General features: G+C 69.9%; 113 protein-coding genes, 1 tRNA gene and 3 pseudogenes (1 of these 117 running past the window's edge). 43 read left to right on the forward strand and 74 right to left on the reverse strand.

Features of this window, described 5'->3' with window-relative positions; all coding sequences use genetic code 11:
- The 12 genes from QA802_RS18170 to QA802_RS18225 all read right to left on the reverse strand — a co-directional run.
- Positions 1-847: the 5' portion of a tyrosine-type recombinase/integrase gene (locus tag QA802_RS18170; protein ID WP_334523729.1), read on the reverse strand. It extends 308 nt beyond the left edge of the window; the window shows 847 of its 1,155 coding nt (coding positions 1-847); its start codon is at positions 845-847; the stop codon falls past the left edge of the window.
- Positions 847-1,041 (reverse strand): helix-turn-helix domain-containing protein, encoded by a 195-nt coding sequence (locus QA802_RS18175; RefSeq protein WP_334523732.1) that lies wholly within the window; start codon positions 1,039-1,041, stop codon positions 847-849. Before QA802_RS18175 ends, QA802_RS18170 begins: the two co-directional genes overlap by 1 nt.
- Complete coding sequence (gene repSA, locus QA802_RS18180; RefSeq protein ID WP_334523734.1) at positions 1,038-2,459, reverse strand: replication initiator protein RepSA; 1,422 nt, start codon at positions 2,457-2,459, stop codon at positions 1,038-1,040. Before repSA ends, QA802_RS18175 begins: the two co-directional genes overlap by 4 nt.
- Positions 2,460-2,550: 91 nt before the next feature.
- Positions 2,551-2,859, reverse strand: a complete 309-nt coding sequence (locus QA802_RS18185) for a SpdD-like protein (RefSeq protein WP_334523736.1) — start codon at positions 2,857-2,859, stop codon at positions 2,551-2,553.
- 11 nt (positions 2,860-2,870) lie between these two features.
- Positions 2,871-3,029 (reverse strand): hypothetical protein, encoded by a 159-nt coding sequence (locus tag QA802_RS18190; protein WP_319198351.1) that lies wholly within the window; start codon positions 3,027-3,029, stop codon positions 2,871-2,873.
- 12 nt (positions 3,030-3,041) lie between these two features.
- Positions 3,042-3,233 (reverse strand): mobile element transfer protein, encoded by a 192-nt coding sequence (locus QA802_RS18195; RefSeq protein WP_334523744.1) that lies wholly within the window; start codon positions 3,231-3,233, stop codon positions 3,042-3,044.
- A gap of 1 nt (position 3,234) precedes the next feature.
- Positions 3,235-3,426, reverse strand: coding sequence for a hypothetical protein (locus QA802_RS18200; protein ID WP_334523747.1), 192 nt, complete (start codon positions 3,424-3,426; stop codon positions 3,235-3,237).
- A 17-nt stretch (positions 3,427-3,443) separates the two neighbouring features.
- Complete coding sequence (locus QA802_RS18205) at positions 3,444-4,124, reverse strand: DUF2637 domain-containing protein (protein ID WP_334523749.1); 681 nt, start codon at positions 4,122-4,124, stop codon at positions 3,444-3,446.
- Positions 4,124-4,282 carry a hypothetical protein gene (locus QA802_RS18210; RefSeq protein WP_215207556.1) on the reverse strand — a complete coding sequence of 53 codons (159 nt, stop codon included), beginning with the start codon at positions 4,280-4,282 and terminating at the stop codon, positions 4,124-4,126. Before QA802_RS18210 ends, QA802_RS18205 begins: the two co-directional genes overlap by 1 nt.
- Positions 4,283-4,369: 87 nt before the next feature.
- Complete coding sequence (locus QA802_RS18215) at positions 4,370-5,725, reverse strand: FtsK/SpoIIIE domain-containing protein (protein WP_334523751.1); 1,356 nt, start codon at positions 5,723-5,725, stop codon at positions 4,370-4,372.
- Between the two features lie 2 nt (positions 5,726-5,727).
- A complete protein-coding gene (locus tag QA802_RS18220) occupies positions 5,728-6,090 on the reverse strand; it encodes an SCO3933 family regulatory protein (protein ID WP_334523753.1) in 363 nt (120 codons plus the stop codon).
- 139 nt (positions 6,091-6,229) lie between these two features.
- On the reverse strand, positions 6,230-7,009 hold the full coding sequence (locus QA802_RS18225) for a GntR family transcriptional regulator (protein ID WP_334534728.1): 780 nt from the start codon (positions 7,007-7,009) through the stop codon (positions 6,230-6,232).
- Between the two features lie 30 nt (positions 7,010-7,039).
- Between QA802_RS18225 and QA802_RS18230 the strand changes: the two genes are divergently transcribed.
- Entirely contained in the window at positions 7,040-7,492 is a 453-nt protein-coding gene (locus QA802_RS18230; protein ID WP_334523756.1) for an NUDIX hydrolase, read from the forward strand.
- A gap of 409 nt (positions 7,493-7,901) precedes the next feature.
- Here the strand turns inward: QA802_RS18230 and QA802_RS18235 are convergent, their stop codons facing one another.
- Both QA802_RS18235 and QA802_RS18240 read right to left on the reverse strand, forming a co-directional pair.
- Positions 7,902-8,813, reverse strand: coding sequence for a hypothetical protein (locus tag QA802_RS18235; protein WP_334523759.1), 912 nt, complete (start codon positions 8,811-8,813; stop codon positions 7,902-7,904).
- Between the two features lie 17 nt (positions 8,814-8,830).
- Positions 8,831-10,264, reverse strand: coding sequence for an AAA family ATPase (locus QA802_RS18240; RefSeq protein ID WP_334523762.1), 1,434 nt, complete (start codon positions 10,262-10,264; stop codon positions 8,831-8,833).
- Positions 10,265-11,032: 768 nt separating this feature from the next.
- Between QA802_RS18240 and QA802_RS18245 the strand changes: the two genes are divergently transcribed.
- On the forward strand, positions 11,033-11,632 hold the full coding sequence (locus QA802_RS18245) for a hypothetical protein (protein ID WP_334523765.1): 600 nt from the start codon (positions 11,033-11,035) through the stop codon (positions 11,630-11,632).
- Positions 11,633-11,960: 328 nt separating this feature from the next.
- Here the strand turns inward: QA802_RS18245 and QA802_RS18250 are convergent, their stop codons facing one another.
- Positions 11,961-12,458: a hypothetical protein gene (locus QA802_RS18250; protein WP_334523768.1), complete on the reverse strand. Its 498-nt coding sequence runs from the start codon at positions 12,456-12,458 to the stop codon at positions 11,961-11,963.
- Between the two features lie 390 nt (positions 12,459-12,848).
- Positions 12,849-13,064, reverse strand: a complete 216-nt coding sequence (locus tag QA802_RS18255; protein WP_161329321.1) for a hypothetical protein — start codon at positions 13,062-13,064, stop codon at positions 12,849-12,851.
- Between the two features lie 534 nt (positions 13,065-13,598).
- On the opposite strand from QA802_RS18255, the gene QA802_RS18260 reads away from it, so the two are divergent.
- The 3 genes from QA802_RS18260 (at position 13,599) to QA802_RS18270 (ending at position 15,320) form a co-directional block, all read left to right on the forward strand.
- Positions 13,599-13,991 (forward strand): protein NO VEIN domain-containing protein, encoded by a 393-nt coding sequence (locus QA802_RS18260; RefSeq protein WP_334523773.1) that lies wholly within the window; start codon positions 13,599-13,601, stop codon positions 13,989-13,991.
- Positions 13,992-14,203: 212 nt separating this feature from the next.
- The gene (locus QA802_RS18265; RefSeq protein ID WP_334523774.1) at positions 14,204-14,464 is read left to right on the forward strand and encodes an Imm32 family immunity protein; all 261 of its coding nucleotides are present in this window, start codon (positions 14,204-14,206) and stop codon (positions 14,462-14,464) included.
- A 205-nt stretch (positions 14,465-14,669) separates the two neighbouring features.
- Positions 14,670-15,320 carry a hypothetical protein gene (locus QA802_RS18270; RefSeq protein ID WP_334523776.1) on the forward strand — a complete coding sequence of 217 codons (651 nt, stop codon included), beginning with the start codon at positions 14,670-14,672 and terminating at the stop codon, positions 15,318-15,320.
- Between the two features lie 331 nt (positions 15,321-15,651).
- Here the strand turns inward: QA802_RS18270 and QA802_RS18275 are convergent, their stop codons facing one another.
- The 6 genes from QA802_RS18275 to QA802_RS18300 all read right to left on the reverse strand — a co-directional run bounded on the left by QA802_RS18275 (position 15,652) and on the right by QA802_RS18300 (position 18,970).
- Positions 15,652-16,344: a Shedu anti-phage system protein SduA domain-containing protein gene (locus QA802_RS18275; protein WP_329338727.1), complete on the reverse strand. Its 693-nt coding sequence runs from the start codon at positions 16,342-16,344 to the stop codon at positions 15,652-15,654.
- 560 nt (positions 16,345-16,904) lie between these two features.
- On the reverse strand, positions 16,905-17,207 hold the full coding sequence (locus tag QA802_RS18280; protein ID WP_334523785.1) for a hypothetical protein: 303 nt from the start codon (positions 17,205-17,207) through the stop codon (positions 16,905-16,907).
- Complete coding sequence (locus QA802_RS18285) at positions 17,204-17,947, reverse strand: GntR family transcriptional regulator (protein ID WP_334523788.1); 744 nt, start codon at positions 17,945-17,947, stop codon at positions 17,204-17,206. Before QA802_RS18285 ends, QA802_RS18280 begins: the two co-directional genes overlap by 4 nt.
- Positions 17,944-18,168: a hypothetical protein gene (locus QA802_RS18290; RefSeq protein WP_334523791.1), complete on the reverse strand. Its 225-nt coding sequence runs from the start codon at positions 18,166-18,168 to the stop codon at positions 17,944-17,946. Before QA802_RS18290 ends, QA802_RS18285 begins: the two co-directional genes overlap by 4 nt.
- Before the next feature lie 199 nt (positions 18,169-18,367).
- Positions 18,368-18,679, reverse strand: coding sequence for a hypothetical protein (locus tag QA802_RS18295; protein WP_334523794.1), 312 nt, complete (start codon positions 18,677-18,679; stop codon positions 18,368-18,370).
- Positions 18,680-18,691: 12 nt separating this feature from the next.
- Entirely contained in the window at positions 18,692-18,970 is a 279-nt protein-coding gene (locus tag QA802_RS18300; protein WP_334523797.1) for a hypothetical protein, read from the reverse strand.
- Positions 18,971-19,048: 78 nt separating this feature from the next.
- Between QA802_RS18300 and QA802_RS18305 the strand changes: the two genes are divergently transcribed.
- Positions 19,049-19,804, forward strand: coding sequence for a GntR family transcriptional regulator (locus QA802_RS18305; protein ID WP_334523800.1), 756 nt, complete (start codon positions 19,049-19,051; stop codon positions 19,802-19,804).
- Positions 19,805-20,272: 468 nt separating this feature from the next.
- On the opposite strand, the gene QA802_RS18310 is transcribed toward QA802_RS18305, so the two are convergent.
- Complete coding sequence (locus QA802_RS18310) at positions 20,273-20,938, reverse strand: helix-turn-helix transcriptional regulator (protein ID WP_334523803.1); 666 nt, start codon at positions 20,936-20,938, stop codon at positions 20,273-20,275.
- Positions 20,939-21,011: 73 nt separating this feature from the next.
- Between QA802_RS18310 and QA802_RS18315 the strand changes: the two genes are divergently transcribed.
- From QA802_RS18315 to QA802_RS18325, 3 genes are all read left to right on the forward strand, one after another.
- On the forward strand, positions 21,012-21,854 hold the full coding sequence (locus QA802_RS18315; RefSeq protein ID WP_334523806.1) for an aldo/keto reductase: 843 nt from the start codon (positions 21,012-21,014) through the stop codon (positions 21,852-21,854).
- 27 nt (positions 21,855-21,881) lie between these two features.
- Entirely contained in the window at positions 21,882-22,508 is a 627-nt protein-coding gene (locus tag QA802_RS18320) for an NAD(P)-dependent oxidoreductase (RefSeq protein ID WP_334523809.1), read from the forward strand.
- An 82-nt stretch (positions 22,509-22,590) separates the two neighbouring features.
- Positions 22,591-23,067, forward strand: a complete 477-nt coding sequence (locus QA802_RS18325; RefSeq protein ID WP_334523812.1) for a tautomerase family protein — start codon at positions 22,591-22,593, stop codon at positions 23,065-23,067.
- 27 nt (positions 23,068-23,094) lie between these two features.
- On the opposite strand, the gene QA802_RS18330 is transcribed toward QA802_RS18325, so the two are convergent.
- A complete protein-coding gene (locus tag QA802_RS18330) occupies positions 23,095-23,679 on the reverse strand; it encodes a TetR/AcrR family transcriptional regulator (RefSeq protein ID WP_334523819.1) in 585 nt (194 codons plus the stop codon).
- 129 nt (positions 23,680-23,808) lie between these two features.
- On the opposite strand from QA802_RS18330, the gene QA802_RS18335 reads away from it, so the two are divergent.
- From QA802_RS18335 to QA802_RS18350, 4 genes are all read left to right on the forward strand, one after another.
- Complete coding sequence (locus tag QA802_RS18335; protein WP_334523822.1) at positions 23,809-24,240, forward strand: tautomerase family protein; 432 nt, start codon at positions 23,809-23,811, stop codon at positions 24,238-24,240.
- Complete coding sequence (locus QA802_RS18340) at positions 24,233-25,243, forward strand: zinc-dependent alcohol dehydrogenase (RefSeq protein ID WP_334523825.1); 1,011 nt, start codon at positions 24,233-24,235, stop codon at positions 25,241-25,243. Before QA802_RS18335 ends, QA802_RS18340 begins: the two co-directional genes overlap by 8 nt.
- A gap of 46 nt (positions 25,244-25,289) precedes the next feature.
- Positions 25,290-25,988 (forward strand): PaaI family thioesterase, encoded by a 699-nt coding sequence (locus tag QA802_RS18345; RefSeq protein ID WP_334523828.1) that lies wholly within the window; start codon positions 25,290-25,292, stop codon positions 25,986-25,988.
- Between the two features lie 195 nt (positions 25,989-26,183).
- Positions 26,184-26,274, forward strand: a tRNA-OTHER gene (locus QA802_RS18350).
- Positions 26,275-26,364: 90 nt separating this feature from the next.
- On the opposite strand, the gene QA802_RS18355 is transcribed toward QA802_RS18350, so the two are convergent.
- Positions 26,365-26,679 carry a PIN domain-containing protein gene (locus tag QA802_RS18355; RefSeq protein ID WP_334523831.1) on the reverse strand — a complete coding sequence of 105 codons (315 nt, stop codon included), beginning with the start codon at positions 26,677-26,679 and terminating at the stop codon, positions 26,365-26,367.
- Positions 26,680-26,975: 296 nt separating this feature from the next.
- Positions 26,976-27,332, reverse strand: a complete 357-nt coding sequence (locus QA802_RS18360; protein ID WP_334523834.1) for an immunity 51 family protein — start codon at positions 27,330-27,332, stop codon at positions 26,976-26,978.
- Between the two features lie 237 nt (positions 27,333-27,569).
- Here QA802_RS18360 and QA802_RS18365 point away from each other — a divergent pair, with 237 nt between their 5' ends.
- Together QA802_RS18365 and QA802_RS18370 are read left to right on the forward strand one after the other, a co-directional pair.
- A complete protein-coding gene (locus QA802_RS18365) occupies positions 27,570-27,998 on the forward strand; it encodes a PP2C family protein-serine/threonine phosphatase (RefSeq protein ID WP_334523837.1) in 429 nt (142 codons plus the stop codon).
- 198 nt (positions 27,999-28,196) lie between these two features.
- Positions 28,197-28,763 carry a Uma2 family endonuclease gene (locus QA802_RS18370; RefSeq protein WP_334523840.1) on the forward strand — a complete coding sequence of 189 codons (567 nt, stop codon included), beginning with the start codon at positions 28,197-28,199 and terminating at the stop codon, positions 28,761-28,763.
- On the opposite strand, the pseudogene QA802_RS18375 reads toward QA802_RS18370, so the two are convergent.
- The 7 genes and pseudogenes from QA802_RS18375 to QA802_RS18405 all read right to left on the reverse strand — a co-directional run.
- Positions 28,727-29,116, reverse strand: a pseudogene (locus QA802_RS18375) (transposase family protein); the annotation flags it as partial. The gene QA802_RS18370 and the pseudogene QA802_RS18375 sit on opposite strands and share 37 nt — an antisense overlap.
- A 137-nt stretch (positions 29,117-29,253) precedes the next feature.
- Positions 29,254-29,439 carry a hypothetical protein gene (locus QA802_RS18380; RefSeq protein ID WP_334523843.1) on the reverse strand — a complete coding sequence of 62 codons (186 nt, stop codon included), beginning with the start codon at positions 29,437-29,439 and terminating at the stop codon, positions 29,254-29,256.
- Between the two features lie 10 nt (positions 29,440-29,449).
- Positions 29,450-30,043: an alkaline shock response membrane anchor protein AmaP gene (gene amaP, locus QA802_RS18385; protein ID WP_334523846.1), complete on the reverse strand. Its 594-nt coding sequence runs from the start codon at positions 30,041-30,043 to the stop codon at positions 29,450-29,452.
- Between the two features lie 9 nt (positions 30,044-30,052).
- On the reverse strand, positions 30,053-30,742 hold the full coding sequence (locus QA802_RS18390; protein ID WP_334523848.1) for a DUF6286 domain-containing protein: 690 nt from the start codon (positions 30,740-30,742) through the stop codon (positions 30,053-30,055).
- Positions 30,739-31,185: an Asp23/Gls24 family envelope stress response protein gene (locus QA802_RS18395; RefSeq protein WP_334523851.1), complete on the reverse strand. Its 447-nt coding sequence runs from the start codon at positions 31,183-31,185 to the stop codon at positions 30,739-30,741. Before QA802_RS18395 ends, QA802_RS18390 begins: the two co-directional genes overlap by 4 nt.
- On the reverse strand, positions 31,182-31,409 hold the full coding sequence (locus tag QA802_RS18400) for a hypothetical protein (protein ID WP_334523854.1): 228 nt from the start codon (positions 31,407-31,409) through the stop codon (positions 31,182-31,184). Before QA802_RS18400 ends, QA802_RS18395 begins: the two co-directional genes overlap by 4 nt.
- Positions 31,410-31,447: 38 nt before the next feature.
- Positions 31,448-31,882 carry an Asp23/Gls24 family envelope stress response protein gene (locus QA802_RS18405; RefSeq protein ID WP_319166602.1) on the reverse strand — a complete coding sequence of 145 codons (435 nt, stop codon included), beginning with the start codon at positions 31,880-31,882 and terminating at the stop codon, positions 31,448-31,450.
- A 191-nt stretch (positions 31,883-32,073) separates the two neighbouring features.
- On the opposite strand from QA802_RS18405, the gene QA802_RS18410 reads away from it, so the two are divergent.
- Together QA802_RS18410 and QA802_RS18415 are read left to right on the forward strand one after the other, a co-directional pair.
- Positions 32,074-32,883 (forward strand): hypothetical protein, encoded by an 810-nt coding sequence (locus QA802_RS18410; RefSeq protein ID WP_334523860.1) that lies wholly within the window; start codon positions 32,074-32,076, stop codon positions 32,881-32,883.
- A gap of 122 nt (positions 32,884-33,005) precedes the next feature.
- Positions 33,006-33,573 (forward strand): annotated as a pseudogene (locus QA802_RS18415) (fatty acid desaturase family protein); the annotation flags it as partial.
- Positions 33,574-33,863: 290 nt separating this feature from the next.
- Here QA802_RS18415 and QA802_RS18420 read toward each other — a convergent pair.
- Positions 33,864-34,787, reverse strand: a complete 924-nt coding sequence (locus tag QA802_RS18420) for an RNA polymerase sigma-70 factor (protein WP_334523863.1) — start codon at positions 34,785-34,787, stop codon at positions 33,864-33,866.
- Between the two features lie 147 nt (positions 34,788-34,934).
- Positions 34,935-35,408: a carboxymuconolactone decarboxylase family protein gene (locus tag QA802_RS18425; protein ID WP_334523866.1), complete on the reverse strand. Its 474-nt coding sequence runs from the start codon at positions 35,406-35,408 to the stop codon at positions 34,935-34,937.
- A 208-nt stretch (positions 35,409-35,616) separates the two neighbouring features.
- Between QA802_RS18425 and QA802_RS18430 the strand changes: the two genes are divergently transcribed.
- The 4 genes from QA802_RS18430 (at position 35,617) to QA802_RS18445 (ending at position 38,751) form a co-directional block, all read left to right on the forward strand.
- Complete coding sequence (locus QA802_RS18430) at positions 35,617-36,021, forward strand: DoxX family protein (protein WP_334523869.1); 405 nt, start codon at positions 35,617-35,619, stop codon at positions 36,019-36,021.
- A gap of 282 nt (positions 36,022-36,303) precedes the next feature.
- On the forward strand, positions 36,304-37,146 hold the full coding sequence (locus QA802_RS18435) for an NAD(P)H-binding protein (protein WP_334523872.1): 843 nt from the start codon (positions 36,304-36,306) through the stop codon (positions 37,144-37,146).
- A 117-nt stretch (positions 37,147-37,263) separates the two neighbouring features.
- Positions 37,264-37,728, forward strand: coding sequence for a plasmid transfer protein KilB (kilB, locus tag QA802_RS18440; RefSeq protein ID WP_334523874.1), 465 nt, complete (start codon positions 37,264-37,266; stop codon positions 37,726-37,728).
- Between the two features lie 198 nt (positions 37,729-37,926).
- Positions 37,927-38,751, forward strand: coding sequence for an SDR family oxidoreductase (locus tag QA802_RS18445; protein ID WP_334523877.1), 825 nt, complete (start codon positions 37,927-37,929; stop codon positions 38,749-38,751).
- A 132-nt stretch (positions 38,752-38,883) separates the two neighbouring features.
- Here QA802_RS18445 and QA802_RS41610 read toward each other — a convergent pair whose 3' ends face one another.
- From QA802_RS41610 to QA802_RS18455, 3 genes are all read right to left on the reverse strand, one after another.
- The gene (locus QA802_RS41610; protein ID WP_443042140.1) at positions 38,884-39,189 is read right to left on the reverse strand and encodes a substrate-binding domain-containing protein; all 306 of its coding nucleotides are present in this window, start codon (positions 39,187-39,189) and stop codon (positions 38,884-38,886) included.
- Positions 39,190-39,557: 368 nt separating this feature from the next.
- Positions 39,558-39,662, reverse strand: a complete 105-nt coding sequence (locus QA802_RS41615) for a LacI family DNA-binding transcriptional regulator (protein WP_443042141.1) — start codon at positions 39,660-39,662, stop codon at positions 39,558-39,560.
- Between the two features lie 190 nt (positions 39,663-39,852).
- Positions 39,853-40,920, reverse strand: a complete 1,068-nt coding sequence (locus tag QA802_RS18455; RefSeq protein WP_334523880.1) for a LacI family DNA-binding transcriptional regulator — start codon at positions 40,918-40,920, stop codon at positions 39,853-39,855.
- A gap of 416 nt (positions 40,921-41,336) precedes the next feature.
- Here QA802_RS18455 and QA802_RS18460 point away from each other — a divergent pair, with 416 nt between their 5' ends.
- Positions 41,337-43,889: a GH32 C-terminal domain-containing protein gene (locus QA802_RS18460; protein WP_334523883.1), complete on the forward strand. Its 2,553-nt coding sequence runs from the start codon at positions 41,337-41,339 to the stop codon at positions 43,887-43,889.
- Positions 43,890-43,927: 38 nt separating this feature from the next.
- On the opposite strand, the gene QA802_RS18465 is transcribed toward QA802_RS18460, so the two are convergent.
- Positions 43,928-45,412 (reverse strand): MFS transporter, encoded by a 1,485-nt coding sequence (locus tag QA802_RS18465; protein WP_443042142.1) that lies wholly within the window; start codon positions 45,410-45,412, stop codon positions 43,928-43,930.
- Between the two features lie 365 nt (positions 45,413-45,777).
- On the reverse strand, positions 45,778-46,866 hold the full coding sequence (gene chvE / locus QA802_RS18470) for a multiple monosaccharide ABC transporter substrate-binding protein (protein WP_334523886.1): 1,089 nt from the start codon (positions 46,864-46,866) through the stop codon (positions 45,778-45,780).
- Between the two features lie 933 nt (positions 46,867-47,799).
- On the opposite strand from chvE, the gene QA802_RS18475 reads away from it, so the two are divergent.
- Positions 47,800-48,399 (forward strand): DUF4396 domain-containing protein, encoded by a 600-nt coding sequence (locus tag QA802_RS18475; RefSeq protein ID WP_334523889.1) that lies wholly within the window; start codon positions 47,800-47,802, stop codon positions 48,397-48,399.
- A 7-nt stretch (positions 48,400-48,406) separates the two neighbouring features.
- On the opposite strand, the gene QA802_RS18480 is transcribed toward QA802_RS18475, so the two are convergent.
- On the reverse strand, positions 48,407-49,597 hold the full coding sequence (locus QA802_RS18480; protein WP_334523892.1) for an MFS transporter: 1,191 nt from the start codon (positions 49,595-49,597) through the stop codon (positions 48,407-48,409).
- 94 nt (positions 49,598-49,691) lie between these two features.
- Between QA802_RS18480 and QA802_RS18485 the strand changes: the two genes are divergently transcribed.
- Positions 49,692-50,717: an ArsR family transcriptional regulator gene (locus QA802_RS18485; RefSeq protein ID WP_334534732.1), complete on the forward strand. Its 1,026-nt coding sequence runs from the start codon at positions 49,692-49,694 to the stop codon at positions 50,715-50,717.
- Between the two features lie 10 nt (positions 50,718-50,727).
- Positions 50,728-51,231, forward strand: coding sequence for a glutathione peroxidase (locus QA802_RS18490; RefSeq protein WP_334523895.1), 504 nt, complete (start codon positions 50,728-50,730; stop codon positions 51,229-51,231).
- A 165-nt stretch (positions 51,232-51,396) separates the two neighbouring features.
- Here QA802_RS18490 and QA802_RS18495 read toward each other — a convergent pair whose 3' ends face one another.
- From QA802_RS18495 to QA802_RS18505, 3 genes are all read right to left on the reverse strand, one after another.
- Complete coding sequence (locus QA802_RS18495) at positions 51,397-51,588, reverse strand: DUF397 domain-containing protein (RefSeq protein ID WP_319166571.1); 192 nt, start codon at positions 51,586-51,588, stop codon at positions 51,397-51,399.
- Between the two features lie 187 nt (positions 51,589-51,775).
- Positions 51,776-52,633, reverse strand: a complete 858-nt coding sequence (locus tag QA802_RS18500; protein ID WP_319166569.1) for a helix-turn-helix domain-containing protein — start codon at positions 52,631-52,633, stop codon at positions 51,776-51,778.
- Between the two features lie 331 nt (positions 52,634-52,964).
- The gene (locus QA802_RS18505; protein WP_319276115.1) at positions 52,965-53,720 is read right to left on the reverse strand and encodes a GOLPH3/VPS74 family protein; all 756 of its coding nucleotides are present in this window, start codon (positions 53,718-53,720) and stop codon (positions 52,965-52,967) included.
- A 237-nt stretch (positions 53,721-53,957) separates the two neighbouring features.
- Here QA802_RS18505 and QA802_RS18510 point away from each other — a divergent pair, with 237 nt between their 5' ends.
- Both QA802_RS18510 and QA802_RS18515 read left to right on the forward strand, forming a co-directional pair.
- Positions 53,958-56,534 carry a D-alanyl-D-alanine carboxypeptidase gene (locus QA802_RS18510; protein ID WP_334523901.1) on the forward strand — a complete coding sequence of 859 codons (2,577 nt, stop codon included), beginning with the start codon at positions 53,958-53,960 and terminating at the stop codon, positions 56,532-56,534.
- A gap of 171 nt (positions 56,535-56,705) precedes the next feature.
- Positions 56,706-58,682 carry a DUF8823 domain-containing protein gene (locus QA802_RS18515; RefSeq protein WP_334523904.1) on the forward strand — a complete coding sequence of 659 codons (1,977 nt, stop codon included), beginning with the start codon at positions 56,706-56,708 and terminating at the stop codon, positions 58,680-58,682.
- On the opposite strand, the gene QA802_RS18520 is transcribed toward QA802_RS18515, so the two are convergent.
- Entirely contained in the window at positions 58,683-59,546 is an 864-nt protein-coding gene (locus QA802_RS18520; RefSeq protein ID WP_334523906.1) for a hypothetical protein, read from the reverse strand.
- A 75-nt stretch (positions 59,547-59,621) separates the two neighbouring features.
- On the opposite strand from QA802_RS18520, the gene QA802_RS18525 reads away from it, so the two are divergent.
- On the forward strand, positions 59,622-60,407 hold the full coding sequence (locus QA802_RS18525) for an SDR family oxidoreductase (protein WP_334523908.1): 786 nt from the start codon (positions 59,622-59,624) through the stop codon (positions 60,405-60,407).
- A gap of 126 nt (positions 60,408-60,533) precedes the next feature.
- Complete coding sequence (locus QA802_RS18530; RefSeq protein ID WP_334523911.1) at positions 60,534-62,135, forward strand: sodium:solute symporter family protein; 1,602 nt, start codon at positions 60,534-60,536, stop codon at positions 62,133-62,135.
- Between the two features lie 7 nt (positions 62,136-62,142).
- On the opposite strand, the gene QA802_RS18535 is transcribed toward QA802_RS18530, so the two are convergent.
- The 5 genes from QA802_RS18535 to QA802_RS18555 form a co-directional block, all read right to left on the reverse strand.
- On the reverse strand, positions 62,143-63,267 hold the full coding sequence (locus QA802_RS18535; protein ID WP_334523914.1) for an ADP-ribosylglycohydrolase family protein: 1,125 nt from the start codon (positions 63,265-63,267) through the stop codon (positions 62,143-62,145).
- A 133-nt stretch (positions 63,268-63,400) separates the two neighbouring features.
- A complete protein-coding gene (locus tag QA802_RS18540) occupies positions 63,401-63,988 on the reverse strand; it encodes a hypothetical protein (RefSeq protein ID WP_334523917.1) in 588 nt (195 codons plus the stop codon).
- A gap of 77 nt (positions 63,989-64,065) precedes the next feature.
- Positions 64,066-66,681: a bifunctional FO biosynthesis protein CofGH gene (locus QA802_RS18545; RefSeq protein WP_334523919.1), complete on the reverse strand. Its 2,616-nt coding sequence runs from the start codon at positions 66,679-66,681 to the stop codon at positions 64,066-64,068.
- A gap of 64 nt (positions 66,682-66,745) precedes the next feature.
- Positions 66,746-67,618, reverse strand: coding sequence for an LLM class F420-dependent oxidoreductase (locus QA802_RS18550; protein WP_334523922.1), 873 nt, complete (start codon positions 67,616-67,618; stop codon positions 66,746-66,748).
- 226 nt (positions 67,619-67,844) lie between these two features.
- Entirely contained in the window at positions 67,845-68,453 is a 609-nt protein-coding gene (locus tag QA802_RS18555) for an ALF repeat-containing protein (protein WP_319166552.1), read from the reverse strand.
- Positions 68,454-68,606: 153 nt separating this feature from the next.
- On the opposite strand from QA802_RS18555, the gene QA802_RS18560 reads away from it, so the two are divergent.
- A complete protein-coding gene (locus tag QA802_RS18560) occupies positions 68,607-68,837 on the forward strand; it encodes a hypothetical protein (protein WP_319166550.1) in 231 nt (76 codons plus the stop codon).
- On the forward strand, positions 68,834-69,133 hold the full coding sequence (locus QA802_RS18565; RefSeq protein ID WP_319166549.1) for a type II toxin-antitoxin system PemK/MazF family toxin: 300 nt from the start codon (positions 68,834-68,836) through the stop codon (positions 69,131-69,133). Before QA802_RS18560 ends, QA802_RS18565 begins: the two co-directional genes overlap by 4 nt.
- 58 nt (positions 69,134-69,191) lie before the next feature.
- Here QA802_RS18565 and QA802_RS18570 read toward each other — a convergent pair whose 3' ends face one another.
- The 6 genes from QA802_RS18570 to QA802_RS18595 all read right to left on the reverse strand — a co-directional run bounded on the left by QA802_RS18570 (position 69,192) and on the right by QA802_RS18595 (position 76,868).
- Entirely contained in the window at positions 69,192-70,643 is a 1,452-nt protein-coding gene (locus QA802_RS18570; protein ID WP_334523926.1) for an aldehyde dehydrogenase family protein, read from the reverse strand.
- Entirely contained in the window at positions 70,640-72,370 is a 1,731-nt protein-coding gene (locus QA802_RS18575) for an N-acyl-D-amino-acid deacylase family protein (protein ID WP_334523928.1), read from the reverse strand. The genes QA802_RS18570 and QA802_RS18575 overlap by 4 nt, the downstream gene beginning before the upstream one ends.
- 162 nt (positions 72,371-72,532) lie before the next feature.
- Positions 72,533-73,648 carry an LLM class flavin-dependent oxidoreductase gene (locus QA802_RS18580; protein WP_334523929.1) on the reverse strand — a complete coding sequence of 372 codons (1,116 nt, stop codon included), beginning with the start codon at positions 73,646-73,648 and terminating at the stop codon, positions 72,533-72,535.
- 113 nt (positions 73,649-73,761) lie between these two features.
- A complete protein-coding gene (locus QA802_RS18585) occupies positions 73,762-74,568 on the reverse strand; it encodes an SDR family NAD(P)-dependent oxidoreductase (protein WP_334523931.1) in 807 nt (268 codons plus the stop codon).
- A gap of 24 nt (positions 74,569-74,592) precedes the next feature.
- Positions 74,593-75,513: an LLM class F420-dependent oxidoreductase gene (locus QA802_RS18590; protein WP_334523933.1), complete on the reverse strand. Its 921-nt coding sequence runs from the start codon at positions 75,511-75,513 to the stop codon at positions 74,593-74,595.
- Positions 75,510-76,868 carry an amidohydrolase family protein gene (locus tag QA802_RS18595; protein ID WP_334523935.1) on the reverse strand — a complete coding sequence of 453 codons (1,359 nt, stop codon included), beginning with the start codon at positions 76,866-76,868 and terminating at the stop codon, positions 75,510-75,512. Before QA802_RS18595 ends, QA802_RS18590 begins: the two co-directional genes overlap by 4 nt.
- A 209-nt stretch (positions 76,869-77,077) precedes the next feature.
- Between QA802_RS18595 and afsR the strand changes: the two genes are divergently transcribed.
- The gene (gene afsR, locus QA802_RS18600) at positions 77,078-80,062 is read left to right on the forward strand and encodes an SARP-family global regulator AfsR (RefSeq protein WP_334523938.1); all 2,985 of its coding nucleotides are present in this window, start codon (positions 77,078-77,080) and stop codon (positions 80,060-80,062) included.
- A gap of 419 nt (positions 80,063-80,481) precedes the next feature.
- On the forward strand, positions 80,482-80,679 hold the full coding sequence (locus tag QA802_RS18605; protein ID WP_334523940.1) for a hypothetical protein: 198 nt from the start codon (positions 80,482-80,484) through the stop codon (positions 80,677-80,679).
- Positions 80,680-80,776: 97 nt separating this feature from the next.
- Here the strand turns inward: QA802_RS18605 and QA802_RS18610 are convergent, their stop codons facing one another.
- The 3 genes from QA802_RS18610 to QA802_RS18620 are packed head-to-tail and all read right to left on the reverse strand — an operon-like array spanning position 80,777 to position 83,141.
- A complete protein-coding gene (locus QA802_RS18610; protein ID WP_334523943.1) occupies positions 80,777-81,115 on the reverse strand; it encodes an XRE family transcriptional regulator in 339 nt (112 codons plus the stop codon).
- Complete coding sequence (locus tag QA802_RS18615; RefSeq protein ID WP_334523946.1) at positions 81,112-81,474, reverse strand: type II toxin-antitoxin system RelE/ParE family toxin; 363 nt, start codon at positions 81,472-81,474, stop codon at positions 81,112-81,114. Before QA802_RS18615 ends, QA802_RS18610 begins: the two co-directional genes overlap by 4 nt.
- 59 nt (positions 81,475-81,533) lie before the next feature.
- Positions 81,534-83,141: a FadD3 family acyl-CoA ligase gene (locus QA802_RS18620; RefSeq protein ID WP_334534734.1), complete on the reverse strand. Its 1,608-nt coding sequence runs from the start codon at positions 83,139-83,141 to the stop codon at positions 81,534-81,536.
- Between the two features lie 161 nt (positions 83,142-83,302).
- Between QA802_RS18620 and QA802_RS18625 the strand changes: the two genes are divergently transcribed.
- From QA802_RS18625 to QA802_RS18635, 3 genes are read left to right on the forward strand one after another with little or no spacing between them, the layout of a single operon-like run.
- Positions 83,303-84,448, forward strand: coding sequence for a lipid-transfer protein (locus tag QA802_RS18625; RefSeq protein WP_334523949.1), 1,146 nt, complete (start codon positions 83,303-83,305; stop codon positions 84,446-84,448).
- 23 nt (positions 84,449-84,471) lie between these two features.
- Positions 84,472-84,888 (forward strand): Zn-ribbon domain-containing OB-fold protein, encoded by a 417-nt coding sequence (locus tag QA802_RS18630; RefSeq protein ID WP_334523952.1) that lies wholly within the window; start codon positions 84,472-84,474, stop codon positions 84,886-84,888.
- A gap of 38 nt (positions 84,889-84,926) precedes the next feature.
- Positions 84,927-85,718 carry an enoyl-CoA hydratase/isomerase family protein gene (locus tag QA802_RS18635; RefSeq protein WP_334523955.1) on the forward strand — a complete coding sequence of 264 codons (792 nt, stop codon included), beginning with the start codon at positions 84,927-84,929 and terminating at the stop codon, positions 85,716-85,718.
- A gap of 37 nt (positions 85,719-85,755) precedes the next feature.
- Here QA802_RS18635 and QA802_RS18640 read toward each other — a convergent pair whose 3' ends face one another.
- From QA802_RS18640 to kbpA, 3 genes are all read right to left on the reverse strand, one after another.
- Positions 85,756-86,298: a hypothetical protein gene (locus tag QA802_RS18640; RefSeq protein WP_334523958.1), complete on the reverse strand. Its 543-nt coding sequence runs from the start codon at positions 86,296-86,298 to the stop codon at positions 85,756-85,758.
- 171 nt (positions 86,299-86,469) lie between these two features.
- Positions 86,470-88,848 (reverse strand): protein serine/threonine kinase AfsK, encoded by a 2,379-nt coding sequence (gene afsK / locus QA802_RS18645; protein ID WP_334523961.1) that lies wholly within the window; start codon positions 88,846-88,848, stop codon positions 86,470-86,472.
- 177 nt (positions 88,849-89,025) lie between these two features.
- Positions 89,026-89,748 (reverse strand): AfsK-binding protein KbpA, encoded by a 723-nt coding sequence (kbpA, locus tag QA802_RS18650; protein WP_334523964.1) that lies wholly within the window; start codon positions 89,746-89,748, stop codon positions 89,026-89,028.
- A gap of 134 nt (positions 89,749-89,882) precedes the next feature.
- Here kbpA and QA802_RS18655 point away from each other — a divergent pair, with 134 nt between their 5' ends.
- On the forward strand, positions 89,883-90,518 hold the full coding sequence (locus QA802_RS18655; protein ID WP_334534736.1) for a TetR family transcriptional regulator: 636 nt from the start codon (positions 89,883-89,885) through the stop codon (positions 90,516-90,518).
- Between the two features lie 102 nt (positions 90,519-90,620).
- Here the strand turns inward: QA802_RS18655 and QA802_RS18660 are convergent, their stop codons facing one another.
- Positions 90,621-91,073: an Lrp/AsnC family transcriptional regulator gene (locus QA802_RS18660; protein ID WP_319166519.1), complete on the reverse strand. Its 453-nt coding sequence runs from the start codon at positions 91,071-91,073 to the stop codon at positions 90,621-90,623.
- A gap of 82 nt (positions 91,074-91,155) precedes the next feature.
- On the opposite strand from QA802_RS18660, the gene QA802_RS18665 reads away from it, so the two are divergent.
- Positions 91,156-91,776 (forward strand): LysE family translocator, encoded by a 621-nt coding sequence (locus QA802_RS18665; protein ID WP_334523968.1) that lies wholly within the window; start codon positions 91,156-91,158, stop codon positions 91,774-91,776.
- Between the two features lie 64 nt (positions 91,777-91,840).
- Here QA802_RS18665 and QA802_RS18670 read toward each other — a convergent pair.
- Together QA802_RS18670 and QA802_RS18675 are read right to left on the reverse strand one after the other, a co-directional pair.
- Positions 91,841-92,319: pseudogene (locus QA802_RS18670) on the reverse strand (nitroreductase/quinone reductase family protein).
- Positions 92,316-93,593, reverse strand: coding sequence for an acyl-CoA dehydrogenase family protein (locus tag QA802_RS18675; protein ID WP_334523971.1), 1,278 nt, complete (start codon positions 93,591-93,593; stop codon positions 92,316-92,318). Before QA802_RS18675 ends, QA802_RS18670 begins: the two are co-directional and overlap by 4 nt.
- Before the next feature lie 79 nt (positions 93,594-93,672).
- Between QA802_RS18675 and QA802_RS18680 the strand changes: the two genes are divergently transcribed.
- The 4 genes from QA802_RS18680 (at position 93,673) to QA802_RS18695 (ending at position 97,209) form a co-directional block, all read left to right on the forward strand.
- Entirely contained in the window at positions 93,673-94,845 is a 1,173-nt protein-coding gene (locus QA802_RS18680) for a thiolase C-terminal domain-containing protein (protein ID WP_334523974.1), read from the forward strand.
- 66 nt (positions 94,846-94,911) lie between these two features.
- Positions 94,912-95,316 (forward strand): hypothetical protein, encoded by a 405-nt coding sequence (locus QA802_RS18685; protein WP_334523977.1) that lies wholly within the window; start codon positions 94,912-94,914, stop codon positions 95,314-95,316.
- Positions 95,317-95,535: 219 nt separating this feature from the next.
- Positions 95,536-96,528 carry an expansin EXLX1 family cellulose-binding protein gene (locus QA802_RS18690; RefSeq protein WP_334523980.1) on the forward strand — a complete coding sequence of 331 codons (993 nt, stop codon included), beginning with the start codon at positions 95,536-95,538 and terminating at the stop codon, positions 96,526-96,528.
- Positions 96,529-96,543: 15 nt separating this feature from the next.
- Positions 96,544-97,209: a pyridoxine/pyridoxamine 5'-phosphate oxidase gene (locus QA802_RS18695; RefSeq protein WP_334523983.1), complete on the forward strand. Its 666-nt coding sequence runs from the start codon at positions 96,544-96,546 to the stop codon at positions 97,207-97,209.
- A gap of 364 nt (positions 97,210-97,573) precedes the next feature.
- On the opposite strand, the gene QA802_RS18700 is transcribed toward QA802_RS18695, so the two are convergent.
- The 7 genes from QA802_RS18700 to QA802_RS18730 all read right to left on the reverse strand — a co-directional run bounded on the left by QA802_RS18700 (position 97,574) and on the right by QA802_RS18730 (position 101,790).
- Positions 97,574-98,053 (reverse strand): hypothetical protein, encoded by a 480-nt coding sequence (locus QA802_RS18700; RefSeq protein ID WP_334523986.1) that lies wholly within the window; start codon positions 98,051-98,053, stop codon positions 97,574-97,576.
- 93 nt (positions 98,054-98,146) lie between these two features.
- Entirely contained in the window at positions 98,147-99,004 is an 858-nt protein-coding gene (locus QA802_RS18705) for a GNAT family N-acetyltransferase (protein ID WP_334523989.1), read from the reverse strand.
- Between the two features lie 51 nt (positions 99,005-99,055).
- Positions 99,056-99,721: a GNAT family N-acetyltransferase gene (locus QA802_RS18710; RefSeq protein WP_334523992.1), complete on the reverse strand. Its 666-nt coding sequence runs from the start codon at positions 99,719-99,721 to the stop codon at positions 99,056-99,058.
- A 41-nt stretch (positions 99,722-99,762) separates the two neighbouring features.
- On the reverse strand, positions 99,763-100,176 hold the full coding sequence (locus QA802_RS18715; RefSeq protein ID WP_334523995.1) for a Zn-ribbon domain-containing OB-fold protein: 414 nt from the start codon (positions 100,174-100,176) through the stop codon (positions 99,763-99,765).
- Positions 100,176-100,625 (reverse strand): DoxX family membrane protein, encoded by a 450-nt coding sequence (locus tag QA802_RS18720; protein ID WP_334523997.1) that lies wholly within the window; start codon positions 100,623-100,625, stop codon positions 100,176-100,178. The genes QA802_RS18715 and QA802_RS18720 overlap by 1 nt, the downstream gene beginning before the upstream one ends.
- A 110-nt stretch (positions 100,626-100,735) precedes the next feature.
- The gene (locus QA802_RS18725; RefSeq protein ID WP_334523999.1) at positions 100,736-100,927 is read right to left on the reverse strand and encodes a hypothetical protein; all 192 of its coding nucleotides are present in this window, start codon (positions 100,925-100,927) and stop codon (positions 100,736-100,738) included.
- Positions 100,928-100,938: 11 nt separating this feature from the next.
- Positions 100,939-101,790: a helix-turn-helix domain-containing protein gene (locus QA802_RS18730; RefSeq protein ID WP_334524002.1), complete on the reverse strand. Its 852-nt coding sequence runs from the start codon at positions 101,788-101,790 to the stop codon at positions 100,939-100,941.
- Between the two features lie 260 nt (positions 101,791-102,050).
- Between QA802_RS18730 and QA802_RS18735 the strand changes: the two genes are divergently transcribed.
- Positions 102,051-102,569, forward strand: coding sequence for an ATP-binding protein (locus tag QA802_RS18735; protein ID WP_334524005.1), 519 nt, complete (start codon positions 102,051-102,053; stop codon positions 102,567-102,569).
- Between the two features lie 287 nt (positions 102,570-102,856).
- Here QA802_RS18735 and ltrA read toward each other — a convergent pair whose 3' ends face one another.
- Together ltrA and QA802_RS18745 are read right to left on the reverse strand one after the other, a co-directional pair.
- Complete coding sequence (gene ltrA / locus QA802_RS18740) at positions 102,857-104,206, reverse strand: group II intron reverse transcriptase/maturase (RefSeq protein WP_334524007.1); 1,350 nt, start codon at positions 104,204-104,206, stop codon at positions 102,857-102,859.
- A gap of 736 nt (positions 104,207-104,942) precedes the next feature.
- Positions 104,943-110,774, reverse strand: a complete 5,832-nt coding sequence (locus QA802_RS18745) for an RHS repeat domain-containing protein (RefSeq protein ID WP_334524010.1) — start codon at positions 110,772-110,774, stop codon at positions 104,943-104,945.
- Between the last annotated feature and the right edge of the window lie 96 nt (positions 110,775-110,870).

Below are 110,870 nucleotides of genomic sequence, written 5' to 3' on the forward strand. Positions count from 1 at the left end.
GCCAGGTCTCCCCCGCCCTGGCCCGAGCCGCCGTCTGCCGCATCCGGTGCCAGCGCAAGGGCGCGATGCAGAGCGCAGGCAGTGGGACGACACGACGGCGGCGGCTCTTGGGATCGTCGTCGTAGAGGACGCCGCGACGGCGCTGGGTCTGCTGGCGGACGTAGAGGACGCGGTTGTCGAGATCGAGGTCAGACCAGCGGAGACCGATGATCTCGCCCCGACGCAGCCCCATGGCGATGGCGAGGACGAAGGCCGCGTAGAGCGGATCTCTGCGAGAGGCGGCGAGGAAGTCGAGCGTCTCGTCGAGGCTCCAGGGCTGCAACTCCCGATTGTCCGTGCGCGGCGGCTCGACGAGCTTGGCGACGTTGCGCGTGATGAGTTCCTCACGGCAGGCGGAGGTCAGCGCCGAGCGCAGAACCCGGTGCGACTCCTTGGCGGTTGCGGCGGTCGTCTCCTTCTCCAGACGCACGAGGAAGCGGCGGACGTCGGCGACGCCGAGGCTTTCGAGCCGCTTGCCGCCGAGGAGGGGCACCAGGTAGAGGCGGACGTGCGCTTCGTACTTGTCGAAGGTGCTGAGCTTGCGCCGGGGCTTGATGACGTTGTCCAGCCAGTACGGCAGCCACTCGGAGAGCTTCGCCGACTTGGTGGGCACGGGCACGCCCTGGTCCACCTTGTCGAGCAGTTCCCGGCGCTTGGCGTCGCACTCGGCCCATGTCTTGCCGTAGGCGAACTTGCGGGCGCGGGTGCCGTCCGGCTGGAGCACATAGACCGCGCACTGGAAGCGGCCGTCCTTGCGCTTGGTGATGGTGCCGGCGCCGTTCGGGTTGCGCTTGCGCTGACTGGCCATCAGGCAGCCTCCTCGATCTGGCCGAGGACGAAGTCGGTGACGGCGTGGGCAGGGATGCGGCGGGCGCCGTCGATCTTGATGGAGGCGAGGCGGTGCGATCGGATGAGGTCGTAGACCTTGGAACGCCCGAGCTTGAGCCGGGCCATGACCTCCGGCACGGTCAGGAGTTCGGCGGTAGCGGTGACGGTGGTCATGCTGCGGTTCCCTCCTCGGTGAAGCTGTCACGCAGGGCGTCGCGGGCGGTCTCGCGGTTGGTCTGGAGGTCGCGGGCGATGGTGGCGGCGAGGGCGGCTTCGCCAGGGGTGTGACCGTGGCCGGCGTACTGCCAGTCGGTCAGGACGAGGACGGTGTCCGGCTCGCGGTCGTCGAGGCCGAGGGCGGACGCCTCTTGAGCGGCGCGGAAGTCGGCGCGTTCCTGGCGGAGGGCTCCGAGGGTGGTGGAGTAGGCGCGCGACTTGGACGAGAAGTGCCCGCGGAAGCCGAGCATGTGTGCCCAGGCCCAGAGGCGTCGGTCCGGGTACAGGGCGTCGAGGTCGCGACAGGCGGTGATGAGCCGCCGGGTGTGGTCGGGGACGTCGTGGCGGTCAAGTTCGGCGAGTTCGCCGATGCGGCGGTCGAGGGTGCCGGTGTTCTCGGCGGCTTTGGTGGCGTACTTGGCGACGTACGAGGCAACGGCCTGCTCGGTGATCTCGGAGCCGTCCCCGAAGGCCTTGACCGGGCGGACGTCTAGCTGTCGGCCCCATCGGAACGTCCGGGCGGGTTGATCGGCGGCGGCCGGGACGGAGACCGAGGTGTAGGAGTGCGCGGCGGCGGCCCGGAGCGCGTCGGTGAGCACGTCGACCGTGGCCCAGGCGGGCGGCGGTGTGCCGGGTCCGTCGGGGCCGTCGAGGCGTACGACGGCGTGGAAGTGCAGGGCGCCGCGCTTCTGGAACTCGGCCACCTTGCCGTACGAGACGCGCAGGTGGTCGGCGAGTTCTCGGCGGGCCAGGCCGCCGCGGGCGGCGAGTTCGCGGCGGAGCCGGGTGGTGAAGCGTTGCCAGAGCTGTCCGGCGTGATTGTTGAACAGGACGGCGCCCGCGTAGTCGTAGGCGTCCGGGTCGAGGGCGGTGCCCAGCTCCGGGGCGTCGGACGCGTGCCGGTCGCCGCAGCGGCAGGGGCCGCCGTGATCGGGCCGGTTGTGGACCGGGCCGAACGAGGGGGCCGTGAGGGTGGCGAAGACGCGCGGGTGATCCCGGACGTCGGCGGGGATGTCGCGGCGGTCGTCCCCGGCGAGGCCGGCGCGGATCAGGTGGTAGGTGTCGCCCGCGTAGGTCCAGGCGCAGGAAGGGCAGCGGGAGGCACGGCGGTTGCCGCAGGCGAGGCGGAGGCGTCCGCCCGGCTCGTTCTCGGTGGAGTAGTGGTGCAGCGTCTCGCCGGTGGTCCTGTCCTTGGTGAGCGTCCAGCCGGTCAGGTGGATCGGGTCGGAGCAGCCGCCCGTACGGCGGATCTGGTCCTCCCAGCGGGTGTAGTCGGAGGCCGAGGCCACCCGGAGGACGTCTCCGAGGGTGATCGGGTCGAGCGGGTGGGCGGACGTGGTCACCTTGGGTGTCGTGGGTGAGGCCCGGTGGGCCATGCTGGGGTTTCCTTCCGGTTGCGAGATCGATCGGTGGGGACGGCTCCCGGGCGGCGGATGCTTGGCGGTATCAGGGCCGCCCGGGGGCCGGTCAGCGGCGTTTGGCGTCGGCGGTGATCAGGGAGCGCAGGACGACGGCGCAGACGGCGACCGAGGTGCCGGTGACGGCGACGGCCAGGAGCATCGAGACGAGGACGGCGCCGACGATCAGGACGACGGCGGTGCCGGCGCCGACGAAGGCGAGGGCGGTGCCAGGGGTGAGCTGGACGACCGGGCGGGACGGGGCCGGGGCGACGGGCGCCGACGAAGGCATCGGGGTGACCTTGGTCGGCTCGACGACGGCGGGCGGGGTGATGAGCCCGGTCGGGGTGGGCATGGTGGGGATCTTCGGGCGGAGCATGGGAGGGCTCCCTACTTGGTGAGGGCGGTGTCGATGACGGGGGCGAGGAGGCTGTCGGCGATGAGGTAGCCGCCGAGGAGCAGCACCAGGACCAGCCAGAGCGGCGGGCGGAAGAGCTTGCAGCCGAGGTAGCCGACGGCGGCGAGGGCGAACCAGAGGGGGACCTGCATGACGGGTGTCTCCTAGCGGACGCGGCAGCGGTGGGTGCGGGCGGCGAGCTGGGCGGCGGTCTGGCTGGAGTAGTCGGCGGACCAGCCGCAGCGGTCGGCGGTGCAGACGGCGGCGTGCGCGGTGTGGCCGTGGCGGTCGCGGTGGGTGCCGATCTGTACGGGGCCGATGCGTATCACGGAGTGGAAGTGGTCGCGGGCGGGCATGTCAGTCGGTCTCCTCACGGGTGGTGGGGTCGGGGAAGGTGGCGCGGATGGCAGCGGCGGTGGCCGGGTCGGTGGTGCGCTGGGCGGCTTCCTCGGCGAGCAGGTGGGCGAGGTAGGGGCGGTCGGCGGCGGTCATCTCGCGGGCGCTGTCGAGGTAGTCGGCGGTGGTCAGGTCGGCGGGGTCGGAGGTCATCGGTCGTTCCTTCCGGGTCAGGTGAGGTGGGCGGCAATGGCGTCGGCGAGGTGGGGCGGGACGCCGAGGCGGGCGCGCAGGGTGTCGGTGTCGATCGGGGCGCCGGTACGGTCGCGGTAGTCGGCGGCGACCTTGCGGGCGTGGTCGACGAGGACGGCGGGCACCGCGGGCACCGGGTCGGCGGGCGGAAGCGCTGGCGGCTCCTCCACCGGGGCCGAAGCAGGGGCCGGGGTGGGCTCCGGGTCAGGCGTGGGTTCTGGGTGCGGCTCGTGGTCGTCGGCGAGGTCGGGTTCCGGGGCCGGGACGGGTGCCGGCGGAGTCGATGTGCGGTGGTCGGCGGAGTGGGCGAGGAGGGTGCCGCCGAGGAAGGCGAGGGCGGGCCATCCGGCGATGCCCAGGCGCAGCAGGGCGGGCGGGTCGGCTAGATCGAGGAAGCCGGCGGTGGCGACGTTGGCGCCGAGCGAGGCGAACAGGGCGATGAGGAACCAGCACCAGGCCAGCCGGGACGGCCCCTCACTGCGCAGGCGTCGCCAGGCAGCGACCAGAAGCAGGTCCACCGAGACCGGGTAGGCCCAGGCCTTCCAGCCGTCCTGTCCGGCAGCGGCAGCCAGGTCGTGCAGGTGGGCGAAGGACAGGGCCCCGGCGATGACGGCTTGCACGAGGACGGCGTCGACGCGCAGACCGTGGCGGGCGGCCATCAGGACTCCTCACCGGTCGGCGGCTCGGGGAGAGATGCGGCCAGGGAGGGGCTGACGACGTCGACGAAGTCAAGGTCGGCGCCGCTGGTGTCGGCGTAGAGGGCGAGCTGGCCGAGGAGCAGGACGGTGCGGGCGAAGTCCTCGCAGTCGGGGCACATGACGCAGGTTCTCCCTTCATCAGGCATGGCAGGGGTAGGGACTTGGCGCGAGGGACGGTCGCGCCGGCCGATGGGACGAGCGAGAGATCAGGCGGTGGCCGGAGAAGGCTTGGCCGACGGCACGGGAGCGGCGGCGGGTCCGGCGAGGGCGGGCCGGAACGGTGCCAGCTCGGGCAGAGCCGGGGTGCGGTCGGCGTGCCGGTTGCAGAGGTTCACGGCCTGGCGGAGCGAGGTGTGCGGAGCCCGGATGCGGTGCCAGCCGCCGGAGGAGTCACCCGCAATCGCGATCCCCCGCATCTCGGCCGGAATCTGGATGGCGGCGAGGACGGCGTCCGGGGAGATGTCACCGAAGGCCATGTTGGCGCTGGTCTCGTCGTTGACGCGGTGGGCGGTGCGGCCGGTGAGCTGGGCGCGGAGCATGGTGATGCCCTTGCCGAGTTCGGAGCCGAAGCGCTGCCCGCAGATCTCCAGGTAGATGCCGGCCGCGCGGCCGAGCTGGGCGAGACGGACCAGGGCGGTGATGATGCGGTCCCGCCGCTTCTCCTCCTCCTTGCTCGCGAACAGGGCGAGTTCGGCGACCTCGTCGACCAGGACCACGACTGGCATGGGCCGCAGATGTTCGGGCAAGTCCCAGATGTCGGCGGCGATCTCCGCGTCCGGCACGTCGACCGTGATCCGCTGCTGGGCACGGATGAGCTGATAGACGTCTGCCATCCGAGTCACGATCGCGTCGAGCAGTTCGGCGGCGGTGTCGGGATTGTCGGCCAGCGCGGAGAACCGGCGGGCCAGCGGGAACAGCTCGACCCCCTGTTTGCAGTCGATGCCGACCAGGGCGACATCCATGGGGGCGAGTCCGACGACCAGGTTGCGCTGATAGACGGACTTGCCGGATTCCGTGGCGCCGAGGGTGAGGGCGTGCGGGACGGCGCGGTAGTCGCGGTAGTGCACCGAGCCGTCCTGCCGCAGGGCGACGGGAACCCGCATGGGCCGGGTCTCGGTCGTGGCGGGCATCTGCACCCGCTTGAGAACGTCGTAGCCGGTCATCCGTACTTCCACCACGCCGGAACGCAGTTCACGCGAGGTGACGCCGTACATCGAGAAGGAGTGGCGCAGTCGGTCCGAGGCGGCGGCGACGTCGAAGGCGTCTTGTCCGGGGCGCAGCTTGAGCCGTAGGACCAGGCCGGTGCGAGTCGGCCGCAACCGCAGGATGCGCGGTGGACGGGACTCCGGCATAGGGCGGTTGGTGGCCCGTGCCAGGGCGAGCCGCCATCTCGCGGGCGGTACGGTCAGCCCGCAGGCGTCCATGACGGAGCCGTACCGGACCAGGACCCGTAGCGTGGCCAGGATGATCCCGAAGGTCAGCCAGTACCAGGCGGGGTGCCGCCACCGCAGGAGACCCGCGGCGGCGACGACCAGCACCAGAGCGACCGTGAAGCCGGTCATGATCAGGCCGCCTTCGGTCCTGCGGCGGCGTTGACGTTGGCGAGCGAGGTGACCGCGACCGCACGGAACGCGATGCCGTGCCGCTTCTGACCGTTGAAATCGTTCTCCCACGGCCGGGCAACCAGGCCGGTGAGCGCGACCGGCGTGCCCATGGCCAGCTCACCGCTGATCCCGGGCTCCGGGACGGTGATGGACAGGATCTCCACCTCCTCGTTCGCCGCGAACATCACGTCGACCGTCATCAGCTTCGCGCCGGACTCGATGTCCATGGCGATCTCGCCCGTGCGGCGGTCCTTGACCTTGGGCTGCGGAGTCTTGGCGACCATCACGATCGCAGTGGAGGTGTCGACGGGAATCTGACGCATAGCGGAGCACTCCTCTATAGATGCTGAACTTCGCCACTCATGTATATGAGTGACATGAAGAAGAGTGCATGACTCCTGTACATGAGTCAACCCGCCGCGAAGAAGAACTCGCGACGGGCTGTAAGAAGTTGAGTGAGCGTCAGTCGTCGGCAGGGATGCGGTACTCGAAAACGAACTGATCAGCGGCCATGAGCGTGTCGCACACCTCGACCACGAGACCCGCGGTCGTACGGGCCTCCCGGATCAGGTGAACCACGGCAGCACCCGGGCTCAGCGCAAGCTCCGAGGCTTCCGCCTTCGAGGCCGGCCGCGCTTGCAGCGTCTCGACGAACTCCGCGAACTCATGTCCGTGATCTTCGAGCCGGGCGTAGATGCCACCACCACCGGGGTTCTCGGCGAACAGCTCCGGGATCTCCTTCACGACGTCCCACGGCAGGTAGGACGTGGCGGTCTCGACCGGAACGCCGTTGCGGAAGTAGAGGCGCCGACGCGCCAGCACCTGCGTGCCGGCGGGGATGCCCAGCCGCTGGGCGGCATCCTCGGGAGCCTCCATAGGCCCGATGTAGAGGACGCTGACCTTTGCGGTGGCACCGGACTGGGCGGACTCAGCGAGGTAGGCCGCCTGCCCTCCCTGCCTGAGCGACCGCCGGAAGCGATCGGAGGAGCGGTGCCGCACAGGAGGCCGGTTCTTCACGATCGAGCCCTTGCCGTGCCGGGTCTCGACGAGTCCACTCGCCCGCACTTCGGCCATGGCCTTACGGATGGTCCCGCCGGATACGCCGTAGCGATCCACCAGCTCGGATTCACTCGGCACCATGTCGCCAGGCTTCAGAACCCCCGCCCGGATCTGCTGCACGATCTCTTCCGCGATCTGCACGTACCGAGGCCCGGCCGTGCTCCCTCCAGCAGCAGTTCCCATAGTCCTTCTCTGCCTCCTAAGCTCCTCTACATGAGTCAACCACAGGAAGCGACACCGCCTCCCCTGCACTCCGTGTCCGTAGCCGGAGTGGTGGTGCGCGAGGACGGCCGCCTCCTGGCGATCCGCCGAGCCGACAACGGCACCTGGGAGCTCCCCGGCGGCGTGCTCGAACTCGACGAGGCTCCGGAGGCCGGCGTGGTCCGCGAGGTCCTGGAAGAGACTGGCATCCACGTCGAGGTGGACGAACTCACCGGCGTGTACAAGAACATGGTCCGAGGCGTTGTCGCCCTGGTCTTCCGCTGCAAGCCCTCCGGCGGCACGGAACGCACATCCAGCGAGTCCACCGCCGTTTCCTGGCTCACTCCGGACGAGGTCAGCGAGCGCATGACCGAGGTCTACGCAGTCAGGCTGCTGGATGCCTTGGACGGCAACGGCCCCCACGTACGCAGCCACGACGGCAAGCACCTCATCCCAGCGGGATAAGACTTTCTCTCCATCATCAAGGCGGCTCGCTCCGCTCACCGCGCGCGGCCCGGCCCCCGGCCGGGCCTGCGCTCCTGTCTCCGCCCCGCTCCAGCCCGGCCGGCACCCGCGCCGCGCTCACGGCACCAGCCGCCTTATGACCGGAAAAGGAGTACGTCGCGCCTGGGGCGGCGGCTCCACGGCTTTACGGAGCCACTTTGTCGCGAGCGTCGAAGATCTCCGCCCCAAGGTGCTTTACCAGGTAGGTCACAGACTGCCCGACAGGCCGGAAGCTCACGGGGCCATGATCATTCGCGCCGAAGCGCCACTCGAAGGTCGCTCCGCCGACATCGAGCGCGTCCAGCACCCCTATGGTTTCCTGACCAGAGCCCGATAACGTTACACACTAGGCCAAAATATCAATTTCCTATCATTTTCCGGACAAGAAATCGCCGAGCCGCTGAAATAGTCTAGTGTCGGATAGATCTACAATTTCCGCGCTTGTGAGGATTGCCAATTCCAATGTGGATGCAGATGCCAAAGGTCTCCTCTCCTCACGAAATACCTGGGGGTAATTCGTCTGTAAAAATCGGATCAGCAGTGCACTGAAATCGTGACCGTTTATATAGTTCCGGCAATCCGCATCTTCGGGAATGTGTATGGATTCATATTGCTCGATAAGTGCGCCGACATTCCCACCCTGAGATCTCTGTATGGCTTCCTTGGCATCCAAAGTTGTCGACCCGTCAGGATAAATCTTCATATCGCTGATGACTTTCGAAGCGAGCTTTGGAGTCGGCGCTGGAATTTGCTTCAGGACGGCACGCACCTTGAAAAGGGTTGTCAATGATGGCGTCATGGCGGAAATGACGTCCATAGCTCTACATTGCGCAGGCGCTCTCAAGGTCACTGTCAGCAGTTTTCGAATTGATTTTTCATTGAAAAAATACAATTCTATCGACGTGAAGTCTGTGTAGTGCAGACCATTAACGGTGGGGCATGATTCTAGGCCAATACTCGCGGAGTCGCGATCTGCAAGGAAAGCCCCACCCGTCTGTTTAGCTTGCGACGCTTCAACAATTTGCGCTGTCGCAATTACTCGACCTCGATTATTTCCGGCTAGATGCCCAAAGGACGTAACTGTGTCATCGTCGATCAGGACCCGATCTTGTACGGCGTAAAACCGCACGTCAGTATCGGGAAACGTCTGCGAGAAGTACCATCGCAAGAGGCTTGCATCACTACGGCCTTCGACAATTACTTCCCGCATCTCTGGCTCCAGATAGAACTGTGTAGCCAACTCTTCTGGAGTCCGTCGATTCTCATCAACTTCCTTAAGCATGTCGCCCCCCCGTTAACCTAGTTCGAAGACAAGCGCGCCAAAGCGTCCTGATTTCCGGTGATTACCTCAATCGAATGAGTAGCGACCACAAACTGCATTCCGCTGCCCTCAGTGCAGGCCAGGAGGGCTGACATCAGCTTCCTCTGCCACTTGACGTTCAAGCTTAGCTCTGGCTCGTCGATCAGGAATAGGCGTGTTTTCTGCCTTGCGAGCGTTGTATTTGTAAGGAGTAGCAGGATTTGCCTCTCGCCGGAGGAGAGCTGGAACGGGGAAAGCTCCTGCTCATCCGAACCCAACGACAGAACGCGGATTCCTTGAGACATGTCAAAAACCAGTCTTTTGGTTTTCAAGAATCCATTTGCCTGCTCCACAAAGGTACGAATCAGTTTTTCGGTTTCTTTCAATGCATCAAGTCGTGCTTCCTGTGCTTCCAAGTAAGGGAAGATGACCTCTTCAGCGACTGCCGCTCTATGTGTCGGTATATCTTTGAGGATGCTGACAAAAGGTTCGGAACGAAGGGCTGGCATTAGTTCAAACTCACTGTACCGCTGCGTCCTGCTGGCCAGCCTATTGAGACGCTCCAACATGGCTTCCACGGGAGCTTCATCTTCGCCCTCATTCGCGAAATCACGGTCGGCGACTCGTCGGAGAATTTCAAGGTAGATCTTGTTCGTATCCCTTGAGCCCGTTTGGCTGCCAGCGAATGCCGACTGCTGCATTTGGAGGTTGAAGCGCTTCATAGCGAGGTCGAGTTCTTTGCCGAGGGCCGACTTAGTGTCGTTAGGCCCTTCCTCCTGAGGCTCTGGAGGCCTTTTCCTTCGCACACCATGCATATGGCCAATATCGTCGCCATAGATCTGACGATCGTCTGCCAGGAAATAGGGGTTTGCGTTGAGTTTGGCCAGGTAATCAACAAAACTGTCTTTACGTTCTTCCCCAAAGAGGAACGTCTGATCCATATTATGGGCCAATCGATTCCGCGTAATGCGGGCCGAAAATTCTCTTTGGAAGTGCCACTCTTGAGCGTGCACTTCTCGGGATTCGACCCCTTCCTGATAGGCCATTGCCACCCCGTCGGGCATACGAATGTAGGGCTGCCGAACCTCACCTCCTGGCCCTTGAACTGTGATCACATAGTCGCCGACAAGGCCATCCGTCTTCGTTACAGTAATCTCATCGCCATTGTTCAAGTGGATCGTTAGAGTGCGGAATGGACAATTGGCCAAGTATGACCTATGGCCTCTTTCGCGGGAAGCGCTGAGTGTATTCCAGAGAAGATTGAGGATTGTTGTCTTTCCTGTACCATTATCCCCGTACAGCAAAGTGAGTCGGTGGCTTGGTGAATCCTCAGACTTGTCCAGTGACATGTCAATTGGGTGGTTGAAATACCCAAAAAGTTCAGTAATTAGCGCCGACTTGATCAACCTTGAGGCGTTCAGTGTCTCACTCATCTCATATCCTCTTGTCTTTGGTTTGCTGATGAGCGTACCCGCTGAGGCGGCATCTGACTGCGAAATGCTGATTCTTCGTGTCGATCGAACGTGTGTGGCGTTGCATCTACTAGGTCAACTGCTGCTTAACGACAGCGCCCAGCACAGCCAGCAGTGATCTTTGGCAGAACCCGCCCAGTTGGCCGGAGGAGAAGTCCGGCGCAACGGATTCCTCCTGGAAGCGGTGGTCATCGGCGCGCGTGGGCGCGAAGTCAAACCGACCGTGCCTATGCCGGACGCGTACCAGATTTGAGGGTTTCCAAAGCTGAGGGCTCAGGCGGGCGTCACGGGCAGGCCGTCACGGCTTGCTCTGGTCGCCGGCACCGGGAGCGTGGCTGAGCCTGGTGGGGGTGCAGCGAGGCACACGCGCGCCCAGTCGGCCGACGCACCCTCCGTCGTGGCTGACTGTCGTCGGCTGAGATCCAGACGGGCCGCATCGACAGCGCTGGCCGTCAGCAAAGCGCGCCGAAGCTGGGCCTTCCCTGGGCCGTCCGAGGTCGCTCAGCAGTGGCCGATGACGACCAACGACGACCACTAGGCGCACTAGCCCACCGCCCCTGACCAGCAAATACCCAGCTCCCGAGAACCCCGGCAAGGCCCAGAAGCAAGAAGACAGATCTTGGCTCGCCCATTGAGACTCTGCCGACCTCGGCCTGGCCTAGCACTTGTGCGCCTGCAGAAGAAACAAGTCCCGGACAAAAACCAGGAGCCTGCGGCAAGATCAGCGGCATGGCTGATCCTTCCCTTCTTCTGACCACTGTAGGGGTTGCCGGAACGTTGGCTGGTAGTGGTCTGACCGGCTTCATCAGCGCCCGACTCGAGCGCAGGAAAGAAGCTGCCGCGGAACGAACGCAGCTACGACAAGAACAAGCAGCGGATCGCGTACACATACGCGAGCAGAAGATAGAGCACTACAGATGGAGAAGGGACCGGCGGCAGAGTGCATACGTGGATTTCTACGCCAAGTCACAGGAGCTCTTGCTCTTGTTCACCAAACTACATGTAAGAGTCCAACCCGGAGCCGGAGAGTCTGAGGCGACTCGTCAACTGCTACAGGAGGCGGACGAGGTGAATGCAGCACTGCATAAGCTCACGGCCGTGGTAAACGTCGAGGGACCCCGCAACGTATCCAATCAAGCCTCTCTGATTCAAACCCGCCTTTCTCTGCTTATGGCGTCAGCCGTGCGTGCTCTAAATTCTTCCGATCCGGGCGAAGCCATAGATCACCGCGATCAATTGCAACAGAGCATAGAAACTCTCACGGAAGCACAAACCTCATTTCTCAATCTCGCTCATGCCGCTCTGGAGGACATTGAAACTCTGAACTAGGTCTCGGTAGCACACGACTCGTAGATCGGACGGCGCACCCTACCTAAAGCCCCCAGAGAGCCACTTACCCATTCATAAATGACGGCAACACGGGCACTCATTTTAGTTCCATCGCCCGAAGGAGATACATACAACAGATGGGAAGCGCTCAACAGAAAACGTGCCACGGCCCGCTATGCGACCGAGTATGGCGAGCGTCATGGAGCCGACCATCCCGCACAAACCGCTTCCAGACGTAGAAGTCGATGTTGGGCTCAGCGGTCCGCCGACAGATGAGGCGAAGACGCAGAACGTCGAGCGCCGCGGCGGGTGAGTGTCCAACTGGTGACTAGGTGCCGTAGATCGTGCGCAGACGGCTGGCCAAAGCTTCCTGTGCTGCTGTGAGGTGGTTGTGACTCTTCACAACGAGATCACCCAGCTCCTCTGGCGTGCCCGGGCCAGCCCACCCCAACTTCGACAGCTGCTGATGGGCACTCTCGACGAGGGTCCGGATTTCTTCATCGAGGATGAGTGCTTGCAAGCGAACCAGTTCCTGTGTCTCTCGCCCGAACGTGCCTGGTTCGGGAACCGGCGATGCAGCATTGACCCTGTGCAGGTGCTCCATGAGCGCAGCACTGAACAAGCGAGACAGACACTCGCTAGCCTTCGCAAGGTGATCAAGTTCGAACGCCTCGCGCCGATCCAGGCGTGATCGCTCTCGATCCAGCTCGCGCACCTGCCTCTCACGGTCGAGGGCGGACTTCTCCCTCTTCGCTTCGCTCAGCTGGTTCATCCAAGCACCGAGCATGAGCGTGACTACAGGCAGCACGGCTGTGAAGACATCCACGGCGGGCAGCGTACGGCGATGGCCCCAAGAACACGTGGATCGACAGCGTGGTTATCTCTGGAGTTGCCCCAGCTGGCAGTGCTCGCCAGGATGCAAAGTCACTTCCCCGCCGACAGGGCCGCCCCCGGTCCACTTTTCAGCCGTCGCCGACACGCGCGAAGGCCACCAGTCAACGACCCCAGCCGGAGCGGGCCCGGATCGAACTCCTGAAGCGGTGTCCAGTCAGGTGTGGCCTACCCGTTGACTCACCCCACCTGATCTGCCACGTGCAGGGCTGTGACCTAGTGCGTTACCCGAACGGCAAGCGGCCTCCGAAGCCGTGTGCGCAGGTCCATGCAAGCGTTGTGCGCTCCGCACGTCACGGGCCGACCGCCACCGCTCCCAAGGTCGTTAGCGGAAGTCGTAGTCCTCATCCATGCCGCTGGAGAGCCAAATTTCCTCGGCTCCAGCGAACGAGTGGCCCTCAGGCTCCTCCTCATAGTCAACCGAGTCCGGACCCTCGATGTGATCCTCGCCGGTCATGCACCGACAGGGGAAGATCTCCTGGGTGATTTCACCGTTGACGATGCTGTTGACGGCGCGGTCGTGCAAAGGTCCGGTGGGCATACCCCGATGCTACCGAGTCGGATCAACCACCAAACATGCCGATCGGCACACCCTCACAGAGGAGTTGAGCGCCCCCCGACGGTGTGCCCCCGCAGGTCCCCTGCTGAGTCTGCCGCCAGCCGACGCTCCCGGAAGGCTGAGGGGCCGTGCTGTCCACCCTTTCCTCAGGACCGCCGTGGGTCGCGGTGCCCTGCCGCAGTCGTCGGCGGACCAACTGGTGTGGTGGCGCGCGGTGCTCAACCGCCAGTTCGTGCTGCCGCCTAAGGGACGAGCGTGTGAGGCTTCCCGAGCGGTGGCCGGCAGGCAAGCGAAAGGTTCCGCACCGCGGCGGCTGTCCACCCCGAGTTGCTTCGGGACGAGGAGGTCATGCCGGAGACGCGCCGGATCGTACGGTGAATACAGGGAAACCGGTCGACCGCCGGCCAGGCCTTGCATCCGTGCCACCACAGGTCAGCGCCAGGGGGAGCCTCATACGCCCTGAGCTTCCCAAGTTGAGGACTTGAAGGCACCATGGGCCGGCGGACTGGGGGTGTCGTGGGAAACAAGGAGACGGAACAGGCCGCGATCACACATGTGATGGCCTTGGAGCGAGCCGCAGGCCGCGATCCCAAGGACGTCCGGACCTCGGGCCTCCCGTACGACGTCGAGAGTCCGCCTCGCCTGATCGAGGTGAAGGCCTTCAGTCGCTCGGCCCGCAGCGTGCCGTTGCCGTTGGAGCACCGGCAGGTGTTGGCCGCCAAGGCAAACCCAGAGCACTACTACCTCTACGTGGTCGACAACCTTGCCGACCACGACGGGGCAGAGGTTGGAGTGCGCATCCTCCACGGAGAAGTCCTGCTGGCAATGATCGAGCGAACCCAACCTCAGGTCACCTACTGGCCCACCTTCAAGGCAGCCGAGTACGACCAGGCTGAGCGGCTCCAATGAGCGCTGCGGTACAGCAACGAAGTACAGCAACCAACGCAACCGCAGCAGACCGCCAGAAGCCGTCCATGGCCAACTGACCAGCCCGCTGGACCTCAATGATCACTCAGCCGAGAGTTCGGGGCGAAGCGGTCATCATCCAGTCTCGCCGTCGCTGCCGACCTGGAGTACGCGATGCTTGGGGTATGGCCCCTGAACCCAGTGCTGCTCCGTCGATGACCACTCACGTGAGTGCGGTGACCGACGGAACCACCAGAGTCTTCACGTGGGAAGAAGGCTCACGCATCGAGGTGCGCAACCTGGGCGGAGAGATCGTCATCGAGGCGAACGCAGCCGGGCTGAAAACCCTGGCCGGCCACCTCCTCACGCTCGCCCAGGACAGCACACCGGACGGGGCTCACCTCCACCTGGAGGAGAATCACGGGCTCGAGGAAGGCTCCGTGGGCCTGGTCTTGGAGCGGAGCGACGACGAATGACTCGTGCCAGATCGTGCGGGGAACCACGGGGAACAGCGGGGAAGCAATCAACCGTCTCCCGTCCGTCTACATCCCCCCGTCGCTGGTCAGGTCTGGAGCACGCCCTGGACGCCCTGAGCTTCCCAAGCTGATGGCCTCACACACGGTGCGTAACGATCAGGCATCACCGCGGCAGCAACCTCAGTACCGATGTGATGCTCACGCCATGGTCAGCGAGGACACGTCAGCACACGAGAGCGGCCCGGATGCGGCCCCCCTAAAGGAAGCTGCAGACTTCACGAAGCGCCGCCGTGGGCCACTGACAAGAGGGCTGGCCATCACCGCGATGCTCTTTTTGGCTGTCGGTGTCGGCATCGGCTACGCCATCGCGCATGCCTCTGGCTCCGCGAGCGCCGCGACGTCTGGAAGCACCCCGATCCTCGCCGGGGTCAGCGAGGACACAGTCTGCAAGCTCGTGAACGATGCCATGCAGAAGCAACTCAGCATCAGGGAAGCGTCGCCCATGTCTGAGGAGAACGGTGGAGCTTCCTGTTATCTGATGATGACGGAAGACGGCGCCGCTGAACCAGCTGGCTTTGTAGTCGCCTTCTACCCCACCACAGCGTCTTTGCAGCAGACGGTGGATGGGACAGATGTGATCCCGGAGAAGGCAGAACCGCTGCTGATAGAAGGGCGAGCAGCTGCTCGCCAAGTCCTCTACGGCGATGCGTGGAAGGCCCAACTCACCATCGCCGTAGGTGACGGAGCAACGCTCTACGTCGAGCGGTTCGGTCCAAAAGACTCATTGTCAGAACGAGAGCTCCGACGGTCCGTCGACGACCTTGCCGCGAGCATTCTCAAGGGTCAGAAGACCTGAGTCTGGCGGGCCGCCACGGGGCACCATACGCACGCGCTGGACACGCTTGAGTGTCTAACTGCGTGACAACGCCCACGCACAACGGCGGACAAGCGCGAACACCTACAGACTGCAAGTGCAGGTGAGAGCCACGCCAGCCCAAGGCACAGCCCCATCCCAAGTTACTTCGGGACGACGAGGTCATCGTTCAAGGCCGCCCAACCACGGTTCCCCGGAACGGCTTGCTCTGGCGGACATCGCCAGACAGCGTGACTGAGGCCCGGTGGTGGGTGCCCTGCACGCGTGCCTGAGCGGTTGGCGGACCCGTCAACCCTGTCCTGCGTTCTCCTGGCTAGAGGAACATCGAGCACTCTTCGCAGGTGCCGTCTCCAAGCTCCTCTACACGTCCGCGGACTCTGCGACCCTCGTCGGTCAACCAGTCGTACGTGTAAATGTTTGTCCTGCTCTCAAAAGCCAACTGATCACGCGTTCTGCGCTGCGCTATCGTCATTTCAGACCGTCTGCCAATTATGACCAGTCCGTTGGCCCAGTCGCCGATCTCGACAAGCCCCAGGCCTTCCTTCCCGGCTCCACGCGGCCTCTGAGCATAGTCCGTGTTTGCGCGTAGCCATCGCCGCCATTCGGTGATCTGGTCGAGTCCTTCTCGAAGCTTTTCTGCGGGTCGATTGGCGTTCTTTTCGCTCGCCATGAAGAGTGGAGCTCTGGGGCTCTCCAGCTCGACGAGTGTCCAGTTCAGTTGGTAGCTGTCGAGTCTGGCCACCAGGAAATCGGGTACGTAAGCATCACCCAGTCTCACCTGGGGGCGAATCCATCTGCAGCTTCCTCCCATCTGCTGGATCAGCATCCACGGGTTCTCTTCCAGGAACTTCTGGATCGGTTTCTCATCCTCGGCAGCTGACAGAACCTCTTCGTACTTCGTGAAGGTCTCTGGATCGAAGTGTCCCGCCCACTTGCACACATGAACGAATCCTGTAGCAGTCAGTTGCTCGTGAACTGACAGGGTGTATGCGTCCCAATCATCCATACCGGGATACTGCCTTGTGGGGACGGCTTGGAGGGACCTCTTTGGTGGATCCGGGTGCCCCGCTGCCGAGGGTGGCGATGGAGAAGGGGGAGCCAGGAGGGCGCCGAATCCGCTGCATAGCACGGCTCCGCCGCGGCTAGGTTCCTCGGCTCGCGACCGTGGACTACCCGTGGACTCGTTCCGCCAGATCTGTGTCGCGTAAGGCCATGACCTGCCTCGTTACCCAGGAGCCAAGCGGCCTCCGGAGCCGTTGCAGTGTCGCAACTTGAACCAGCCGTCACAGCTTCTCTGGTCGACGTCACCGGCAGCGTGGCTGAGGCTCGTTGAGGTGCGGCGAGACACACGCGTGCGTGGTCGGTCGGCGCACCCGCCGTCGTGGCTGGCTGTCGTCGGCTGAGGTTCAGGCCGTCGAAGAGGGGCCGCTTTCTCTGTTCCGGTGCCCCGGTCTCAGCGCTAGCCGGCATAACGCAGCGGGGAGGGGAGCCGAGTCATGCTCGGGCTCCCCTCCCCGGTTGAGACGAAGGGTCGTCGGCGGCAGGGCGTTGCTTACGGCCGCTGTTTCAGAAGCGGTGCGGTGTGCTCACCCCCAGGAGGTGACCGCGGCTGGTTGCTGCGCGGAGCACGTCCCGGAGAGCTCCGATCAGTTCACCGGTCAACCGGCGTAGGTCCTCCCGGTCCGTGCCTTGGTCATCGAGGGTGTTCGAAGCGTGCTCCAACAGCATCGCTGCCGTTTCGAGCTGCTCCGCTTCGATGTTGTCCGCCAGGCGAGACATGTAGCCGCCCTTGTCATCCGTGCTCAGGTAGCAGGGCTTGCCCTCCGGGCCCGACCACGGGAGAAGGCGCAGTTCGTTTTGTGTTGTCATCCTGGCGTCTGCCTCTCGTCGGACGTGTGGTGGGTGGTGAAGACTGCGTCGGCTCGGTCCCCTGGGAAGACCAGAAGGGCCGCCTCGACCACTCGGCCGGTGGGGTCGGTCGCGACGCGCGTGATCGCCAGAACTGGCGTGGCGGAGTTGGTTCGCAGGGTCGATGACTCGTCCGGCGTCGGCGGGCGGGCGCAGACCGTTTCCCGGACGGCAGCTGGCGGAGGGCCGAGTACGGCGAATCTCCTGACTGCCTCCGGGCACGAAGGTTCGTCGTCGAGCACTCCGGCCGGCGCCAGGTCGCGCGGGATGTAGATACGTGCCAGTCCGTGCGGTGACTCCCCCTCGTGACTGACGCAGGAGAACTCCGCGAGAGGGCTGCCCGTCGGCACCCTCAGCAAGGTCGTCAGATGTCCGTCGGCCTGGACTGTGGCGGTGCGAACGGTGACGTGTAGGGCCGCTTCGGCGGCGGTCCACGGGTCCAGCGTCCCCCAGCCACCGACGTACATGATCCGGCGGAGAGGGCGGCGGACGAAGTTGCCCTTGCCGTGGATCTTCTCGACGAGGCCCTCGCCCTGGAGCACCGCGAGGGCACTCCGCAGCGTTGCTGTGCTGACCTTGTACTGGTCCGCCAAGCCGGTTTCGGACGGGAGTCGTTCGCCGGGCTTGAGGCGGCCGGTCGTGATCTGGTGCCGGAGATCGTCGGCGATGTCGTGGTGGCGAGGAGACACGGACCGGATCACCGCCGCCTCATCATCCGCACGGCGACGAGCCGGGTCCGCGTGTGTATGGTCAGCAACTCACCCGAGTCGAAGAGGATCTGCTTCGCGCCCTGGGAGAGCTGGAAGAGGTCCTGCACCCGGCAGGCACGGCCTCCGATTTGGATGATGTCGCCGCGCTGCACGGTGGCCGCGGTCACCTCGACGTTGGATGCCAGCGTGCCGCCAGGTACCCGCTCCCTCACCGCTGCACCTCCGAAGGCGTCGTCTGGCCGGACATCGAATGGCACGGGCAGTCGCACGCCTCGTAGACCACCGGGAGGTCGACCGGCTCCGAGGCCGGAGAGGACTCCGCGCAGGCGTGGTGGGTGCCGATCCGGCATGCGGTCGATCGGTAGGGGACGGCCGAGGTGTCCGTGACGCGGGTCTGTCGACGGGGGCGCATCAGCGAACCCCCACCAGGGCCGACCACGCGTCGGCCGGAAGATAGGGGGCGACGACCACCTCGCGCGCCCTCACGCGCTTCTCCCAGGCCAGTACGTACGGGCGGACGAGTGCGATGTCCTCACCCCTGAGCGTTGACCGGTGGTCCACGCCGTCGGAGCCACGCCGGCGGGCGGCCGTCGTCCTGTCCGGAGGCAGGGAGGCGGCGGGAGCGGCCGACGGCCCGGAGGCCGTTAAGGGGCGGCGGTGCCTGCCCCTGGGAAAGTGCCGCTCTCTGGTGAGCGAGACGGCACGGCGGATACGGTTGAGCACGCTGCTCAGCTCCTATCGCTGATGGCCCGGTCCCCCGACATCGCCCGTCGTGGGGACCGCTTTGCGTACGACCGCCCAGAGGGTGCGGCCGTTCATGCTGGTGGCGAGGAGGCCGAAGCGATCGGCTTCCGCCACCACGTCCAGGACCGCCCGCCACGACTCGGCGGAGAGCATTTCCGGCACTTCCGCTTCCACCGACGTGTGCCGGGGGTGTTCCTCCACTCTCGTGAGCAGCCCGAGGGCGGACAGCCGGGCGGCGAGGGCCGCAGCGCTAACTCCCGAAGCGGGCACAGGGCAGCCTCCGTCACCAGCGATCACTTTGAGTAAAGCTAGTTAACTAGATTAGAGCTAGTGGACTAGATTTTCCATATGCCTGAGCAGCCGCCCTATCTCCGCATCGCCGACGAACTCCGGCGACGGATCGCGGAGCACGTGTGGGAGCCGGGAGACCGCCTGCCCTCCCGCGCCCAGATCGGCGAGGAGTACGGCGTGGGCGAGAACGTGGTCCGCCGGGCTCAGGAGTTGCTGATCTCCCAGGGTGTGTTGGAGGGCCGTGCCGGATCGGGCACCTACGTCGCCGAGCCGCGGCAGCGCGTGCGGGTGGTCCGTTCCTCGGCGCGTGAGCAGCCCAACGGGTCGCCTTTCCGCGTGGACATGAAGGCCGTCGGCAGGCAAGGGGACTGGGAGAGCCGGACCGACGCCAAGGTGCCGGCGCCAGCGGAGATCGCGGCACGGCTGGGCATCGGCGAGGGCGAGCTGTGCGTCCGTACGACGTACGAGTTCCTGGCGGACGGCAGGCCCGTGCAGCTGTCGACGAGTTGGGAGCCGTACGACCTCACCGCCGGCACACTCGTCGTCCTCCCCGAGGGAGGGCCGCACGCAGGGGCTGGCGTCGTGAACCGCATGGCCGCGATCGGCATTACCGTCGGCCACGCCGTGGAGCAGCCGGAGCCGCGGCAGGCGACCGCCGAGGAGGCGTCCTTGCTCGGCGTCCAGAAGGCCGCGCTTGTCACGCACATCCGACGGACGTACTACAGCGACGACGGGCGGCCCGTGGAGACGGCGGACATCGTGGTGCCCGCGGCTCACTGCGAGATCGTCTACGAGATCCCGATCAACCGGTAGCGCCGCTTGGAGTTCGCCCTATGGCCGAGAACGCCGCGCCCTGTCCCGAATGCAGCCAGCCCATGAAGTCCGGCGGTCTCTTGCTCTCCAAGCGGGACGAAGACGGTCGGAGGACCTGCCGGTCTCTGTGGCGGTGCCCCGATCGGCACACATGGTGGCGGTGGGCGGACCGGCCGGAGGAACCGCTGGAGGTCTGCCCAGTTCCGGAGCTGTTTCGGTGACATCCAACGTTGACATCAACGAGGCCGGACGGCAGCACACAGCAGCACCCCCACGCGACCGCCGGACCAGCCGACGACGACCCCAGGCGCGGGCGTAGATCGAACTCCTAAAGCGGGTGTCGCAGGTTCGAATCCTGCCGGGGGCACAGAGAAACACCTGGTCAGAGGCCATTCCGTCCATCAGGCGGGAGGGCGTACTCGCAGCACACATGCGGCTGCGGGCCGACGTGCCGATTGATGCCGACGATCACCCGCGGATCAGGCCCAACTCGCCCGCGCGTACTCCGGCCTGGAAACGGGAGCCCGCGTTGAGGGTGACGAGCAGTTCGGCGACCCGGCGGCGGTAGGTGCGCAGCGACATGCCGAGTTCCCGTGCGGCTGTCTCGTCGGTGACGCCGGAGGTCAAGGCGCGCAGGACCCTGCCGGTCTGGGCGTCGATCAGGGGCCGTTGCGGACTGAGGAAGGCAGCGAGGTCGGTCGCGCTCTCCCAAGCGGCTTCGAACAGCGCGTACGCCCCGTCGACCAAGGCCGGCGCGGCGCTCATGGTGTACGTGCGGTGTCCGTGAGCGGCCGGGGCGGACGTCATGGGACTGGTGAGGATCATGGTTCGTCGGTCGATGAAGAAGGTTCCCCGGGACAACGGGGTGGCGGCGATCCTGATCCGCATGCCGTGGGCGGCCATCTCGCGCAGGGCCTCCCGGTCGCGCTCGTCGGCGAGCACGGCGGGACTGTACAGCTTGCGGGCCTGAACCGCCCCGTCACGGCGCATCGTCAGGCGGGCGGCCTCACGCGCGCCGGGCCAGGTGTCGAGGTCGCGGGCGACGTTGACCCATTCCACGTCGTTGGACTCCGTCAAGGGCTTGATCCGCGCCCAGAACTCAAGATCACCGCGAAGCATCACGACCTGTGGCATACGTCCATTGTGCCGGTGGCAGCAACATGCCACGGGCTCGTCGGCCGATGCCGAGCCTTGCAGGCTGGAGCTCATGAGCAATGACTTCCGCTTCGGCGGCGACCTCCCCGTCAACCGGCTCGGCTTCGGCGCCATGCGCCTGCCTTCCAAGGACGGCATGGGCGGTCCCGCCCGCGACCCCGAGGCCGGCCGTGCCGTACTGCGCCGCGCCGTCGAACTCGGGGTCGACCACATCGACACCGCCGACTTCTACTTCAGCGCCGGCGGTGCGGTGCGAGCGAACACCCTGATCCGTGAGGCCCTGCACCCCTACCCGTCCGACCTGGTCATCGCCACCAAGGTGGGCCCAGTCGTCGGCCCCGACGGCCTCTCCCACGGCACCCCGGCCGACATGCGTGGCTTTGTCGAAGCCAACCTCGACGGCCTGGGCGTGGACCGCCTCGACCTGGTCTACCTGCGCATCGGCGCCATGGAACCCCCGCAGGGTGAGTCCCTCGCCGAGCGCTTCGAGGCGCTCGCGGCGCTGCGTGAGGAGGGCCTGATCCGTCACCTCGGCCTCAGCAACGTCGACACCGGTCATCTCGCGGAGGCTCGCGCCATCGCACCTGTCACTGCCGTGCAGAACCACGCCGCCCAGGGCGACGAAGCGGACGTCCTGGCCGCATGCGAGGAGTCCGGCATCGCCTTCGTGCCTTTCTTCCCGGTGGGTGGCGGTCGGGAACTCGACGACGAGCGTCTGGCCAAGGTGGCGGCCCGGCACCGCGCCACCGTCCCCCAGATCGGCCTGGCCCGGCTGCTGGCCTCATCGCCGGTGGCCCTGGCCATCCCGGGCACGGGATCCCTCTCCCACCTGGAGGAGAACATGGCTGCCGCCGCGATCGCCCTCACCGACGAAGACCTCGCCGACCTCTCCTGACATCGCACACGAAAGAAGCCCCCTGTCATGAAGCTGCTGATCCTCGGTGCGACCGGTCCCACCGGTCGTCATGTCCTCGACCTGGCCGTGCGATCCGGCGACTCGGTCACGGCCTTCGTCCGCAATCCGGCGGCCCTGGGTGACCTGGCCGAGCAGGTCACCACGGTCACCGGCGACGCCACCTCGCACCGCGACCTCGCCGCCGCGGCGGCCGGGCACGACGCGATCGTCTCCGCGCTCGGCAGGGGCAATTCGGTGCGCGCCGACGGCTTGTTCACGCGCGCCTCTGCGGCCGTGATCGGCGCGGCCGGAGAAGCGGGTGTCTCCCGTCTGGTGTGGCTGTCCTCGTTCGGTGTCGGCCACACCTTCGGCTGGTCGAGCAGCGCGCAGAAGCTGATCTACGGCACGCTGCTGCGGTCGATCTACGCCGACAAGGCGATCGCGGATGAGAGCATCCGCTCCAGCGGGCTGGACTGGACCGTGGTGTACCCGACCAGGCTGACCCACGGCCCCGCCAAGGGCACCTACCGGGCGGACGACCGGCTGCCGATGAAGGGCAACCCGACAATCAGCCGTGCGGACGTGGCCGCCTTCATGCACACGGCGGCACAGGGCAGCGAGTGGATCCACCGCACCGCCGTGATCTCCGACTGAGCGCCCACACCGCCCCCTATGACAGTCGTTATAGACGGGTGTAATATGCCGACCTCTATAACGACTGTCATAGGAGGATGTTGTGACGATCATTACCGTGAACGCCCCGAGGGGCCGCCTGAGCCTGGAGCAGCGCCGCGAGCTGGCCGAGACGCTGACGGACGCGGTACTGGTACCCGAGGTGGGACAGCCGGCTCCGGCCGCCCGCGTCGGGTTCCAGGTGCACTTCGTCGAGCGCGAGCGGGACATGATGGCGATCGGCGGACGGCTGCTTTCGGACGCCGACCAGGAACTCGACGTGATGGTGATCGACATCGCGGTCATGGACGCCGCCTGGCAGCCGGACGTACGAGGCCAGGTCATCGAACGCGTCCTTGCCGCACTGGCGGCGGCCTGCGGACTGCAGAAGCCGTCACCGACGTGGTGGGTCAACTTCCGCGTGATCGACGAGGGCAGCTGGGGCTCGTCCGGGGGCGTACTGTCCGTCCTCCCGCTCCTCGACAGCGGGGTGTTCACGGAGGAGAGGGTCAAGGCCGTCCGCGCCGCGCTGGGCGTCTGAAGCCCGAGGCGTCGAGCGCGGGCCGACTCAGCCCTTGATCGTGGCGAGGATCAGCGCCTGCAGTTGCTCCGCAGTGCGGTCGAGGGGCTCGATGCTGCGCTTGGCGCGGCACATGGCCACGGTCCCCTCTACGGCCGCGACGACGAGGGTGGCGAGCTGGACCGCCTCCTCGCGCTCGGCGCCATGCTCGCGCAGCGAGGCGGACAGCAGGCTCTCCCATGCGGTGAAGACGTCTGCGGCGGCTACCACGGCGGGGGGCGTCTCGTCAGTGGGCGGCTCCTCGATGGAGACGGCGAGAACCGGGCAGCCCGCCCTGAAGTCACTGTCGACGACGATCTTGCGCCACAGGGCGAGGAACGCCCGCAACCCGGCGACCGGCCCCGCCTCCAGCTCCTTCCGCAGACGGCGCGCGACCCACTCGCCCGTATAGCGGACGGCCTCGGTGGCCAACTGCTGCTTGCCTTCAGGGAAGTAGTGGTACGTCGAGCCGAGCGGCGCCCTGGCGTGCTTGGCCATCTCGCGGATGCTCGTCGCGTTCAGACCACGCCGGCTGATCATGTCGGCCGCACCGGCCACAATCCGCTCGCGCGCCGCCGGGCTGGGCTTGGTCACGTACACGATCCCTTCTGACCCCACTGGCTATAACGGCCGTCATAGTCTAGCGTGACCGTCGCTTATAACGACCGTCATAGAACTGCGTCGTCGAGCGAAGAGTCGAACGAAACGAAGAGAGGTATGCCCATGCCGATGATCCGGCTCACGGCCCCGGCCGGCGCCCTGACCGAACAAGGCCGCCAGAGCATCCAGCGCGACCTCGCCGCCGTACTGCTGCGCTGGGAGGGCGCACCCGACACGGCGTTCTTCCGCGCCCAGGCGTGGAGCTACCTCACCGAACTGCCGGAAGGTGCCCAGATCACCGCCGAGGACGACGCGCCGCGCTTCCTGGTAGAGGTCACCGTCCCGCAAGGAGCCCTGTCCGAGCGCCGCAAGGCGGGCCTGGTCGAGGAGGCGACCAAGAACGTCCTGGCCGCGGCCGGCCTCGGCCCGGACGACGCCCTGCGGGTGTGGGTGCTGGTGCACGAGCAGCCCGACGGCACGTGGGGCGCGGGCGGCTCCGTCATTCGCTACGACGACCTGGTGGCATTGGCGAAGGGACAGCGCACCGATGCGTGAACTGACCTATGTCGCCAAGCGCACCGTCGAGTGGCGCGAGGCACCCGACCCGAAACTCCAGTCCGACGGGGAGGCGATCGTCGCACCGGTGGCCGCCACCTCCTGCGACGTGGACTCCTCCATCCTGGCCGGGCACGGTTTCATCGAGCCGCCCTTTGCCCTCGGTCACGAGTGTGTCGCCCGGGTCGTCGAAAGCGGCGACGCCGTCACCGCCGTAGCCCCTGGTGACCTGGTCGTCGTCCCCTGGTCCGTCAACTGCGGTACCTGCGAGCGCTGCCGGGCCGGGCTGACCGCGCACTGCACCGCCGTCCCCTACATGGCGATGTACGGCGCACCGATCGGCGGCAGTTGGGGCGGGCTCTTCTCCGACCTGGTCCGCGTGCCCTACGCCGACGCCATGCTGGTCCCGCTACCGGCCGGGCTGGACCCGGTCGCCATGGCGTCCGCCAGCGACAACTGGTCCCTGGCCTGGCGCCTGGTCGCCCCTCACCTCGAGGCCCGCCCCGGAGCACGCGTCCTGGTCGTCGCCCGCGGCAGCATCGGCCTCTACGTGTGCGACATCGCCCGCGCGCTCGGCGCCTCCGAGGTGCTCTACGTCGACCCCGACCCCGAACACCGCACCCTGGCTCGCGCGTTCGGAGCCGCCACCGCCGAAGCCCTGGAACCGATCCCCCAGGGCTACGACATCGCCGTCGAGGCCACCGGCCGCGTCGACCAGCTCGGCCTGGCCGTCAAGTCCCTGAGTCCGGAGGGGATCTGCGAGTCGGCGGGCAACCATTTCCGCCCCGGCGAGCTGCCCCTGCTCGACATGTACCTCACCGGCGTCACCCTGCGCATCGCCCGCGACAACGTCCGCGCCCACATCCCCGACGCCCTCGAACTCGCCGCCTCCGGCAAGGTCGCCCCCGAGAAGGTCGTCTCCCACGTCATCGACTGGGAGGACCTGCCGACCGCACTGCCGGAGAAGCACCTGAAGCCGGTCTTCGTCCGGGCCGATGACTGACCCCACCCGGCACTCACTCCACCAGCCCACCCCACCGAGAAGCCCGATGCACAGTTCCCTCACCGACCCGCCACCCATTGGCACTGCCACACAACCCACGCGAACGACAGCCGAGGAACTGGAACACCAAAGGGCGGCCATAACCCGCCTCGGCCACGAACTGCGCGCTCTGGTGGAAGCCACCGTCCGCACCGCCGCCTCCCCGGACACCCTCCACCGCGTGGCGGACGGCGTCCGTGCCATCACCAGCCAGCTGACGGGCCGACGGCGGTCGCGGGCGGAGATCCCCGAGGTGGACGAGTTCCCCACAGAGACACGTATCTACAGCCCTGTGACCGGGGCCGGGAGCCCGCTGGCCCCGCCCGTACAGGTGAAGCCCACCGCCGACGGCCTGGTGGGTCACTGCACGCTCGGCATCGCCCACGAAGGGCCGCCCGGCTACGGCCACGGCGGCATGAGCGCCATGCTCCTGGACGAACTCATGGGCCGCGCCTGCGCAGCAGCCGGAACGCCCGGCCTGACCGTCTCCCTCCAGATGCGCTACCACCGCCCGGTCCCACTGGAGACACCTCTGCGGATCCTCGCCCGCGTCACCAGCACGGACGACCGCAAGATCTTCGTGAGCGGGTCGATCACCATCCAGACAGACCCTGACGCGATCCTCGTCACGGCCGACGGGGTCTTCATTGCTCCCGACCCCCACCGCACTCGCACCCTGTTCCCGGGGCTGCAAGCAGAACCGTGACCGGTCGAGAACAGAGGGCGCATCCCCCGACCACGTTTCGGCTCGCCCTTCGAGGCAAGAGGCCATCCCGCAGAAGCACTTGCATGAGCAGCGGATCCCCCGTCAAAAGCTGCTGGCAGAACGGATCCAACACACATGGGGCCGGGAAACCGCATGAACACGCGAGAACTACGGAGGGGTGTTTTCCCAGGTCAGGCCCCTCGAAGTGGACGTTTCCGCAGGTCACAAGCTCGCTCACGGAAAACTCCTGAAGCGGGTGTCGCAGGTTCGAATCCTGCCGGGGGCACAGAGAGACACCTGGTCAAAGGCCCTTCCGTCCAGCGGGCGGGAGGGCTCCTGCGGGACAGCGCAGATACAGCACCGGCCCCGCGGCCACCTACAGTGGCTGCTCCCACGGATTGATCACCAGAACCCCGGTTCGGGCCATGTGCTTGATGTTGCGTGTGGCCACCGTCCCGCCGTTGGCCAGGGCGGTGGCGGCGATCGGGGCGTCCGGTGGGTCGATGCTGGTACCGACGGCCTTGAGCGTCTTGTGGATGGTGAGGTAGGCGGCCGCTTCCGGTTCGCCGGTCGGTGCGGTGCGGTCACGGAATTCGTGCCGTACCGCAGCGGGGGCTTGTGCTTGACGGGCTCGCCTTGCGGGGTCCGGGGCGGCGGCAACGCCGGCCTCGATCTCGGCCACAGTGATCACGCTCAGGAAGCGGTTGGGGCCGGGCCGTGGCCCGGAACCAGGCCAGGACGCGCGGGTCGGGCTTCGCCCGGGTCGTGAGCTCGGCGACGACATTGGTGTCGAACAGGTAGATCACTCGGCGTCCGTCTGCGCATCGTAGGAGCGCGCGCCGAACTCCAGACCCTCGGAGGGGCGGGAGAGCAGGCACCGAACATCACCAGCCGACGCTGCCGGGGGCCGCGCTCCTCGGTAGGAAGGTCCACCATGCCTCGCCGGGAATACCGCTCCCTGCGACGGGCACCTCCTCGCCGACCGCCTCAGTCGAACCATTCCGGCTCGCCGGCGTCGATCAACTCCCCCAGCAGGCGGTGGTCCTGGAGCGCCTGCACCAGCAGCGGTGCCAGGGCCCGCAGGGCGTCCGCGTCCTCGCCGTACGCGACGAACATGCCCGCCTCCGGGTCGAGGCCGAAGCGGCCGGTCAGTTCGGGGGCGCGTGAGCGCACAGCGGATCGTGCCACGCCGGCCCAGCCGTACCCGCAGCCGTCGTACCCGCGGTCCGTGAAGATCTTCTCGGAGTCCAGCATGTGCTGGTCGGTGAGCATGAGGCAGAAACTGCCGGGCTGGTGGTCGTACTCGAAGAAGACCAGGGGGGCGAAAGCGTCGCGATCAGTCATGTGGCGACCGTAACGGCCGCCACTGACAATCGGACGCGCCCGCCTCCTCCCCCGCCGGCAGGCGGGAGGCGACGTGTCGGGTACAGATACCGGGCCCGGGGACCACATCGAGGGTACGCAGCCGGTGCGGCTGGGGCTGTCCGTGGCCCAGGACGAGGAACTCGAGGGAGCCCAGGTGCTGCGGCTCGTCATGCGGCGAGCGGCCGCCTTCCTCGGGGGTGCCGGAGGTCTCGTCCCGTGTTCGACCCCGTCGCCCGGACCCTGACGTACTCACCGGCCGGGCATCCCCCGCCGCTCGTGTTCCATCCCGACGACACGCTCCGCTCCCCCGAGGTGGACGGCGACCCGCCGCTGGGCGCCGCGAATCCGCCTTTCAGCACCCACCGACTGAGTCTGCCGGAGGAGAGCCTGGTGGTGCTCTGGACCGATGGTCTGGTGGAGTCCGCCGCCAGGGACATGGATCAAGGCCTTTCCGAGCTCAAGCAGACTCTGAGCGAGGCCACGACGGGGATGGGGTACTTGGCCGCGGCGCGCGAGGAGGGCGGGCAGGAGCGTCTGGAGTGCCTGTGCGACAAGATCGTCCCCGCACTCCTTCCCCCGTCAGGAACGCACGAAGGACGACGCGACCCTGCTCATGGCCCACGCCCGGTGCACCGTCGCCCATGACATCGCCACATGCAGCCTTGCCGACGATGCCCTGGTGACGAGTGCACCGCGCCGTGTCCTCACTTGTCGTGGGCTCGCTGGTCGGATGCCGGCCGACGGGAAGAGGGCGGGAGCGAGATCAGCGTGCCGGAGGGATGGCGGACAGTACGCTGAATCCAACGGGATCGGGCCCGCAGCACAGTGTCCGGGAGGTGCTTCATGGCGGCCGAGATGGTTGCCCCGGCGTGGATGCATGAGCAGATCACGGCGGAGGAGTACGAGTCCTGGTCCGAGGAGCAGTGCGCCGGCATCGAGATCGTGGACGGGATGGTCGTCGTGAGTCCGAGTGCCTCCAAGCGGCACAACCGTCTGGCCCGGATTCTGGCGAACGCCCTGGATGCCGCCGCGGGCCCGGAGTGGAACGCCGACACGGACTCCGACGTCCGGCTTCAAGACGTCCCGCTCACCAATCGCCGCCCGGACGTCGTGGTGTACCGCGGTTACACCATCGACATCACCCCCACCCGCCCTGAGCACGTGCTACTGGTCGCGGAGGTGGTGTCGCCAGGATCGGAGACCACCGACCGGATCGTGAAGGTCGACCAGTACGCCAAGGCAGGCATCGGCTTCTACTGGCGGATCGAGCAAGCCGCGACAGGCGTTCCTCTCGTGTACACCTACGTTCTCGACCCTGCGACGAAGGCCTACCGGGACGGAGACGTGTTCACCGGGGTCCTCAAGGCAGCGGCCCCCTTCCCGGTGGAGATCGACCTCGGCCAGATCTGACCCTGCCCGTGCACATCGCTCTGGTGCGCACGGGGCGGTGTGGTCCGTCGCCGGATCGGGTGTTGCTGGGCGCGTCGTCCGATCGCGATGCTCGCTGCATCGTGCCGGGTGGTCCTACGGGTGGGGCCGGCCATCGGCTTTTGCCGGTGCTGGGCGCCCCACTTGCTGGTGTAGGCCGGGTCCACGGCGATGATCGCGATGCCTGTGGCGTCGGCCATGGAGGTCAGCCGGGCGCGGAGCCTGCCGGTCGGCATGCCGGAGATGAGTTGCCGGAATCGGCGCTTGCGCCCGTGCTTCTCTCTGGTCTTCTCGGTCTGGAAGTCGAGGTCTTCGACTACCCGACTTCGCGGACCAGCAGGTGGAGACCCCCGGAAGCCGACCGCGCGCTCAAGACCATAGGCGCAGGCACTGACAACGGACCTGTCGGCGATCGGCCCTTGGGCGGGCGCTGCTGTCAGGCCCGGACGGGGACGGGGCTTTCGGGAGCCGGTCAGCGGGCCGGGCCCCGGGTGGAGCGCCAGATGGAGCGGGCCGCCAGGTAGAGCAGATCGACGATGAGGAGCAGTACGCCGATGGAAATCAGGTAGGGCATGCCGTCGACGGCCGCGCCGATGGCCACCAGAGCGATTCCGGCGATGAGCAGGATCAGGAAGAGGACCATGAGGCTCAGCCCCAAGGGGACCTGGCTAGGTGGCGCGTTGGGCGCGGTGGCGGGCTTCCCGGAGTCGGACCTTCGAGGGGAGGCGGTCCAGGCCGGCCGAGTCTCGTGCGTGTGCGAGTGTCTCGCGGCTCAGTTGCCCCAGGGTCCGCGCCGGATCAGCGTGAGGCTCCAGCAGCAGCCGTACGCGTGCGGTCGGAGCAGTTCGTCGGCCGGTCAGCCGGACATGAGCCCGTGAGACCCCGTCCAGGGCTTGTGCCTCTTCCTCGATGACCCTCTCCAGCGTGCGGCCGCCCAGCCGGGCCGGCACGCCGTCTTCGCTGTCGACGAGGACACGGTCCAGGCGGTGTCTGCGTTGCGCGAGGAGCCACCACAGCAGCAGGGCCAGCAGCACGGCGAGCACCGCGATCACGGTCGGCCACCACCAGTCCTCTTCCCGCCACCGGGTGCGTCCCTCGGCGCCCAGCACCACATCGTCCGGCCCACGGAAGGGCCACCAGCCCGGCACGTCGAAATCCCAGTGGCGCTGCAGGTCAAGTGCGCCCAGCAGTGCGCCGCCGCCCAGGGCGAACAGTCCGAGGCCGAGCAGTCCGAGCAGCACCCGGTTCGCCGTCTTGAGCATCGGATCACCTCAGCCCTTCTTGGGGCGCCGGACGCGCACGGCCAGCGTGGGTTGCCGGGCCAGGCCCAAGGACGTCACGGCTTCGCCCAGCTCGGCGTCCAGGTCGGAGCGGACCTCCTCAAGATCGCGGAAATGTGCCCGTGCTCGGGCTTTGACCTTCCGGCGGCCGACATCGACCTGTGCCGACTGAACACCGGGCACCTGCATGGCCCGGTCGCGCAGAACCAGGGCGGCCGCGCGGCGGTCGAGCCCGGCTCGGACGTCCTCTGTCCCCGGGATGCCGGTGGGCCGCCGCATGGGCAGCAGCCTGCGCAGTCCCGGCGTCACCGCCAGCAGGAAGAGCCACAGGCCGAGGGCCATCGCCACCGCGGCCCCGACGATCATCCAGACGTCGTCCAGGGGCCGTGTGGCCAGTTCCTCGGCGAGCCGCCGCCGCCAGCGCATCGCATTCCGGCCTGCCCGCACCGCGACCACGTCGTACAGGAGAAATCCGACGGCCGCGGCGGACAGCAGCGCTGCCAAGGCCGCGGGAATCCGCCGCGACGACCAGAAACGGTGCGCCGACCGGCCTGATCCGTCGATCACCTTCGTAGCGCCCTCGGCCGGCCCCGGGGTGCCGTCGGCGGACGGGGCCGCCGGTCCCGGACCGGAGGAGAGGTCGCTGTCACCGGTCGGCTGCCGCGAGGTGTTCGCGCTCATCTCACCCTCTCCCGGTCCGTGTGCCGCGTATGCACCGAGTGCAGTTGCTCGACCGATACCGCGAGGTCGGACACCTCCATGCCGGCCCATACCCTGATCCGCTCGGTGACCTCCCGGCGCACCGCGGCGCACTGCGCCCCGATGTCGGACGGGTAGCCGAGTTCGACGGTGATGTGCAGCCGTGCCTCGCCGAGCACCGCCTGCCGTCCGGCGGCGGACTCGGCGTCCTGGCCTGCGCCGGTCCGTTCCGGCGCCCGCCGTACGGATGTGCTCACGTGTGGCGTCCGGCGGCCGGGTGGTACGTGGCCGGCCGACTCGGCGAACCGGCTCAGCGCCTCGCGCGCCACCCGGGCCGCGATCTTCGCGACGACCCGGTCGGTGACGGCAGTTCCCCCACGCTCCCCGCGGGGGACGCCCGGACGCTCATCGGCTTCCCCGCTCACCGCTGCCAGTCTCCCCGAGCCTGTCGCCGTTCGTCGCGGATCCGATCCTGCCGGTCCCGGCGGCGGACGAAGTCGCCCGGTTCGAGATCACCTTCCATGAACCGCCCGATGACGAGACCGACGAGGCCCAGCACCAGCACCAGCAGGAAAGCCCAGAAGTCACCGAAATACGCGGCGAAACCCAGCGCCATTCCGGCCATCAAGCCCACCACGGCCCTGCTCATCTCGCGCTCCTTCACTCAAGTGGGCTGTTCCGCCCCGGCTACTGGATCCGCTGCCGCTCCTCCCCTTCGTCCTCCTCGTCGTCCGGCAGTTTCACGTCGCTGACCGTGATGTTGACTTCCACGACTTCCCGGCCCGCCATCCGCTCCACCGCGGAGATCACGTTCTCCCGCACCGCGGCGGCCACGTCCGTGATCGAGACGCCGTAGTCGACGACGATCTCCAGATCGATGGCCGCCTGCAGCTCGCCGACCTCGACACTGATCCCGCGCGTGGCGGATTTGCCGCTGCCGGCGCCGGGCATCCGCTCCCGCATGGATCCCATCGAGCGGGCGAATCCGCTGCCCAGGGCATAGACGCCGCGTACGTCCCGTGCAGCCATTCCGGCGATCTTCTCCACCACCACATCGGCGATGGTCGTCCGGCCGCGCGAACCGGGCGCAGCGCCGAGCCTGACGCTGGTGTTCTCAGTCATCGGGATATTCCTCCCTCGCGAGGCCACACAGAGCACCTATTACTCGGATTATAGTCTTTTTAGTACCTTTTGCCCGGATGGAGGGCGCGCGAAGGGGTGGTCCGAGGCCCCGCCCCGACCTCTCGCGGACACTCCGGGCAGAACGCCGCGGGAAGAGAACCGCGGCCGTGGAGAAGAAGGGTGAGAGGCCAGTGACCGAGGCGTGGAAGCAGGCGGTACAAAGCCGGCTCGGCCTGGGCCGACTGCTCCCGCTCGGCGGGCCCGACGACGGGACGTGGATCACCGAGCAAGCGGCCGTCCAGGCCCTCGGGCGCACCGCCGCCGAGATCCCCGATGTCCGGCTGGAGTCCCTGCGCATCGGGTCGGCGCCGCTCCAACCCGCGTTTGAGCCGGCCGTCCGTCCGCCGGCCGGCGCGCTACCGCCTGGCCCGCTCACCATCGAGGCCGCCTTCACCGCATCCCTCGTGCGGCCGCTGCCGGAGACCGCCGCCGAATTGAGGAACGCGCTGCTGGGAGCGGCCACTGAACGGCTCGGGCTGGACACGGTGACGGCTGACATGCGCGTGACGGATCTCCGTGAGGTCCCGGAGGCAGGCGGGACGTCTCGGACCGCGGCAACGGCCATGAGGCCCACGCCGGAAACTGCGGCCGCGCATAGCCCGCCCTCGGTGACCGGCACAGGGCCCATGCGGGGACTCGTCGGGGAGCTGGCGGCCGTCGCGACGGGTGTGCCGGGCGTAGCCCGCCTCACGGCCGTGCTGGGCAGCCGCCCGGTCAGGGTGGAGGACCATGATGATCCACCCGGCCGGCACATCGAGGTTCACCTCGCGGTCGCCCCCGGACACCATCCATTGCAAGTGGCCCGCGCCGTCAGGGAGGCCGTAGCCGAGGCAGCCACCGCTGACGACACCCCGGGCCCGGCCACCGTCGCCGTCCTCATCACGGAAACCGCGGCCTGGCGAGGGACCTCGCCGGTCAGCATGATGAGCGCCCCTCAGTGATCAGCCGCCCCTCTCCCCGGGGTTCCCGGGGTTCCCGGGGTTCATCTGTGAAGCGCGCGGCCGTCATTCCGCCGACCCTGCGCTGCCCTGCGACGGTGTGAGACCTGCCTGGCAGGGAACCCGGCCGCCGGCAGGCGTTCCTGTTCTTCCCGCTCCTTGACCCTGGAGGGCTTCAACCTGCACGCGCCGAGCGTGAAGGCGCTGGCCAACCGCTCACTCAAGCACCGAACGCTCGACGGCACCCTGCTGTTCGCGCACTTCGCGGTCTATCCGACCGTCCTGCTCCGGCTGCTGCCGCCCGGCATGGCGATCGCCTTTCTCGCCGTGCAGCAGGGTCTGTTCGGCGTCTATCTCGGCTCCCTCTTCGCGCCCAACCACAAGGGCAGGCCGATCCTGACGGGCGATGACCGCCCGGACTTCCTCCGCCGCCAGGTGCTCACCTCACGCACCGTGCGCGGCGGCCGGTTCACCGACATCTCGCTGGGCGGGCTGAACCACCAGATCGAGCATCACCTGTTCCCCAGCATGCCCAGCCCCAACCTGCGCAAGGCCCGGCCCATCGTCGGGCGCTACTGCGAGGGACTGGGCGCGGACTACCTCGAGACCGGGCTGATCACCTCCTGCCGGCAGGCCCTCACCAGCCTCCATCGGGCCGGAGCACCACTCAGGCACCCCCTCGCCCAGGCCTAGAGACGCGCTGCCGCAGCCGTCGGGGCCCGCGATGCGGTGACTGACACGGCACGCATCGGTCCAGGAGCACGACTGTCCGGCATACGGCGACGACCGCGTCACCGTCGACGACGAGCTCTGGTCGGGTCGGCGGTCGGGGACCCGGCCCGGCGCTACAAGGTTGTCGTCGACTCGTCGTCGGACGAGGGCCTGACAGAGCGGATTCAGCCCACATGAGGCCGGGAACCTCCGAGAACCCGACCTCAGCATCGCCGGACAGGCGATCGAGCCGAACCCGCGCCGGACCCGGGTCATTTCATCTGACGGCGGGTCCGTTTCAGCTCGCCGTCGATGGCCCAGGCGTCGGCAACCGGTCCGAGGTGGCCCAGCTTGTCGGGGTTGATGACCGAGCGGATGGCCTGGACCTGCCCGTCGTGCACGTCGAGGGTCAGGGCATGGAGAACCTTGCCGTCCCGGTCGTGAAAGACGGCGCCGGGCTGGCCGTTGACCTCATGCGGCTCGAACGTCACGTCGATCCGGGCCAGCAGCGGGAAAACGGAAGCCAGCAGCCGAGCCACGTTCTCCGCGCCGACGACGGCCCTGGCCAGCTGCGGGGCCTTGCCGCCGCCGTCCCCGACCATCTGCACGTCGGCCGCCAGCAGATCCCGCAGGCTGGTGACATCGCCTTCGCGGAGCGCGTCGAAGAATCGCGTCGCCAACTCCTGCCGCTCCTTACGGTCCGCTTCGAACCGCGGCCGCCCGGCCTGCATGTGCCGCCGTGCCCGTACCAGCAGTTGCCGGCACGCCGCCTCCGAACGCCCCACCGCCGAGGCGACCTCGTCGAACCCGAAGCCGAACACCTCCCGCAGCACGAACACCGACCGCTCCAGCGGGCTGAGCCTCTCCAGAAGCAGCAGCGCCGCCATCGACACCGAGTCGGCCAGTTCCGCCGAGCGCGCCGGATCCTGATACGGATCGTTCAGCAGCGGCTCGGGGAACCACGGGCCCACGTACTCCTCCCGACGCACCCGCGCGGAGCGCAGCACGTCGATCGAGATCCGCGTCACCGTGGCGGACAGAAACGCCTTGACCGACGTGGGAACGGTCGTCGAGCCGTCGTAGCGCAGCCATGTCTCCTGCACCGCGTCCTCGGCCTCGCTCACGCTGCCCAGGATCCGGTAGGCGATCGAGAACAACAGGGACCGTAGCTCTTGGAACTCCTCGACCTTGTTCACGCCGCGTCCTCCTTGAGGTCTTCCCACCCGGCCGTATTTCCCGTCGCGGGGACGTTCTGGTGATCTTGAGGTCCGTCGGAGGGGCCGTGCAACGGCCCTGTGCCGGGGACTTGCGACAGCGCCCCCGGGCTGGTCACCGATGGCCACTCAGTGGAACTGCCCTACCTCGTAGTCGCCGGCCGGCTGCTGGGCGATGATGTTCAGCCGGTTCGCCGTGTTCATGAAGGAGACCAGGACTACCAGGGCGGTGAGCTGCTCCTCGTCGTAGTGCTGCGCGGCACGCGCCCAGACCTCGTCGCTGACGCCGCCGGCCGCGTCCGCGACCCGGGTGCCCTGCTCCGCCAGCTCCAGCGCGGCACGCTCGGCCTCGGTGAAGACCGTGGCTTCCCGCCACGCCGTCACCAGGTGCAGCCGCACCATGGTCTCGCCGGCCGCGGCGGCCTCCTTGGTGTGCATGTCGATACAGACGGCGCAGCCGTTGATCTGGCTCACGCGCAGCGCCACGAGCTCCTGTGTGACGGCCGGCAGCGGCGACTCCTTGAGCGTCCTGCCCGCCGACATGAGGTGCTTGAGGGCCTTGGCGGCGGCCGGGTGGGCGAAGTAGTTCAGTCGCGCGTCCATTGCGTTCTCCTCCGTGCTCGGTTCTCTTGCGTGCTCGGTTCTCTTGCTCACCGGTGGCTACACCCCTGGGACGAGACAGCCCAACGCCCTGTGACACCGACCCCCGTGTGATCCACGTCTCCCCGGACTCGGGTGTTCGGGGACGTCACAGGAGGGGGTGCTGTCTCGTCCCAGGGGAAGCAGGCAATCCCGGAACAAGGAGCTGATGATGAACCTCGCCCTCTGGATCGTCGCCGGACTGATGGCCGCCGTCTGCCTGATCGGCAGTTCCAAGATGTTCGTGCCCCAGGAGAAGCTGGCCGCCTCGGGCGGCACCGCCACCCGATGGGTCGAGGACTTCAGCCCCAGTGCCCTCAAGGCCATCGGCGCCGTCGAACTCCTGGCCGCGGCGGGCCTGACACTGCCCGCCGCGCTCGACATCGCGCCGGTTCTGGTGCCGCTGGCCGCCACCGGACTGGTGCTGCTGTTCACCGGCGCGCTGACCATGCGCCTCCGCCGTGGCGAGAGAGTGACGATCGTGGGCGACCTGGTCTACCTCGCCCTGGCTCTCTTCCTGGCATGGGGCCGCTTCGGCCCCGAGTCCTTCGCCGGCTGGCCACCCGGGTCGGCGTGAGCTGGTTGCCGAAGGCCCACGGGCTCACCCCGACGAACGAACTCCAGCACGGCTTGGGTGTCGCGGTCCCGCCGGTGACAACCCGAGATCTCGGCCGGCTGACAGCCACCGAGGGCCCGACTCGATCGTCAGAGTCGCGACGCTCGACGTGGACGGCCTGAGCGGGATCGTCGTCGACGGCCTCGGCCCCGTCACGTGGTGACCGAACCTCACCTCACCTCACCTCACCCCACCTCATCCCCCATTCCATTCCATCCGCGCATCGAGTGAAGGAGCAATCTCATGATCCTTGTCACCGGAGCCAATGGCGTCGTAGGACGTCAGGTGATGAACCAACTGGTTCAGGAGGGCACGGCTGTCACCGCGGTCACGCGTGGAACCGGCGTGGCCCGGCTCCCTGACGGCGTGACAGCGGTCCGCGGCGACCTGTTCCACCCCGAGTGGATCGAGGCGGCGCTGGAAGGAGTGGAAGCGCTGCAGATCAGCCCGCGCGCCGCCGGGCCCGGCCTCGGCGAACTGCTGAGGCTCGCAGCCGAGCAAGGCGTACGGCGCGCGGTGCTGCTGTCGGCCACCACCGTGCAGTACCCGGCGGGGGAGGCCCGTTTCGCCGCCCAGTTCCAGCACGCCGAGGAAGTCGTCATGAGTTCGGGCCTGGACTGGACGGTCCTCCGCCTCAGCGACTTCGCCGCCAACGCGCTGGCCTGGGCGCCCCAGATCAGGGCCGGTGACGTGGTGCGCGGCGCGTACGGCCGGGCCGCCACCTCTCCCATTCACGAGACCGATATCGCGGCGGTCGCCGTACGGGCACTTCGGGGCAGCCTTGGCAGCAAGGCGATCCACACACTGACGGGGCCGCAGTCCCTCGACCAGATCGAGAAGGTACGACTCATCGGCGCCGCCATAGGCCGGACGCTGTCCTTCCAGGAGCTCCCGCCCGAGCAGGTACGGCAGGGCATGCTCGCCCAAGGGCTGTCCGAGGAGGTCCCCGCCCGGTTGCTCGGCTCCCTGGCCGATTACGCCGACCGACCGGGGCCCACCACCGGCACGGTGGCGGAGCTGTTGGGCCGGCCCACGCTCACCTTCGCGGACTGGGCACGCGACAACGCCCGCGCCTTCGGCGGCTGATCAGTGCGGTGAAGCGGGTGCGGCGGCGGCCGTGCCGCGGGTTCGAATCCGGCCGGGGGCACGACCGGTTGGGGCCGGCAACCCACGCGTTGCCGCGAGACGTGATCAGCTTCAGGCGTGGAAGCCATCATCGCCAGCGCGATAGCCGTTCTCGGAACCCTGCTCGGATCGGGGATCACTCTGGCGTTCCAGCAGCGCACCATCGACAGGAGCCATCAGCTCACCCGCCGCGAGAAACTTCGGCAGGAGCGGCTCGACGCGTACTCCGCCTACGCCGGCGCGCTGATCAACTATCGCCGCGGGCTGGTCCATCTGTGGTTCTGCGAGCATGAGCAGCCTCCGCCGGAGGACCCCGACGCGGTGCGCATCCGCGCCTACGACCTGCGCTCCAGTGCCCAAGAGGCCCTGTTCCGGGTGCAGATGCTGACGGACGACGACAGGCTGAGCCGAACAGCGGAAGAAGTGCTTGCGGACATCACGGAGCTGCCCAAGGCGGACTCCCGGGCCGAGTTGGACGAGAGGAGAGTACGGACACGGGACAACATCAGCCGTCTCGTCGACTCGGCCAAGAAGCACCTCTGAGGTACGCGCGCAGGCCCTTCGGCCGATTCACCACGCCGACGGACCGGGAACCCGGCGGTCGACGTCGCGGCGGTTGCCGACGGCCTTCTCTTCGAGCGAGACCAACCTTCAGCACGCATCTTCGACTCTTCTTGATACTTAGTCTCAATGCGATGTAGAGTTTCTCCCACGCACTTCGTTCCGAACGGGAGTTTTCGCATGAGCAAGATCTGGTTCATCACCGGTTCCTCGCGCGGCTTCGGCCGCCAGTTCGTCCACGCCGCCCTGGAGCGCGGCGACAAGGTCGCGGCGACCGCCCGCAACACCGACTCCCTCGCCGACCTGGTCGCCGCGTACGGTGACGCGGTCCTGCCGCTGACCCTGGACGTCACCGACAAGGCCGCCGCCACCGCGGCCGTCCAGCGGGCGCACGACCACTTCGGCCGCCTGGACGTGATCGTCAACAACGCCGGTTACGGCCTGTTCGGCGCGGTCGAGGAACTGACGGAACAGCAGGTCCGCGACCAGATGGAGACCAACTTCCACGGCGCCCTGTGGGTCACCCAGGCCGCCCTTCCCCTCCTGCGGGCCCAGGGCAGCGGCCACATCGTGCAGATCTCCACGGTCGGCGGCGTCGTCTCCTTCCCCAACCTGGGCGGATACAACGCCTCCAAGTGGGCCCTGGAAGGCCTGACCGAAGCCCTCGCCCAGGAGGTCGCCGGCTTCGGCATCAAGGTCACCCTCGTCGAGCCCGGCGGCTTCGAGACCGACTGGGCCGGCTCCTCCGGCGTCTTCGCGGAGCAGCTGCCCGCCTACGACGAGCTGCGCGCCGCGGTCGCCGCGAGCTGGGGCGACGTCAAGTCCGGTGACCCGAACGCCGTCGGCCCGGCCCTGCTCAAGGTCGTGGACGCCGACAACCCGCCCCTGCGCGTCTTCTTCGGCACCGCCCCGCTGCACCTCGTCCCGCAGGTCTTCGCCGACCGGCTCAAGACCTGGGAGGAATGGGCCGACGTCGCCACGCAGGCCCAGGGCGTCGCCGTATAGCCACGCGTCACGGCCGGACCGGACCGGACCGGCTCCCGACACCTCGGCCCGGTCCGCCCAAGCCGCCCGGCCTGCGCGAGCGTATGCGCGCGACGGTGCGGGCGGAGGTGGTCGCGGTGGCGCACCGGCTCTTCACGGAGCAGGGGTTCGACCGGACGACCGTGGACCACGGCAGGCCCTGGCCCGGCCCTGGCCCGGCTGCGACGTCGAGCCACGGACAATGAGGCTGGTGGGCACGATGCACGAGGAGGCGGCCTCCGCCGATCCGCGCACGTGGTCCAGCAGCAGCCGCGCGGCCGCCTCACCCATCTCCCGCATCGGCTGGCGGACGGTGGTCAGTGCCGGATAGGCGTACGACGCCATCTCGACGTCGTCGAAGCCCACCACGGCGACATCCTGCGGAACCCACAGGCCGGCCTCGTGCAGTGCGGCGAGCACGCCGGCCGCCGTGGGTCGTTGTGTGCGAAGACCGCGTCGAACTCCAGGCCGTCCGCGACGGCGCGCGTCACCGCGCTCCGGCAGCGTTCGAACTGGAAGTCGCCGCAGATGATGCTGCGCCGGCCGATCTCGACGCCGGCTTCCGCGTAGACGTCGACGAAGCCGTCCAGCCGTTCCCGCGGTTCCAGGTCAGCATGCGCAGACCGAAGCCCTCGGTCTCCAGCGTTTCGACGACCGCCTGCACGATGCCGGCCAGGCCCAGGCCATGTCGGGGACCAGCATGCCGATCATCTGGGTGGTGCCGCGGGCGAGTCCGACCGCTCCGGCGCTCGGCACATAGCCGAGCCCCGATATCGCCTTGCGGACCTTCAGGACGGTGTTCTCGTTGATCTCGCTTTGGCATTCAGCACGCGCGAGACCGTCGTCTTGCTGACGCCGGCCCGTGAGGCCACGTCGGCGATGGTGACTCCCATGCCACCTCCTCTCACTCCACTCACTCCACTGACTCCACGCAGAGGCGGAAGACGTTCCTCTCGCACCGAAGACCGATCGTACCGAGATCGATGGAACCGGTACCGGAAGCGCAACCGGCATCGGTTTCGGTAGCGGTTCCGGTTCGGTTTCGGTTCCAGGCCGGTTTCGGCACTGAAGCGCGGGACGCCGTCAGCGGCCCTCGGGAGCAGGCGCGGGACCGGGCGCGTGCGCGGGGAGTTCGCCGGAGCCGCGGGCGAGGTAGCGGGTGGGCAGTACGCGGTGGCGGGCGGGGCCGTCCTCGCCGGCGAGCCGGTCGAACAGCAAGCCCGCGGCCTCCCGGCCGATGGCGGCGTGGTCCTGGGCGATCACCGAGATGCCGGGTTCGAGCAGGTCGGCGAGGGGCAGGTCGTCGAAGCCGATCAGCGCCACCCGCCGCTGCAGCCGAAGGTCCTGAAGGGTCCGGCGGGCCCCGAGGGTGAGGAGGTTCTGGCCGGAGACGATCGCGGTGGGCGCGTGGGCGAGGGCCAGGAGTTCGCGGGTGGCCGCCCGGGCGGCCTCCGCGCCGTGCAGGCCGCGCCTCACGAGGGACGGGTGCCGGACGCAGCCCACCTCGGCGAGCCCTTCCACGAACCCGGCGTGGCGCTCGTCGGCGGTCCAGATCGACCGGAGGTCGCCGAGGAAGGCGATGCGCCGGTGACCGGCCTCGTGCAGCCTTTTCACGGCCGCCCGGACGCCCGCGCGGTTGTCCACCGTCACCGTGTCCACCTGCGGCGCCGTGGTGCGGCGGTCCGCACAGACGACGGGTGTGCCGGCGCGCCGGGCCGCGTCGAGGTCGCTGTCGTTCTGTCCCGTGGGCACCACGATCAGGCCGTCGACCCGGCGGGCGGTGAAGGTCTTCAGCAGGCCGCGCTCGCGGACCGGGTCCTCGTCGGTGGATCCCGCGAGGACCAGCAGGCCGCGCTCGGCTGCGGCGTCCTCCACAGCGCGGTGCAGCGCGGCGGAGAACGGGTTCGCCGCGTCCTCCAGGACCAGGCCGAGGGTGCTGGTGCGGCGGTCGGCCCGGCGCAGGCTGCTGGCCGTCAGATCGTGGCGGTAGCCGAGTGTCTCGGCGGCGCGCGTCACCCGTTCCGCCAGGTCGGGAGTGACGGGTTTGCCGTTCACGACCCGCGAGACGGTGGCGATCCCCACCCCGGCCATGGTCGCGACGTCGCGCATGGTCGCCGATCGCCGACCGGTGTCGTCCTGCTGGCTGGGCAACGTTTCTCCCGGGAATCGGTGGCTTGGTTCGATGGCGCCGAGCAGCCGTTCCGATCCTCGCATTCCGGAGTTTTCCTGCACAGGGTCTGGACTTCGGCGACAGGTTGCCCCTACTTTCGGCGAAACGTTTCCAGCCGGTGACGGAGCCGCCGGTGCCGTGCTGCCCCGCACCCGTTGACCCTTTCGTGGCCTTGGACGAGGCCACGAACGTAGCCGCCGCCCCCGTCACCACCGCGTCACCATCCGTCACGGCCCGACCGCGTCACGCATCGCGTCTCCCCCCTCGCCCCCTCACGTCCCACGCGCGTCCCGTGTCAGCCCTCACCTCGGCCTGAGCCGAGTCCGCACGCCCGCACGCCCGACCGCCCGACCGCCCGCCCGCCCGCCCGCCCGCCCGCCCGCCCGCAAGGAGCGTCATGCCCAGAACCGTTCGTCCGCGCCGCAGACTGCTGGCCGCACTGGCTGTCCTGTCCGGGCTCGGCATGGTCGCCGCCTCGCCGGCCTCGGCCGACCCCCTCTACCAGGAGCGGTACCGCCCCCAGTTCCACTTCACCCCGGCCCAGAACTGGATGAACGACCCCAACGGCCTCATCTACTACAAGGGCCGCTACCACCTGTTCTTCCAGTACAACCCGTCCGGCAACAGCTGGGGCGACATCTCCTGGGGCCACGCGGTCAGCACCGACCTCGTGCACTGGAAGCAGCTCCCGGTCGCCCTCCCGCAGGACGACCAGGAGATGGTCTTCTCCGGCAGCGTGATCCTCGACAGGAACAACACCACCGGCTTCGGCACGAGGAACAACCCGCCGCTCGTCGCCGTCTACACCAGTGCGCAGAAAGCTTCCGGCAAGCAGCAGCAGGCCCTTGCCTACAGCACCGACGGCGGAACCACCTGGACCAAGTACGACGGCAACCCGGTGCTCGACATCGGCTCGAACGACTTCCGCGACCCCAAGGTGTTCTGGCACGCCCCCACGCAGCGCTGGCTGATGGCGGTCGCCCTCGCCGACCAGCACAAGATCGCCTTCTACAGCTCGGCCGACCTCAAGCACTGGACCCATCAGAGCGACTTCGGCCCGGCCGGCGCCACCGGCGGGGTGTGGGAGTGCCCGGACCTGTTCCCGCTGCCGGTCGACGGCAACACGAAGAAGACGAAGTGGGTGCTGGCCGTCAACCTCAACCCGGGCGGCATCGCGGGAGGTTCCGGCGCCCAGTACTTCGTCGGCGACTTCGACGGCAAGACGTTCGCCTCCGACGACGCCGGCGCCGTCTACACCCCGCCGGGCGGCACCGTCGTCCAGGACTTCGAGTCCGGCTCGTTCGGCGACTGGACGGCGACCGGTGACGCGTTCGGCAGCGCGCCGGCGACCGGGCCGGTGGACGGCCAGCAGACCGTCACCGGCTTCGAGGGCAAGGCCTTCGCCAACAGCTTCCACGGCGGTGACGCCGCCACCGGCACCCTGACCTCCCCCGCCTTCACGGTGACCGGCGACCACATCAACTTCAAGGTCGGCGGCGGCAACCACCCGCACCGGCCCGGCTCGGTCCCGGGCGGCCGGCCGACGCCCACCGGGGTGACGCTCGCCGACTTCGAGGGCAGCGCCTACACCAGCCCCATCGGCGACTGGACCACCACCGGCGACGCCTTCGGCACCGGACCGGCCAGGGGCACCCTCCCCGGCCAGAACCAGGTCACCGGCCACCTCGGCAGCGGCCTCGTCAACAGCTTCCTGAACGGCGACGCCGGCACCGGCACCCTCACCTCCCCCGCCTTCACCATCGACAAGAAGTACCTGGACTTCCTCATCGGCGGCGGCTACCACCCCGCGAGTTCCGACGCCCCCACCACGGTGGAGCTCGTCGTGGACGGCACGGTGGTGCGCTCCGCCACCGGATCCAACAGCGAAGCCCTGAACTGGGCCTCCTGGGACCTGTCCGACCTCCAGGGCAAGCAGGCCCGGATCAAGGTCGTCGACGACAACACGGGCGGCTGGGGCCACCTGAACCTCGACCAGGTCGTGCTCTCCGACACCCAGGCGAAGCCCCCCTCCGTCGAGACCGGCGTCAACCTGCTGGTCGACGGCGAGGTCGTGCAGAGCGTCACCGGCGCCGACTCCGAGCACCTCGACTGGGCCTCCTTCAACACCAAGGCGTACACGGGCAAGGAGGCCCGGATCCAGATCGTGGACGCCAACTCCGGCGGCTGGGGGCACATCCTCGCCGACCGGTTCACCGTCGCCGGCGAGCCCGCCCTGAACACCACCCGGCGCGCCCACTGGCTCGACCACGGCGCGGACTTCTACGCCGCCAACACGTGGACCGACGCACCCGGCGGCCGCCGCGTCATGATCGCCTGGATGAACAACTGGAACTACGGGCAGGCCATCCCCACCAGCCCGTGGCGCAGCGCACAGTCCTTCCCCCGCGAGCTCTCCCTGCGGACCGTGAACGGCAAGGTCCAGCTGCTCCAGCAGCCCGTCCGCGAACTGACCGGCCTGCGCGGCGCCGGCGCCCGGGCGCCCCGCACGCGCGTCGCGGACACCACCACCCCGCTCGCGGTGCACGGCGGCAGCCAGGAGCTCCGGGCCGACCTCACCGCCGGCACCGCCGACCGCTTCGGCCTGGACGTCCTCACCGGCGGCGGGCAGCGCACCCGCATCGGTTACGACACCACCACCGGCGAGGTGTACATCGACCGCACCGACTCCGGCGCGACCGACTTCGACCCGACCTTCTCCGGCGTCCACCGCGCTCCCCTGGCGCTCCACGGCGGGCCGCTGAGCCTGCACGTCCTCGTCGACGCCTCCTCGGTCGAGGTGTACGCCCAGAACGCGCTTGGCGAACAGGTCACCCTCACCGATCAGGTCTTCCCCGACCCGTCCAGCACCGGCGTGGCCGTCTTCGCCGAAGGCGGCACCGCCACCCTCGACCAGTTGCAGGCGTGGCAGCTGAAGTCCATCTGGCGGTGACACCAGGCAGGCAGCAAGCAGGCAGGCAGCAGGCAGGTCTACCGGGGGCGGGGGGTGCGGGGGGTGGGGGGCGTCGTGGCGTGCGGGGCCGGCGGGCTCGGGGGGCTCGGGGGCGTCGTCTCGCGGGGCAGGAGTGCCGCCGCGGCGAGGCCGCCGAGCCCGATGGCGGCCAGGGTGATCATCGCGGCGGCGTAGGCGCCCTTGCTGAGCCCGGCCACGAGGATGGTGCCGGCGATGGCCGTGCCGAAGGACGAGCCGAGGTTCGACACGCTGCGGGACAGGCCCGAGATCTCGCCCTGCTGTTCCTCGGGGAAACTCGACTGGACGACGTTGACGGACGGGGTCAGCATGGCGCCGAGGCCGAGTCCGATGAGGAGGAGGCCGGGGACGAAGGCCCAGGCCGTGGAGAAGCTCCCGGCCAGCACGATCAGGACGGCCACTCCGGCGAGGGACATGGCGAAGCCCGTCATGATGAGCGTGCGCTGGGGGTGCCGGCGGGCCAGCCGCTCGGCGGACAGCGACGTGGCCAGCAGCCCCAGGGTGGCCGCGGTGAAGACGACCCCGGTCTGGACGGCGTCGTAGCCGCGGACGACCTGCAGATAGGCGGCCACCGTGAACGACGTGCCCATGAGCAGCAGCCACTGCACGTTCTGCGTGACGAGGCCGAGGTCGGACGTGCGGTTGCGGAAGAGGCTCAGGGACAGCAGCGGCTCCCGTCCGGACGCTTCCTTGGCGCGGGCGGAGCGGAAGAACCACGCGAGCACGAGAGCGCCGGCGGCCAGCAGGGCGATCATGAGCCAGACGTTGTCGTCCGCGGCGAGGATGCCCATGACGACGAGGACCAGGCCGACGGCGGACAGGACCGCTCCGGTGATGTCGAAGGGGCGGGTCCGGTCGGGCGGCAGCGGGTCGTCGATGCGCCGGCTGAGGAAGACGATCACCGCGATCACGAGGGCCTGGAACACGAAGGCCGCGCGCCAGCTGATGACGGTGGTGATGAGTCCGCCGATGAGCGGCCCGGCGGCGGCTCCGACGCCGCCGAGCGCCATGATGACGCCGAACGCGCGGGCGCGGGAGGTGACGTCCGGATAGAGGAGGGTCGTGAGGATGTACACGGGCGGGATGAGCAGCGCCGTGCCGATGCCCTCGAGGATCGAGTTGCCGAGGATCAGCACGCCGAGCCCCGGGGCGGCCGCGCTCAGCAGGGCGCCGATCGCGTAGACGACGAGACCGGCCAGGAAGCAGCGTTTGCGGCCGTAGCGGTCGGTCAGTTTGCCGCCGGGGATCATCAGCGCGGCCATCACCAGCAGGAAGATCGTGATCGCCACCTGGACGCCTTGGACGGTGGTGTCGAGATCCTCGCTGATGTCGTTGATCATCACGTTCATGTTGGAGCCGGCGAAGCTGCAGATGAACTGCGCCAGGGCGAGGGCGGCGAGCACCCGTTTCGGGCCCGACCGTTCCGTCGGCCGGGTCCGCCCCGTCGGCCGGTCCGGTTGCGGGGGCCCGGCCCTCTCAGCCACCGGTGTCGCCCCTCGGTGCGCACCACCGGTCGAGGATGCTGTCGGACGGCAATGGGGCGGCGGTCCGGAGATCGCCGACCACCGTGCCGTGTTCCGCGATGGGTGAATGCCCGTTCACGAGATCTCCCCGCTCGGTACGACCCGCTCGGTACGACCCGCTCGGTACGACCCGGCCGGCTCCGTACCGAGGCCTGGTCGCTACGGCCTGCTCGGTACGGCCCGCTTCGTCCGACACGGTGCGGGTCGGGCAGGCCGCGTCGGAGACCGGTCCACGCCAAGCGTTCACCGACGGCACGGCCGCCGCCTCACCCAGGGCGGGTGAAGCGGGGAGGAGGGTCGTGCCGGCGGACGTCCGCCCCGTACGGCTATTTGAGATCGGCGGCGGTGTAGTACCCACCCGCGACCAGCACGTAGTTGTAGTTGCTCTTGTCGACGCTGGTCGGCTGCAGCAGGTAGGCGGACACGGCCTTGACGCCGTTCTTGTAGCCCAGCCTGTTGTTCACCTTCGGCGTCTTGCCGTTGAGGATGTCGTTGGCCATGTCGGCCGCCGCGGAGGCGAGCTGGCGGACGTCCTTGTACACGGTCTGCGACTGCTCGTTCGCGATGATCGACTTGATCGACGGCTTCTCGGCGTCCTGACCGGTGATGATGGGCAGGGGCTTGCTGCCTGAGCCGTAGCCGTCCGCCTTCAGCGCGTTGAGGATGCCGAGGGAGATGCCGTCGTACGGCGACAGGACCGCGTCGACCTTCTTGGCCCGATAGAAGTCGGAGAGGAGGCCGTTCATCCGCTTCTGCGCGGTGGGGCCGTCCCAGCGCAGGGTCGTGACCTCCTTGAGCGCGGTCTGGCCGGACCGGACGATCAACTGCTTGCTGTCCAGGTACGGCTGCAGAAGGTGCATCGCGCCCTCGAAGAAGTACTGGGTGTTGTTGTCGTCGGGTGAACCGGCGAAAATCTCGATGTTGTACGGTCCCTTTCCGTCCTCCAGACCGAGCTTGTCGATGATGTAAAGCGCCTGCAGCCGGCCGACCTGCTCGTTGTCGAAGGAGACGTAGTAGTCGACGTTGGCGGTGCCGAGGATGAGCCGGTCGTAGGAGATCACCGGTATTTTCGCGGCGGCGGCCTGCTCGAGCACGCCGTTCATCGACTTGTTGTCGATAGCCGCGATGATCAGCGCGTCGACGCCCTGCTTGATCAGCTCCTCGATCTGCGAGACCTGGGTCTTCGGGTCGTCCTGCCCGTAGACCAGCTTGGTCTGGTATCCGTAGCCCTTGAGGTCCTTGACGACGCTCTTGCCGTCGGTCAGCCAGCGCTCGGACGCCTGGGTCGGCATGGCGATGCCGATGGTGCCGCCCTTGGACTTCTCCTTGCCGCTGCCGCTCTCTCCGCAGGCGGACAGGGTGAGGGACAGGGAGACTCCGGTGAGGGCGGCGAGGAAGGCTCTTCGGTTGCGCATGGCGATCGTTCCTAGTTTCTCGTCGATGAGGGGGGTTGGTGACGGAGTGTCAGCCGTCGGTGGTGAAGAAGCAGTGGGGCCGCGTACCCGACCGTGGTCGCCGCACGGACGGTGCCGGACGGGCGGGTGCCGGACGGGCGACGGGCGGGTGCCCGGCCCGGCCTCGGCCGTGGGCCGTTCGACTTCCGGCGGCACCGTGCGGCGGACCTGACAGCCATGAACGGTCGGCGGATTTCGCTGACGTCGGCCGAATGGCGAGAGGACCCGAGGAGTACAGGGAGCGCGAGGGGCACGAGAGGACCCGAGGAGTACCGGGAACACGGCCGGAGAGAGGGGCGCGAGGGGCGGGTCGCCCGGCCGTTCGCAAGGGGCGGGATTCGGACGCCTCTGCGGCCCGCAGATCGCCGAAAAGCGCCCCCGCGCGGCGGCGCACTCGGATTTCGCCCGCTCCACTCACCGGTTTGCCGGTACACACCTGTAAATACGTCAGGCTGTGCCACCGGTTTCCGGTCATGAGTGTGCTGACTCCGGTGGTGCGCAGGGCACTTGCCTCTCAACCGTTCGAAATTTCGTCACCTGGCCAGAATGCTGGCGCGACCCTAAAAGGGGGTGCGCAAGGTGTCAACGGGGCGAACGAAAACGTTCTCTGAAGGTGTTTAAAATCGCTTTCGGCTGCCCGCGGCGGCACCGGAGGGCGGCGTTCCGGGCGACGCTCCCGCCCTGACCAGCAATTGGCCTGTCAGGCCCCGCACGGTCCCGGGCCACGCCGCCACGCCGGAAGACCCCACGCGCCCTCGGCGCCATCGTCCAGCGCAGGGCCCGTCACGCGGGCGGAGTGCACAGCACAGTCACGGTCGCAGCTGCGACGCGGCCAACAGGGGCGCACACGGCTTACTGCTTGCCCTCGATACCCCCCAGGGGTATACAGGAAGCATGCCTCACGACGAGCACGACGAGCACGACGAGCACGACGGACACACCGAGCACGACCGGGCACACCGGCACGACCACCCCGGCGGCGGCCACGGACAGGCCGGCCGGTCCGAGCAGCGCCGCGGTCACGCCTCCTGGGGCATGGCCGTGACGGCGACACTGCACTGCCTGACCGGGTGCGCCGTCGGCGAGATCCTCGGCATGGTCGTCGGCACCGTCCTCGGCTGGGGCAACGTGCCGACCATGGTCGTCGCGATCCTCCTCGCGTTCCTGTTCGGCTACTCCCTCACCCTGTTCTCGGTGCGCCGAGCGGGCCTGGATCTCCGGGCCGCCGTCAAGGTGGCGCTGGCCGCCGACACCGTCTCGATCGCCGTGATGGAGCTGGTCGACAACGCGATCGTCGCCTTCACGCCGGGAGCGATGGACGCCCAGCTGTCGGACGGGCTGTTCTGGGCGGCCCTCCTCGGCGGCTTCGTGGTGGCCTTCCTGATCACGACGCCGGTGAACAAGTGGATGATCGCCCGCGGCAAGGGACACGCCGTCGCGCACACCCACGCCCACGCCGACCACGCCGACACCGACGCCCACACCCACGGCTGAGGCGTGCTCACTCAGCCGGGCCCGTGCGTGCCGTCTGCCGTTCGCCGGCCCGTCCCGCGGAGTGCAGCGCCAGGGTCACCGCGATCGACGTCAGCGCCATCGCCGTCATCGCCGTGGCCGGCGAGGTGAGTTGGGCCGCCGTGCCCGCCAGGGCCGCGCTCACGCCCTGCATGGTGAGCATCCCGGACGAGTGCAGCCCAAGGGCGTGGCCGCTGAGTTCGGGCGGGGTGAGCGCCATCAGGCGTTCCTGCTGGGCCAGGCTCGCGCCGAAGCCGACGGAGGCGAGGGCGGCGCAGGCGGCGGCGAGCGGAAGAGCGGGGTGCAGGGCGAACAGGGCGTAGGGCGCGGCCAGCAGGAGCAGCAGCGGGGTCGCCAGCCGGGTGCGCACCGCCGGCGGGACCAGCCTGCCGATCGTCACGTCGCCCACCAGCATTCCCAGCGCGGCGCAGGCGAACAGTGTGCCCGCCGCGTCCGGGGCGTACGGCACGAACAGTGCCTCGCAGCCGACGACCAGACCGTTGGGCAGCCACAGCCCCAGGTAGGTGAGGCGGCGGGGCCGGGAGGACCACAGGACGGCGTTGGTGCGCCGGGTCGCGGCGGCGGAGGGGCGGCCGGCGGCGCGCGGCGGGCGGGCGGTCAGCCCCAGCCGGGCGACCGCGGCGGCGACGGCGTACAGCAGGGCGGCGAGCAGCAGGGTCCGGCGTGCGGAGAGCGCCGCGACCAGGACGCCGCCGGCCGCGTATCCGGTGATCTGCATCAGCCCGTGCAGGATGTTGAACAGCGAACGCCCGGGCAGATAGCCGTCCTTGGTGAGGATCTCGTTCAGCAGTCCCCAGCGGACCCCGCCGCCGAGCGAGGCGATCAGCCCCTGCAGCAGGACGACCATGAGGACGCCGTAGACGGGCAGGCCCGGGGCGGCCAGGAGGGCGGTGGTGGCGGCGAAGCCGAGCGAGATCCCCGCCAGAGTCGCCCTCGGGGGCAGCCGGTCGGAGCCGGAGAGGAGCAGGGTCGCGCCCAGCACCTGGGCGAGCGAGGGCCCGAACATGCTCATCGCCGACAGCAGCGGCGAGTCGGTGGCCCGGTAGACGAGTGTGCCGAGCGCCAGGCCGCCCACCGTCGAGGCGGCGGTGTGCGCGGCGGAGGAGACGAAGAGGGGCGTGAACTCCGGGGTGCGGAAAAGCGGTCGGTAGCGAGACATGCGCGGAGTCTCGGACGGCGTCGAGCGGGCCGGTTATTGTTTCGCGGTCGTGCGAAAGGTCGTGCGGAGGGTCGTCCGGGACGAAAGGGGCCGCGTGGGCTGGTGGCAGGTGAACGCGGACACGCTGGCGGGCAGCCGGTTCGTGATCTCGCCGCTCACCGAGACCTTCGCGAGTCTGAAGCTGCTGCACGCCGGGGTGGGTCACCATCCCGGCGAGCGGGAGTGGCTGCACGTCCACCTGCCCGGCTACCGGGCCGCGCTGGCCGCCGACCCGGTGACGGCGCTGTTGGTGCGGGCGGGGCTCGGAAGGAGCTGGATCGCCGACTTCCTGACGCCCACGCCGAGGGACGGCGAGAGCTTCGAGGAGGGCGTGGCCCGGGTGCGGTCGGCCCATCCGGCGGACGCCCGGGCGCATCTGCGGACGTCGCTGGCCGGGCCACTGCCCGCCGCCCTGGACCGGGACGACCTGCCCGAGCGGGCGGCCGCGCTGCTGGAGCACGTGTGGGAGACGGACGTCCGGCCGGACTGGGAGCGCCGCCGGCGCGTCCTGGAGGCGGACGTCGTCGCGCGGACGGCGCAGGTCAGCCGGGGTGGCTGGGCGGCGGTGCTGGACTCGTTGCGGCCGGGGACGCGCTGGCTCGGCGAGAGCCGCTTCCAGGTGAACCCGCACGAGTATCCGCCCCGCGAGATCTCCGGGGCCGAGCTGCTGTTCGTGCCGGTCACGCCGAAGGCCGGCTGGGTGTCGTGGGAGGGCCGGGAGCGGTACGCCGTCGTCTACCCGTGCGCCGGCGTGCTCGCCGAGGACCGGCGCGGCCGCGCCGGGGCGGCGCCGGCCGCGCTCGGCGCGCTGCTGGGTCCCGGCCGTGCCGCGGTGCTGGTGCTGCTCGCCGGCCCGTTGAGCACCACCCAGCTGGTCGCGCTGACCGGCCAGGGCCTCGGCTCCGTGGGCCGCCATCTGCGGGTGCTGCTGGACGCGGGCCTGGTGCAGCGGCGACGCGCGGGGCGCTCGGTGCTGTACTCGCGGACGCCGGCGGGAGACACCCTGGCGGAGGCGGCCGGAGGCGACCCCGTGGGACCGGCGGCTGCGGCGGCCGGGGCCGACGGTCCTGCTCGGAGTTAGCATCCGAAGCATGACTACTGATGCCGGTACCTCTCCCCTCGACGTCCAGATCGACGCCCTCAAGGGCGGCTCCGCGGAGCTCTCGCAGTACACGGGCCAGGTCGTGCTGGTGGTGAACGTGGCCTCCAAGTGCGGGCTCACCCCGCAGTACACCGGCCTGGAGCGGCTGCAGGAGCGGTACGCCGGGCGGGGTTTCACCGTCCTCGGGGTGCCCTGCAACCAGTTCCTCGGGCAGGAGCCCGGCAGCGCCGAGGAGATCGCGCAGTTCTGCTCGGCCACCTACGGCGTGAGCTTCCCGCTGACGGAGAAGGTCGAGGTCAACGGCGAGGGCAGGCACCCGCTGTACGAGCGGCTCGTCGGGTTCGCGGACGGCGAGGGCCACACCGGCGACGTCCGCTGGAACTTCGAGAAGTTCCTGATCGGCCGGGACGGCTCCGTCGTCGCCCGGTTCTCCCCGCAGACGGAGCCGGAGGCCCCCGAGGTGGTCGCGGCCATCGAGAGCCGCCTGGGCTGAGCGGGCGGGCGGGCCGGCCGCCTCGGCTGAGCGGGCGGGCGGCCGGGCCGCCCGGGCATGCGACGGGCCCCCTCGGCTAGGACGGCGATCTGGACGAGAGGGCCCGTGGGTGGTGCTTCCGCAGTGGTGTTCGGTATCCGGCTGAGGGTCAGGAAGTCCTCCGCCCTACGCCTTGACCGACGCCACGAAGTCGCTCCACGCGTCGGCGGGGAAGACGAGGGTCGGGCCGTCCTGGACCTTGGAGTCCCGGACGAACAGGGCCTGTACGGCGGGGGACTTGACTTCGACGCACGCACCGTTGCCCGTGGAGTAGGAGGACTTGGTCCACGTGTACGCGCTGCCCTGACGAATTGCCATTTTTGCTCCGGAGTGCAGTTGTTGAGTTGCTGTCTTCACGCCAACCGTGTTGCTTGATGGCGTGATCGACGCTACTCGCCAACATCGACTGACGAAGCGACTATTCACTCGACCGGGTGACATATCCCCTTGGGAACTTCCATAACCCTGGTGACATCGCGTATCATGCGCCCCTTTTCGCCGGACCTCACCGCACGTAGCTCTTGGCGATGTCGGCGATGAGCCGGCGGGACTGCTCCACGTTCAGGGCCTGGGCGCGCAGATGCTCGTACATCACGCTGTACTTCTGCACGTCGTTCGGCTTCTCCAGATAGAGGTCGCTGGTGACGCCCTCGATGTAGACCACGCTGGAGTCGGCCGTGTCGGGGAACTCAAGGATCGCGTACTGGCCGTTGAGACCCGGATGCGCGCCCATCTCGAACGGGATCACCTGGACCGTCACATGCGGCAACTGGGACTGCTCGACGAGGTGTTCCAGCTGGTCCCGCATCAACTCTCGGCCCCCGACCACGCGTCGGAGCGCCGACTCGTCCATGACGCTCCACAGCCGCAGCGGGTTCTCGCCCGACGAGACCCGTTCCTGCCGGCGCAGGCGCACCTGCACCCGCTTGTCGATCTCCGTCTGCGCGGTCTCCGGCAGCGCGCCCGAGATCAGCGCCTCCGCGTACTGACGGGTCTGCAGCAGCCCGGGCACCACCTGCGGGTCGTACACGCGCAGGCTCGCCGCGTCCGTCTCCAGACCGATGTAGACGCTGTACGGAACGTCGCCGAAGGCGTGCCACCAGCCCTGCTGGCGGGAGTCCTTGGCCATCTCCATCAGCGAGTCGACCATCCGCTGGTCCTCGACCTCGTACACCCCGCACAGGTCGCGTACGTCGCGCTGGCTGATGCTGCGCCGGCCGTTCTCCAGCCGGCTGATCTTCGACTGGGACACCAGCAGACGCTCGGCGACCTCTTCGGCGGTCATGCCCTTGAGCTCACGGAGCCTGCGCAGCTCCTGGCCCAACCGGCGTCGTCTGACGGTGGGATTGACATTGGACGCCACGGGACGTGCACCTCCGGCTGCGTGTCTGTCTCAACACTTTGCGTATCTGCTGTTCAGCAGACTGCCACCAAGGCGCTTTCCGGCGCTGGAAAACGGTGGATATGCGGCTGCTGCGCGCCAGTTCGGACAGGAATCCGAAGGGTTCCGGACGCCTCCCGACGCCTCCCGAGAGCGCGCGACGGCTCGCGACACACGTCCGCGCGGGGCGGTGTACGCACCGTCCCGCGCGGGCCGCGTCGGCTCCCGAACAGGTCTCAGGTCTGAGGGCCCTGAGGACTCGGAGGTCCCTGAGGGCTCAGAAGAATCGGAGGGTTCAGAGGGTTTGGAAGGTTCAGAGGGCCACCACACGCGCCATGGGGTTGCGGTGCGGCTGCGCCGGAACGCCACGGGCGGGTTCCGGAGCGGGCCTGGCTCCCGGTCCGGCCTGCCGGCCGGGGGGCGCCTGGTTGCGGCGCGGCTGTGCCACCGCGCCGTTCTGGACGTCCATCACGGCGTGCGCCACGAGTCCGCCCATCGGGTCGTGCCTGATCAGATCCCGCAACCGGGAGCGGGACGAACGTCCCTCGTTGCCCGGGTACAGGTGCTTGCCGAGGCCGACCGCGTGCGCCAGCGCGGCGAGCGCCGCGGTCCGCGGGTCCGGCGGCACGCCGGTGCGGATCGCGGAGTCCAGCCGGGCCTTGATCTCCCGGCTGATGTCGGTGTCCGTCGCCTGGTAGCGAGTCGTCGGCAGCACTCCGCACATCTGGCCCGCCACGGCATGCACCATGCCGCACCGCTCCAGATGCGAGAGGTAGGTCTGGCGTAGCCCGAGACGCGGCCCGCCGATCCAGTGGACAGCCCGTACGGGAGCGCCACGCCTTCGCAGCAACTCCAACGCGCAGTCCAGCGTTGGGTCTCCAGTCGGCCGTGGGGACACCACGGCGATACGATCCCCGTCAGGGGCTATCCGCCCGGCCAGTGCCAGCTCCACTAGCTGTGCTCCGGCCAGACCAAGGTCGAGCGACTGCGGCTGTGCGGTGGTACCCGTCGTCGGGTCCAACGCCAGCAGAAGAAGCTCTTCCGGAATCGTTCTGCGGCTCCTGCCCATCCATGCCTCCCCGCGTGGATGAATGACAGGGTGACCCCTCTCACATTCATCTGTCGAGGGTGCGTGACCTGTTTGTAGTGGAACCAGTAGGTATGTCGTTCTCGTCTACCGCAGGAGCCAAGCCCACTACACACGACACTGGTACATGGTTCGGACAACGCCGCAAGGCGGGTCCGGGGCGGGCTGTTCACGGTTCGGCAGGCGCGCTGACGGCGTGCGGCACACGAGGAGGCATCGGTGGCGGGCGAGTCCCCCGACAGGTCGAAGCAGCGCGAGTCGTCGGCAGAACCGACGTCGGGGAGCGCGGGCACGGTTCCCGAGGCACGGGAATCTCGCGAGATCCGCGATCCGCGGGTCGCGGTGGCGCGGGACAGCGAGCCCTCGTCGGCCCGCGGCGGCGTGGACACGGCGACGCGGGTGTTCTCGGTACGGGATCTGAAGACCGAGGAGGCCGAGGAGCCCGAGAAGCCCGAGGCCGCGGAGAACGACGCCGCGAGCAACGACGCCGACGCCGACGCTTCCGAGGCCGAGACCGAGACCGAGTCGGAGACAGGAACCGAGACGGAGACCGATGCCGGCTCCGAGGCCGCCGAAGCGGGATCCGCGGAGAGCGAGCCGCCCGGGGAGCCTGAGGCCGCCGAGGAGACCCCCGCAGCCACGTCGGGCGACTCCGAGGAGGCGCGGGACGCCGGGACGGCCACAGCGACCGAGGAGAGCGCCGCCGACAGCGCCGGGGACGACCCCGAGGACGGCGACGGGACCGCGGACGCCGCAGAGACCCCCGGCGAGGGCGACGAGGCCCCCGAGGCCCCCGGAGGCGGCGAGGACCGTCTGCGGGCGGCGGTCGCCCAGTGGGTGGCCACGGCGGACGACGAGAGCCCTGAGCACGCCTCAGCGGCCGACGCGCAAGACCCGACCGACGGGGAGGCCGACGGGGAGGCCGACGAACCCGCGGACGCGATCCCGGACGGCGCCTCGGACGACTCCCCGGAGTCCGCCGGGTCCGCCGAGTCCCCGGAGTCCCCGGAGTCCCCGGAGTCCGCCGAGCCCGAGGGCGAGGCCAGGACCGGCCCGGCTGCCAAGCCCGCGCCGAAGTGGGCGTCCGACGCAGGCAAGCCCGACGCCGACGCCGGGTCCGAGGAGGCCAAGGCCGACCGCTCCCCCGTCGACCAGCCCACCGCCGTCTTCAAGACCCCCCGGCCCAGGCCCGCCGTCGACCAGCCGACCACCATGCTGAAGCTCGGCGACGTCAAGCCCCGGCCGGCCGAGGAGAAAGCCGACCCGCCCCGCACCGCCGACGCGACCGACACCGACACCGCCGGGAAGGCCGACACCGCCGCGCAAACCGGCGCCGACGAGAAGCCCGCGCCGCCGGCCGAGCGGACCAGCAGGTTCGTCGCGCTCAAGCCGCTCGACGAGCCCCGTCCGCCGAAGCCCGCGCAGCCCGCGACGCCCGCCGCCCAGACGCCCGCCGACGTCACCGCGCTCGTTCCGCAGGTCGGCCCCGAGCGGACCACGCAGCAGCCGCTGCCGCCGAAGCCGCCGCTGGACCTGCTGGCCGAGCTGACGAACACCCCGCCGCCCCCGCCGACCCCGCTGCGCACCCTCGGACGACGGCTCAAGATCTGGACGCCGCTGGTCCTCCTGCTGGTCGTCGTGTTTGCGATCGCGCAGGCCGTTCGCCCGCTGCCGGCGACCGCGCTCACGCTGACCGCGAAGAGCTCGTACACCTTCGAGGGCGGCAGGACGCAGCTGCCCTGGCCGAACGAGGGTCAGGGCTGGATGGACGCCGACGGCGTCGGCACGATGGGCGCCTTCGGCAAGCAGACGCCCGTGGCCATCGGCTCGGTCGCCAAGACCATGACCGCGTACATCATCGCCAAGGACCACCCGATGAAGGCCGGGGAGGAAGGCCCGGAGATCGAGGTCGACGCGACGGCGGAGAAGGAGGGCGGCTACGACGTCACCGGCGACGAGTCGACGCTCAACACCGTCAAGGCCGGCGACAAGCTGACCGAGAAGCAGGCCCTGTCGGCCGTCATCATCCCCTCCGCCAACAACATCGCGCGGCTGCTCGCGCGCTGGGACGCGGGCTCGGTGGAGGCGTTCGTGAAGAAGATGAACGCCACCGCCAAGGAACTGGGGATGACGAACACGACGTACACCGACCCCTCGGGCCTGAAGGAGACCACGGTCTCCACGGCGGAGGACCAGGTCAAGCTCGGCCGGGCGTTCGTGAAGGAGCCCGCCCTGGTCGCCGTCTCCAGCGCGGCGAGCTGGACCGACCCGACCGGCAAGTACTGGAACAACTACAACGAGCTGCCCTTCAAGATCGGCGCGATCGGCATCAAGACCGGCAGCACCACCGCGGCCGGCGGCAACCTGCTCTTCGCCTCCCGCAAAAAGGTCGACGGGAAGTCGGTGACCCTGGTCGGCGCGATCCTCGGCCAGCACAAACAGAAGATCCTCGCCACGGTCAACGCGGTCAGCAAGACGGCGCTGCTCGCCGCCGAGGACGCGCTCACCTCGGCGAAGATCCTGAAGAAGGGCGACGTCGTCGGGTACGTGGACGACAAGCTCGGCGGCCACACGCCCGTCGTCATCACCAAGGACGTCTCGGCGGTCGGCTGGGCCGGGATGACGGTGAAGCTGTCGTTCACCGCCGGCGAGGTGCCGCACACCGCCAAGGCCGGCACCCAGGTGGGCACGCTCACCGTCGGCGACGGCACCAGCAGCGCGGTGAAGGTGCCGGTCGCCCTGCAGACGGACCTGGCCGAGCCGGGCTTTGCGGACAAGCTGACCCGCGTCGGCTGACCCGCGACACCCCTGCGTACGCCTTCCGCACCCCGTCGGGCAGCCGCCCGGCGGGGTGCGTGCTAGCGTCGCGAAACGGGACAGGCTGCCGGTCGCAACGGCGTAGCCGTGAAGCGGACGCGAACGGTGCGCGGCCGAGAGCAGAAGACGGGACACGGGGAGTGCCTTCAGGTGGCCACTGCGGAGCCGACACGTGCCGACGACGCCGGTCAGGACCGGGACGCCGGCTCGCGCACCAGGGTGCCCGCACCCCAGTCGGGCGAACACGACCGTGACCCGGCGGGCGGCACGATGGTAGACCTCGGCCAGGACCGGATCCCGGACGGCGACCCGGACGGGGTCCCGGACCGGCACCCGGACCAGTCCTCGGACCGGGATCGGGACGGCGTGATGCGCGGCGCCCTCGACCGTCTCGGCGCGGGTCTGCGCCGGCTGGGCGTGCCCCTCCGCCGCCATCTCGTGCTCTCCATGACGGCACTGTCCGGCGTCCTGCATCTCGTCTGGTTCTTCACGTTCGCGAACAGTGGCGGCGATCTCGCGGCGCAGGACGCGTGGGCCGAGTTCGTGGGCCGGCATCCCGACTCCGCGTACAACCTCGCCTGGTACGGCGGCATGCACCCGGTGTCCTACAGCATGGTGTCGCCGTACCTGATGTCGCTGCTCGGCGTCCGGACGACGATGATGATCGCCGGGACGATCTCGGCGGGGCTGCTCACCCTGATCCTGCTGCGCTGCCGACCGGTGAAGAACCCCGTGTGGCCCGCGCTCGCGGGGATCTTCGCGCTGCTGTGCAACGCCGCGTCGGGCCGGGTGACGTTCGGCCTGGGCAACATGTTCGCGTTGGGCGCGGTCGCCGTCGTGTTCTGCTGGCCGCACCGCTGGCGCTACAAACGGTGGGCGAAGGCGCTGTGCGCGGCGCCGCTCGCCGCGCTGGCCACCATGGGCTCGCCGGTGGCCGGGCTCTTCGTGGGCATAGTCGCCGTCGCCATGTTCCTGCAGAAGCGGCGGCCGGGCGCGTGGGCGCTCGGGCTCGCGCCGACGGTGGTCGTCGCCCTGTCCGCCTGGCTGTTCCCCTTCTCCGGCACCCAGCCGATGTCCTTCGGCTCGGCCTGTCTGCCGCTGCTGTCCGCGGTGGCGGTCTACGCCCTCGTCCCGCCCGACTGGAAGACCGTGCGGATCACCGCGGCGGTGTACGGGCTCGGGGTGCTGCTGGTGTGGCTGATCAGCTCGCAGATCGGGTCCAACATCACCCGGCTCGCGATGATGTTCACGGGTGTGGTGCTGATGGCCGCGCTGCCGTTCGCCGTGCCGCGCAGCCGCAAGTGGTACGTGATCGTCCTGTCGTCGCTGACGTTCGTGGGCTGGATCGGCTTCAAGTCGGTCGACGACGTCGTGCGGACGACCCCGGCGGCCTCCTGGGCGCGTGAGCTGGCGCCGCTCGTCAACGAGCTGCAGGGGGTCGGCGCGGAGAAGGGCCGGGTGGAGGTCGTCCCGGCCCGTTCGCACCGCGAGGCGTCCGCGCTCGCGCCGTACGTCAACCTCGCCCGCGGCTGGAACCGCCAGGCCGACATGGAGCGCAACCCGCTCTTCTACGACGACACCCTCAACTCCGCGAACTACCGCGACTGGCTGAAGCGGTGGGCGGTGCACTTCGTGGTCGTCCCCAAGGAGGCGCTGGACGGGGACGGCGGCGAGCGGGAGCGGGAGCTGGTGCAGCGGGGGCTGCCGTATCTGGAGCAGATCTGGGGCGACGCCAACTGGCAGCTGTTCAAGGTCGTCGGTCCCGCCCCGCTCGCCGAGCCGAACGCGGTGGTGCAGCGGGCCGAGCAGGGCGAGATGACGATCGACGTGAAGAAGGCGGGGCGGATCCTGATCCGGATCCCGTACTCGCCGTGGCTGAGCGTGGTGGACGAGCAGGGCAAGAGCCTGGAGCCGCCGCAGGAGACGCAGGAGTCCAAGGACCGCTCCGACGGCGAGCCGAAGACGTTCGACAACGTCAACGGGTGCCTGTTCGAGACGGCCGAGGACGCGGACGGCGACAGGTGGACGGTGCTGCTCGCTCCGGAGGCGGGCACCTACCGGCTGGCGGCGCCCTACCAGCTGCCCCGCGGGACGCCCTGCCCGGACGAGCTGACGGACCAGCCGTGATCAGCGCAGCCGGTCCACGTAGCGGTCGGTGCCCGGCACCGTCGGGATGAACGGCGCGACCAGCTCCACGCGCCCCAGGCCGGACTCCGCCACCGCCTCCTCCAGGCCGGTGAAGTACGGGTCCCAGCAGTCGCCGGGGGCCGCCTCCAGGAACCACAGGAGGGTCAGCCGGGTGCCGACGCCCTCGACCTGCTTGACGTAGGTCATGCGGTCGCCGGGGAGCGGGGTGGGGCAGAAGACGGTGACCATGGCGGCCGGGGAGCCGGCCAGCCGCCGGGGCAGGTGGCGGGCGTGCAGCCAGCGCAGGAGTTCGGCGCGCTGCTGCGCCGAATCGGCGTCGACCACCTCGACGACGAGGCCCGCGTAGGGGTGGTCGAGGGCGTGGAAGTCCCTCGGGCCCGCCGCGCCGTCCCGGTAGACCGTCGTCGCGTGGTCCTGGAAGGCGGTGAACACGTGGGTGCGGTCGTGGTAGACGCGGGCGTCCCGGTTGAGACGCTTGTTGATGGCGACCGTCCACTTCATGTGGTCGTCGTGGCGGCCGTCGGTGATCCAGTAGGTGGACAGGTAGCAGCCGGCGGTGACGGGCTGGGCGACCGCCGACTTCTCGGGGTAGCGGAGCAGTTGCAGGTCGCGGGTCGCCACCCATCTGCGGCCGGCGTACATCCAGGGCATGGCCATCGCGCCGGCGTAGTAGTGGTCGTCCTCGTACCAGCGGTTGTAGGCGTACTCGTGGCCTGGGTGTGGTTCGACCATGGTGATCAGGGCGTGCCCGGGACGGACCCCGTAGGGGCCGACGGCGGCCAGCTCGGCGTACGCGTCGCCGTGCGTCTCGGTGTGCGTGTCGGTGTGCGTCTCCTCGCTCATGCTCTTCCCCATCCTCGGTGACTGGCCCATACTCTGACGCTCCGTCAGATAGAGCGCCAGAGGCAGGGAGGCCCCATGTCACCGCTGCAGGGCAGGACCGTCGTCGTGTCGGGGGTCGGCGCCGGGCTGGGTCACCAGGTCGCCGCCGCGGTCGTGCGGGACGGCGGGAACGCCGTGCTCGGGGCGCGGACCGAGGCGAACCTCGCGAAGAGCGCGGCCGAGATCGATCCGGCCGGGGCGCGCACCGCGTACCGGGCCGCCGACATCACCGACGAGCACAGCTGTGAGGCGCTGGCCGGCCTGGCGCGGGAGCGGTTCGGGGGGATCGACGCGGTGGTGCACGTGGCGGCCTGGGACTCGTACTTCGGCGGGGTCGAGGACGCCGACTTCACGACGTGGCAGTCGGTGCTGGACGTCAATCTGCTGGGCACGCTGCGGATGACGCGGGCCTGTCTGCCCGCGCTGAAGGAGCGGGGCGGGTCGGTGGTGTTCATCGGGACGCAGTCGGCGGTGGCGGCGCCCTCGCAGGTGCGGCAGGCGGCGTACGCGGCCTCCAAGGGGGCGCTGACGAGCGCGATGTACTCGCTGGCGCGGGAGCTCGGGCCGTACCGGATCCGGGTCAACACGGTGCTGCCGGGGTGGATGTGGGGGCCGCCGGTGCAGGCGTACGTACAGTTCACCGCGCAGACCGAGGGGGTGTCCGAACAGGAGGTGCTGGGGAGGCTCACGGGACGGATGGCGTTGCCGGAGCTCGCCACGGACGGGGACGTGGCGGATGCGGCGGTGTTCCTGGTGTCGGACCGGGCGCGGGCGATCACCGGACAGTCGTTGCTGGTCAACGCCGGGGAGCTGATGCGTTGAGTTCACATGGATGAACGCAAGACAGCATACCGAATTCTTTTACCTCCCTTTGACCTCACGGTTACTTGTCGTGTCCACGCGCGAGCGCCCACGATGAGCGCCGGGCTGATCCCTGGGAGGGCGCACATGAACGGTCTCGACTGGGCCGTGCTCATCGGCTATTTCGGCGTGATGGTCGCGATCGGCGTGTGGTCGCACAAACGCGTCGACGACGTGAGCGACTTCTTCACCGCCGGCGGCAAGATGCCCTGGTGGCTGTCCGGCATCTCGCACCACATGTCGGGCTACAGCGCGGTGATGTTCACCGGGTACGCGGGCATCGCCTACACCTACGGCGTCACCTCCTTCGTCACCTGGTCCTTCCCCATCGCGCTGGGCATCGCGATCGGCTCGAAGCTGTTCGCGCCGCGCATCAACCGGCTGCGGTCGCGACTCCATGTGGCTTCCCCGCTGGAGTACCTGAAGAACCGCTACGACCTGAAGACCCAGCAGGCGCTCGCCTGGTCCGGGATGCTGCTGAAGATCGTGGACGTGGGCGCCAAGTGGGCCGCCATCGCGACCCTGTTGTCCGTCTTCACCGGCATCTCCCTCAACCAGGGCATCCTCATCACCGGCGCGATCACCGCCGTCTACTGCACCATCGGCGGCCTGTGGGCGGACGCGCTGACCGAACTCGGCCAGTTCGTCATCCAGTTGCTGGCCGGCATCGCGATGTTCGTCGCCGTCGTGCTGAAGCTGAACGACAAGGGCATCGGGTTCCTCGACGCCTGGGACCAGCCGGCGCTCCAGGGCCACGACAAACCGCTCGTCGCCCAGTTCGGCACGGTGTTCCTGCTCGCGTTCCTCTTCATCAAGCTCTTCGAGTACAACGGCGGCATGCTGAACCAGGCCCAGCGCTACATGGCCACGGCCACCCCCAAGGAGGCCGAGCGCTCCGCGCGGCTGTCGGCCGCGCTGTGGCTGGTGTGGCCGCTGGTGCTGTTCTTCCCGATGTGGATGTCCCCGCTGCTGGTGACGTCCAACAAGCCGGACGGCTCCGACTCCTACGCCCTGATGACCGAACAGCTGCTGCCGCACGGCCTGCTGGGACTCGTCATCGTCGGCTTCTTCTCCCACACGATGGCGATGTGCTCCTCCGACGCCAACGCCATCGCCGCGGTCTTCACCCGGGACTGCGCGCCCGTCATCTGGGCCCGGGCACGGGAGTGGAACCAGCGGTCGGGTCTGATCGCGGCGCGCGTGACGACCGTCGTCTTCCTCGGGCTGTCCATGGCGGCGGCCACCCAGGTCAACTCCCCCGCGTTCAAGGACATCATCACGGTCGTCATCAAATGGGTCGCCGGCCTGATGGGCCCGATGGCCATCCCGATGATGCTGGGTCTGCTGCGCCCGTTCCGCCGCTCCGGTCCGACCGCCGCGCTGACCAGCTGGTCGATGGGTCTGCTGGCCTTCTGGCTGGTCAACTACCCGATCGACTCGAACGTCGACGGCGGCGTCCCGATCCAGTACCAGGTGTCGATCCCGCTGGCCGTGTCGCTGGTCCTCTACATCGTCGTCGGGTTCATCAAGCCCGAGGACACCCCGGAGCGCCTCGCGATCATCGAGACCATCAACACGGACGGGGACGGGGGCTCGGCCGGAGCCGCGGCGGCGGCGCCGGAGCCGCAGGACACGGCCGGAGGCAAACTCATCACCCCGTCCGGCAGCGCCCCCTCCGCGGGAGTCTGAGGCGCCCTCAGCCCGGCCCGCCCCTCGGGTACCTCGCCATCCAGCCCGGTGAGGCGCCCGCGGGGCCGTGCAGGGCGGGGCCCTGGGTCATCTCCATGGCGAAGTCGTCGGCGAGTTCCAGGATCGTGGGACGGCCCTCCAGCTCGGCCAGCCAGGCCGGCGGGAGGGCCGTCTCGCCGTGCAGCGCGCCGAGCAGACCGCCGGCGAGCGCCGCGGTCGGACCCGAGGGGGCGCCGTGGTTCACGGCGAGCCGCAACCCGTGCCGGACGTCCTCCGCGACCAGCGCGCAGTAGACCGCGCCGGACAGCACCGCCTCCGCGGTCCCCGCCCCCGCCAGCTCCTCCACCCGCGCCGGCTCCGGCGCCCCCTGCCGCACGGCGCCCAGCGCGCGCTGCAGCGCCTCCGACACCGGCTCGTGCCCCGGCCGCGCCGCCAGCAGCGCGAGGGCCCGCCGCACCGCGCCGTCCAGGCTCTCGCCGCGCGCCAGCGCGTGCACGGTGACGGCGTACGCGCCCGCCGCGAGATACGCCGTGGGGTGGCCGTGGGTCTGGGCCGCGCACTCGACGGCTAGCTGTGCGACGAGCTGCGGCTCCCAGCCGACGAGCAGCCCGAACGGCACCGAGCGGGGCACCACCTCCGGCCCGGCCGCGCCGGGGCTCTTGGGCGATTCGAGGGTGCCCATCACGTCGTCGCCCAGCCCGAGCAGCAGCGTGCGGGTCGGATCACGGCGGGCGTACAGCCACTCCTCGCGGGCGAGCCAGCCGTCGTCCTTGCGCCGCAGGTCGGGGCCCCAGTCGCGTTGGGTGGCCGCCCATCGCAGATACGCCCGGTGCAGATCGGTCGGCGGATGCCACGCGCCGGTGTCGCGCCGCACCTGGGCGCGGATCAGGCCGTCCACCGTGAACAGGGTGAGCTGGGTGAGGTGGGTGACCGCGCCGCGCCGCCCGTAGGCGGACACCAGGTCCACCACGCCCTCGGGCCCGAGTCCCTGCCGGATCTCCTCGAGACCCAGCCCGTCGACGGGGGCGCCGAGCGCGTCGCCGACGGCCGCGCCCAGCAGCGTGCCGCGCACCCTGCTGCGGAAGTCCTGTTGTTCGGCGCGGCCCCAGACGGGCCCGGCAGTCGCACCCACCAAGTCCTCCCGGCCACCGTCCGTACGTACGACGTCCGTCACTGTAATCGAACACGGCGCGGCTTCCGGCCTGTGCGTCGGCTGTCGGGTGGAGGGCTTGTGAACTGAGTGACCGTGGGCTGTGAGGCCGGTCCTACTCGACGACCCTGACCTTCGTCCCCGTCTCGCCGAACGCCCACAGTGCGGTCCCGTCCGCCTTCGCCATCCGGATGCCGCCGGTCTGCGCGCCGGCGGCGGCCGGGGGTGGGGAGGAGCCGTCGACGGCGTTGGAGAAGGCGATGTTGATGCCCGAGGCGACGGAGAAGTACATGACGTGCTCGATCTGCACGCCGTCGGATCCCTTGAGGGCTTCCTTGCGGACCGACACCGTGTAGCTGCCGACGGCCGGGTTCACCGTGCCGGCCCAGACCGTGAAGCTGCGCCGGGCCGTGTCGTCCGCGTCGACCAGCCAGACGCGGTGCTGCCCGAGGGAGTAGACGACGCGGCGGCCCGTGCCCGACTTGTCGGGCACCCCGGCCGCCTGCGCCGGAGCGGACGGCTTCGGCGAGGCCGACGGCTTCGCGGACGCGGACGCCGAGGCGCTCGGCCGCTTCGCCGCCGACGCCGTCGGGTGCGGACCGTTCTCGGCCTGTGCGCTCAGCACGGCGACCGCGGCGATCGCACCGGCGGTCAGGCCGGTGACCCAGGCCCAGGAGGGAAGCCGTCGGGCAGGCACGGGCACGCATCTCCTCAGCTACGGGACCCCACGACCACGAGGGGTCCGATCATCGTACTGTGGGGATCCTGTAGGACCGTCCCTCAGTCCAGCACCGGCAGCAGTTCGGGCAGGTGCCCGTCCGACGCCGCCGCGGCCCGCCGCCGCTCCTCGGACACCTCGCCGTACAGCGTCGTGCGCGGCTTCGCCGGACGGCCCGCCGCCGCGGCGACGGCGATCAGGTCCTTGACGGACTTGTACGAGCCGTACGACGAGCCCGCCATCCGCGAGATCGTCTCCTCCATCAGCGTGCCGCCCAGGTCGTTCGCCCCCGAGCGCAGCATCTCCGCCGCGCCCTCCGTGCCAAGCTTCACCCAGCTGGTCTGGATGTTGCGGATGTGCGGGTGCAGCAGCAGCCGGGCCATCGCGGTGACCGCCCGGTTGTCCCTCATCGTCGGGCCGGGACGGGAGATGCCCGCCAGGTACACCGGCGCGTTGGTGTGGATGAACGGCAGCGTGACGAACTCCGTGAAGCCGCCGGTGCGTTGCTGGATGCCGGCGAGGGTCCGCAGGTGCCCGAGCCAGTGCCGGGGCTGGTCGACATGGCCGTACATCATCGTGGAGGACGACCGGATGCCGAGCTCGTGGGCCGTCGTGACGACGTCGATCCAGGTCGCCGCCGGCAGCTTGCCCTTGGTCAGGACCCAGCGGACCTCGTCGTCGAGGATCTCCGCCGCCGTGCCGGGGATCGAGTCGAGGCCCGCCTCCTTCGCCGCCGTCAGCCACTCGCGGACCGACAGCCCTGTGCGGGTCGCGCCGTTGACCACCTCCATCGGCGAGAACGCGTGCACATGCATGCCGGGGACCCTGGACTTGACCGCCTTCGCGATGTCGAAGTACGCCGTGCCGGGCAGGTCCGGGTGGATGCCGCCCTGCATGCAGACCTCCACCGCGCCCAGCTCCCAGGCCTGTTGGGCGCGGTCGGCGACCTGGTCGAGGGAGAGCGTGTACGCGTCGGCGTCGGTGCGGCGCTGCGCGAACGCGCAGAAACGGCAGCCGGTGTAGCAGACGTTGGTGAAGTTGATGTTCCGCGTGACGATGTAGGTGACGTCGTCGCCGACCGCCGAACGGCGGACGTCGTCCGCGATGCGGCAGACGGCGTCCAGGGCCGGGCCGTCCGCGTGCAGCAGGGCGAGCGCCTCGTCGTCGGTGAGCTTCGTCGGGTCGTCGGCGGCGGTGCGCAGCGCCTGGCGCACGTCGGTGTCGATGCGTTCGGGCGCCATGCCGGGGGCGGCGGCCTCGCGCAGCGCGCCCCAGTCGCCGTACACCTCGTCGAAGTCGTCGCGGCGGTCGGAGGTGCGGCCCTCGGTGTCGATCGAGGTGTGCAGATCCGTACGGCCCGACGCCACGAACACCTCCTCCGGCTCCTGCCACGGACGCCCCTCGACGACGGCGTCCGGCAGGGCCAGCCCGGTCTCCGGGTCGGCCAGCGCGCGCACGTGCGGGAGCAGCCGCGGGTCCAGCCAGGGCTCGCCGCGCCGCACGAACTCCGGGTAGGCGCAGAGGCGTTCGCGCAGGGTGAAGCCGGCCGCCGCGGACTTCGCGGCGAGCTCCTCGATCTGCGGCCAGGGCCGCTCGGGGTTGACGTGGTCGATGGTGAGCGGGGAGACCCCGCCCCAGTCGTCGATGCCCGCGCCGATCAGCCGCTCGTACTCGCTGTCGACGAGGTTGGGCGGGGCCTGGAGGCAGGCGGACGGGCCCATGATGAGCCGGGCGACGGCCACCGTGGCGACCAGCTCGTCGAGTTCCGCGTCCGGCATGCCGCGCATGGCGGTGTCCGGCTTGGCGCGGAAGTTCTGGATGATCAGTTCCTGGATGCCGTGGTAGGCGCGGGAGACCTTGCGCAGCGCGAACAGCGACTCGGCCCGCTCCTCGTGGGTCTCGCCGATGCCGATCAGGATCCCGGAGGTGAAGGGGACGGAGGAGCGGCCGGCATCCTCCAGGACGCGCAGGCGGACGGCGGGTTCCTTGTCCGGACTGCCGTGGTGCGGGCCGCCCGGCTCGGACCACAGCCGGGTCGCGGTGGTCTCCAGCATCATGCCCATGGACGGCGCGACGGGCTTGAGGCGCTGGAAGTCCGTCCAGGACATCACCCCCGGGTTGAGGTGCGGGAGCAGTCCCGTCTCCTCCAGGATCCGGATGGAGACGGCCCGGACGTAGGCGATGGTGTCGTCGTAGCCGTGCGCGTCGAGCCATTCCCGGGCCTCGGGCCACCGCTCCTCCGGCTTGTCGCCGAGGGTGATGAGGGCTTCCTTGCAGCCGAGGGCCGCGCCCTTGCGGGCGATGTCGAGCACCTCGTCGGGGGACATGAACATGCCGTGCCCGGCGCGGCGGAGCTTGCCGGGGACGGTGACGAACGTGCAGTAGTGGCACTTGTCCCGGCACAGCCGGGTCAGCGGGATGAAGACGCTCTTCGAGTACGTGATGACGCCGGGCCGTCCGGCCGCCTCGAGTCCGGCGTCCCGCACCCGGGCGGCCGACGCGGCGAGGTCCTCGAGGGCCTCACCGCGCGCCTGGAGCAGGACGGCCGCCTCACCGACGTCGAGGGCGACGCCGTCCCGAGCGCGTTTGAGGGCGCGACGCAGGGAGTTCTCGGTGGGGCCGGGGCGCGTGCCCGGGACGGGGCCGGTACCGGTACCGGAGCTCTCGGGAGTCGTCATCCTTTGAGCATACGTTCGGGCTGATCACAGCCGACGGGACGCCCGGTCCGTCCCTCGCACGAGGTCATCGCACGGTGCCACTGGCGTCGCCGGTGAGGTACGTGCTGTACCCGTCGAGCAGCCCCAGCACCTCCGCCTCGCCCGCCGGCGGGAGCTGGACGACGACCTCGTCGATGCCGAGCTCCGTGTAGTGGGCGAGCTTGCCCGGGGACGGGTGGACGGCGTACGGCACGATCTGGAGGGCGGACGAGTCGCGGCCGGCGTCCGCCCAGGCGGCCCGTAGGACGGGCAGCGACTCGGAGAGGCCGCGGCCGCCGATCGGCAGCCAGCCGTCGGCGTACTCGCAGATGTGCGAGAACAGCTTCGGCCCGGCGGCCCCGCCGACGAGGGTGCGCGGGCCGACGACCGGCCCGCGCGGCTTCTGCACCGGCTTGGGGTACGCCGAACTGGCCCGCACGCTCCCGTACTCGCCCTCGTACGCCGTCGGCTCGTCCGCCCACAGCGCCCGCATCAGCCGCATCCGGTCCCGGACCAGTTCACGCCGCGTCCGCCACTCCACCCCGTGGTCGGCGGCCTCCTCGACGTTCCAGCCGTAGCCGAGGCCCAGGGTGAACCGGCCCCCGGAGAGGTGGTCGACGGTCGCGATCTGCTTGGCCAGGTCGATCGGGTCGTGCTGGGCGACGAGCGTGATGCCGGTGCCCAGGCCCAGCGTCTCCGTCACCGCCGCCGCCTGCCCGAGCGCGACGAAGGGGTCGAGGGTGCGGCCGTACTCGCGGGGCAGGTCGCCGCCGGCGGGGTACGGGGTGGTGCGCTCGACGGGGATGTGTGTGTGCTCGGGCAGATAGAGCCCGGCGAACCCGCGCTGCTCCAGCTCACGGGCGAGGCGGACGGGCGTGATCGTCTCGTCGGTGAGGAAGATCGTGACGGCGATGCGCATGGGCGGGCCTTTCGCTGCGTACGGCTCTGTCGACGGCGTCGTCGCGGGGTGGCGACCCCCGGGTGTGCGGGTGCGATCCCCATCTGTACCGGGCGGCACGGCAACTGTCCATACCGACTGGTCGGCATTACCGCGCTCCGGACGCGCACCGACGGAACACGCCCGAGGCCCGCCCGCCCGGGGCCCGGGCCCCGGCCCCGCACGCCCGGGCCCCGGGCCCCGAACCTCAGCGCTTGACCTCGTACTGGCCCACCTCCAGGAAGTACCGCAGCTCCTCAGGGGTGCCGCCGACGGCCTTCTCGGCCGCGGCGCGCAGGGCCTTGCTGATCTTCGGGTCCGCCAGGATGCGGAACACGGCGACCCGGTCGTCCTCGGCGCGGGCGAGCCGGAATCCGGTCTCCAGGAACGCGCGCAGAGCTTCCGGGGTGCCCGCGTCCAGGGCCTTGGCGGCCTCCCGCACGACTGCCTCGCCCGAGTTCTTGTCCGCGAGGATGCGGAAGACGGCGACCCGGTCGTCCTCCTCCTGGGCGAGCCGGTAGCCGGTCTTCAGGAACGCGCGCAGGGCGTCCGCGGTGCCCGCGTCCAGCGCCCTGTTGGCCTCGCGCACGACCCCCTTGCCCGAGTTCTTGGCCGCCAGGATGCGCAGGACCGCGATGCGCAGGTCGTCCTCCGACATCTCGTCCACCGGCGTGTCGGTCGTCGCGGTCGCGGTCGTGGCCGCCGAGCCCGAGGCCGCCGCCGTCGGGCCCGCGGCTGACGCCGAGGGGGTGAGCAGCAGTGCGGGAGTCAAAACGGCGGCCGCGACGAGCAGGGCGGCGGGGTGTCGTCGTCTCATGGGGTGTTCCCTCCGTGGTCCGGCAATCAGTGTGAAGATCCTCGCCGCCCGGTGCCACGGATTTCGCTGCCGGGAACCGGCACTCTTCGCCGCCTGCCGTTGCCGACCGCCCACGCGACATGATGCTCATCGCGGGCATCGTATGATGGTGACATGACGGTGAACATGACGATGAGCCTGCCGGACGACGTGGCGTCCTTCGTGAAGGCCAAAGGCAACGCCTCCGCCTACACGGCTCGCATACTGCGCCGGGAGATGCTCGCCGAGGAGCTGGGCAGGTCCGAGCAGGTGCGCGCAGCGGCCGGAATTGTGACGACGGCCGCTGAGTCCGCCGAGAGCGAAGAGGCGACCTTGGAGCGTTGGGGCCGGGTGGCGGGCCGGTGAAGCGTGGTCATGTCTACGCACTGCCCTTCGCCGGAGGGCCGGCGCACGTTCTGGTGATCTCGTCCGACGCACTCAACACCCAGCACAAGTCGGCGACGTGTGTGCTGATCTACCCGCAGCAGGTACGGGAGCCGACACTCGTGGACATCCCCGTGGATGCGCCCTCGGTCGGCACGATCGTGCTCGGCGAGTTCCGGACCCTGTCCGCCGCTCGGTTCACCGACGATCTCGGCCCGGTGGGCGAGCGGGTCATGGAAGCCGTAGAGATCGGACTGCGCGCCGTGCTCGACCTGTGAGGAACGTGTCCGGACACGGACGGCGGGCCCGCCGGTGGGCCCGCCGTCCGGGCGCGGCTCAACCCGGCCAGACGATGGCCTGTACCTCGCTGTAGGCGTGCAGCGCGTACGAGCCGACGTCGCGGCCCACGCCGCTCTTCTTGAACCCGCCGAACGGGGCCTCCATGTTGCGGCCCACGGTGTTGACGCCGACGCCGCCCGCCCGGAGCCGCCGGGCCACCCGGAAGGCGCGGGCCACGTCCGCCGACCAGACGTAGTCGATGAGGCCGTAGTCGCTGTCGTTGGCGAGGGCGATGCCCTCCTCCTCGTCGTCGAAGGGGATGACCGTCACCACGGGGCCGAAGATCTCCTCCCGCGCCGCCCGCATGTCGTTCGTGCAGTCGGCGAGGACGGTCGGCACGACGTAGAACCCGTGTTCCTGCGGCGGGCGTTCGCCGCCCGTGACGACCACCGCGCCCTCCTTGCGGCCCAGTTCGACGTACGACTCCACCCGGTCGCGGTGCGCGGCCGAGATCACCGGGCCGACCACCGTGTCCGCCTCCCTCGGGTCGCCGACCCTCAACCGGCGTGCGTAAGCAGCCAGTTGCTCCACCAGCCGGTCGTACACCGCGCGCTGTGCCAGCACCCGGGTCGGGGCCGTGCAGATCTGGCCGCTGTAGAAGGAGAACGTGGTGCCGATGCCGGCCACCGCCGACGCGAGGTCCGCGTCGTCGAGGACGACCGCGGCGCCCTTCCCGCCCAGCTCCATCAGCTGACGCCGCATGTCCCGGCCGCACACCTCGGCGATGCGCTGTCCGACGGCCGTCGAGCCGGTGAAGCTCACCATGTCGACGTCCGGTGACGACACCACCGTCTCGCCGACCGCGACGGCGCGCCCGGAGACGACGTTGACCACGCCGCGCGGGACGCCCGCCTCCTGAAGCGCCTCCGCCATCCGGTAGACGGACAGAGGGTCCTGCGGGGCCGGTTTCACGACCACCGTGTTACCCATGGCGAGGGCGGGCGCGACCTTCCCCGCCGGGTTCGCCCACGGGTTGTTGTACGAGGTGACGCAGGCGACGACGCCGACCGGCTGGCGCACGGCGAGCGCCCCCATCACGCCCGCCTTCCCCATCGGTCCGGCTTCGTTGATCTGCGGGGCGATCGGCCACTCGGCGGGCTCCACGCGCGCGTAGCGTCGGAAGCGGGCCGCGGCCACCCCGACCTGCATCGCGCGCGCCGTCCCGGTCGTGGCGCCGGTCTCTGCCTGCGCGAGTTCGGCGTACGGCAGCAGCCGGGCCCGGATGAGGCCGGCCGCCCGGGCCAGCACCGCCGCCCGCTCCTCCGGCGGGGTCCGCGACCACGGGCCGAACGCCTCCCGCGCCGCGGCGCAGGCCGCCCGCGTCTGGTCGCACGAGGCCTCCGGCGCCAGGCCGACGGTCCTCTCGGTCGCCGGGTCGACGACGTCGTGGTGTCCGCCGTCGGGCTCGACCCACTCCCCGCCGACGAACAGCTTCTGCCCCTCGGTCACCGGGTGCCCACCGTCCTGGTGTCGCGCCCCGAGCGCAGCACCCGCCCGGGCACGGCGCCCGTCACCACGTCGTCGCGGAGGGCGGCCACGCCGTTGACCCACACCGCCCGCACCCCGACGGCCCTCGAGTCCAGCCGCGGACTGTCACCCGGCAGGTCGTGCACCAGGGTGGCCTTGCCCGCGTCGATCCGTTCCGGGTCGAAGAGGACGAGGTCGGCATGGAAGCCCTCCTGGATCCGGCCCCGCTCCCGCAGCCCGAACAGCCTCGCCGGGTCGTCCGTCAGCATCTTCACCGCCTGCTCCAGGCCGGCCAGCTTGCGGCCGCGCAGACAGTCGCCGAGGAAGCGGGTGGTGTACGGCGCCCCGCACATGCGGTCCAGGTGCGCGCCCGCGTCGGAGCCGCCGAGCAGGACGTCCTCGTGGTTCCAGACCTCCGCCCGCAGCGCCCAGGAGGCGGGGTCGTTGTCCGTGGGCATCGGCCACAGGACGGTGCGCAGGTCGTCGGCGGCGCAGATCTCGACCAGGCAGGCGAAGGGGTCCAGGCCGCGTTCGGCGGCGATGTCCCGTACCACCCGGCCGGTGAGGCCCTCGTTGGCCGCGCTGTAGGTGTCGCCGATGACGTACCGTCCGAAGTCGCTCAGCCGCCGGAAGACGCCCGCCTCCTTCGAGTTCGCCCGCAGCAGCATCTCCGCGCGCACGTCCGGGTCGCGGAGCCGCTCGATGCGCTGCGGGACCGGCAGGGCGAGGGTCTGCCCCCACCCCGGGATCAGGTTCAGCGCGCAGAACGTGCCCAGGGACATGTTCATCGGCGTGAGGATCGGCATGGTCAGCGCCACGACCCTGCCGCCCGCCTTGCGTGCCCGTTCGCTCGCCATGAGCTGCCGGGGCACCCGCTCCGGGACAGCCGCGTCGACGGTGAGGACGTTCCAGTTCAGGGGGCGTCCGGCGGCGGCGCTCATCTCGGCGAACAGATCGATCTCGGCGTCGCTGAACTGGTCGAGGCAGCCCGCGACGATCGCCTCGATCTGGGTTCCCTCGTGCTCGCCCACCGCCCGGGACAGCGCCAGCAGCTCGTCGGGCCGGGCGTGCCGGGAGGCGACGGGCTGCCCGTCCCCGTCGGAGTGGGTCGAGGACTGCGTGGTGGAGAATCCCCAGGCGCCGGCGTCCATGGCGTCGTGCAGCAGCCGCACGATCTGCGCCAGCTGTTCCTCGCCGGGCTGTCCGCCCACCGCGTCCGGGCCCATCACGTACCGTCGCAGCGCGCAGTGCCCCACCATGAAGCCCGCGTTGACGGCGATCCGCCCCTCCAGCGCGTCGAGGTACTCCCCGAAGCCGCTCCAGTTCCAGGGCGCGCCCTCCTCGAGGGCGACCAGCGACATGCCCTCCACCTTGGACATCATGCGGCGGGTGTAGTCGGCGTCCTCGGGGCGGGCGGGGTTGAGCGGCGCGAGCGTGAAGCCGCAGTTGCCGGCGGCGACCGTGGTCACCCCGTGGTTCAGGGACGGGGTGGCGTACGGGTCCCAGAACAGCTGGGCGTCGTAGTGCGTGTGCGGATCGACGAACCCGGGCGCGAGGACGAGGCCGGCGCCGTCCTCGGCGGTACGGGAATCCTCGGTGACCGTGCCGACGACGGCGATCCGCCCGTCCCGGATGCCGACGTCGGCGACGACTGCGGGCGCCCCTGTCCCGTCGACGACGGTCGCCCCCTTGATGACGTGATCGAGCATGAGAGCTCCTCCTCAACTCCGTTGCGGACAGCACCGCTCAGGGGCGCGGGGCTGTATCGATGCGCGGCTCCGCCGCGCGGGCGCGACCAGCCACGACGGGCTCGCGGCCGCGGATCGACCCGCACCCCGACGGCGACAGCGCGCCCGCAGGCCACGACGGCGTCACGCGCTCCGGAACCGGGTGGTGCGGTGCACGGGATCCGTGTCGATCTTCGGGATCACGTGCTCGCCGATCAGCCGGATCGTCTGCAGCGTCTCCTCCTTGGGCACCCCCACCGGCAGCCCGAACGACAGCTGGTCGGCGCCCGCCTGTTCCCACCGCTTGCACTGCCGGGTCACCTCGTCGGGGTCGCCGCAGATCAGCAGCTCCTCCTCGATGAGCAGCTCGACGAACTCGGCGTTGTACTCGGGCAGCGTCTCGGGCCAGACGGGGAAGCCCTCGGGGCGCGGGAAGGTGTCGTGGTAGCGGAAGACCAGCGAGGGCAGGTAGTGCAGTTCGCCCTCGACGGCGATCCGGATCGCCTCGTCATGGGTGGGCGCGCAGATCGCCGTCGTCGTCACCATCACGTTGTCGTTGACGAAGTCCCCGATCGGCTCGGCGTTCACGACGGCCGTCTTGTACTGCTCCAGCACCCATTCCATGTCGGAGACCTTCTGGATGCTGAAGCCGAGCACGCCGAGGCCCTTGCGGGCGGCCATCGCGTACGAGGGCGGCGACCCGGCCGCGTACCACATCGCCGGGTGGGACTTCCCGTACGGCTTGGGCAGGATCTTGCGCGGCGGGAGCTGCCAGTGCTTGCCCTGGAAGCCGGCGTACTCGTCCTGGAGCCACATCTTGGGGAACTCGGCGATGGTCTCCTCCCAGATCTCCTTCGTGAAGTTCATGTCGGTGATGCCGGGGAGGAAGCCGAGGATCTCGTGCGAGCCGGCGCCGCGGCCGGAGCCGAACTCGAAGCGGTTGCCGGTCAGATGGTCGAGCATGGCGACCTTCTCGGCGACCTTCACCGGGTGGTTGACCTGGGCCAGCGGGTTGAAGATGCCCGAGCCGAGGTGGATGCGGTCGGTCGCGTGGGCGAGGTAGCCGAGGAAGACGTCGTTGGCGGAGAGGTGCGAGTACTCCTCCAGGAAGTGGTGCTCGGACGCCCAGGCGTACTTGAACCCGGCCTTGTCCGCCTGGATGACGTACTCGGCCTCCTCCATCAGCGCCTTGTGCTCGGCGAGCGGATCGGTCTCGGCGCGCTTGCCCACGTATCCCTGTACAAAGAGCCCGAATTCCAAGGAGGTTCACCGTCCCCGGTTCTGAAGTCCACGGATCTGAGTCTGACGGTCCGTCAGATCAGCTGGCCCGACTGTCGCACCACCCGCAAGGAGGGTCAATAGCTGACGTACAGTCAGATGACGGCGACTCCCGCGAGCCATCCCCCGTCGATCACGAACGGCTGGCCGGTGATATAGGAGGAGTCCTGCGAGGTGAGGAACAGCGCGAGGCGGGCCACCTCCTCCGGGCGGCCGATCCGGCCCAGCGGCACGAGCTTGCGGTACAGCCCGTCGATGGCCTTCGCGGTCTCCTCCCGGTCCGCGTCCGGGTCCAGCAGCGAGGGATTGGACATCGCGGTGTCGACCGCGCCCGGGCACACGGCGTTGACCCGGATGCCCCGCGGTGCGAGTTCCAGCGCGGCGACCCGGGTGAGCCCGAGGATCGCGTGCTTGCTCGCCGCGTACGCGCCGACCGCCGCCATCCCGGTCACCGCCGTGTACGAGGCCGTGTTGACGATCGTTCCCCCGTCGGACATCACCGGCGCGACCGTCTTGACGCCGAGGAAGCAGCCGACCTGGTTGACCCTCACGACCTGCATGAACTCGTCGAGGGGGGTGTCGGTGAGCGCGTTGAAGCGCAAAATGCCCGCGTTGTTGACCAGGCCGTCGACGCGCCCGTACGTCTCCTGCGCGGCACGCACGGCCGACTGCCAGGCCTCCTCGCTGCCGACGTCGAGCGGGACGAACACGGCGTCGATCTCCTCGGCGAGCGCCCGGCCCTGCTCCTCGAGGACGTCGGCGACGACCACCCGCGCGCCCTCCTCGGCGAAGAGCCGCGCCTCCTGCTCGCCCTGGCCGCGCGCGGCTCCGGTGACGATGACGACGCGCCCGTCCAGCTTGCCCTTGTCCTTGCCCTTGCCCTTGCCCTTGCCCTTGCCCATGACTGTCCTCCGTTTACGTCGGGTTCACAGGTACGGGGCGACCTCGGCCCCGAACGCGGTGATCTGGTCGATGAGTTCGGAGCGGCTCCGGCAGCGGAACCGGACCTGGATCTGGTCGACGCCCATCGTCGGGTAGGCCCGCACGGACTCGGCGAGGGCCTGCGGCGGCCCGGTGAGAGTGCGGCGCCCGACGTTCCAGGCGGGCGTGCCCACGTACAGGGGCTCGGTGATCGCGCCGACGGTGAACGGCTCCTCGACGCCGGCCTCGGCGCGCAGCCGCCGGATGCGTTCGATCTGGGCGGGGAGCCGGTCCCTCGGGTCGCCCTGGGGGAGCCAGCCGTCGCCCTTGAGCGCGGCGCGGCGCACGGCGGCCGGGGAGGAGCCGCCGACCCACACGGGGACGCGGGCCTGGGCGGGGCGCGGCCGCTGCCCGAGCCCCTCGAAGTCGTACGCCTTCCCGTGGTGCGTGGGGAACTCGTCGGGCCCGAGGGCGGCGCGCAGGGCGTCGATCGTCTCGTCCAGGACCGTGCCGCGCCGCTCGAAGTCGGCGCCCAGCGCCTCGAACTCCTCCCGTACGTGCCCCGCGCCGACCCCGAGGACCAGCCGGCCCCCGCTGAGGTGGTCGAGGGTCGCGTACTGCTTGGCCGTGACGAGGGGGTGGCGCAGGCCGACGACGGCGACGTGGCTGAGCAGGCGGACGCGGGTCGTCACGGCCGCGAGGTGGGCGAGGGTGGCCACGGGGTCGTACCAGACGGTGCTCATGGCCTCGGCCAGCCGGCGCGGGATCGCCACGTGGTCGCAGGCGGCGACGTAAACGAAGCCGGCCCGGTCGGCGGCGCGGGCGATCTCGACGAGGTCGGCGGGTCCGGCGTCGGCCTCCCACGGTTCGGCGTACATCGTGGACTGGGACTGGACCGGGAGCTGGATGCCGTACGCGAGACTCACCGGGGGCTCCACAGGCCGTCCTCGGTCAGCCCCAGCAGCTCGATCGCGTTGCCCCGCACGATCCGCTCCACCACGTCCGGCGACAGGTGCCCCATCTGCGCCTCGCCGACCTCCCGCGACCTGGGCCAGGTGGAGTCGGAGTGCGGGTAGTCGGTCTCGTAGAGGACGTTGCCGACGCCGACGGAGTCGAGGTTGCGCAGCCCGAACGCGTCGTCGAAGAAGCAGCCGTAGACGTGGTCGGCGAACAGCTCGGACGGCGGCCGGTGGACCTTGTCGGCGACCCCGCCCCAGCCGCGGTTCTCCTCCCACACCACGTCGGCGCGTTCCAGGATGTAGGGGATCCAGCCGATCTGGCCCTCCGCGTACATCACCTTCAGGTTGGGGAAGCGCTCGAACTTGCCGCTCATCAGCCAGTCGACCATCGAGAAGCAGCAGTTGGCGAAGGTGATGGTGGAGCCGACGGCGGGCGGGGCGTCCGCGGACGTGGACGGCATACGGCTGCTGGAGCCGATGTGCATGGCGACGACCGTGCCGGTCTCGTCGCAGGCGGCGAGGAAGGGGTCCCAGTGGTCGGTGTGCACGGAGGGCAGGCCGAGGTGCGGGGGTATCTCGGAGAACGCGACCGCGCGCACCCCGCGGGCCGCGTTGCGGCGGACCTCGGCCGCCGCCAGCTCGGCGTCCCACAGCGGCACGAGGGTGAGCGGGATCAGCCGGCCCCGGGCGTCCGGGCCGCACCACTCCTCCACCGTCCAGTCGTTGTAGGCGCGCACGCACAGCAGGCCCAGCTCGCGGTCGGCGGCCTCGGTGAAGGTCTGGCCGCAGAAGCGGGGGAAGGTGGGGAAGCACAGGGCGGACTGGACGTGGTTGACGTCCATGTCGGCGAGCCGGGCGGGGACGTCGTACGAGCCCGGGCGCATCTGCTCGTAGGTGATGACCTCCAGCTTGATCTCGTCCCGGCTGAAACCGACGGCGGTGTCGAGGCGGGTGAGGGGCCGGTGCAGGTCCTCGTAGACCCACCAGTCGCCGATCGGCCCGTCGTCGCCGGGCTCGCCCATGACGGGTTTGAAGCGGCCGCCGAGGAACGTCATCTCCTTCAGCGGGGCCCGGACCACGCGGGGTCCGGCGTCGAGGAACTTCTTCGGCAGGCGGTCCTGCCAGACGGTGCTCGGCTCCACGGTGTGATCGTCGACGGAGATGATCGGCGGAAGCGGCGTGACGGCTGCCGGCGCGACGGACGACGCAACGGGCCGGGCGGCGGGCGGGGCGGCGGACGGGGCGCCGGGCCGGGCGGCGGGTGAGGTGACGGATGGGGTGACGGATGGGGTGTCGGACGGGGCGGCGGGTGAGGTGTCCATGGAAGGCACGGTAGCGCTGATCTGACGGTGCGTCAGCTAGCTGGCGGTCGGCACCCGTCGGCCGAGGTGGCCGGATGTGTCTGCCCCGAGTGTGTGAGGTCTGCGCACTCCCGTACGCCACTGTGTGATCGGCGTCTCGCGCGACTGACGGTTCCGGCATGGACAGGGCAAACTGGGCTCGGTACTTCGGATGCCTAAGGGGAGCCCTGATGGACGACCGCGCAGAGCACGGCGGCCCGCGTGTGCCGCAGCAGAGGCGCTTCGGCGCGGCCGGGGAGCCGGCCGCGCTGCGCTTCGATGTGCTCGGCCCGGTGCGCGCCCGGCGCGGCGAGGAACAGCTGGCCACCGGCAGTCCCCAGCAACGCGCGCTGCTGGCCGCCCTGTTGCTGCGCGAGGGCCGCACCGCGACGGCCGGCGAGCTGATCGACGCGCTGTGGGGCGAGGATCCGCCCTCGCAGGCGCTGGCGGCGGTGCGGACGTACGCCTCCCGGCTGCGCAAGGCGCTGGACCCGGGCGTCCTGGTGAGCGAGTCGGGCGGATACGCCGTGCGCGGGCTGGGCGAGGGCGCCCTGGACCTGGCGGAGGCGCAGGAGTTCGCGGCGGAGGCCGACAAGGCGCGGGCCGCCGGCGACCTGGGCCGGGCCCGGCAGACGCTGAACCGGGCGCTCGGCCTGTGGGACGGCGAGGCGCTGGCCGGCGTCCCCGGACCCTACGCGGAGGCGCAGCGCGTCCGACTTGAGGAGTGGCGGCTGGGGCTGCTGGAATCCCGCCTGGACATGGACCTGGAGCAGGGCTGCCACGCCGAGGCCGTGTCGGAGCTGACCGCGCTGACGGCCGCCTACCCGCTGCGCGAGCGGCTGCGCGAACTGCTGATGCTGGCGCTGTACCGCAGCGGCCGGCAGGCGGAGGCGCTGGCGGTGTACGCGGACACCCGGCGGCTGCTGGCGGAGGAGCTGGGAGTCGATCCGCGGGCGGGGCTGCGGGATTTGCAGCGCCGCATCCTCCAGGCCGACCCGGAGCTGGCCGAGCCGTCGGCGCCCGCTGCGGAACCGGCGGTGGTGCGGGTGCGTCCCGCGCAACTCCCGGCGACCGTACCGGACTTCACCGGCCGGGCGGCCTTCGTGACGGAGCTGAGCGAGGTGCTGGCGGCGGCCGGCGGCGCCGGCGCGGGCGGGGTGATGGCCGTGTCGGCGCTGGCGGGCATCGGGGGCGTGGGCAAGACGACCCTCGCCGTGCACGTGGCGCACCGGGCCCGCCCGGTCTTCCCCGACGGGCAGCTGTACGTCGACCTCCAGGGCGCCGGGGCGCGGGCGGCGGAGCCGGAGACCGTCCTCGGCGCCTTCCTGCGCGCCCTCGGCGCCGCGGAGTCGGCGATCCCGGACTCCCTGGAGGAGCGGTCGGCGCTGTACCGTTCGCTGCTGGACGGGCGCCGGATCCTGGTGCTGCTGGACAACGCGCGGGACGCCGCCCAGGTGCGTCCCCTGCTGCCGGGCACGGAGGGCTGCGCGGCGCTGGTCACCTCGCGGGTGCGGATGGTGGACCTGGCCGGGGCCCATCTGGTCGACCTGGACGTGATGTCGCCGGACGAGGCGCTGGCCCTGTTCACCCGGATCGTCGGCGAGGAGCGGGTGGCGTCGGAGCGCAAGGCCGCCCTGGACGTCGTCGCGGCCTGTGGTTTCCTGCCGCTGGCCATCCGCATCGCGGCGTCCCGGCTGGCGTCCCGTAGAACCTGGACCGTCTCGGTGCTCGCGGCCAAGCTGGCCGACGAACGGCGGCGGCTGGACGAGCTCCAGGCGGGCGACCTCGCGGTGAAGGCGACGTTCGAGCTGGGCTACGGGGCGCTGGAGCCCGCCCAGGCCCGCGCGTTCCGCCTGCTGGGCCTCGCGGACGGCCCGGACATCTCCCTGCGGGCGGCCGCCGCGGTCCTGGACCTGCCGCCGGAGGACGCCGAGGACCTGCTGGAGTCCCTGGTGGACACCTCCCTGCTGGAGTCGGCGGCGCCCGGCCGCTACCGGTACCACGATCTGGTCCGGCTGTACGCCCGGGCGTGCGCGGAACGCGACGAGCAGCCGCCCGGCGAAAGGGAGGTGGCGATGTCGCGGCTGGTGGACTTCTATCTGGCGACCGCGACGGGCGTCTACGCGATCGAGCGGCCCGGGGAGCGGGTGCTGGACCACCTGAGCCGCGGCGACTACCCGGGGCTGGTCTTCTCCGACCGGGGCCAGGCGCTGGACTGGCTGTTCAGCGAGGCGAGCGGACTGCTCGCGGCGGTGCAGCAGACCGGGTCGGCGGGCATGCTGCGGCGCGCGGCCGATCTGCTCCTCGCGGCCGTCGACCTCGGCGAGTCGGGGATCAGCTCACGCCAGTACGTGCGCGCCGCCACCGCCGTCGTCGAGGCCGCCCAACGGTCCCGGGACCCGTACGCGGAGGGCCGCGCGCGCCTGATGCACAGTCACATCCTCGGCGTGTCCGGCCAGTTCGCGGAGTCGGACCGCGAGGCGGGCGCGGCACTGACGCTGGGCCTCGCCGCCCAGGATCCCGTGGTCTGCGCCCAGGCCCCCAACCAGCAGGGCATCATCGCCCTCTACAACGGGCGGCACGACGAGGCCGAGCAGCACCTCACGAAGGCGCTGGCCGCCTTCCGCGCCGACCGGAACACGCCGGGCGAGGCCAGTGCCCTGTGCAACCTGTCCCGGGTCCATCTGGCGACCGGCCGCACCGAGAGCGCGGTGTCCCTGGCCCGGCAGGGCGTCACCATCTACGAGCGCGACGACACCGGCATGGCGCTGCGCCTGGCCAACGGGAAGTACGCGCTGGGGCTGGCCCTGACCAGCGGCGGGGAGATCACCCTGGCGCTGGAGGCGCTCACCGACGCGCTCGGCATGTTCCAGGACGCCCGGCAGCAACTGTGGCACGGCATGACGCTGTTCCGGCTCGCCGAACTGCATCTCGCCGACCACGCCCCGGCCCGCGCCGCGGCCTGCGCCGAACAGGCCCTCGCCGTCCTGCACGGCATCGGCGGGGACTGGCGGCGCGCCAACGTCCTCACGGCCCTCGGCCGCGGCCTGCACGGCATCGGCCAGTTCGACCGGGCGCGCGTGTGCTGGAAGGAGGCCCTGTCGGTGTTCGAGACGCTGCGCTCCCCGGAGGCGGCGGACGTCCGCACCCTGCTGGCCTCGGCGCCGGTGGGGTGACGGACCGCGCGGGGCGGCGTCCGTACAGCCGTGCCGGGCAGGGTCCGACGGACGCGGGGAACACTCGCCCGACGGCCACGCCGGGTGCTCGCCCGACGGCCACGCGGGGCTCGTCCGACGCCCATCCGCCGGGGCCTCGTCCGACGGTCCGAGGGGCGTCCGTCCGGCGGTTTCCGAAACGCGTTCATCGTTTGTTTATCGCCGTCCGGCAATGTCAGTTGGGCCGGACCGTCGCGTCGGGGGGCAGACGGCTCGGTACGACGGCCGTACCAGTGGGCGGGGTTCCTGTGGATCAGGCCCCGGGACACCGCCTAGGGTGAACGGCCTTGCGAGACCCGCCCGGCAATCCACGGGGGAACTGCCGGGTGGGTCTCGCCCCACTCCGCTCCGTCCCGCTTCACGTTCCTAGGAGTCATCTCATGGCCGACAACACAGGCACCGTCAAGCCCGCCGACTTCCACGCGACGAGCGAGAAGGCCGAGGCCCCGGCGGTCGTCACCGACTCGAAGCCGACCGCCGAGGCTGCCGGCGAGGAGATCACCACCAAGGACTTCCACGCCACGACCGAGCCGCTGAACAAGCCGGCCGACTTCCACGCGACCGACGAGACGGCCTGACACAGAGCCACATCGAACGGGGATCGGCCGCGGCGGCGCGGAGGGGGAGCCGTCGCGGCCGAGGCGTGTCCGCAGCCGGTCGGCTGCCCGCGGCAGGTCACGCCACCGTGTAATGCGTGTCCCCGAAGTCCGCGACGATCCTGAGCTCACCGCCCAGGGCCCGCACGTAGGAGCGCAGGGTGGCGACCTCCGTGCGATCGATCTCCCCGTGCTCGATCGCCGAGATCCGGGGGGCGGACACCCCCATGGAGTCGGCGATGTCACGCTGGGTGAGATCCTGCTCCCGGCGGAGTTCCGCAAGCTTGTAGGCCCGGATTTCGGCGAGCAGGCGGTCCTTGGCCTCCTGCTTCTCCTCCGGTGTCATCACCGGGATTCCGGCGGCCCGCTGCTGCTCGTGAACCCGACGCTTGACTTCCTCCCAGCCGACGCTGCTCATTCGTACTCCCTCGTGTCCAGCTCGCTGATGTGGTCCCGGTAGCGCTTCTCGGCAATCGGGATGTTGACCTCGTACCAACCGCTCCAGCCTCCGGCCTTGTCTCCCGCGACCAGGAGAACGGCTCGGCGTACCGCGTCGAAGGCGAAGAGAGTGCGAATCTCGGTATGGCCCGACGAACCAGGCCTCAGCTCCTTCATGTGATGCCACTCAGAGCCCTTGATCCGATCAACCAGAGGGCGGCCGAGAGCCGGACCTTCATCCGCCAGCGTGTCCACAGCGACTTCGATCTGCCTGGCACTGGCCGGGTCGGACTGCGCCAGCGCCTCGAACCAGGCTCGGCGACCAGAACCACTTCCCATTGAGCCATGGCACGGAGATTAATGCAAGCATTAAGCCCGCAAGGCGGTTCCGTGCCCGTTCACTCCCCGGTGTGACGTCCTTCCAGCCGCCGCAGCTCGCCCTTCAGGACCTTGCCGGAGGCGTTGCGTGGGAGCGTGCTCACGAACTCCACCGACCTCGGCACCTTGTAGTTCGCCATCTCGCGTCGGGACCAGGCGATCAGGTCGTCCGACGTGGACAGCGCGCCCGGCCGCCGCACCACGTACGCCCTGCCGACCTCGCCCAGGCGGGCGTCGGGCACGCCGATGACGGCGACGTCGGCCACGTCCGGGTGCAGGCCGAGGAGCTGCTCGATCTCCGCCGGGTAGGCGTTGAAGCCCCCGACGATGAACATGTCCTTGATCCGGTCGGTGATGCGCAGGTTGCCCGCCGCGTCCAGGACGCCCACGTCGCCGGTGCGCAGCCAGCCGTCGGGGGTGAGCGTCCGAGCCGTCGCCGCCGGGTCCTCGTAGTAGCCGCGCATCACGTTGAAGCCCCGGACCAGGACCTCGCCGGGCTCCCCCGGCGCCGCGTCCACCCGTACCTCGGTGCCCGGGATCGCGCGGCCCGAGGTGGCGGCGACGACCGTCGGGTCGTCGCTGCGGCGGCACATCGTGACGACGCCGCTCGCCTCGGAGAGGCCGTACGCGGTGAGGACCGTCTCCACGCCCAGTTCGCCCCGCAGCCGTTCGACGAGCCGCAGCGGCACCACGGCCGCGCCCGTCACCACCAGCCGCAGCGCCGACAGGTCGTGCTTGTCCCGGGACACGTGGTCCAGGAGCGACTGGTGCAGGGTCGGCGGCCCGGGCAGTACCGACACCCGTTCCGCGGCCACGTTCGCCAGCACCGTGTCCACGTTGAACACCGACTGCGGGATCATCGTCGCGCCCCGCATCAGGCAGGCGATCACGCCGGCCTTGTAGCCGAAGGTGTGGAAGAAGGGGTTCACGATCAGGTAGCGGTCGCCGTGCCGCAGCCCGGCCAGGTCGGTCCAGATGCCGTACGCCCGCAGGGTCTGCGCGTGCGTGATCACCGCGCCCTTGGGGCGGCCCGTCGTGCCCGAGGTGAAGACGATGTCCGACGGGTCCTCCCCGCGCACCGCGGCCGCCCGCGCCCGCGTCTGTGCCCGCCCGACCCCGTCCCCGCTCGCCAGGAAGTCCTTCCAGGCCCGGAAGTCGGCCGGGGCGTCGTCGGAGAGGACGACGACCTGTTCCAGGGCGGGCAGCCCCGGCAGCGGCCCGGTCCCGGTGGGCTCCCCATCGCCCGCCGCCCGCCGCAGTGACGCGACGTACGACGTGCCGAGGAAGGTGCCCGTCACGAACAGCAGCCGAGCCCCGCTCCGGCGCAGCACGTCCGCCGCCTCGACGCCCTTGAAGCGGGTGTTGACCGGGACCAGCACGGCCCCCGCCGACACCGCGCCCAGCGCCGCGACGATCCAGTCCAGCGAGTTCGGCGCCCAGATGCCGACCCGGTCGCCCGCCTCGACGCCGTTCGCCAGGCAGGCCGCCGCCGCCCGCTCGACCCGGGCGCCGAGTTCCGCGTAGTCGATCCGGGTGCGGCCCTCCACCACCGCCTCGGCGTCGGCGTACCGCTCGGCCGCCGCGCGCACCAGCCCCGGGATGCTGCCCCACTCCACGTCTCCGCGCATCACGTCCGCGTCGTCCGCGTCATCGCGCATCACGTCCGCGTCATCGCGCATCACGGCCTCCCTCCCTGCCAGTAGCCGAACCATTAGCTGACTGCCCGTCAGATTAGCTGTAGCCTGACGGACTGTCAGCCGCCATTTCGCATCGCGGAGGTGCGTGCAGCGTGACCCTCAAGGACGCCACCGCCATCGTCGGCATCGGCCAGACCGCGTTCGCCAAGCACCTTCCCGAGTCGGAGCGGGCCCTCGCCTGCCGGGCCGTCCTCGCCGCCCTCGACGACGCCGGGATCGACCCGGGCGAGGTCGACGCCCTCGCCTCCTACACCATGGAGGAGACCGACGAGGTCGAGCTGGCGAAGGCCGTCGGCTTCGGGGACCTGACCTACTTCAGCAAGGTCGGCTTCGGCGGCGGCGGTTCCTGCGCCACCGTCGCGCACCTCGCCGCCGCCATCGCCGCCGGCCAGGCCACCGTGGGCGTCGCCTGGCGCTCGCGCAAGCGGGGCAGCGGACCGCGCCCGTGGACCAACACATCCGTCCAACTGCCCACCCCGGCCCAGTGGACGCGCCCCTTCGGCCTGCTGCGGCCCGCCGACGAGATAGCCATGCTGGCCCGCCGCTACCTGCACGAGTACGGCGCCACCCGCGACCACCTCTTCAACGTCGCACTCGCCTGCCGCAACCGGGCCAACCGGAACCCCGCCGCGATCATGTACGACCGGCCGCTCACCCGCGAGATGTACATGTCCTCCCGCTGGATCAGCGAACCGCTCTGCCTCTACGACAACTGCCTCGAGACGGACGGGGCGTTGGCCTGTGTGATCGTCAGCAGGGAGCGCGCCCGGGACTGCCGCCGCCCGCCGGTCTACGTCCACTCCGCCGCCCAGGGCCTGCCCGCCCAGCACCACGGCATGGTCAACTACTGGAACGACGACCCGCTCACCGGGCCCGCCTGGGCGGCCGCCCGACACCTGTGGAAACACGCCGACTTCACCCCGTCCGACGTCGACGTCGCCCAGATCTACGACGCGTTCACCCCCCTGGTCCCGCTCTCCCTGGAGGGCTACGGGTTCTGCGGCCGGGGCGAGGGCGGCGCGTTCACCGAGGGGGGCGCCCTGGAGACCGGCGGACGGCTGCCCCTGAACACCGGCGGCGGCGGGCTCAGCGAGGCCTACGTCCACGGCTTCAACCTCATCAACGAAGGCGTCAAGCAGTTGCGCGGCGCCAGCACCTCCCAGGTCCCCGGCGCCGCCACCTGCCTCGTCACCGCCGGCGAAGGCGTCCCGACGTCCGCCCTGCTGCTCCGCAACTGAACGCGCCGAGGAGTCGACCCACGATGCTCACCCCCGTGCCCGACGCCGACGGCGCCCCCTTCTGGGAGTACGCCGCCCGAGGCGAACTGCGTGTCCAGACCTGCGCCGAATGCGCCGAGCCCCGCTTCCCGCCCCGCCCCTGCTGCCCGCACTGCCGTTCGTTCGCGAGCGAGTGGCGGCCGACCTCCGGACGCGGGCGGATCTGGTCCTACGTCGTCCCGCATCCGCCTCTGCTGCCCGACTACGCCGCGCACGCCCCCTACGTCGTGCTCCTCGTCGAACTGGCCGACGCGCCCCGGATCCGGCTGGTCGGCAACCTGGTGAGCGAACCCGGGGCGGCCCTCGGCTCCGTCCCGCCCGACCGGGTGCGCATCGGCGCCCGGGTACAGGCCGTCTTCGACGCGGACGGGCTTCCGCAATGGGTCCTGGAGCGCCCATGAGCGCGCCCGGGAGTGAGCCCGGGAAGGAGCCCGGGAGCGTGCCTGTGAGTGAGCCCGGGAGTGTGCGGCTGGACGTCGACGAGAAGACCGGCGTCGCCGTCGTCACCCTCGACCGGCCGGAGCGGCTCAACGCCGTCGATCTCGAGACGGCCGACGCGTTCCGGCGGATCTGGCGCGGGCTGCGCTTCGACGACTCCGTGCGCGCCGTCGTCCTCACCGGGGCCGGCGGACGGGCGTTCTCCACCGGCATCGACCGGGACGCCGTCGTGCCGCAGCCCGGGTCGCCCTTCATGCAGGACGATCCGCTGCTGACCGTCGGCCCCAAGGCGAACGACCTGTGGAAGCCGGTCGTCGCCGCGGTGGAGGGGATGGCCTGCGGGGGCGCCTACTACCTGCTCGGGGAGTGCGAGTTCGTCGTCGCGGGGGCCGACGCCGCGTTCTTCGACCCGCACACCACCTACGGGATGGTCAGCGCGTACGAGTCGGTGCTGCTCGCGCAGCGGATGCCGTACGGGGAGGTCGCCCGGATGATGCTGATGGGCAGCGCGGAACGGATGTCCGCCCGGCGCGCGTACGACGTCGGCCTCGTCTCCGAACTCACCGAGGCCGGGGGCGCGCTGCCGGCCGCCGTGGCCTGCGCCGCGGTCGTCGCCGGGTATCCGCCGGGCGGCGTCCAGGGCACCGTGCGGGCGCTGTGGTCGGCGCGGGAGGCGGCCCGCGCGACGGCGTACGCGCAGGCGCCGCACCTCATCGCGCTGGGCAACCTGCCCGCCGAGCGGCAGGCGGAGCTGTTCGCCGGGCGGCGGGGCGGGGGATTCCGGGTGCGGTGAGCGCCGTCAGGCCCTCAGGCCGCTCTCCATCAGGCCGTCAGGCGGCCGGTGCGGTCGACTCCGGTTCGCAGTGGTCGACCTTGGCTGCGTCGGCGGGGTCGGACAGGTTCACCCGGATCGTCGCCGTGTCGTTTGCCGCCACGAACTCCTCCACCGTCTGCTCCTCCAGCCGGTCGGAACCGTCGTCGAAGAAGTCGACCGTCACGGTGAAACGGCCGCCGGTCGCGTTCGGGTTGGCGATCTCGACGATGGCGTAGGGCTGAGTCCGCGAGGCGCAGCTCAGCAGCGTCACGGTGGCGTCCTGCACCGTCGGGGACGGGTCCGAGGAGCTGGAGCCGCCGGACGTGCCGCCCGTGTAGTCGTCGTCGTCATCGTCGTAGTCGTGGTACCGCGAGCCCGACGTGCCGCCGCTCGACGACGAGGACGAGCTGTCGTGGTCCTGGCTGGAGCTGCTGCATCCGCCGCCGCTGCCGTGACCGCTGCTGTGTCCGTGGCCCCGGCTGCTGGAGAAGCCGGTCAGTGCCAGTACCACCAGCACGGCCACCGCTGTGAACCTGAGTTTGTGCCCCCGTCGATCCATGCCCGCCAGCCTAGGTGCTCTCTGTCACGGCCATGTCACCGTGCGGCGACCGGCCGGTCTCCGGCGTGACGTGGCATCGCGTGACGTGGCGCGGCATGACGTCCGGGGTGGGAGCGACCGGCGGGCCGGGACTCTTCCCCTGCCCGCGCCGATCGTGCCGCGTCACCGCCCTCAGGCCGTGCGGGCCGTGCCCGTGCCCTTCTCGGCGTCCAGCGCGTACACGCAGCGGTCCTTGCTGCACGCGTACACGACGCCGTCGCGGACCACCGGGGAGCCGGTGATCTCGCCGCCGGTCGCCAGCTTCCAGCGCAGCCGCCCGTCGTCGGCCTTCAGGGTGTACAGCAGATGGTCGGTGGAGCCGAAGTGGATCCGGCCCTCCGCGACCGCCGGGGCGCCCACGATGTCGCCGCCCGCCTGGAAGCGCCACTTGGGGGTGCCCGTCACCGCGTCCAGGGTGTAGAGGCCCTTGCCGCTGCCGACGTGGACATGGCCGGCGGCCACCAGCACGGGGTCGACGGAGGAGCGGGCCTCGGTGGCGATGCGCCAGCGGTCGCGGCCGTCGGTGGCGTCGATCGCGTACACCGTGCCCAGGTAGTCGGCGAGGTAGACGCCGCCGCCGGTGACCGCGGGGCCGGGCACGAACGTCGGCGCGGACAGGAACACCGCCGGGGCCTCGAAGTGCCAGCGCACCATGCCGCTCGCCACGTCGACGGCCAGCACCCGGGTGCCGGCGGAGAGGTAGACGTAGCCGTCGGGGGCGGGGGTGACCCGGACCGGGACGCCGCCGCAGGAGGCCGTGTCGCCGATCGGGTACGACCAGCGCTCCTCGCCGGTGCGGGCGTCCAGGGCTCTGAGCCGGGCGTCCTGCCAGACGTAGACCGTGCCGTCGTGCAGTGCCGGGCCGGCCTCCGGTGACTCGAAGTCGGTCTGGCAGCCGGTGATCTCCCAGAGCTTGTGCCCGCTGGACGCCTCCCAGGCCTGGACGCCGCCGCCGCGCGTGCCGGTGACGAGCGTGCCCCGGTCGGCCTTGAGCGAGTACACCCAGGCGTCCGTGGACAGCCGCCACAGGTCGCCGCCCTCACGGGCGTCCAGCGCGAACAGGGTGGGGCCGTCGGAGGCGTGCACCCGGCCGTCGGCGACCGCCATCGACCAGGCCACGTCGCGTGTCTTGAAGCGGCGGCGGCCGGTCGCCACGTCCAGGGCGTGCACCTCGAAGGAGGTGACGTAGACGAGGTCGCCGGCGACGGACGGCGTGCCCCACACGTCGTTCGACATGCGGAACCTCCAGGGCCGCCAGCCCGCCGGGGTCTCCGCGGGCGCGGTCTGCGGGGCCGGCACGGTGGTGTCGGCGCCGTTGACGCCGGGGCGTGGGCGGGACCAGCCGGCGACCAGGCCGGGCTCGGCCACCGGCGCCTTCACCGCGGCCGTGGCCCGGACGTCGGCGACCCGCGGGCCGGGCCCGATCGGCACCGCCGCGCCCGGCAGCCGGACCGGGCCGGTGTCGGGGGCCGCGACGGGCGCGGGTGCGGGCGCCGGACGGGTGAGGACCACGGGGTCGTGGGAGGGCGGGGGCGGTACGGGCGGGGCGGCCGGCCGGGCCATGCCCACGCCCTGGCCGCCGCGGGGGTTCGGGGGTGCGGCCTTCACCGGGGGACGGCCGCCGCGGCGCGTCTCGATGAGCGTGACGGCCTTCTCGGGCAGCCACGCCGACGCCGTGCCGCTGTCGTCCGAGCCGGAGCCGAAGAGGTGGGGGGCGAGCTGGGCCTGGAGGTCGGCCGGGTTCGGGCGGGCCGTCGCCTCCATCTGCATACAGGACTCGATGAGCGGGCGCAGCTCGTCGGGCAGGCCTTCCAGGTCGGGGCCCTCGCGCAGCAGCATGAAGACCGTCTCGACCGGGTTGGCTCCGTGGTAGGGCGGGTGGCCGGTGGCGGCGAAGACGAGCATCGAGCCGAGCGAGAAGACGTCGCTCGCGCCGGTGACGCTCCGCGAGTCCTTGGCCTGCTCGGGCGACATGTAGGCGGGGGTGCCGACCGCCACGTTCGTCATCGTCAAACGTGTGTTCGAGACGCCGGATGCGATACCGAAGTCGATCACCCGCGGGCCGTCCTCGACCACGAGCACATTGGACGGTTTCAGGTCACGGTGGACCAGCCCCGCGCCGTGGATCGACTGGAGCGCCTCGGCGACGCCCGCCGCCAGCCAGCGCACCGCCTGGGCCGGCATCGGGCCGCAGTCGTTCACTATCTCCTCGAGGGAGGGCGCGGGCACGTACGCGGTGGCCAGCCAGGGCACGGCGGCGCGCGGATCGGCGTCGACGACCGCGGCCGTGTAGAACCCGGAGACCGCCCGGGCCGCCTCCACCTCGCGCGTGAAGCGCACGCGGAAGAGCTGGTCCTCGGCGAGCTCCGTGCGGACGGTCTTGATCGCCACGCGCCGACCCGAGGCCGAACGTGCCAGATAGACCAGCCCCATGCCGCCGGCACCCAGCCGTCCCAGCACCTCGAACGGCCCGATCCGCCGAGGATCGTGCTGCGTCAGCTGATCCACCACTTGCCTGCCACCTCCCCGTACGAACCGCGCCACCCACGTGTGCGCGCGGCCCCGTGCAGCGTCTCACCACCGCACCGCCATGGCGGCACGCACCCTGATTCTTCCTGGCCGGGCGGCCGGTTGCGAACCCGGGGGCAAACGGGGTGTCTCATTTCATATACGAGCAAATGACACGGCTCAACGCTGCAGCAGCGCGAACGACGCCCCTTGATTGTCTGTGACGACGGCCACGATTCCGTACGAAGCGGTGAACGGACCCGCCTGCACCCGCCCGCCGAGCCGGCTCACCGCGCCCAGCGCGGCCTCGCAGTCCCGCACACCGAAATGGACCAGGAAGTGCGGCGGCATGACCTCCGGGAAGACGTCGCCGACGGGCGCCCGCCCGAAGTCGGGCTCGGCCCGCGGGCCGAACAGCGCCTCATGGAAAAGGTGCCCGTAGAACGTGTTGGCGGCCTCGGTGTCACGCGTGTACAGCTGCGCCCACGCGAACGCGCCGGGCCGGTGCCGCACACCGAAGCCGGGGTGGCCGGCCGCCTGCCACAGACCGAAGACGGCGCCCTCGGGGTCGGCGGCCAGCGCGGCTGCGCCCGCCCCGTCGACCGGGAGCGGCGCCGTCACCACCTGGCCGCCGGCCCGCTGGATGCGACGGACGGTCGCCTCCGCGTCCGGGGTGGCGAAATAGACCGTCCAGACGGTGGGCATCCGCCCGTCCGCCTTGTGGGCGAGCCCGGCGACCCGGGCGCCGTCCAGCAGGGCCCACACCGAGGAACCGTAGGCGGCCTCGAAGTCCCATCCGAAAAGTTCACCGTAGAACCGCTTGCCCGCGTCCACATCGGGAAGCTGCGCGTCCACCCAGCAGGGGACGCCCTCTGCGTACACCGATGCCCTGTTTTCGGCCATGCAGCCAAACTAACGGCGCTTCACGCAAGCCGCAGACCAGGCACAGCCGCCTCCGCACCCCCGCGCACCCCATTTGCAGTCGGCCGAATCGCGCTCCGATCACCCCTCGGTAAGCTGACGGCATGACAGGACAAGTGCGTACCGTCGACGGCCGCGTGGCCGGTCGACGCGGGCAGGCGACGCGGCAGAAGCTGCTCGACTGCCTCAGCGAGATGCTCAGCTCCTCTCCCTACCGGGACGTCAAGGTCATCGATGTCGCCCGGAAGGCGGGCACTTCGCCCGCGACGTTCTACCAGTACTTCCCCGACGTCGAGGGCGCCGTCCTGGAGATCGCCGAGCAAATGGCCGCCGAGGGAGCCGAGTTGACCTCCCTGGTCGAGGGCCGCTCCTGGGTCGGCAAGGCGGGCTGGCAGACGGCCCAGGAACTCGTGGACGGCTTCCTGGAGTTCTGGCGGAAGAACGACGCGATCCTCAGGGTCGTCGACCTCGGCGCCGCCGAAGGCGACAAGCGTTTCTACAAACTCCGCATGAAGATCCTCAACTCGGTGAACAACTCCCTGTCGGACGCGGTCGCCGAACTCCAGTCCAAGGGCCGGGTCGACAAGGACGTGAATCCGGCCGCGGTCGCCGGCGCGCTCGTCGCGATGCTCGCGGCGGTCGCCTCGCACCAGAAGGGCTTCCAGACCTGGGGCGTCAAGCAGGCTGAACTCAAGCCGAACCTGGCGCTGTTGGTGCACCTGGGCATCACCGGCAAGAAGCCGACGAAGTAGCCGGCCGGGCCCCACTCCTCCCCTTTCACGTCCTGTCTGCCGGGCGGCGGTTCACCCAGGTGAGCTGCCGCCTGCCGCACTCCGCGGCGCCCTGCTCTGTCCCTAGGCGGGCAGCGCCCGCCCCTTCACCACGTGCTTCATCACCAGCGTCGACGTCAGCCGCTGCACACCCGGCAGGGTGGCGAGCCGCTCGTCATAGAGCCGCTGGAAGGCCGCGAGGTCGGCGGTGGCCACCCGCAGCAGGTAGTCCGGCTCCCCGAACAGCCGCTGCGCGTCCAGGACGTGCTCCACCTCGCCCACCGCCCGCTCGAACTCGGCGACCGTGTCCCGGTCCTCCTGGCGCATGGACACGAAGACCAGCGCCTCGAAGGTCAGCCCCACGGAGGACGGCTCCACCACCGCCCGGTAGCCGCTGATCGCCCCGGACCGCTCCAGCTCCCGAAGCCGCCGGTGACACGGCGAGACGCTCAGCCGCACCCGCGCGGCCAGCTCGGTCACGGTCAGCCGCCCGTCCTGCTGCAGCTCGGCAAGAATTTTCCGGTCCACATCATCCATGAGGTAGATCTTCCCCCACAGTACGTGAGACCGAGAAAACATCGGAAACATTTTCGGCCGTATCGCGCCTAATGTTCCCTCCATGGGCCCGGGAACCCTCATCTCCTTCCTCGCCGTGGACCTGCTGCTGGTCTGCGTGCCGGGCGCCGACTGGGCGTACGTGATCTCCGCCGGGCTGCGCGGCCGCTCGGCGGGCGCGGCGGTGGGCGGGCTGGTGAGCGGCTACGCGCTGCACACGGCGCTGGCGGCGGCGGGCCTCGCGGTCCTGGTCGCGGGCTCGCCCGCGGTGCTGACCGGGCTGACGGCGGCGGGAGCCACGTATCTGGTCTGGCTGGGCTGGAGCGTACTGCGGCGGCCGGGAACGCCGGACGCCGGGGAGGAGCTCGCGGCGGCCGGCCTGCGGGTGTTCCTGCGCGGGGCGACCATCAGCGGCCTCAACCCCAAGGGGCTGCTGCTGTACCTCTCCGTCCTGCCGCAGTTCCTCACCACCGGCGCCGGCCGCCTGCCGGTGGCCGCGCAGACGACCTTCCTCGGGCTGCTGCACATGGCGTGCTGCGCGGCCGTCTACCTCACGGTGGGCGTCCTGGCCCGCAGCCTGCTCCGCGCCCGCCCCGCGGCGGCACGGGCGGTGACCCGCACCTCAGGGGCGGCGATGCTCGGGATCGGCGCGTTCCTGCTGGTACAGCGCCTGGCCATGCTGTGAGCCGCCTCCGCAGGCGACACACGGACCAGGACAACCGTCGAGGCGCGGACAGGAGGGGCGCGGATCAGGCGGACGGCCGGGGCGTGATCCGGAACAGTCGGATCTCGCGCTCCACCCGCTCCTGGTAGGCGGCGTACGGCGGCCAGAACGTCAGCAGCCTCTTCCAGACCGCGGCCCGTTCCTCCCCCGTCAGCAGCACGGCCGTGACCGGGATGTTCCGGCCCTTCCAGCTGATCTCGGCGTCGGGATGAGCCAGGAGGTTGGCGGTCCAGGCGGGATGCCCGCTGCGGCCGAAGTTGGAACCGACCAGGATCCAGCTCCCGCCGCCCTCCTCGGGCATGCAGGCGAGGGGCGTCCGCCGTGGCCGTCCGCTCCGCGCGCCCGTCGCCGTCAGGATCACGCCCGGCAGCAGCTGGGCGCTGAGCAGCACCTTTCCCGGGTAAGGCGGTGCACGGCCCGGTCGAGGGCGGGTATGACATGCGGGGCGACCTTCGCGAAGGCCCGGGTCGAGGACACCTTCTGCACCGCTCTGACGCCGATCACACCGTTACCTCCGTACGTGCGAACAGTCCGGCCCGCTCGGCCGCGTGGGCGCGCAGCCGGTGCAGGGGCCCGAACAGCAGCTCGTCGCCCGCGGCCCGCTTGAAGTACAGGTGCGCCTGGTGCTCCCAGGTGAAACCGATGCCGCCGTGCAGCTGGACGCCCTCGGCGGCGGCCCGCCGCAGCGCCTCCAGCGCCTGAGCGAGGGCGAGCCCGCCGACCCGCTCCCGCCGCCCGGCGCCGCGCCCCGCGCCGTCCGGGGCCCCGGGGCGCCCAAGACCCACGCCCCCGCCCCCGCCCCCGTCGCCGTGGTCGCCGTCGTCCCCGCCTGCCGCCCAGGCGGCGTAGTACGCGGCGGAGCGGGCCGCCTGGACCTGCACGTATACGTCGGCGAGCCGGTGCTGCACCGCCTGGAAGGAGCCGATCGGCCGTCCGAACTGCTCCCGCTGCCCGAGGTACTCGACGGTCTGCTCCAGCGCCCGCCCGGCCGCCCCGACGGCCTCGCAGGCCAGGAACGCGGCGGCGAAGTCTCCTGCTTCGGCAAGGGCTTCGGGCACGTCGGCCTCCTCCGAGCCGAGCAACTCCGCTGCCACGTCCCGCAGTTGAACCCGGGCCTGCGGCCGGGTGGCGTCGAGGGCCGTCTGCCGCGTCCGTACGACGCCGGCGGCGTCCCCCCGCACCAGGAACAGCAGGGTCCGCGACCGCACGAAGCCCCCGGTGTGCGCGGCGACGAGCAGCAGGCCGGCGCTGTGCCCGTCGAGGACCTGCGCGGCCTCCCCGTACAGCCGCCAGCCGTCCCCCGACCGGCGGGCCTGCACACCACCCGCCCGCCCGCCGCCGGACCAGTCGCCGCCGCCCGGCCCGGTCAGCGCGAGGGCCGCGGCGAGGGCGGACGCGGGCACGGCGAGCGCGGCGGTGAGGGTGCCGGCGGCGATCCGGGGCAGCAGGTCGGCCCGCTGGGCGTCGGCGCCGAGGGCGAGGACCAGGGGCGCGACGAGCACGGAGGTCGCGAGCAGCGGGCTCGGCGCGAGGGCGCGGCCGGTCTCCTCTGCGGTGAGGGCGAGGTCGGTGCGGAGGCAGCCGACACCGCCGTACGCCTCCGGGAGCGCGAGCCCGGGCAGCCCGAGCTGTTCGGCGAGGGCGGCCCACAGCGCGGGGTCGTGCCCGGCCGGGGCGTCGAGGGCGGCCCGGAGCTCCGCGGGGCCGCAGCGTTTGTGGAGCAGTTCGCGCAGCGTGCGGCGGATCTCGTCCTGCTCGGCGGTGAAGCCGGGGTCCATGGCCACCCCTTCCTACAGATCTGACGGTCCGTCATATTAGGAGTTCGGCAGCGAGTTGCCCAGAGGAAGGTGGCCTCTCATGACCGTGCGGACCCGGAACGTGGCCGTCGTCGGCGTCGCACTCTCCGACTGCGGCCGGGTCGACGAGGCGACCCCGTACGCCCTGCACGCCCAGGCGGCCCGCCGGGCGCTGGCGGACGCGGGGCTCGGGCGGGAGACGGTGGACGGCTTCGCCTCCGCCGGCCTCGGCACGCTCGCCCCGGTCGAGCTGGCCGACTACCTGGGCCTGCGCCCCACCTGGGTCGACTCCACCTCGGTCGGCGGCGCGACCTGGGAGGTGATGGCGGCGCACGCGGCCGACGCGATCGCCGCCGGCCACGCGAACGCCGTCCTGCTGGCGTACGGGGCGACGCCCCGGGCCGACATCCGGGCGGGCCGCCGCGCCGGCACCTTCGCCTTCGGCGCACGCGGCCCCCTCCAGTTCGAGGCGCCCTACGGGCACACCCTGATCGCCAAGTACGCGATGGCCGCCCGCCGCCACATGCACGAGTACGGCACCACGATCGAGCAGTTGGCGGAGGTCGCCGTCCAGGCGAGGGCGAACGCGGCGCTGAACCCGGACGCGATGTTCCGCACGCCGATCACGGTCGACGAGGTGCTCGCCGGGCCGATGATCGCCGACCCCTTCACCAAGCTGCACTGCTGCGTCCGCTCCGACGGGGGCGCGGCGGTGCTGCTGGCCGCCGAGGATTACGTGCGGGACTGCCGCACGGCCCCGGTGTGGATCCTGGGGACGGGAGAGCACGTCTCGCACGCCTCGATGTCCGAGTGGGAGGACTTCACGGTCTCCCCGGCGGCGACCTCGGGCCGGCTGGCCTTCGCCCGGGCGGGACTGCGTCCGGACGAGATGGACTTCGCCCAGATCTACGACGCGTTCACCTACATGACGCTGGTGACCCTCGAGGACCTGGGCTTCTGCGCGAAGGGCGAGGGCGGCCCGCTCGTGGAGAAGGGCCGGCTGCGCGTCGAGGGCGGCACGCTGCCCGTCAACACGGACGGCGGCGGCCTGTCGGCCCAACACCCGGGAATGCGCGGCCTGTTCCTGCTGGTGGAGGCGGTACGGCAACTGCGGGGCGAGGCGGGCCCCCGCCAGGTGCACACCCGCGACGGCGACCTGCCCCGCCTCGGCGTCGCCTCCGGCACCGGAGGCTGGTTCTGCTCCTCGGGCACGGTGGTGCTGGGCCGGGGGTGAGGCGGTCACCGCTCCGGTGAAAAAATCCCCGTGGCCGGCAAGGGCCTTGCTGGCAGTCTTCTCGCCATGTCCGCACGCAACCGAAGACTGCCCAGGCACCGCGCCTGGCCGCTGACCACCACCGACGTCGACGAGGGCATCGGCGACTGCCTGGCCCACGTCGGACAGTTGAGATTCCTCACCGGGCCGGACAGCGGCACCATCGTTCTGGGCGCCGTCTGGACCGCCCCGATCCCCTCCAACTACGGCGCCGGCATCCATCCCGACGCGGCGGGCATCGGTATCGACGTCCACCCGGTGGACGCCGGCGCACGTGCCGCCACCCGCGCTCTCCTGCGCGAACAGGCCCTCCCCCAGCTCCGCGCATGGGTCATGCGGGCGATCACCGCCGACGAGACCTGGCAGCTGACCCGGCACGGGCGTTACTGGCACCTCTCCGACGGCCGCCTCACCCACCGCGACGAGGCGTGAACCGGGTCCGATGAACGGGGTCCGGTGAAACGGGTCCGGTGCACCAGCTCCGGAAACAACCGGAAACAAGTCGCCGGGGCGCGGCAACCTTTTCCGGGGCGGCGACCACTGACGGGTGGATGCCTTCGGTCTTCGGTTTTCGATCTCGTCTCGGAGGTTTCCAGGTCCGGGAGGTCGTCTTCCGGACGTGGTTCGCCGAAACGCGTAAGGATTCCTCCCGTGGCAGCTTCCTCGCACCGACGCTCCCGCCACCCCGGCCGGCGTCCGGTCCGCGTCCCCGTGGTCGCCGTGGTGGCCGTGGCCGCCGTCGCGCTCGTCGTGTCCCTGGTGGTGGCCTTCCGCCCCGGCGGCGGGAGCGACGACGTCCGGGAGGCGGGCACGCCCGTCGCCGGCGCCCCGGTGGGCGGGCCCGCGAAGGCCACGCCGACGACGCCGACGACGTCCGCCTCTCCGACACCGTCCACGTCGACGTCCCCGAGTCCGAGCCCGAGCCCGACCGCCGGCGGGAAGACGACTCCCCCGGCCGCCCCGCCCGCACGGCGCCCGGCCGAGGCCGCCGCGCCCGCCGCCCGGGCGGCCTCCGGCGCGGGTCCGCTCGCGGGACGGATCCGACCCGGCGCCTCCTACGACGGCGTCGCCACCTCCTACGACGCCGGCGACGGCAGCGGCGCCTGCTCCTTCGGCCCGACCTCCGACGTGATGACCGCGGCGATGAACACCGCCGACTACGAGACGTCGAAGGCGTGCGGCGCCTATGTGGCGGTCCGCGCGGCGGGTGGGGCGTCCATCACGGTCCGCATCACCAACGAGTGCCCGGCGCCCTGCGCGCCCGGTCAGCTCGACCTCAGCCGGCAGGCCTTCGCCAAGCTCGCCCCGCTCGTGGCGGGCCGCATCCCGATCACGTGGAGCCTGCTGAGCCCGGCCACGTCGGAAACGATCGCGATCCGCTACAAGACCGGTTCCACCCAGTACTGGTGCGGCATCCAGGCGATCGGCCACCGCAACCCGTTGGCCCGGCTCGAGGTCCGCAGCGGCGGCTCCTGGATCCGGCTGGCGCGCACGGACTACAACTACTTCCTCTCCGAGCAGGGCACCGGCTGCGGCGGCGCGATCCGGCTCACCGACATCTACGGGGAGCGGCTGACCGTCGAGGGGATCGCCGTCCGGCCGGAGGCGGTGCAGTCGACCCGGGTCCAGTTCGCCCGGCACTGACCGGATACTCGGTGCATGGCCAAGGACCTTCACGAACTGCTGAGGACGCTGCGGGTGTGGGACCCGGAGGTGACGGAGCTGCCGCCGTTCGACCCGGCGTCGGCCCCCGACGACCCGCTGTCCCTCTTCACGCAGTGGTTCGCGCGGGCGGTCGCGGCGGGCGAGCGGGAACCCCACACGATGACCCTGTCGACGTCGGACGAGGAGGGCCTGCCCGACGCCCGGATCGTCATGCTGCACGGCGCGGACGCGGCCGGCTGGTCCTTCGCCACCCACGCCACCAGCAGCAAGGGCCGTCAGCTCGCCGCCCGCCCGTACGCGGCCCTCACCTTCTACTGGCCGGTGCTGGGCCGCCAGGTCCGGGTTCGCGGCCCGGTCACGTCCGCCCCCTCCGAGGAGGCCCAGGCCGACCTGCACGCCCGCTCGACCGGCGCGCTGGCCGCCGCCCTCACCGGACGGCAGAGCGACGTCCTGACCTCGGCGGAGGAACTGGCGGCGGCGTCGGAGGCCGCCTGGGAACACGCCCGCTCCCACCCGACGGCCAAGTCCCCGACCTGGACGCTGTACCGGCTGCGCCCGGACGAGGCCGAGTTCTTCCAGGGCGACCCCGCCCGCCGCCACACCCGCCTGCGCTACCACCGCACGGACGAGGCGTGGTCCACAGACTTGCTGTGGCCCTGAGGCCGCTTTCAGGATCGGTCGGTTGCACGCGGGTGCCCGGTCCCGGCGAAAACGATCCAGCAGGTGTCGCGGGACGTGTCGAGGAGGTGCCAGACGCGCCCGGCCCCGGTCACCTCTATCTGCCACTGCTGGCAAGTCCGCCCTCGGTGGGTGCCGTGGGCCAGACTGCCCTTGAGACGGTGATGCCGGGGTGTCTCGGCGGCCGGTGCGGGATCGGTCCGCATGGTGGTCCAGGCGCGAAAGGTGTTCTCGCGCGCCTGCTGCGCCAGGTTCTACCAGCCCTTCGCCGAGGCCCCGTCGGCGAAACGAACCTCCCAGTGGCCATCAGGTGCCGGTGGTGCGACGCGGTCTCCACGGCCCGCACTCACAGGCCCTCCCGCGGATCCGTGGCCGGGCCGTAGTCCTCCGTGTGGTTCCTGGTCAGCGCGGCCAGCAGTTCCGGGTCCGAGTGGACCTCGGCCGTGTGCTCCCAGGCGACGAGCAGCTGCGCGACGGACGCACTGTTGCGCACGGAGTCCGCGGCCCGCATGGTGTCGACCAGTTCGACGGCGAACGCGTGCACGTCGGCCTCGGGCAGGAAGCGGATCCAGGGGAAGGCGTCCGGCAGTATGCCCAGCAGAAGTTCCATGCTGCCGGGCTCTCGACGGGCCAACGCGGCAAGCATCCGCGTCGCGGCCGACACCACGGTCTGGTCCTGCTCGGCCCGGGTAGCGGTGGTGAGAACGAGATCCTCCCCGTCTCTGCGGTGCAGCAGCAGCCGAGGCGACTCCTTGAGCCGAGCGAGCGTCTGCCTGTTCTTGTTGACCAGTTCGGAGAAGTTCACGGCGGCGTTTTCGGTGGGCATGTCTTCGAAAGTACTTCGAAACTCCGGCCCTCGCCATAAAACCGCGTCTCCCCTCACCCGAACGAAGGAGGGAACGCGAGACGCCAACGGCCCCTACCCGAACGCGTACACCGCGAAGTCCGTCACCGGGCGGTAGCCGATGCGCTGGTAGAGGCCGTTGCTCGTCGGGTTGGCGAGGTCGGTGAAGAGGAGGACCTCCGCCGCCCCGGCGGCCTGCGCGGCGCGGCTCACCTCGACCGTCGCCGCGCCCGCGTAGCCACGGCCGCGCAGTGCGGGCGGCGTGTAGACGGGGGCGACCCGTACCTGACCGGCGACCTGCGGGGTGGCGCCGGACATGGCGACGGGGGTGCCGTCGGGCGTCTCCCAGAGGGTGATCCCGCCGTAGGCGATCCGGGAGTCGGCCCAGGCGCCGGCGTCCTGGCCGTTGTACGCCCCCGTGTCGTCCATGAACGCGTCGTGCCAGCGGATCAGCAGGTCTCGGTCGGCGGCGGCGGCGACCCGCGCCCAGCCCGCCGGAACCGCTCCGGGAGACGTCAACTCACCCAGCCGGTACAGGCGTTGCCGCTCGACGAGCTGTGACTCGACGCCGGTCCTCCGGCTCCAGGCCGCCGCGAAGAAGGCGGCGGTGTCGCGGTCGGCGGACACCCCGGGAAGACGGTGACCGTCGGCGGCCAGCCGCTCGGCGAGGGATTCGGCCTCGCCTTCCGTCAGGGACGTGATGTTGAGCCGGTGCGGGGGCGTGCGGAAGAACACCCCGCGCACGTCACCGGCCGCGTCCAGCGTGCCGAAGAGCGGGTCTGCCGGACCGTATATGTGCGGGCCCCTGCGGCGCAGGCTGTCGGCGACGGTCAGCGGGACCGTGTGCAGGGCGGGGCGGGAACGCAGGAACTCGCCGGCGCGCCCGAGGAACGCGTCGAGGTCGTGGGTGAGGTGCCAGTCGTCAGGTCGCATGGCCCATCGTGCCGCGCGAAGGCCGCTCTCCGCCCGTCAATTACCGCACGGTCAGGGGGACTCCGGGGACTCGGGCTCGGGGTCGGTCGCCAGCCGCCCGTGTGTGTGGACGTCCCGGTAGGCGTCCGTGCGACCGGCCTCCCACATCGCCCCGCGCAGGGTTCCCTCGTACCGGAATCCGCAGCGCTCGGCGATCCGGCAGGAGGCGTCGTGGCCGAGGGCGTGGCCCAGCTCCAGCCGGTGCAGCCCGATCTCGGCGTACGCCCACCGGGCCGCGAGCAGCAGCGAGCGGGTGGCGACATGCCGGCCCCGCGCCTCCGGCAGCACCCAGTAGCCGACCCGGGCGAAGCTCGGCACGCGCTCGATCGCGCTGACGCCGACCTGCCCGAGGACCGTCCCGTCGGCCGCGTCCGTGACGCAGAACGTCATCGCGCGTCCGGCGGCGGCGTCCGCCGTCTTGCCCTCCAGGGACTTCCGTGCGCTTGCGGCGTCCGAAACCATCCGCAGCGGCGTGTTCCAGCGCAGGAACTCCGGGTCGGTGAGCCCGCGCAGCCAGGCGTTCACGTCGACGGCGGACTCCGGGTCCCACACCCGCAGCCGGAGCCCGTGGCCTTCGAGGACGGGTGCCACGGGCAGCGCGGTCGACGGGGAGGGCGGGGAGGGCTCGGGCGACGCGGCCGTCACGGGCGACGGGGAGGGCTCACGGATGTCGGTCATCCGATCATTGAACACCCGTCCGGCCCGGCGTGAACGGCCCCTCAAGGCGCGGGCGGCCCACCTTCGGACACCGCCCGGAACACCGGCGCCCCGTCCCGGAAGGCGACCGTCAGCGCCATGCCCGCGCGCGGCTCGGCTCCCCCCACCAGCTCCGTCGACATGCGCGGCCCTTCGGCGAGATCGACCATCGCCGCGACGTACGGCGTGCGCTCACCGAAGGGCGGCAGGTCGTTGCGGTGGACGACGGACCAGGTGTAGAGGGTGGCCAGGCCGCTCGCGTCCTCCCAGGTGACGTCCTCGCTCCAGCAGTACGGGCAGAACTCCCGGGGGTAGTGGTGGGCCCGCGCACAGGCAGCGCACCGCCGGATGAGCAGCCGACTCTCGGCGGCGGCGTCCCAGTACGTACGGGTGAAGGCGTCGGCCTCGGGCAGGTCGTACCGGGCCGGCGTGCCCATCAGAACCACCCCAGCGCGCTGTCCAGGGACCACGTCTGCCAGGCCATCCCGCCCAGCCCGACCGCCGAGATCAGCGCCATCATCGAGTTCTGCCCCTGCTCCGCCCAGTCGTGGATCATGAGGACGAGGTAGAGGAGGTTGAGCAGCAGGCCCGCGGCGAGGGCGACCGGCGTGAGGAACCCGAGGACCAGGCCGAGGCCGAGCGCCAGTTCCGCGTAGACCACGACGTACGCCATCACGCGCGGGCGCGGCCGCACCACCGCGGCGAACCCGGAGCGGACGGCGCTCCAGCGGTGCTTCGCCGCCACGTCCGCCGCCCAGCCGATGCCGGCGCCGTCTTCGAACCAGGCCTTCTTGTCCTTGTGCCGCCAGCTCTCCAGCCACCACAGCCCGAGCCCGATCCGCAGCACCGCAAGCCACTCAGCCCCATCGAGCCAGATAGCATCCATAAATCTGACGGTACGTCAGACACCGCAACCCGGGAACCCCACGGAAGCCCGCGAGGCCCCGGACGTCGCGCACGCGTGGGCCACTACATCCGGAGGAACGGGCAGCCGATTCAGAGCAGGTGATCGGCCTTCCCCGCCTTGATGTCGCGGATCATCGTCCGGAGCGCCTCCCGGGAGTCGACGAGGTAGGCGTCCTCGGCACCGGCTATGGCGATGTAGGCGTTGCCGTCGGGGTCGGTGCCGAGGCGGAAGCAACTGGCCCCCTCGCCACAGAAAGGATCCTCCCACTTGATGTCGTCCATCCGACTGCTCCTCACAGGCTGTTGGCGATATCCAGGACGAAGTCACGCGACCCTTCTGGCGACAGGGCAATGCGCTCCATCCAGTCCAGATGAGTACGGTACTTCGCCAACTGCGCCTCCTCACCGAGGAATTCCGGCCCATGGGTGTTGTCGATCTGCACGGTGCCCAGTTGGGGGACCGGGCCCTCCAAGAAGTTGAAGGTCTGCCCCGAGCCGGGAAACGTACCGGCGGCGAACGGGATGACCAGCAGCCGCACGTTCGGCCGTTCGGACGCGCTCAGCAGGTGCTCGAGTTGAGCGCGAGCCACCTTTCGCCCGCCGAACTGCATCCGCACCGCGGCCTCATGCACGACAGCGACGTACTCGGGTGAACTCGCGCCCTCCAGGACCTGCTGCCGCTCCAACCGGTACGCCAGCCGCAGGGCGACCTCGTGTTCAGGAAGCGGCGGGAGCACGGCCCGGAAGAGTTCGAGTGCGTGGTCGCTGGTCTGCAACAGGCCGGGGATATGAGCGATGTGGACGGTCCGCATGCGCGTGGCGTAGGTCTCGAACTCGGCGATGTCCAACAGCCCGGCGGAGAGGGAGCCGCGGTACCGCTCCCACCATCCACGCCTTCCGGGGCGCGCCATGTTGACGAGAGCCTCGACGTACACCGGATCCGAACAGTCACAGTTGCATGCCAGGGTGCGCAGCCGCTCCGGACTGATGGTGCGGATGCCCGTCTCGATGTTGGAGATCTTCGCGCGATCGACGCCGAGAAGCCCCGCAGCCTGATCGGCCGTTATCCCGGCCGCCATCCGCATCTTGCGCAGCTCGCTGCCCAGACGCTTCTGACGCTCGGTGGTCGTCGTCCTCGGAGGCATGGCGTTCCTTCCGGTGCGGTTCGTCAGCAGTCTGCCGCGTATCAGCACCGCCGGAACCCGATCGGGTCAATCTTAAATCTCATGTGGCAATTGAACCACAAATTGCCCTACGGTCGGTAACGCACCCGCTACACAAGGCAGTCGGCAGTGCACCGCGCGAGCCTGCCCGCACGCTCCTCCCCTGGGAGGGGTGGGCCCGCGCCAGGGAGACGAGCCACCGACTACGACCGGAACACGAACACGAACGACAAGGAGCCCCCATGCCCATCTCCCGCTGCCCCGTCGCCCCCACCTTCCCCGCGGACTTCAGCGCCCCCGTCCCCGAAACCCTCGCCTACAACCTGACCCTCCCCGCGGCCTTGGCGAGCCCCGCCCTGGCGAGGACGACCACACGTGAGCTGCTCAAGGCGCACGGCCTGCACGACATGCTGGACCCGGCGCTTCAGGCAGTGGGCGAACTGACCGCGGTGGCCGCCCAGTTCACGGAGACACCGAACTTCCACGTCTCACTCCGCTACCGGGCCGACACCTTGCGCGTGATCGTCTACGACAGTCACCCCCGCCACACGCACCCCCAACTCGCCGCAGCCTGCGACACCCGCCGCCGCGCGGCCCTGCGAGTCCTCGCCTGCGTCTGCCGCTCCTGCGACGGCAGCTGGGGCTTCGGCGAGGCCCACGAACCTGGCGGCGGCACGCGAATGTGGGCAAGGCTGCCGAGGACGAGCGCAGCCGCATACGGCATCCACGCCCCACGCACCCTCGCGCCCATGACCGCGTGAACCACAAGGCCGGCCTGCGCAGGCGTTCAGCCATGAACGCCTGCGCGCCCAGGTCAGAACCAAACCCTCACCACGCCCGCAACGATGTCCGACGGAGGACCCGACTCGCCCGGCACCCGGCACTGGCCCTACACGGGTGAGGTCACCGCCGAGTGGAACCCTGCAAGCACCTGACGCAACAGCCGGGCCGCCGGCCTGCCGCCATCAGCTCCAGAATCGAGTAGGAGGGACGGGTCGCCCGTCCCTCCTCTCACACCACCGGACATGCGGGTCACGCATCCGGCGGTTCATCCAGCTGATCTCAACCGGAGCCAGGTCGGCTTGAGCATGCGCAGACCAAGGTCGTCCCAGTAGGAGTTGGGCAGCGCTCGCTGGAGAACAGGAGAACCCGCGATCCGCCAGTAGCCCTTGCTGCTGTTCCCCCACTCACGGGAGGACTGCTCGTTGATCCCGAGCTTGCGCAGCATGGCCCGGCGGGCCCGGGGGATCTTCCATTCCTTCCAACGGATCTGCCGCATCCTGCGGTGCAGCCACTTGTCCAGCTCCCGGAACAGACGAGATCCGTCCGCGAGCTGGAAGTAGCCCGTCCAGCCAGCGGTGAAGCGGTTCACCTTCGCGACGCGTTCGTCCATCGTGACGCTCCACCGACGAGAGGTCAGTTCCCGCAGCCGGTCCTTCAGACGCTTGACCGCCTTCGGATCGATACGAATCCCGACCTTCCCACCCCGGGCGAAGTAGAAGCCGAACCCCAGCAACGTTGCCGCCCTGGCGTGTACGACCTTCGACTTCTCCCGGCTGACCTTCAGTTTCAGCCGCTGCTCGACCACGGCCGTGACCGAGACAAGCACCCTTCTGGCAGCTCGTTCACTCCGCACGAAGATGCGCACATCGTCGGCGTAACGCACGAACCGGTGACCGCGCCCAAACAGTTCCCGGTCCAGGTCGTCGAGCATGATGTTCGACAGCACCGGCGAGAGCGGAGACCCCTGCGGAGTCCCCTCTTCGCTCGGCAACCTGACGCCGTCCACCATGATCCCGGCTTCCAGAAACCTGCGGATCAGTTTCAGAACCCTGCGGTCAGCAACCTTTCGCGCGACCCGCGCCATCAGGACATCGTGCTGGACCCGGTCGAAGAACCGGTCCAGATCAAGGTCCACGACCCACCGGTTGCCGTCCTCCACCGCCCGCCGCGCGACCCTGACCGCCTGATGGGCGGACCGGCCGGGACGGAACCCGAAGGACGACCCGGAGAACTGCGGGTCGAAGATGGGCACGAGCACTTGCGCGACGGCCTGCTGGATCAAACGGTCCAGCACCCGCGGCACCCCCAGCATCCGCTCGCCGCCGCCAGGCTTCGGGATGATCACCTGACGGACCGGCGCCGGCCGGTAGATGCCCGCGTCGAGTTCAGCCCGGACTTCAGGCCAGTGAACTGCGATCCACGGCCGCAACTCAGCCGTGGTCATGCCGTCCACCCCGGGAGCACCCCGGTTCACTTCGACGCGGTTGAGCGCCGCGAGCAGGTTCTCCCTGGAGAGCATCCGCTCCCACAGCGAGGACTCCCGCTCCCGGTGAACGTCCTCCGTGGAGTGCGCCGACCGGCCACTACGCTCCGCCAGGACGCTTCCGGAACGCACCGGTCCCTCCCCGGTCGGCACCGCCGAAGCGGACTTACTGCGGTCCACGTGACCAGCACGAGCAACCACCACATCACCCGTTCCACTCGATGTTGGGCCCTTCCCAGCCCACCACGCACCGGCGGCCATCCCGGCTGGTACTACGACCTCTGCTGACTTCTGCCCGGTCAGAGCCGACCTCCCGGCCCGCTCCGTCGGCGCGACGACACCTCAGCACAACCGACACCCGGACAGATCTCCCCAGGTAAGAACGATCACTGTCCCTGGATCCCCGCCGCGTTTACGCACTGGCCCTCTTGGCAGTGACGGGCTTCACCTTCGCTTGCAGGCTCACCCGACCAGCACGCCTCATACACGGTTCGTGTTCCTCGGTACCCAGGTCTCGCCTCGGGCTTCCTCCAGACCCCACCTCACGATGACGCCCTTGCCTCCGGCTCGGGGTTAGCACCACCCCTTCCCCCAGGGGACTCACACCCCCAAGCAATCGCCCATGCTGGGCGCACAAGCGAAAGGGCCCACCGACTCCGTCGGCGAACCCTCGCGAGAGCTCGAGGGCTACCGAAATTTATCAATTCACCCTCTGCGCTGTTTCCCGCCTATCGCGCCGCCCAGCCCGACTGCAATCATCACCGGGATGACAATATTGAACGGACCCGGGAGGGCCTGACAGGCAACAAAAACACCCAGGATCACGGCTACCCCTACGAGAAGCTTCCAGCGGAGTCGCCGATTGACACTATTCGCCATACAAGTCCTTCCTCATATTGCTCACCGTTCTCTCCAACCTCCAAAGCGACACGCGCGTCCGTACAGAACTGACCAATCCCGTGAACTTCGGACCCGCATATTTGGCGGCCACGCCACCGCCGACCCCGGAGGCGACCGTCTGTATACCAAAGCTGGACCAGTTCCAGTTTTTCGTTCCAGCATTTGACACCACATAAGTGCTTGCGCCAATCGTCAATCCGACGGCCACGCCGCACACAACAGTCGCACCACACGCTGCTCCTGCCAGGAATCCGCCGACCACAAGCCCTGCGTTCACGTAGTCCCGCCAGTGCTCAGAGAAGTGATCGCCCACAGCGGATACGACCTTGCCACCGGTGTTGTTCCAGCCCTTTTTCAGCCCTCCCGCGATGCTGCCCCAGATGCTGTTCTTCTTGCGGCGTTCGGCTTGGGCTGCTTTGGCTCGCGCGACGGCCTGGGCCTTGGCCCGCGCGACGGCTTGAGCTTCCGCCTGCGGGTCGTATGTCTTCTTGCTGATGTTGCCCTTGCTGTAGCCGAGCGGGTGGCCGTCGGAGCACATGCCGCGGTGACAGTAAGAGTGATTCTTACCCCCAGGGTCGACAGGGCCGTCCTGGACGTATCGCTTGGGATTGTTGGGGCCGGTGCCGGTTCCCCCGATGGGATATCCGACGCCGCATATGTCGGCGAGGCACATGCCTGATGGGTCGGATTTGGTGACGGGGTTGTTGTGGGCGTAGGAGTAGGCGTTCATCTGGGCCGGGTCGTCGGTGTCGTTGATCGGGTCGACGGAGATGAACTGGCCGAGTTCGGGATCGTATTCTCGGGCGCCGAGGTGGATCAAACCTGTGGGGTCGGCTGTGCCGCCGATGTAGCCGCGAGTGCCGGGGACGGTGGAGGTCTGGGCGGAGCGCAGTTGTCCGTAGGGGAGCTGCTTGCGGCGGGTGACAGCGAGAGTGGTCATGGCGACGGCCGCCATGGCGGTGCCTTGCTGGTCGGGAAGGAGGAAGGAGAAGCCGCTGCTTGTGCGGACGGCGACGGTCTCTTCTCCGTGGGTGTAGTAGCGGATTCCTTCCTTGGTGCCGTCCGCCTTGATCTTCAACTCGTTGTTGCCAGGCAGGGTGAGGGTCTGCGTGCCGTCCGCGTCTTTGGCGATCAGGCGGTTGCCGTCGGCGTCGTACCGGTAGCTGGTGGTCCTGCCGGTTTGGGTGAGGGTGGCGAGGTGTCCTTCATCGTCCCAGGTGAGGCTCTGGGCGGTAGTTCCGATGATGCGCTTGGTGGTGTTGCCCGCGGCGTCGTAGTCGAAGCTGCTCTTCTGTCCGTCGTGGGGCCCTCCACGAACGGTGGCTGTCTGCATGGCGTGGGGCAGAACGGTCTTGGATTCGTTGTGGGTGTATGCGGTGGTGGTGTCCGCGCCGGCCAGGGCGCCGGTGCCGTGGTCGGTCTGCCCGGTGCGGTTGCCGACCGCGTCGTATGTGAAGGATTGCCAGTAGGCGTCGAGGCCGCCCACGGTGGTGGCAGAGGGCTGGGCGGCACAGTCGGATCTGGCGGTCCATGCCTCCGTCAGGCGCTCCAGGGCGTCGTTGGTGAAGCACTGGGTATCGACCGTCTTGCCGGCGTCCTGGCCGCTGGCGGTGGTGAGGCCGGTGACGTTGCCGGCGTCGTCGTAGGCGTAGGTCACATCGTCGATGCGCTGCGGGGCGAGGTCACGGTCGGTTGTCTGCCCGGTCAGGCGGCCGGTGAACTCGTCGTAGGCCTGAGTCCTGTAGACCTTCTTTCCGAGCGTGCCGTATTCGGTGCGCACGGGGCGGGAGAAGACGTCGTGGCTGGTGGCGTTGACGAGGGTGACGGAGCCGGCGGTGGTCTTCTGCGGGAGGTTCCCCTCGCCGTAGACAGTGGTCTGGCGCTCGCTGGGAAGGTTGCCCACGGCCGGGTGCTTGATCCATTCCTGCTGGCCGGTGTAGGCGTTGTAACCGTAGGTCCAGGTGTACGCGCCTGCCAGGGCACCTGCTTCGGCGGGGATGGTGACCGTGCTGGAAGTGGGCTGGTAGGCGTCGTTGTAGGAGTCGACGGCGGAGATGTATGCCTTGCCGTCGATGTAGCGGATGCTGTTGGAGAGCTGGCCCTTGGCGATGGTGTCGTAGGTCCACTGCGCCAGGGGGGTACTGCCCTTCCTCAGCGCGATCTCACGGCCGAGAGCGTCGTAGTCGGTGGTAAGCGTGATGCCGCGGGCATCTGTGACTGTGACAGGACGGCCGAGCTTGTCGTAGCTGGTGTGGCTCTTGCCCTTGTCGGGGTCGTCGACGTCGGTCTCCTGACCGCGGGCGTCGAAGGTGTACGACCATGTGTTGCCGGCTGGGTCGGTGACGGTCGCCGGCTCGTTCCACTTGCCGTAGGTGTAGTGGGTCTTCTGCGAGGACGTACGGGCCGGGTCGGTGTATTCGAGGCGGTCGGTCGTGCGGCCCCGTGCATCGGTTACCACCGTGGTCGCGGTGCCGCCCTTGGGCGGGATGACCGTGGTGCGGTCACCGTCATGGACGGTCTTGGTGCGGTACTGCTCGTCGCCGTACTTGCGGGCAATCGCGTCGGTGACGCGGCCCAGGCCGTCGTAGACGTTCTCCACCATCGCCGGCACCGCGTTGTCCGCTGCTGATTTCAGGCTCTTGGCGGGCGCGCCGTCGGCGTAGTAGGCGGCGTAGGTCTTCCACGCCCAGCCATGGGTGTCGTACAGCGTCTCGGTCACGATCCGGTCGGAAGTGCCGATCGCCGGGGATTGGGTCTCGCGTGCGCGCAGCAGGCCGTCGTACAGCTGGTGACTGGTGGTGTAAGAGCCGTTGTACTGCAGTGTCTTCGTCGACACGGCGTTGGCGGCGGTCTTGGAGATGGTGTAGCTGTATTCGGCCGAGGGCTGGGTCGGGTGGTCGGTCTTGGCCCAACCGGGCTTCCACACCTGCAGCGTGCGGCCCAGGCCGTCGTAGGTTGCTTCGGTGCGTTTGCCGTTGGCGTCGGTCACCGCAGTGGGCACGCCTCGGGTCGGGTCGTACTCGGTCTTCGTGGTCTGGTCCAGCGTCTTGGCCTGGTTCAGTGGCCTGGTCACGGTCATCGAGGTGGGAGCCCCGATCGTGAGGGGTGTGTACGCGGTGGTGGTCGTGTTGTCGTCCGCGTCGGTTTCGGTCAGCTCGCGGCCGTGGATGTCGTAGGTGTGGGTGGCGGTGGTCAGGTAGCCGGTGCCCTTGTCGTCCTGTTCTTCCAGGCGTGTCATGTCGCCCTTGGTCGGGGCAGTGTCCAGGCTGGCGGCGTTGTCGTAGTAGTGCCGCTCGATGGAGATCAGATCGGCGGGCAGCTTCGGTGCCGTGCCGCAGGCCACCGCGACCGTCTGGACTTCCTTGGCCAGGGTGAGGATGTTCTTGTCCTCATTGCGGGCGTACGAAGTGGTGGCGCACTCCTCGTCGCCGGTCTTGGCCGTGTCGCCCAGGTCCGACTCGGTCTTGACCAGCCCGTAGTCGTCGAAGGTGCGCGCGGTGCGGGTGGTGCGCCAGGTGTCACCGACGGCGGTGCGCGTCTTCTCCTCCTGGGTACCGGTGACGTACGACTGGAGAGCGGACAGACCGCTGCGGGCCATCGTAGCGGTGGCCGCGGAGTGCCAGGGGGTGTAGCTGGTGGTCTTCTGGAGCTTTCCGCCGTCCCCGTCGTACGCGGCTTCCTCGCGGGTCATGCCGGCGAATGAGGTGTGGTCGGTGACCTTGACGCCTTCGTGGTCGACTACGTCGGCACCGTCGATCCCGCGGAAGTAGCGATGCTCGCTCAACGTCTGCTTGTCCGAGGCGGGGGCACCGGTGCGGACCTGGACGCGGCTGTATCCCTTGCGGTCGCCGTAGGTGAGGTACTTGGCCTTGGTGAACTCGTCTTCGTCCTTGCCCCAGGCCATGCCGTCCAGGTAGGCGTAGTCGGTCTCCTTCACCGGAGCTCCGCCGGTGTTGTCGGCTTCCAGGACCTGGGTCGCCACGTAGGTGTGGAACCAGTCCAGGTACGGCTCGTATTCGGCGGCCGGCGCGTCCGGCGGCGACCACATCACCGGATAGCAGCGGCGGGTGTTGGAGGAGGGAGTGGGAACGTCGCCGGCCTTGCAGTCGGGTGCCGAGTAGGTGACCCCGATGGTGGAGCCGGTTTCGGTGTCGATTCCGTAGACGCGGTAACGCACAAGTGGCGGTACTGGGTCCGGCTTACCGCCCGTTGTCGCGCCGTCCACGCGGTTGGCGAGCTGCTGGCCCTTGAAGGTGACCGCGGGCAGGGAGACGTCTCCGGTACCGGTGTGCCCGGTGCGGGTGACGGAGGCCAGCCACAGTGCGGGATCCGTGCCGTCACCGGTGGACGGGAACTGGTGCGTCAACGTCCATGTGTCGACGCGCTTGTAGGCGCCTCCGGTCAGTACTGACGTGTCGATCTTGGTGAGGCGTTTGCGGGTCCAGAAGGAGGGCGAGTACCGGTCTTTGCACTCCTCGCCTGACTTGCAGGACTGGTCGAACGGTACGTCGGGCCAGTTCTTGGCGTGGTCTTTGTCGAAAGCATCGCAACCGCTCAGACAGCGCTCAGCGACGTCGAAGTCGATTTTGGCCGCGGCCTTCTGACTGTAGACGGAGTCGGATCGCAGGCCGTATTCGATGTGGTCCAGGTAGCCGCCGCGGTCATACACGGTCGCGGTGGAGGCACCGGTGTCCGGATTGACGTTGCGGCCGTAGTAGTTGGTTTCCTTGTTCCAGTAGTAGGCGGTGGCGTCGGAGTGCGGGTCCACGATGTAGTCGAGGTTCCATCGCCACGCTTGCTGGCACCAGGAGTCCTTGTACGCCTTGGCGTGGCACGGCTCGTCGGTCTGGTTGCCGAACACCGGCACGGACCATGTGGAGTACGTCTCGGCTTTGCCGCTGGTCCAGCCCGGCAGGCGGTTGTAGCCGAAGTAGTACTGGGTACCGTCCGGGGTGGTCACTCGCCAGTACTCGCCGTCGTCGTCACCGTTGCCGCGAGTACTGCCGGCCAGCTTGACGATCTTGGTGCCGTCGTCACTCTCCAGGTGCCATTCGCCCGTGGCCTTGTTCAGGACCAGGACGTTGGACTGCCCGTTGAGGTTGAGGACAGCGTTGTCCCTCTTCCAGCACAGGTCCCCGCTCTTGTCGGTGCCGTTGCTGTCTTTGATGTCGTCGGAGCAGGACACATACCTGCGCTCGATGGAGCCGGGCTCCATGGACCAGCCGTCACCGATCCAGTTGGCTTGGTTGTTCGTCGCTGCGGTGCGTCCGTCCACGGCCTGCGAGCTGTAGGACAGGCTCAGGTCAGGCACGATGCCGCCGGGTACATCCGGGGTGTCGATGTCGTAGTTCCAGGAGAAGCCGCCGCTGGAGCCGCCTGCCGTCCAGGATGCCGACGGGGCGAGCGGGGTGGCTTTGAAGTCACCCGATGCACCCGAGGCGGCGGCCGTGGCGGCCAGGAGGACCGTGCCGTCACTCGCCACCAGCCCGCTGGCTGACGGCGTCGCGGCGGGTGCTTTCGTCACGGGCGCGGTGGACGGCGTGTTTGCATCCGCCGCGTCGACAGGGACAGAGGCGGACAGCGTTGCGGCCTTGACGTCGTTGTCGCTCTGCAAAGGGGCGGATGCGCGGCAGTCCTTGACCGCAGGCGTGGTCAGCGCGCACGAGGGCAGACGGTGCAGCGTCAGCCGGGAGGCCCAGTTGCCGCCGTAAGCGTTCTGGAAGCCGGAGTAGTCCAGGGTGACATCAACCGTGCCCTGGTCACCTTGGAGGGGGCGTACTGCCAGCAGCACGCCGCTCACGCCTGCGGCCTTGGTCGCATTCTGATCCAGAGCCTGCACTTGGAAACGGCGCTGAGTCGCGACAGTTACACGATTCCTCTTCCCAGCCTTGCTCTG

Source organism: Streptomyces sp. B21-105, assembly GCF_036898465.1.
Lineage (GTDB): Bacteria > Actinomycetota > Actinomycetes > Streptomycetales > Streptomycetaceae > Streptomyces.

Bases quoted from the DNA above. Each gene is read 5' to 3' on its own strand.
- QA802_RS18175 (WP_334523732.1), bottom strand. From the start codon at position 1,041: ATGACCACCGTCACCGCTACCGCCGAACTCCTGACCGTGCCGGAGGTC.
- repSA (WP_334523734.1), bottom strand. From the start codon at position 2,459: ATGGCCCACCGGGCCTCACCCACGACACCCAAGGTGACCACGTCCGCC.
- QA802_RS18185 (WP_334523736.1), bottom strand. From the start codon at position 2,859: ATGCTCCGCCCGAAGATCCCCACCATGCCCACCCCGACCGGGCTCATC.
- QA802_RS18190 (WP_319198351.1), bottom strand. From the start codon at position 3,029: ATGCAGGTCCCCCTCTGGTTCGCCCTCGCCGCCGTCGGCTACCTCGGC.
- QA802_RS18195 (WP_334523744.1), bottom strand. From the start codon at position 3,233: ATGCCCGCCCGCGACCACTTCCACTCCGTGATACGCATCGGCCCCGTA.
- QA802_RS18200 (WP_334523747.1), bottom strand. From the start codon at position 3,426: ATGACCTCCGACCCCGCCGACCTGACCACCGCCGACTACCTCGACAGC.
- QA802_RS18205 (WP_334523749.1), bottom strand. From the start codon at position 4,124: ATGGCCGCCCGCCACGGTCTGCGCGTCGACGCCGTCCTCGTGCAAGCC.
- QA802_RS18210 (WP_215207556.1), bottom strand. From the start codon at position 4,282: ATGTGCCCCGACTGCGAGGACTTCGCCCGCACCGTCCTGCTCCTCGGC.
- QA802_RS18215 (WP_334523751.1), bottom strand. From the start codon at position 5,725: ATGACCGGCTTCACGGTCGCTCTGGTGCTGGTCGTCGCCGCCGCGGGT.
- QA802_RS18220 (WP_334523753.1), bottom strand. From the start codon at position 6,090: ATGCGTCAGATTCCCGTCGACACCTCCACTGCGATCGTGATGGTCGCC.
- QA802_RS18225 (WP_334534728.1), bottom strand. From the start codon at position 7,009: ATGGGAACTGCTGCTGGAGGGAGCACGGCCGGGCCTCGGTACGTGCAG.
- QA802_RS18230 (WP_334523756.1), top strand. From the start codon at position 7,040: ATGAGTCAACCACAGGAAGCGACACCGCCTCCCCTGCACTCCGTGTCC.
- QA802_RS18235 (WP_334523759.1), bottom strand. From the start codon at position 8,813: ATGCTTAAGGAAGTTGATGAGAATCGACGGACTCCAGAAGAGTTGGCT.
- QA802_RS18240 (WP_334523762.1), bottom strand. From the start codon at position 10,264: ATGAGTGAGACACTGAACGCCTCAAGGTTGATCAAGTCGGCGCTAATT.
- QA802_RS18245 (WP_334523765.1), top strand. From the start codon at position 11,033: ATGGCTGATCCTTCCCTTCTTCTGACCACTGTAGGGGTTGCCGGAACG.
- QA802_RS18255 (WP_161329321.1), bottom strand. From the start codon at position 13,064: ATGCCCACCGGACCTTTGCACGACCGCGCCGTCAACAGCATCGTCAAC.
- QA802_RS18265 (WP_334523774.1), top strand. From the start codon at position 14,204: ATGACCACTCACGTGAGTGCGGTGACCGACGGAACCACCAGAGTCTTC.
- QA802_RS18270 (WP_334523776.1), top strand. From the start codon at position 14,670: ATGGTCAGCGAGGACACGTCAGCACACGAGAGCGGCCCGGATGCGGCC.
- QA802_RS18275 (WP_329338727.1), bottom strand. From the start codon at position 16,344: ATGGATGATTGGGACGCATACACCCTGTCAGTTCACGAGCAACTGACT.
- QA802_RS18280 (WP_334523785.1), bottom strand. From the start codon at position 17,207: ATGACAACACAAAACGAACTGCGCCTTCTCCCGTGGTCGGGCCCGGAG.
- QA802_RS18305 (WP_334523800.1), top strand. From the start codon at position 19,049: ATGCCTGAGCAGCCGCCCTATCTCCGCATCGCCGACGAACTCCGGCGA.
- QA802_RS18310 (WP_334523803.1), bottom strand. From the start codon at position 20,938: ATGCCACAGGTCGTGATGCTTCGCGGTGATCTTGAGTTCTGGGCGCGG.
- QA802_RS18315 (WP_334523806.1), top strand. From the start codon at position 21,012: ATGAGCAATGACTTCCGCTTCGGCGGCGACCTCCCCGTCAACCGGCTC.
- QA802_RS18320 (WP_334523809.1), top strand. From the start codon at position 21,882: ATGAAGCTGCTGATCCTCGGTGCGACCGGTCCCACCGGTCGTCATGTC.
- QA802_RS18335 (WP_334523822.1), top strand. From the start codon at position 23,809: ATGCCGATGATCCGGCTCACGGCCCCGGCCGGCGCCCTGACCGAACAA.
- QA802_RS18340 (WP_334523825.1), top strand. From the start codon at position 24,233: ATGCGTGAACTGACCTATGTCGCCAAGCGCACCGTCGAGTGGCGCGAG.
- QA802_RS18345 (WP_334523828.1), top strand. From the start codon at position 25,290: ATGCACAGTTCCCTCACCGACCCGCCACCCATTGGCACTGCCACACAA.
- QA802_RS18360 (WP_334523834.1), bottom strand. From the start codon at position 27,332: ATGACTGATCGCGACGCTTTCGCCCCCCTGGTCTTCTTCGAGTACGAC.
- QA802_RS18370 (WP_334523840.1), top strand. From the start codon at position 28,197: ATGGCGGCCGAGATGGTTGCCCCGGCGTGGATGCATGAGCAGATCACG.
- amaP (WP_334523846.1), bottom strand. From the start codon at position 30,043: ATGCTCAAGACGGCGAACCGGGTGCTGCTCGGACTGCTCGGCCTCGGA.
- QA802_RS18390 (WP_334523848.1), bottom strand. From the start codon at position 30,742: ATGAGCGCGAACACCTCGCGGCAGCCGACCGGTGACAGCGACCTCTCC.
- QA802_RS18400 (WP_334523854.1), bottom strand. From the start codon at position 31,409: ATGAGCAGGGCCGTGGTGGGCTTGATGGCCGGAATGGCGCTGGGTTTC.
- QA802_RS18405 (WP_319166602.1), bottom strand. From the start codon at position 31,882: ATGACTGAGAACACCAGCGTCAGGCTCGGCGCTGCGCCCGGTTCGCGC.
- QA802_RS18425 (WP_334523866.1), bottom strand. From the start codon at position 35,408: ATGGACGCGCGACTGAACTACTTCGCCCACCCGGCCGCCGCCAAGGCC.
- QA802_RS18430 (WP_334523869.1), top strand. From the start codon at position 35,617: ATGAACCTCGCCCTCTGGATCGTCGCCGGACTGATGGCCGCCGTCTGC.
- QA802_RS18435 (WP_334523872.1), top strand. From the start codon at position 36,304: ATGATCCTTGTCACCGGAGCCAATGGCGTCGTAGGACGTCAGGTGATG.
- QA802_RS18445 (WP_334523877.1), top strand. From the start codon at position 37,927: ATGAGCAAGATCTGGTTCATCACCGGTTCCTCGCGCGGCTTCGGCCGC.
- QA802_RS41615 (WP_443042141.1), bottom strand. From the start codon at position 39,662: ATGGGAGTCACCATCGCCGACGTGGCCTCACGGGCCGGCGTCAGCAAG.
- QA802_RS18460 (WP_334523883.1), top strand. From the start codon at position 41,337: ATGCCCAGAACCGTTCGTCCGCGCCGCAGACTGCTGGCCGCACTGGCT.
- chvE (WP_334523886.1), bottom strand. From the start codon at position 46,866: ATGCGCAACCGAAGAGCCTTCCTCGCCGCCCTCACCGGAGTCTCCCTG.
- QA802_RS18475 (WP_334523889.1), top strand. From the start codon at position 47,800: ATGCCTCACGACGAGCACGACGAGCACGACGAGCACGACGGACACACC.
- QA802_RS18480 (WP_334523892.1), bottom strand. From the start codon at position 49,597: ATGTCTCGCTACCGACCGCTTTTCCGCACCCCGGAGTTCACGCCCCTC.
- QA802_RS18490 (WP_334523895.1), top strand. From the start codon at position 50,728: ATGACTACTGATGCCGGTACCTCTCCCCTCGACGTCCAGATCGACGCC.
- QA802_RS18495 (WP_319166571.1), bottom strand. From the start codon at position 51,588: ATGGCAATTCGTCAGGGCAGCGCGTACACGTGGACCAAGTCCTCCTAC.
- QA802_RS18505 (WP_319276115.1), bottom strand. From the start codon at position 53,720: ATGGGCAGGAGCCGCAGAACGATTCCGGAAGAGCTTCTTCTGCTGGCG.
- QA802_RS18520 (WP_334523906.1), bottom strand. From the start codon at position 59,546: ATGAGCGAGGAGACGCACACCGACACGCACACCGAGACGCACGGCGAC.
- QA802_RS18525 (WP_334523908.1), top strand. From the start codon at position 59,622: ATGTCACCGCTGCAGGGCAGGACCGTCGTCGTGTCGGGGGTCGGCGCC.
- QA802_RS18530 (WP_334523911.1), top strand. From the start codon at position 60,534: ATGAACGGTCTCGACTGGGCCGTGCTCATCGGCTATTTCGGCGTGATG.
- QA802_RS18545 (WP_334523919.1), bottom strand. From the start codon at position 66,681: ATGACGACTCCCGAGAGCTCCGGTACCGGTACCGGCCCCGTCCCGGGC.
- QA802_RS18550 (WP_334523922.1), bottom strand. From the start codon at position 67,618: ATGCGCATCGCCGTCACGATCTTCCTCACCGACGAGACGATCACGCCC.
- QA802_RS18555 (WP_319166552.1), bottom strand. From the start codon at position 68,453: ATGAGACGACGACACCCCGCCGCCCTGCTCGTCGCGGCCGCCGTTTTG.
- QA802_RS18560 (WP_319166550.1), top strand. From the start codon at position 68,607: ATGACGGTGAACATGACGATGAGCCTGCCGGACGACGTGGCGTCCTTC.
- QA802_RS18575 (WP_334523928.1), bottom strand. From the start codon at position 72,370: ATGCTCGATCACGTCATCAAGGGGGCGACCGTCGTCGACGGGACAGGG.
- QA802_RS18585 (WP_334523931.1), bottom strand. From the start codon at position 74,568: ATGGGCAAGGGCAAGGGCAAGGGCAAGGGCAAGGACAAGGGCAAGCTG.
- QA802_RS18595 (WP_334523935.1), bottom strand. From the start codon at position 76,868: ATGGACACCTCACCCGCCGCCCCGTCCGACACCCCATCCGTCACCCCA.
- afsR (WP_334523938.1), top strand. From the start codon at position 77,078: ATGGACGACCGCGCAGAGCACGGCGGCCCGCGTGTGCCGCAGCAGAGG.
- QA802_RS18605 (WP_334523940.1), top strand. From the start codon at position 80,482: ATGGCCGACAACACAGGCACCGTCAAGCCCGCCGACTTCCACGCGACG.
- QA802_RS18610 (WP_334523943.1), bottom strand. From the start codon at position 81,115: ATGAGCAGCGTCGGCTGGGAGGAAGTCAAGCGTCGGGTTCACGAGCAG.
- QA802_RS18615 (WP_334523946.1), bottom strand. From the start codon at position 81,474: ATGGGAAGTGGTTCTGGTCGCCGAGCCTGGTTCGAGGCGCTGGCGCAG.
- QA802_RS18620 (WP_334534734.1), bottom strand. From the start codon at position 83,141: ATGCGCGGAGACGTGGAGTGGGGCAGCATCCCGGGGCTGGTGCGCGCG.
- QA802_RS18630 (WP_334523952.1), top strand. From the start codon at position 84,472: ATGCTCACCCCCGTGCCCGACGCCGACGGCGCCCCCTTCTGGGAGTAC.
- QA802_RS18640 (WP_334523958.1), bottom strand. From the start codon at position 86,298: ATGGATCGACGGGGGCACAAACTCAGGTTCACAGCGGTGGCCGTGCTG.
- kbpA (WP_334523964.1), bottom strand. From the start codon at position 89,748: ATGGCCGAAAACAGGGCATCGGTGTACGCAGAGGGCGTCCCCTGCTGG.
- QA802_RS18660 (WP_319166519.1), bottom strand. From the start codon at position 91,073: ATGGATGATGTGGACCGGAAAATTCTTGCCGAGCTGCAGCAGGACGGG.
- QA802_RS18665 (WP_334523968.1), top strand. From the start codon at position 91,156: ATGGGCCCGGGAACCCTCATCTCCTTCCTCGCCGTGGACCTGCTGCTG.
- QA802_RS18675 (WP_334523971.1), bottom strand. From the start codon at position 93,593: ATGGACCCCGGCTTCACCGCCGAGCAGGACGAGATCCGCCGCACGCTG.
- QA802_RS18680 (WP_334523974.1), top strand. From the start codon at position 93,673: ATGACCGTGCGGACCCGGAACGTGGCCGTCGTCGGCGTCGCACTCTCC.
- QA802_RS18685 (WP_334523977.1), top strand. From the start codon at position 94,912: ATGTCCGCACGCAACCGAAGACTGCCCAGGCACCGCGCCTGGCCGCTG.
- QA802_RS18695 (WP_334523983.1), top strand. From the start codon at position 96,544: ATGGCCAAGGACCTTCACGAACTGCTGAGGACGCTGCGGGTGTGGGAC.
- QA802_RS18700 (WP_334523986.1), bottom strand. From the start codon at position 98,053: ATGCCCACCGAAAACGCCGCCGTGAACTTCTCCGAACTGGTCAACAAG.
- QA802_RS18705 (WP_334523989.1), bottom strand. From the start codon at position 99,004: ATGCGACCTGACGACTGGCACCTCACCCACGACCTCGACGCGTTCCTC.
- QA802_RS18710 (WP_334523992.1), bottom strand. From the start codon at position 99,721: ATGACCGACATCCGTGAGCCCTCCCCGTCGCCCGTGACGGCCGCGTCG.
- QA802_RS18715 (WP_334523995.1), bottom strand. From the start codon at position 100,176: ATGGGCACGCCGGCCCGGTACGACCTGCCCGAGGCCGACGCCTTCACC.
- QA802_RS18720 (WP_334523997.1), bottom strand. From the start codon at position 100,625: ATGGATGCTATCTGGCTCGATGGGGCTGAGTGGCTTGCGGTGCTGCGG.
- QA802_RS18725 (WP_334523999.1), bottom strand. From the start codon at position 100,927: ATGGACGACATCAAGTGGGAGGATCCTTTCTGTGGCGAGGGGGCCAGT.
- QA802_RS18730 (WP_334524002.1), bottom strand. From the start codon at position 101,790: ATGCCTCCGAGGACGACGACCACCGAGCGTCAGAAGCGTCTGGGCAGC.
- QA802_RS18735 (WP_334524005.1), top strand. From the start codon at position 102,051: ATGCCCATCTCCCGCTGCCCCGTCGCCCCCACCTTCCCCGCGGACTTC.